Source organism: Psychrobacter urativorans, assembly GCF_001298525.1.
GTDB lineage: Bacteria > Pseudomonadota > Gammaproteobacteria > Pseudomonadales > Moraxellaceae > Psychrobacter > Psychrobacter urativorans_A.
Genome location: NZ_CP012678.1, coordinates 2,652,885 through 2,768,227, shown reverse-complemented (window position 1 = coordinate 2,768,227; position 115,343 = coordinate 2,652,885). Strand labels below are relative to the sequence as shown.

At 40.8% G+C, this 115,343-nt stretch carries 85 protein-coding genes, 2 tRNA genes and 2 pseudogenes (1 of these 89 only partly in view); 37 read left to right on the top strand and 52 right to left on the bottom strand.

Features of this window, described 5'->3' with window-relative positions; translation table 11 throughout:
- Positions 1 to 224: 224 nt before the first annotated feature.
- Positions 225 to 923 carry a cob(I)yrinic acid a,c-diamide adenosyltransferase gene (locus AOC03_RS11785; RefSeq protein ID WP_062536238.1) on the top strand — a complete coding sequence of 233 codons (699 nt, stop codon included), beginning with the start codon at positions 225 to 227 and terminating at the stop codon, positions 921 to 923.
- Between the two features lie 98 nt (positions 924 to 1,021).
- Here the strand turns inward: AOC03_RS11785 and AOC03_RS11780 are convergent, their stop codons facing one another.
- Entirely contained in the window at positions 1,022 to 1,975 is a 954-nt protein-coding gene (locus AOC03_RS11780; protein ID WP_062536236.1) for a hypothetical protein, read from the bottom strand.
- A 430-nt stretch (positions 1,976 to 2,405) separates the two neighbouring features.
- Between AOC03_RS11780 and AOC03_RS11775 the strand changes: the two genes are divergently transcribed.
- The 8 genes from AOC03_RS11775 (at position 2,406) to AOC03_RS11740 (ending at position 13,005) form a co-directional block, all read left to right on the top strand.
- Positions 2,406 to 3,284 (top strand): glycerophosphodiester phosphodiesterase, encoded by an 879-nt coding sequence (locus AOC03_RS11775; protein ID WP_062536234.1) that lies wholly within the window; start codon positions 2,406 to 2,408, stop codon positions 3,282 to 3,284.
- Between the two features lie 589 nt (positions 3,285 to 3,873).
- A complete protein-coding gene (locus AOC03_RS11770) occupies positions 3,874 to 5,070 on the top strand; it encodes an acyl-CoA desaturase (protein WP_204247964.1) in 1,197 nt (398 codons plus the stop codon).
- Between the two features lie 157 nt (positions 5,071 to 5,227).
- Positions 5,228 to 6,700, top strand: a complete 1,473-nt coding sequence (locus tag AOC03_RS11765) for a protein adenylyltransferase SelO (protein WP_062536230.1) — start codon at positions 5,228 to 5,230, stop codon at positions 6,698 to 6,700.
- 306 nt (positions 6,701 to 7,006) lie between these two features.
- Positions 7,007 to 9,340, top strand: a complete 2,334-nt coding sequence (locus AOC03_RS11760) for an NADP-dependent malic enzyme (protein ID WP_269465103.1) — start codon at positions 7,007 to 7,009, stop codon at positions 9,338 to 9,340.
- A 192-nt stretch (positions 9,341 to 9,532) separates the two neighbouring features.
- Positions 9,533 to 10,750, top strand: coding sequence for a tRNA nucleotidyltransferase (locus tag AOC03_RS11755; protein WP_062536228.1), 1,218 nt, complete (start codon positions 9,533 to 9,535; stop codon positions 10,748 to 10,750).
- 26 nt (positions 10,751 to 10,776) lie between these two features.
- Entirely contained in the window at positions 10,777 to 11,553 is a 777-nt protein-coding gene (locus tag AOC03_RS11750) for a pteridine reductase (protein ID WP_062536777.1), read from the top strand.
- Between the two features lie 60 nt (positions 11,554 to 11,613).
- Positions 11,614 to 11,690, top strand: a tRNA-Ile gene (locus AOC03_RS11745).
- Between the two features lie 301 nt (positions 11,691 to 11,991).
- Positions 11,992 to 13,005: a tyrosine-type recombinase/integrase gene (locus AOC03_RS11740; RefSeq protein ID WP_227514247.1), complete on the top strand. Its 1,014-nt coding sequence runs from the start codon at positions 11,992 to 11,994 to the stop codon at positions 13,003 to 13,005.
- A gap of 1,306 nt (positions 13,006 to 14,311) precedes the next feature.
- Here the strand turns inward: AOC03_RS11740 and AOC03_RS11735 are convergent.
- The 4 genes from AOC03_RS11735 to AOC03_RS11720 all read right to left on the bottom strand — a co-directional run bounded on the left by AOC03_RS11735 (position 14,312) and on the right by AOC03_RS11720 (position 19,840).
- Entirely contained in the window at positions 14,312 to 15,715 is a 1,404-nt protein-coding gene (locus tag AOC03_RS11735; RefSeq protein ID WP_062536226.1) for an FAD-binding oxidoreductase, read from the bottom strand.
- A gap of 87 nt (positions 15,716 to 15,802) precedes the next feature.
- Positions 15,803 to 17,269, bottom strand: a complete 1,467-nt coding sequence (locus tag AOC03_RS11730; RefSeq protein WP_227514246.1) for a VOC family protein — start codon at positions 17,267 to 17,269, stop codon at positions 15,803 to 15,805.
- 69 nt (positions 17,270 to 17,338) lie between these two features.
- Positions 17,339 to 18,610 carry an aspartate aminotransferase family protein gene (locus AOC03_RS11725; RefSeq protein ID WP_062536224.1) on the bottom strand — a complete coding sequence of 424 codons (1,272 nt, stop codon included), beginning with the start codon at positions 18,608 to 18,610 and terminating at the stop codon, positions 17,339 to 17,341.
- 297 nt (positions 18,611 to 18,907) lie between these two features.
- The gene (locus tag AOC03_RS11720) at positions 18,908 to 19,840 is read right to left on the bottom strand and encodes a LysR substrate-binding domain-containing protein (protein WP_062536222.1); all 933 of its coding nucleotides are present in this window, start codon (positions 19,838 to 19,840) and stop codon (positions 18,908 to 18,910) included.
- A 384-nt stretch (positions 19,841 to 20,224) separates the two neighbouring features.
- On the opposite strand from AOC03_RS11720, the gene AOC03_RS11715 reads away from it, so the two are divergent.
- Complete coding sequence (locus AOC03_RS11715) at positions 20,225 to 21,502, top strand: dicarboxylate/amino acid:cation symporter (RefSeq protein WP_062536220.1); 1,278 nt, start codon at positions 20,225 to 20,227, stop codon at positions 21,500 to 21,502.
- A 692-nt stretch (positions 21,503 to 22,194) separates the two neighbouring features.
- Here AOC03_RS11715 and AOC03_RS11710 read toward each other — a convergent pair.
- From AOC03_RS11710 to AOC03_RS11695, 4 genes are all read right to left on the bottom strand, one after another.
- Complete coding sequence (locus AOC03_RS11710) at positions 22,195 to 22,491, bottom strand: DUF4298 domain-containing protein (RefSeq protein ID WP_062536218.1); 297 nt, start codon at positions 22,489 to 22,491, stop codon at positions 22,195 to 22,197.
- Positions 22,492 to 22,588: 97 nt separating this feature from the next.
- Positions 22,589 to 23,197: a nitroreductase family protein gene (locus AOC03_RS11705; RefSeq protein WP_062536216.1), complete on the bottom strand. Its 609-nt coding sequence runs from the start codon at positions 23,195 to 23,197 to the stop codon at positions 22,589 to 22,591.
- Positions 23,198 to 23,405: 208 nt separating this feature from the next.
- Positions 23,406 to 24,344, bottom strand: a complete 939-nt coding sequence (locus AOC03_RS11700; protein ID WP_062536214.1) for a pirin family protein — start codon at positions 24,342 to 24,344, stop codon at positions 23,406 to 23,408.
- A gap of 147 nt (positions 24,345 to 24,491) precedes the next feature.
- Complete coding sequence (locus tag AOC03_RS11695) at positions 24,492 to 25,202, bottom strand: pirin family protein (protein WP_062536211.1); 711 nt, start codon at positions 25,200 to 25,202, stop codon at positions 24,492 to 24,494.
- A gap of 217 nt (positions 25,203 to 25,419) precedes the next feature.
- Between AOC03_RS11695 and AOC03_RS11690 the strand changes: the two genes are divergently transcribed.
- Positions 25,420 to 25,746 carry a GNAT family N-acetyltransferase gene (locus AOC03_RS11690; RefSeq protein ID WP_062536209.1) on the top strand — a complete coding sequence of 109 codons (327 nt, stop codon included), beginning with the start codon at positions 25,420 to 25,422 and terminating at the stop codon, positions 25,744 to 25,746.
- An 83-nt stretch (positions 25,747 to 25,829) separates the two neighbouring features.
- On the opposite strand, the gene AOC03_RS11685 is transcribed toward AOC03_RS11690, so the two are convergent.
- The 3 genes from AOC03_RS11685 to AOC03_RS11675 are packed head-to-tail and all read right to left on the bottom strand — an operon-like array spanning position 25,830 to position 27,551.
- The gene (locus AOC03_RS11685; protein ID WP_062536208.1) at positions 25,830 to 26,558 is read right to left on the bottom strand and encodes a YoaK family protein; all 729 of its coding nucleotides are present in this window, start codon (positions 26,556 to 26,558) and stop codon (positions 25,830 to 25,832) included.
- Positions 26,551 to 27,105 (bottom strand): NADPH-dependent FMN reductase, encoded by a 555-nt coding sequence (locus AOC03_RS11680; RefSeq protein WP_062536206.1) that lies wholly within the window; start codon positions 27,103 to 27,105, stop codon positions 26,551 to 26,553. Before AOC03_RS11680 ends, AOC03_RS11685 begins: the two co-directional genes overlap by 8 nt.
- A 53-nt stretch (positions 27,106 to 27,158) precedes the next feature.
- Positions 27,159 to 27,551 (bottom strand): DoxX family protein, encoded by a 393-nt coding sequence (locus tag AOC03_RS11675; RefSeq protein WP_062536204.1) that lies wholly within the window; start codon positions 27,549 to 27,551, stop codon positions 27,159 to 27,161.
- A 143-nt stretch (positions 27,552 to 27,694) separates the two neighbouring features.
- Here AOC03_RS11675 and AOC03_RS11670 point away from each other — a divergent pair, with 143 nt between their 5' ends.
- From AOC03_RS11670 to AOC03_RS11660, 3 genes are all read left to right on the top strand, one after another.
- On the top strand, positions 27,695 to 28,600 hold the full coding sequence (locus tag AOC03_RS11670) for a LysR family transcriptional regulator (RefSeq protein WP_062536202.1): 906 nt from the start codon (positions 27,695 to 27,697) through the stop codon (positions 28,598 to 28,600).
- A 38-nt stretch (positions 28,601 to 28,638) separates the two neighbouring features.
- A complete protein-coding gene (locus tag AOC03_RS11665; protein WP_062536200.1) occupies positions 28,639 to 29,841 on the top strand; it encodes a low temperature requirement protein A in 1,203 nt (400 codons plus the stop codon).
- Positions 29,842 to 29,948: 107 nt separating this feature from the next.
- Positions 29,949 to 30,302, top strand: coding sequence for an MliC family protein (locus AOC03_RS11660; protein ID WP_062536198.1), 354 nt, complete (start codon positions 29,949 to 29,951; stop codon positions 30,300 to 30,302).
- Between the two features lie 259 nt (positions 30,303 to 30,561).
- On the opposite strand, the gene AOC03_RS11655 is transcribed toward AOC03_RS11660, so the two are convergent.
- The 14 genes from AOC03_RS11655 to AOC03_RS11590 form a co-directional block, all read right to left on the bottom strand.
- Positions 30,562 to 31,602, bottom strand: a complete 1,041-nt coding sequence (locus tag AOC03_RS11655) for a hypothetical protein (RefSeq protein ID WP_062536195.1) — start codon at positions 31,600 to 31,602, stop codon at positions 30,562 to 30,564.
- A 77-nt stretch (positions 31,603 to 31,679) separates the two neighbouring features.
- Positions 31,680 to 32,933 (bottom strand): 3-(3-hydroxy-phenyl)propionate transporter MhpT, encoded by a 1,254-nt coding sequence (gene mhpT / locus AOC03_RS11650; RefSeq protein WP_062536194.1) that lies wholly within the window; start codon positions 32,931 to 32,933, stop codon positions 31,680 to 31,682.
- Between the two features lie 97 nt (positions 32,934 to 33,030).
- On the bottom strand, positions 33,031 to 33,810 hold the full coding sequence (locus AOC03_RS11645) for an SDR family NAD(P)-dependent oxidoreductase (protein ID WP_062536192.1): 780 nt from the start codon (positions 33,808 to 33,810) through the stop codon (positions 33,031 to 33,033).
- A gap of 39 nt (positions 33,811 to 33,849) precedes the next feature.
- Positions 33,850 to 34,398, bottom strand: coding sequence for a 3-phenylpropionate/cinnamic acid dioxygenase subunit beta (locus tag AOC03_RS11640; RefSeq protein WP_062536190.1), 549 nt, complete (start codon positions 34,396 to 34,398; stop codon positions 33,850 to 33,852).
- Positions 34,399 to 34,410: 12 nt separating this feature from the next.
- Entirely contained in the window at positions 34,411 to 35,715 is a 1,305-nt protein-coding gene (locus tag AOC03_RS11635) for an aromatic ring-hydroxylating oxygenase subunit alpha (protein ID WP_062536188.1), read from the bottom strand.
- A gap of 16 nt (positions 35,716 to 35,731) precedes the next feature.
- Positions 35,732 to 37,603 (bottom strand): AMP-binding protein, encoded by a 1,872-nt coding sequence (locus AOC03_RS11630; protein WP_062536185.1) that lies wholly within the window; start codon positions 37,601 to 37,603, stop codon positions 35,732 to 35,734.
- 100 nt (positions 37,604 to 37,703) lie between these two features.
- A complete protein-coding gene (locus tag AOC03_RS11625) occupies positions 37,704 to 38,672 on the bottom strand; it encodes an NAD(P)H-dependent flavin oxidoreductase (RefSeq protein WP_062536183.1) in 969 nt (322 codons plus the stop codon).
- A 5-nt stretch (positions 38,673 to 38,677) separates the two neighbouring features.
- Positions 38,678 to 39,697 carry a 4-hydroxy-2-oxovalerate aldolase gene (dmpG, locus tag AOC03_RS11620; protein ID WP_062536181.1) on the bottom strand — a complete coding sequence of 340 codons (1,020 nt, stop codon included), beginning with the start codon at positions 39,695 to 39,697 and terminating at the stop codon, positions 38,678 to 38,680.
- A 3-nt stretch (positions 39,698 to 39,700) separates the two neighbouring features.
- Complete coding sequence (locus AOC03_RS11615) at positions 39,701 to 40,642, bottom strand: acetaldehyde dehydrogenase (acetylating) (RefSeq protein WP_062536179.1); 942 nt, start codon at positions 40,640 to 40,642, stop codon at positions 39,701 to 39,703.
- Positions 40,643 to 40,698: 56 nt separating this feature from the next.
- Complete coding sequence (locus AOC03_RS11610; RefSeq protein WP_062536178.1) at positions 40,699 to 41,484, bottom strand: 2-keto-4-pentenoate hydratase; 786 nt, start codon at positions 41,482 to 41,484, stop codon at positions 40,699 to 40,701.
- Between the two features lie 36 nt (positions 41,485 to 41,520).
- A complete protein-coding gene (locus AOC03_RS11605) occupies positions 41,521 to 42,408 on the bottom strand; it encodes a VOC family protein (RefSeq protein WP_062536773.1) in 888 nt (295 codons plus the stop codon).
- Positions 42,409 to 42,462: 54 nt separating this feature from the next.
- A complete protein-coding gene (locus AOC03_RS11600) occupies positions 42,463 to 43,704 on the bottom strand; it encodes an NAD(P)/FAD-dependent oxidoreductase (RefSeq protein ID WP_062536177.1) in 1,242 nt (413 codons plus the stop codon).
- Positions 43,701 to 44,009 carry a bifunctional 3-phenylpropionate/cinnamic acid dioxygenase ferredoxin subunit gene (locus tag AOC03_RS11595; RefSeq protein WP_062536176.1) on the bottom strand — a complete coding sequence of 103 codons (309 nt, stop codon included), beginning with the start codon at positions 44,007 to 44,009 and terminating at the stop codon, positions 43,701 to 43,703. The genes AOC03_RS11600 and AOC03_RS11595 overlap by 4 nt, the downstream gene beginning before the upstream one ends.
- A gap of 12 nt (positions 44,010 to 44,021) precedes the next feature.
- Entirely contained in the window at positions 44,022 to 44,852 is an 831-nt protein-coding gene (locus AOC03_RS11590) for an alpha/beta fold hydrolase (RefSeq protein ID WP_062536175.1), read from the bottom strand.
- Positions 44,853 to 45,517: 665 nt separating this feature from the next.
- Between AOC03_RS11590 and AOC03_RS11585 the strand changes: the two genes are divergently transcribed.
- Positions 45,518 to 46,084 (top strand): TetR/AcrR family transcriptional regulator, encoded by a 567-nt coding sequence (locus tag AOC03_RS11585; RefSeq protein WP_062536174.1) that lies wholly within the window; start codon positions 45,518 to 45,520, stop codon positions 46,082 to 46,084.
- 109 nt (positions 46,085 to 46,193) lie between these two features.
- Here AOC03_RS11585 and AOC03_RS11580 read toward each other — a convergent pair whose 3' ends face one another.
- Positions 46,194 to 47,009 (bottom strand): thioesterase family protein, encoded by an 816-nt coding sequence (locus AOC03_RS11580; RefSeq protein ID WP_062536173.1) that lies wholly within the window; start codon positions 47,007 to 47,009, stop codon positions 46,194 to 46,196.
- 941 nt (positions 47,010 to 47,950) lie between these two features.
- Positions 47,951 to 48,892, bottom strand: coding sequence for a carbamate kinase (arcC, locus tag AOC03_RS11575; protein WP_062536170.1), 942 nt, complete (start codon positions 48,890 to 48,892; stop codon positions 47,951 to 47,953).
- Between the two features lie 1,099 nt (positions 48,893 to 49,991).
- Here arcC and bhcA point away from each other — a divergent pair.
- The 6 genes from bhcA to AOC03_RS11545 all read left to right on the top strand — a co-directional run bounded on the left by bhcA (position 49,992) and on the right by AOC03_RS11545 (position 56,792).
- Positions 49,992 to 51,155: an L-aspartate--glyoxylate aminotransferase BhcA gene (gene bhcA, locus AOC03_RS11570; protein WP_062536168.1), complete on the top strand. Its 1,164-nt coding sequence runs from the start codon at positions 49,992 to 49,994 to the stop codon at positions 51,153 to 51,155.
- A 58-nt stretch (positions 51,156 to 51,213) separates the two neighbouring features.
- Positions 51,214 to 52,194 carry a beta-hydroxyaspartate dehydratase BhcB gene (gene bhcB, locus AOC03_RS11565; RefSeq protein ID WP_062536166.1) on the top strand — a complete coding sequence of 327 codons (981 nt, stop codon included), beginning with the start codon at positions 51,214 to 51,216 and terminating at the stop codon, positions 52,192 to 52,194.
- A gap of 101 nt (positions 52,195 to 52,295) precedes the next feature.
- The gene (gene bhcC, locus AOC03_RS11560; RefSeq protein ID WP_062536164.1) at positions 52,296 to 53,447 is read left to right on the top strand and encodes a 3-hydroxy-D-aspartate aldolase BhcC; all 1,152 of its coding nucleotides are present in this window, start codon (positions 52,296 to 52,298) and stop codon (positions 53,445 to 53,447) included.
- A 126-nt stretch (positions 53,448 to 53,573) separates the two neighbouring features.
- A complete protein-coding gene (bhcD, locus tag AOC03_RS11555; protein ID WP_062536162.1) occupies positions 53,574 to 54,572 on the top strand; it encodes an iminosuccinate reductase BhcD in 999 nt (332 codons plus the stop codon).
- A gap of 1,123 nt (positions 54,573 to 55,695) precedes the next feature.
- Entirely contained in the window at positions 55,696 to 56,535 is an 840-nt protein-coding gene (locus tag AOC03_RS11550; RefSeq protein WP_227514245.1) for a DUF5020 domain-containing protein, read from the top strand.
- 182 nt (positions 56,536 to 56,717) lie between these two features.
- Positions 56,718 to 56,792, top strand: a tRNA-Gly gene (locus AOC03_RS11545).
- Between the two features lie 427 nt (positions 56,793 to 57,219).
- Here the strand turns inward: AOC03_RS11545 and AOC03_RS11540 are convergent.
- Positions 57,220 to 57,447, bottom strand: a complete 228-nt coding sequence (locus AOC03_RS11540) for a helix-turn-helix domain-containing protein (RefSeq protein WP_062536160.1) — start codon at positions 57,445 to 57,447, stop codon at positions 57,220 to 57,222.
- Between the two features lie 196 nt (positions 57,448 to 57,643).
- Between AOC03_RS11540 and AOC03_RS11535 the strand changes: the two genes are divergently transcribed.
- The 3 genes and pseudogenes from AOC03_RS11535 to AOC03_RS11525 all read left to right on the top strand — a co-directional run bounded on the left by AOC03_RS11535 (position 57,644) and on the right by AOC03_RS11525 (position 59,409).
- On the top strand, positions 57,644 to 57,859 hold the full coding sequence (locus AOC03_RS11535) for a hypothetical protein (RefSeq protein WP_045454368.1): 216 nt from the start codon (positions 57,644 to 57,646) through the stop codon (positions 57,857 to 57,859).
- Between the two features lie 16 nt (positions 57,860 to 57,875).
- Positions 57,876 to 59,119, top strand: a pseudogene (locus AOC03_RS11530) (tyrosine-type recombinase/integrase).
- Positions 59,116 to 59,409 (top strand): hypothetical protein, encoded by a 294-nt coding sequence (locus AOC03_RS11525; protein ID WP_062536158.1) that lies wholly within the window; start codon positions 59,116 to 59,118, stop codon positions 59,407 to 59,409. Before AOC03_RS11530 ends, AOC03_RS11525 begins: the two are co-directional and overlap by 4 nt.
- Before the next feature lie 468 nt (positions 59,410 to 59,877).
- Here AOC03_RS11525 and AOC03_RS11515 read toward each other — a convergent pair whose 3' ends face one another.
- From AOC03_RS11515 to AOC03_RS11495, 5 genes are all read right to left on the bottom strand, one after another.
- Positions 59,878 to 63,105: a DEAD/DEAH box helicase gene (locus AOC03_RS11515; protein WP_062536155.1), complete on the bottom strand. Its 3,228-nt coding sequence runs from the start codon at positions 63,103 to 63,105 to the stop codon at positions 59,878 to 59,880.
- A gap of 18 nt (positions 63,106 to 63,123) precedes the next feature.
- On the bottom strand, positions 63,124 to 64,497 hold the full coding sequence (locus tag AOC03_RS11510; RefSeq protein WP_062536153.1) for an EH signature domain-containing protein: 1,374 nt from the start codon (positions 64,495 to 64,497) through the stop codon (positions 63,124 to 63,126).
- A gap of 5 nt (positions 64,498 to 64,502) precedes the next feature.
- Positions 64,503 to 65,234 (bottom strand): type I Zorya anti-phage system protein ZorB1, encoded by a 732-nt coding sequence (gene zorB1, locus AOC03_RS11505; protein WP_062536152.1) that lies wholly within the window; start codon positions 65,232 to 65,234, stop codon positions 64,503 to 64,505.
- Positions 65,235 to 65,252: 18 nt separating this feature from the next.
- Entirely contained in the window at positions 65,253 to 67,319 is a 2,067-nt protein-coding gene (zorA, locus tag AOC03_RS11500; protein WP_062536149.1) for an anti-phage ZorAB system protein ZorA, read from the bottom strand.
- Between the two features lie 379 nt (positions 67,320 to 67,698).
- Positions 67,699 to 68,190: a hypothetical protein gene (locus tag AOC03_RS11495; protein WP_062536146.1), complete on the bottom strand. Its 492-nt coding sequence runs from the start codon at positions 68,188 to 68,190 to the stop codon at positions 67,699 to 67,701.
- 161 nt (positions 68,191 to 68,351) lie between these two features.
- Here AOC03_RS11495 and AOC03_RS12940 point away from each other — a divergent pair.
- The 7 genes and pseudogenes from AOC03_RS12940 to AOC03_RS11465 all read left to right on the top strand — a co-directional run.
- A pseudogene (locus AOC03_RS12940) lies at positions 68,352 to 68,798 on the top strand (type IIL restriction-modification enzyme MmeI); the annotation flags it as partial.
- 30 nt (positions 68,799 to 68,828) lie between these two features.
- The gene (locus tag AOC03_RS11490; RefSeq protein WP_335337857.1) at positions 68,829 to 71,132 is read left to right on the top strand and encodes a class I SAM-dependent DNA methyltransferase; all 2,304 of its coding nucleotides are present in this window, start codon (positions 68,829 to 68,831) and stop codon (positions 71,130 to 71,132) included.
- A 62-nt stretch (positions 71,133 to 71,194) separates the two neighbouring features.
- Complete coding sequence (locus tag AOC03_RS11485) at positions 71,195 to 73,396, top strand: DEAD/DEAH box helicase (RefSeq protein WP_204247914.1); 2,202 nt, start codon at positions 71,195 to 71,197, stop codon at positions 73,394 to 73,396.
- The gene (locus AOC03_RS11480; RefSeq protein WP_062536145.1) at positions 73,350 to 74,735 is read left to right on the top strand and encodes a GIY-YIG nuclease family protein; all 1,386 of its coding nucleotides are present in this window, start codon (positions 73,350 to 73,352) and stop codon (positions 74,733 to 74,735) included. The genes AOC03_RS11485 and AOC03_RS11480 overlap by 47 nt, the downstream gene beginning before the upstream one ends.
- Before the next feature lie 54 nt (positions 74,736 to 74,789).
- Positions 74,790 to 75,209, top strand: coding sequence for a DUF3293 domain-containing protein (locus AOC03_RS11475; protein WP_062536142.1), 420 nt, complete (start codon positions 74,790 to 74,792; stop codon positions 75,207 to 75,209).
- Positions 75,210 to 75,320: 111 nt separating this feature from the next.
- Positions 75,321 to 78,077, top strand: a complete 2,757-nt coding sequence (locus tag AOC03_RS11470) for an AAA family ATPase (RefSeq protein ID WP_062536140.1) — start codon at positions 75,321 to 75,323, stop codon at positions 78,075 to 78,077.
- Complete coding sequence (locus tag AOC03_RS11465; protein ID WP_062536137.1) at positions 78,077 to 79,375, top strand: McrC family protein; 1,299 nt, start codon at positions 78,077 to 78,079, stop codon at positions 79,373 to 79,375. The genes AOC03_RS11470 and AOC03_RS11465 overlap by 1 nt, the downstream gene beginning before the upstream one ends.
- Positions 79,376 to 79,648: 273 nt before the next feature.
- On the opposite strand, the gene AOC03_RS12730 is transcribed toward AOC03_RS11465, so the two are convergent.
- The 9 genes from AOC03_RS12730 to AOC03_RS11425 all read right to left on the bottom strand — a co-directional run bounded on the left by AOC03_RS12730 (position 79,649) and on the right by AOC03_RS11425 (position 96,135).
- The gene (locus tag AOC03_RS12730; RefSeq protein ID WP_157049324.1) at positions 79,649 to 79,801 is read right to left on the bottom strand and encodes a hypothetical protein; all 153 of its coding nucleotides are present in this window, start codon (positions 79,799 to 79,801) and stop codon (positions 79,649 to 79,651) included.
- 125 nt (positions 79,802 to 79,926) lie between these two features.
- Entirely contained in the window at positions 79,927 to 81,558 is a 1,632-nt protein-coding gene (locus AOC03_RS11460) for a nuclease-related domain-containing DEAD/DEAH box helicase (RefSeq protein ID WP_062536135.1), read from the bottom strand.
- A gap of 1 nt (position 81,559) precedes the next feature.
- Positions 81,560 to 83,134, bottom strand: a complete 1,575-nt coding sequence (locus tag AOC03_RS11455; protein ID WP_157049322.1) for a hypothetical protein — start codon at positions 83,132 to 83,134, stop codon at positions 81,560 to 81,562.
- 49 nt (positions 83,135 to 83,183) lie between these two features.
- Entirely contained in the window at positions 83,184 to 84,383 is a 1,200-nt protein-coding gene (locus tag AOC03_RS11450; RefSeq protein WP_062536130.1) for a 3'-5' exonuclease, read from the bottom strand.
- A gap of 102 nt (positions 84,384 to 84,485) precedes the next feature.
- Positions 84,486 to 86,318, bottom strand: coding sequence for a DUF1998 domain-containing protein (gene drmB / locus AOC03_RS11445; protein WP_062536128.1), 1,833 nt, complete (start codon positions 86,316 to 86,318; stop codon positions 84,486 to 84,488).
- Between the two features lie 16 nt (positions 86,319 to 86,334).
- Complete coding sequence (locus tag AOC03_RS11440) at positions 86,335 to 89,625, bottom strand: helicase-related protein (protein ID WP_204247913.1); 3,291 nt, start codon at positions 89,623 to 89,625, stop codon at positions 86,335 to 86,337.
- Between the two features lie 334 nt (positions 89,626 to 89,959).
- Positions 89,960 to 93,172, bottom strand: coding sequence for a tyrosine-type recombinase/integrase (locus AOC03_RS11435; RefSeq protein ID WP_062536125.1), 3,213 nt, complete (start codon positions 93,170 to 93,172; stop codon positions 89,960 to 89,962).
- Positions 93,165 to 95,588: a hypothetical protein gene (locus AOC03_RS11430; protein ID WP_062536123.1), complete on the bottom strand. Its 2,424-nt coding sequence runs from the start codon at positions 95,586 to 95,588 to the stop codon at positions 93,165 to 93,167. The genes AOC03_RS11435 and AOC03_RS11430 overlap by 8 nt, the downstream gene beginning before the upstream one ends.
- The gene (locus AOC03_RS11425; RefSeq protein ID WP_062536121.1) at positions 95,578 to 96,135 is read right to left on the bottom strand and encodes a hypothetical protein; all 558 of its coding nucleotides are present in this window, start codon (positions 96,133 to 96,135) and stop codon (positions 95,578 to 95,580) included. Before AOC03_RS11425 ends, AOC03_RS11430 begins: the two co-directional genes overlap by 11 nt.
- A 407-nt stretch (positions 96,136 to 96,542) precedes the next feature.
- Between AOC03_RS11425 and AOC03_RS11420 the strand changes: the two genes are divergently transcribed.
- The 4 genes from AOC03_RS11420 (at position 96,543) to AOC03_RS11405 (ending at position 100,617) form a co-directional block, all read left to right on the top strand.
- A complete protein-coding gene (locus AOC03_RS11420; RefSeq protein WP_157049321.1) occupies positions 96,543 to 97,391 on the top strand; it encodes a hypothetical protein in 849 nt (282 codons plus the stop codon).
- 11 nt (positions 97,392 to 97,402) lie between these two features.
- Positions 97,403 to 98,452 (top strand): hypothetical protein, encoded by a 1,050-nt coding sequence (locus AOC03_RS11415; protein WP_062536116.1) that lies wholly within the window; start codon positions 97,403 to 97,405, stop codon positions 98,450 to 98,452.
- Between the two features lie 103 nt (positions 98,453 to 98,555).
- Positions 98,556 to 99,629 (top strand): tetratricopeptide repeat protein, encoded by a 1,074-nt coding sequence (locus AOC03_RS11410; protein WP_062536114.1) that lies wholly within the window; start codon positions 98,556 to 98,558, stop codon positions 99,627 to 99,629.
- 151 nt (positions 99,630 to 99,780) lie between these two features.
- A complete protein-coding gene (locus tag AOC03_RS11405) occupies positions 99,781 to 100,617 on the top strand; it encodes a hypothetical protein (protein WP_062536112.1) in 837 nt (278 codons plus the stop codon).
- Positions 100,618 to 100,731: 114 nt separating this feature from the next.
- Here AOC03_RS11405 and arfB read toward each other — a convergent pair whose 3' ends face one another.
- The gene (gene arfB, locus AOC03_RS11400; RefSeq protein WP_062536110.1) at positions 100,732 to 101,145 is read right to left on the bottom strand and encodes an alternative ribosome rescue aminoacyl-tRNA hydrolase ArfB; all 414 of its coding nucleotides are present in this window, start codon (positions 101,143 to 101,145) and stop codon (positions 100,732 to 100,734) included.
- Positions 101,146 to 101,289: 144 nt separating this feature from the next.
- Entirely contained in the window at positions 101,290 to 102,477 is a 1,188-nt protein-coding gene (locus AOC03_RS11395) for a sugar transporter (RefSeq protein WP_062536108.1), read from the bottom strand.
- A gap of 394 nt (positions 102,478 to 102,871) precedes the next feature.
- Between AOC03_RS11395 and AOC03_RS11390 the strand changes: the two genes are divergently transcribed.
- Positions 102,872 to 104,068: an aromatic amino acid transaminase gene (locus tag AOC03_RS11390; RefSeq protein ID WP_062536105.1), complete on the top strand. Its 1,197-nt coding sequence runs from the start codon at positions 102,872 to 102,874 to the stop codon at positions 104,066 to 104,068.
- Between the two features lie 105 nt (positions 104,069 to 104,173).
- Positions 104,174 to 105,313, top strand: a complete 1,140-nt coding sequence (locus tag AOC03_RS11385; protein WP_062536102.1) for a glycerate kinase — start codon at positions 104,174 to 104,176, stop codon at positions 105,311 to 105,313.
- 96 nt (positions 105,314 to 105,409) lie between these two features.
- On the opposite strand, the gene AOC03_RS11380 is transcribed toward AOC03_RS11385, so the two are convergent.
- From AOC03_RS11380 to AOC03_RS11350, 7 genes are all read right to left on the bottom strand, one after another.
- Entirely contained in the window at positions 105,410 to 106,813 is a 1,404-nt protein-coding gene (locus tag AOC03_RS11380) for an FAD-binding oxidoreductase (RefSeq protein ID WP_062536100.1), read from the bottom strand.
- A 134-nt stretch (positions 106,814 to 106,947) separates the two neighbouring features.
- Positions 106,948 to 108,234, bottom strand: a complete 1,287-nt coding sequence (locus AOC03_RS11375; protein WP_062536098.1) for an NAD(P)/FAD-dependent oxidoreductase — start codon at positions 108,232 to 108,234, stop codon at positions 106,948 to 106,950.
- 46 nt (positions 108,235 to 108,280) lie between these two features.
- Positions 108,281 to 109,813 (bottom strand): Na+/H+ antiporter NhaC, encoded by a 1,533-nt coding sequence (nhaC, locus tag AOC03_RS11370; protein WP_084785854.1) that lies wholly within the window; start codon positions 109,811 to 109,813, stop codon positions 108,281 to 108,283.
- 195 nt (positions 109,814 to 110,008) lie between these two features.
- Positions 110,009 to 111,499 carry an aldehyde dehydrogenase family protein gene (locus tag AOC03_RS11365; protein ID WP_062536096.1) on the bottom strand — a complete coding sequence of 497 codons (1,491 nt, stop codon included), beginning with the start codon at positions 111,497 to 111,499 and terminating at the stop codon, positions 110,009 to 110,011.
- Positions 111,500 to 111,631: 132 nt separating this feature from the next.
- Positions 111,632 to 113,101, bottom strand: a complete 1,470-nt coding sequence (locus tag AOC03_RS11360) for a VOC family protein (RefSeq protein ID WP_062536094.1) — start codon at positions 113,099 to 113,101, stop codon at positions 111,632 to 111,634.
- A gap of 77 nt (positions 113,102 to 113,178) precedes the next feature.
- On the bottom strand, positions 113,179 to 114,450 hold the full coding sequence (locus tag AOC03_RS11355; protein WP_062536092.1) for an aspartate aminotransferase family protein: 1,272 nt from the start codon (positions 114,448 to 114,450) through the stop codon (positions 113,179 to 113,181).
- Positions 114,451 to 114,709: 259 nt separating this feature from the next.
- On the bottom strand, positions 114,710 to 115,343 hold the 3' portion of the coding sequence (locus tag AOC03_RS11350) for a LysR substrate-binding domain-containing protein (protein ID WP_062536089.1). It continues 314 nt past the right edge of the window; the window shows 634 of its 948 coding nt (coding positions 315–948); the start codon falls outside the window, past its right edge — the gene reads right to left on this strand; its stop codon occupies positions 114,710 to 114,712.

Below are 115,343 nucleotides of genomic sequence, written 5' to 3'. Positions count from 1 at the left end.
ATATAAAGAATTGGTCATAATGACATCAAATAAGGACTCTCATCCTAAGCAGTGAATGAACTGTCTTATTTGAATACACTATCTAAGATAAATATAGCCCTGTATCTTAGCTAAAATAGCCGTAAAATACTACAATGGTCACACGCGCACTCAGGCTACGAGCCTAACAGCCTCTAAAAAACCTCTCTATGAATGATAATTAACTGAAAAAATAAGGATAACTCATGGGCAATCGTTTAAGTAAAATCTATACTCGCACCGGCGATGATGGCAGTACCGGCATGGCAGATGGTAGCCGAGTCAGTAAAGCGGATCATTTATTTAGCGTTATGGGTGATATTGATGAGCTTAACTCGCATATTGGTTTGGTACGTGCACATTTAGCACAAGCACAAGCAGCTTCAAAAACCAATAGCCAATCATTACCTGAACGCCTGCAACCAAGTAACTCACAAACAGGCAGCTTACAAACAAGCGGCATGCAACAAAACGATAGCCAACTTATAGGCTCGGACTTTGCCCAAGCCTTAATCGTTATTCAGCATTTATTATTTAACATTGGCGGTGAGCTTGCCATGCCAGAATATGAAGGCGTGAATGCCAGTCATATCGATTGGTTAGAGCAGCAAATTGACGCAATGAATACCACATTGCCACCGCTCAAAGATTTTATTTTACCGACAGGTTCGGTATTGGTCAGTCAGCTGCATGTGGCACGTACCGTGTGTCGCCGCGCTGAACGTCAAGCGGTATTATTACAGCAGCAACAGCCCAATGCCATTCGTAGTACAGCGGTTAGTTTAATCAATCGCATCTCCGACTGGCTATTTGTCGCTGCCAGATTTTGTACCGATCTAGCCCATGTCTCGGAAGTATTATGGGATAGCCAAGTGTTACAAAAACTTGCCGACCGTCAAAAATAAATCCGTATTTAAAACTAAAAAAGCGCCCGTAATCTAAATCTATTACGGGCGCTTTTTTATATAACAAACTACCTATTAAGTGATACTTTCAAAAGCAATTAATAAGTGGCACTGCCATCTTCAATAATCACCATATCAATACTCTCGTCTTTTGGCACTGCTGCTGGCGCTTTTGGGGTCACAGGTGCGCTTGCTTCAGGCTTTGAGGGTGTTTTTGTTATTGACGCGGATTCGCTGCTTTGATTATTTGAATTATTTGTCGATGGCAAGGCAGGTTTTGCTGGTTGCGCTGGCTTGGCAGGCTGAGCTGGCGCTGCTGGTTTTGGCGGGCGCACAGGCTGATTTTGATTGCTATTTTGCACCGGTTCACGGCGACGCGGCTGCACTTGAGCAGGTACTTGAACTTGCAAGCCGTCTATCGCTGACTTTAGTAATGACGTTGCCAACACATCTGCCACAACACTGGTTAACGCAGGCTGTCCGGCAATACGAACGCGCACTTGTCCACCTTGTGCACCAGCAACATAGGTAAAGGCATCATCAATGAGCATATTGTCATTGATACGAATATTACCTTGTGCCAACACCGTCTCTAAACCTGGTTGATTGTTCGCGGCACTGACTTGACTGGCTTGATATAAATCCTCAGTCGGTACAGTGATACTCACACTCGCCTGACACGTTGTCATACCATTGGCATTCGCTTCTTGTAATACAGACGCATTTTGTACATTGATAGCAACCCCATTGACCTTACTACTGATCGCCCCACTCTCAAGGCTAATCTCAGCATTATTGGCATAGTTGTTGGACAATATTTGCGCTTCTTGATAGAGCATATTTTTTAGTGACGCTCGGAGTCTTTCTTGTACCAATGGATTGTCGCAGCTAACAGCAGGTGCAGCGGTACTTTTAGTAGCAGGCTGCTCAACTTGTTTTTCAGTATCATCGGTCTTATCTGAGCGACTACAACCGGTCACCGCCAAGCCACACAGCATACCGATACCGGCAACATGCTGCCATTTTACCCATCTATTATTTGCGACGCTCATACTGGTTGTGCTCCCAAGTTACTCATTTTGCCACTGCCGATAGACGGTGTTTGACATTACTTAATTTGATATCACCTAATAAAAGGCAATCGATAGAAAATATGAATAGAAAAATCACGCCATTATACGAGGTTTCGTTGAAATGGTCATTACGCCAGCCCTTTGATATACAAATAAAACATAGCATTCGCTCAAAATAGCGCTTTTGGTTGCAAAAGTATAACAAATACTGCTGAGAATACTGCTAACTCCGACACAATCCGTCCTTACAATAATAGAATTACAGTAAACATTGTTAGCAAATATGAATTTTTCAGCTTAATAGTCATTTTATAGTGACGATAACTATATCGACCCTATTTTATCTATATTTATGGTAATAACGATAATTTATAAACTAATGATATTCTTATCAGCATGGTCGCACACGATGATAAATCTTAAAAACACTCGTCTGTTAGGACATCGTGGCGCACGCAGTGAAGCGCCAGAAAATACCTTGTTTGGTTTTCAGCATGCGCACAGCTTGCAGGCGCGTGGCTTGGCAGGAGTTGAATTTGATGTGCAGCTCACTATGGATGGGCATTTGGTGGTCTTTCACGATGAAACCTTGTTACGGTTATGTGGTTTGCAATCGCGCATTGACCAACTTAGCCTTGCTGAAATACAACGTTATCTGCAATCAGGGCATCAAATCATTACTTTAGATGCGTTGTCACAAGCCTTACCTTTGTCGTTAAAAGCACTTGCCGCATCTAAGCTATCAGCCGCGCAATTATTGATTGAACTGCAAAAACGGGCACGAAACAGTTTATATGGCTTACCGAATATCGCACCTTTTTTAGCGCCAATCTCCAGTGTAGAATCACAAGCGCATGCCCTGACACGCTTTACTCATATCGAGTTGGAAGTAAAAACTCATAACCGAACTAATTATCGACAGCTCATCAAAGCCTTAGCTAATTATCTGGTTGACAGTCCACTCGCCAGCTTACCCATTGTTGTCACAAGTTTTGACACTTATCTTCATGCTAAGATGCAGCGCCATAAAGCCCTTAATAAGCTACGACGCGGTTTATTGGTGCGTACGCAGCAGGAATTAGATAACGCACCCAATACGGCATTGCAGCTTGGCTGTATGCAGCTTGGGGTCTACTATCCGTTACTAACTCGCGCAGTGATTCAAAACTGTCATCGTTACGGTCTGCCCGTTAGCGCGTGGACGGTGAATGACATTGAAAATATAAAGCAACTGGTTGACTGGCAAGTAGATTTTATTATCACTGACATTCCAACGCAGCTGTTATAAAACCAAAAAAAACTCGCTCTAACAATAATAGACCGCCAACATTATTACGTATAAAAATCTCCAATATTAAATATTATAATCAAATATTTAGCATTTATTTAATATCTACTACAGACTGCACTCTCTTCATTTTCATCTACACTCTTCATTGAAAACAAGCCTTTTATATTCAAGCTGGCTTTAACACAATAGTGCCATTATTTACATATTTGCTTAATTCCTGATAGTTAGTAGGGTTTTTAAGGGATAGTATTCTATAATTCATACAAGTTATTGTTATTTAGTAGGATTTTTCTAGTGTATAACCGTTCACTTTCCTGTATTTTTAGGGTAATATAGAGACTGAAATCAATACCGTTAGGGATATTATATGATTGCAAAAAAAGCAATGGGCTTACCACTTAAAGGCTTACGTTTGGCTATTAAGTCTGGTGACACGCTCATACAAACGGCTGGCACTCAAGCATTGCGTTTTAAGACGTGGTTCGATGATAGCAAGGCTGGTGAAGTTCTAAATGAGCAGCCTAGTGCAACACGCGGCTATATAACGGATAAATCTGCTGATGCAAGCAAGCAGGATTCGGTGTCTATGAATGAGACTATCGATATTCGAGAACTTGAGTTTAAAAAAGCGCCGATTAACTGGATACCGGCTGCTATTTTGATAGCCACTCCACTTGCTGCGGCTGTCGTTACACCGTGGTATCTCATGACGCATCAAGTCAGTGCGCCAGTATGGGGTGTGTTTGGTGCCTTTATGGTATGGACAGGTATTAGTATTACCGCAGGCTATCACCGTCTGTTGTCGCATCGTGCCTATAAAGCTCACCCTATCGTTAAGAACTTTTTATTACTCGGTTCTACCCTTGCGGTTCAAGGCTCAGCTTTTGATTGGGTATCTGGTCACCGTAGTCATCACCGTCATGTCGATGACCGCTTAGATGATCCGTATTCAGCAAAACGCGGCTTTTTCTTTAGCCATATGGGGTGGATGTTGCGTAACTATCCAAGCGGCAGATTTGACTATAAAAACATCCCTGACTTAACTAAAGACAAAGTGCTGCAAATTCAGCATAAATATTATGGTCTTTGGGTATTAGCCGCGAACGTTGGCTTAGTAGCGGCAGTTGGTTGGCTGATTGGTGATGTATGGGGTACGTTGGTACTGGCTGGACTATTGCGTCTGGTATTAACCCATCACTTTACTTTCTTTATTAACTCGCTTTGTCACATCACGGGTACACGCCCTTATACCGATACCAATACGGCACGTGATAACTTTTTCTTAGCGCTATTTACTTGGGGTGAAGGTTATCATAACTACCATCACTTCTTCCAATACGATTATCGTAATGGTGTGAAATGGTGGCAATATGATCCTACTAAATGGCTGATTGCTGGATTGTCAAAAGTAGGTTTAACTTCTGAGTTACGTACGGTTGATGACACCACGATTAAACATGCTGAAGTACAAATGCAGTTTAAACAAGCGCAGCAGCAAATTGATACGGTGAAATCAGGTGGACTTGATATCACACATGCGATGCAAAGCTTCCAAGACCGTATTAAGTTTGAATTTGAAGCCTTTACGCAAACAGTTGAAGAATGGCAAGCATTAAAAGCTAAAGCCATTGAGATGAAAAAGACTGAGTTTGCAGATCGTTTGCATGAAGTTGATGAAAATCTTAAACATGAATATGCGAAGATTGAAGAAAAAATCCATGCGCATAATGATAATTTAAAAATAGCCTTCCGCTCTATTGGCTATAACAATAAAGCTGCTTAAGTCTGCATATCATAAAAAGTTATTTATTTAAAAAGTTTCTCCTCCCCTTTATCTAGATTAGATAGAGGGGATTTTTTTATGTAGGGTTTTAGTTAGGCAATTTTTAGGCTATGTTATAGTGGTTTGATGTTATTTATATATACACGGATACCTTACTATGCACTACCACAATACTTATAAAAATTTAGATACCCGTCTTTATACTCGCCAGCTGCCGACACCACTTGATAATCCGCGCGCTGGTCATTTGAATTTGCAAGTAGCGGAGCAACTTGGTTGGGCAGACGATGCGGATTTAATGGCGCATTGGGTTGAGATTCTTGGCGGTCATTATGTGCCTGAGCAGTTTGCGCCGTTATCTATGGCTTATGCAGGGCATCAGTTTGGTCAATGGGCAGGTCAATTGGGTGATGGGCGCGGCTTACTGATGGCGCAAGTGCTCGATAAAGATGGTCAATTACAAGATTTGCATTTAAAAGGTAGTGGTCTGACGCCTTACTCTCGTATGGGTGATGGACGTGCTGTGCTACGTAGTACCATTCGCGAATATTTATGCGGTCATGCGCTTACGCAACTCGGCATTGCATCTTCTAATGCGCTTGGGTTTATTGTGTCGGATACGCCAGTACACCGCGAACGTATCGAATCTGGTGCAGCATTAATGCGCGTTGCTGACAGTCATATTCGTCTTGGTCACGTGGAATGGATTGCCAGCTTTGCCCCTGATTTATTGGACGAGTTTACCGATTATATGATTGACACTTATTATCCAGACTGCCGTAACAGTGAGCAGCCAGTTTTGGCATTTTTACAAGCGGTGGTCGAGCGTAGCGCACGGATGATTGCCGATTGGCAGCTGATTGGCTTTGCGCATGGGGTAATGAATACGGATAACTTATCCATTACTGGCAGCACGTTAGATTTTGGACCGTTTGGTTTTATGGAGCGCTTTAACCCCGCTTGGATTAATAATCACTCTGACTACAGTGGACGCTATGCGTATCAGAATCAGCCTGCTATCGGACATTGGAATCTCAATAATTGGCTACCACATTTTATGCGTTTGACCCAAGCTGGCGTCACGCGTGACAGTTTGGCGGCGTGCTTAGAGGTCTATGAGCCAGTCTTTATGCAGCATTATCAACAAGGGCTGTGCCGCAAATTAGGATTGCCCCATCAGTCCGAGAGCCTAGTCTTAGCGTTTGAATTTCTAACTTTCCTAGAAGACAACTTATTAGATTATACCAATAGCTTTCGGGCATTACTGGGACTGGTAGCAACAGAGGCTCACCCTCATGAGCAACAATTATTAGCAAATCTGCTCGCTGAGCTTAATGAGGATGCCAAACAGGTTTGGCAGGATTGGCAAACGCGTTATATGACCCAAATTCAAGCGGCTTCCCAAGAGCAAGTTGTGCTTGATTTACAATCTAATAATCCGGTCTATATTTTGCGTAATGATATGGCACAACGTGCTATTGACGCGGCTGAACAAGGACAATTTGAGGAAGTTGCACGGCTTTTTGACTTACTACAGACTCCTTATATCGTCCAAGACATTGCTACAGATTTAGATAGCCGTCCGCCTGCACCAAATGCAAGACCTTTGCCGATTAGCTGTTCTTCTTAAAAAGAGTATTTGTTTTGTATGGCATAGCTATTTTTAATTCTGACATTGTAGCTCTAACACAATCTAAATCTTTATTATCAATATGCTAAATATAGAGTATCAATTTTCGCTATATTTACATATTTCCTCTTTGTTGACTAGGAACTCAATTATTAATAGTGCTAGAATAAACTGCTGTCAACTTTCGTTTGTCTATAATACCTTCAGCTTTTAAGGTATTTCTTCATTAACAGTATAATCTAAAGCATTGATTTAACTTTATTACCGTTTATTTTATTTTAATTTATTCTAACAATGGCGATGACTATGGCTAAGACTATGAATGACGATACTAATTTGAATACAGATAATCACAGTACGGATAAAGAGCAGTTTGAGCAAGCCGCTCTCCATTATCATGCCCACCCTCGTCCAGGTAAAATCTCGGTTACCCCTACCAAGCAGCTTGCGAACCAACGTGACTTGGCGTTGGCGTATTCACCTGGTGTGGCAGTGCCTTGTCTTGAAATTCAAAGAGACCCTTCTTTAGCGGCAAAATATACGGCTCGTAGCAACTTGGTTGGTGTTATCACTAACGGTACTGCGGTGCTCGGTTTAGGTAATATTGGCGCATTGGCTTCTAAACCTGTGATGGAAGGTAAAGGCGTTCTATTCAAAAAATTCGCGGGTATTGATGTTTTCGATATTGAAATTAATCAAAATGATCCAGATAAATTTATCGAAGCAGTTGCCGCTTTAGAGCCAACATTCGGTGGTATTAATCTAGAAGATATTAAAGCACCAGAATGTTTCAAAATTGAGCGCGAATTGCGTGAACGTATGAATATTCCTGTGTTCCATGATGACCAACACGGCACATCGATTATTGTTGCCGCAGCAATGCTAAATGCCTTAATCATTACTGGCAAAAAAATCGAAGATTTAAAAATCATCTGTTCAGGTGCAGGCGCAGCAGCCATTTCTTGCTTAAATATCATCTGTGCGCTTGGTGTGAATAAAGACAATATCTATGTGTCTGACTCACGCGGTATCATTAGCACTCGCCGCGAAAACTTAGATGAAACCAAGCAGATGTACGCTCGTGATACTGACGCAACAACTATTGAAGAAGTGATTGATGGTGTCGATATGTTCTTAGGGCTGTCTATGCCTGGTACATTGACAGAAGATATGGTTCGCCGTATGGCCAAAGACCCCATCATCTTTGCGCTTGCCAACCCAACGCCTGAGATTATGCCTGAATTGGCACATGCTGTTCGTCCCGACGTCATTATGGCAACGGGTCGCTCAGACTATCCAAACCAAGTGAACAACGCCTTATGTTTCCCTTATATCTTCCGCGGTGCGTTAGATGTCGGCGCGACGACTATTAATGAAGAAATGAAAATTGCCTGCGTACGTGCTATTGCCGCCATGGCGCATGTTGAAGCCACGCCAGCTGCACACAGCAAAAATATTGACAATACCCCAAGCTTTGGTCGTGAATATTTGATTCCAGGACCACTAGAGCCAAACTTAATCATCGAGATTGCATCAGCCGTAGCAAAAGCTGCAATGGATACCGGTGTTGCGACATTGCCTATCGAAGATTTGACAGCATATCGTCAGCATCTGTCTGAGTTTGTTTATAACTCAGCCTTCGTCATGAAGCCTATCTTTGCACGTGCAAAGTCAGCGCCTAAGCGTATCGTGTACTGTGAAGGCGAAGACAATAATGTCCTACTTGCCGTGCAGGTTGTGGTTGATGAAGGTTTGGCGCAGCCTATCTTGGTCGGTCGCCCAGCAATCATTGAATCCAATATCAAAAAACTTAGCTTGCGTCTAAAAGATGGTGACAATATTACTATCGTTAACATTGATGATGATCCACGCTACAAAGATTACTGGCAGGGATACTACGAAAAGAACAAACGCAATGGGGTTAGCATTGAGCTTGCACGTCGTGATGTTCGCCGTGAGACGACGCTAGTCGGTGCATTATTGGTTGAAAATGGCGATGCCGATGGTATGATTTGTGGCACCTTTGGTCATTACCAGTTGCATCTTAAATATTTGCAAAACGTTATCGGTAAAAAAGAAGGTATCAGCGATTTTTATTCGATGAATGCGGTGTTAATGCAAGATCGCAATATCTTTATCGCGGACACCTATATTCATGAAGACCCAACTGCTGAACAATTGGCAGAAATGACGGTATTGGCTGCTGACCAATTACGTCGTTTTAACATCACCCCGCGTGTGGCTTTGGTATCGCATTCTAACTTTGGCACCTCAGATCGTGCCAGCGCGGTGAAAATGCGTAAAGTATTCCAGTTGCTCAGTGAGATGAATGTTGACTTTGATTTTGATGGTGAAATGCAAGGTGATGCGGCATTAGACGTTAATATCCGTGCCCACGATTTACCATCAAGTAAACTTCAAGGTGCAGCAAACCTACTTATTTTGCCAACGGTAGATGCGGCAAATATTTCTTTTAATCTGCTTAAAACAGCGACTGGCAGCGCCACTATTGGACCTATTTTATTGGGTGCTAATAAGCCAGTTCATATCTTAACCCCATCAGCAACAGCACGCCGTGTGGTTAATATGACAGCACTTGCAGTCACTGAAGCGCAAGACTTAGAAAATGAGCAGAAGTAGTTGGTGATGTAAATAAAGACGTTACGATAAGCCTAATCGTAACAGGTCACTATCATTAATTTATCGTGACAGTCTGTTATAATAAAACCAGCCAACGCCTTCAATCGCGTTGGCTGGTTTTTTTTGGCATTTTATGTAGCGGCATTAACGATTAAAAAGCAAATATATTCATAAAATTATAAAGAGGTTACGATGCAAGTCTATCTTGTTGGTGGCGCAGTACGTGATAAGCTATTAGGTCGTCCTATCAAGGATAAAGACTTTGTGGTAGTAGGTACGACGGTCGCTGACATGCTTGCTGCTGGATTTAATCAAGTGGGCGCAGACTTTCCTGTATTTTTACACCCCACCACTCAAGAAGAATATGCACTGGCACGTACTGAGCGTAAGCTTGGACATGGCTACCAAGGGTTTAGCGTTCATACCAGTCCTGATGTCACCCTAGAAGAAGACTTACAACGCCGCGATTTAACGGTTAACGCCATGGCAATTGAAGTGACTAGCCTTACTGATAACCGCCCTATTAGTGGTAAAGTCATTGATTATTATGGTGGCTTACAAGATATCGAAAATAAGGTTTTACGCCATGTGTCAGAAGCTTTTAGCGAAGATCCATTACGTGTTTTAAGAACCGCACGTTTTTATAGTCGCTATTATGATTTAGGATTTTCTATTGCTGATGAAACCTTGCATTTAATGCAAATGCTGGTCAGTTCCGGTGAGCTTAAACATCTTAGTGCGGAACGTATTTGGCAAGAATCCAGTCGCGCCATGATGCAAAACTCCCCGCAGGTTTATTGGCAGCAACTTTTTATAAGCGGTGTATTACAAGCTTGTTTTGCGCCTCTACATCAGGCTTGGACAGATATTCATATACGTGAGACTGTACAAACAGCGCTTTATTTTTCAGCACAAATGCAATTGAACTTATCACAGCGTTGGGCATTGCTAATGACCAGTCTCAATCCTGCGTTATTTAATGCAAATGTTAATATTGATAGTAACGATGATACAACTGCTGCTATCAAACAAATTAGCAGTATTGGCAACACGGTTAAAGCGCCCAAAATGCATACTCAGTTTGCCAGCTTATTTAGCCAACAAACACAACATTTAAAGGCGATAAACACGCTGACAGCTGCACAAAAAATAGATTTGCTTCAAGCCTGTAGTGCCCATAAAGAACCAGAGAAGCTTTCTCAACTATTGGTAACCAGTCACGTATTACAATTGGCACAACAGCATCGGCAAATGATGCTAGCGCTGAATAGTTTTCATGCTATCAGTATGGCAGATATCGCGCCAGACCTTAAAGGAGCGAATATCGGTGCAGCGTTACGCCTTGCACGTATTAAGCACTTGCAAGCGCAAACCATGACTATAAACAATAAAACATCAACAGCGTTATGAACTACTTATCTACTGACGCAAACTTAATGAATCAATTAGCCCCTGTCATGCTAGTAACGGGTAGTGCCAAACGTATTGGTGCAGCCATTATTCGTGCTGCCCACCGTCAAGGCTATCGCGTCATTATTCATTGCCATCATAGTGTGCAAGAGGCAAATGCACTCGCTGACGAGCTAAATGATACTCGCGATCATAGTGCTGTGGTTATTATGGCGGATTTAACCATTATTAATAATCCAGCACATTTAAACCAATTCTCCCAAACCATTTTGGAGCAATTTGGACAACTTAATGTACTGGTACACAATGCATCGCGATTTTATCCCACTTCCCTTGGCACTATTCATCATGTGCAGTGGGATGAATTATTTTTAACTAATGCCAAAGTGCCCTTGCTACTAAGTCAGTCTTTAATGCCCTATCTAGAAGCCCAGCGTGGCTGCATCATTAGCTTGCTTGATATTCATGCTGATAATAAGCCATTTAGCGGTTATACCGTCTATAATATGGCAAAGGCCGCGCATCGCATGATGGTACAGTCATTAGCGTTAGAGATGGCACCTTATGTTCGGGTAAATGGAGTTTCTCCGGGAGTTAATATTCTTCCGGCAACAGATAGCGACCAAGCATTAAATCCTGAGCAACAGCGAAATATTATTGCCAACATACCGATGCAGCGTATCGGCACACCTGATGAAATCGCCCATAGTGTGCTGTATTTGGCACAGGCAAGCTACGTTACTGGTGAAATCATCACTGTAGACGGTGGGCGTAGTTTAACTTTAGCAGGTAGTAATGAATAAAAAATGCATGTTTTACTTGAAAAATTAATAGAATCAGGTATGATGATGCGTCTAACGTTAGGGCCCATAGCTCAGTTGGTTAGAGCAGAGGACTCATAATCCTTTGGTCGTAGGTTCAAGTCCTACTGGGCCCACCAAATTTAAACCCTTACAGGCATTGACTTGTAAGGGTTTTTTATTGTCTAAATTTTATGCAAACACATTGATGTAATTAATTTTTTGATACTATCTTGATGCTTTGACCCTTATAGCAATTAAAATATGATGACTACTAACACTATGGTTATGTACTACTGCATGGGTGATATATGAAAATTAAACTTACAAAAAAATTTATCGATTCAGTAGACTATACCGTTAAAGGTACTGATATCTATATGGATGATGTATTAACTGGATTTGCGCTACGTGTAGGTAAGCAGTCTAAACTGCTATACATTGCATAAGCGCATTAATGGAAATCTGTATCGAGACGAAGCAGAAGAAACGCATCTAATTACGCTAACTGAAGCACGTGAAAAAGCAAGCATAATGATGGCTAATATCAAAAAAGGCGTGCATGTTTATGATGGGCTTCATGAGAACCTAGAAGACCCGAAAGATAAGACCAATAATGTGCCAACACCGCAAGAAGCTTATGACTACTTTAAATCAACGAAGACTGGCTTAGCTGAAGGCACTATTACTACTTATGATCGTCAAATATTACAGTGGAATTATTGTCGTGATAGCTTTTTAGATGATAACGAAGATTTTTTAATCAAAGAGCAACCAGTACACATACTTAACGCCAAGAAAGATTGGAATAAAGTTAAGCCACGTACCAAACATATTGAAGAAGAATATTTAGGTATGTACCTCAAAACACTTTTAAATTATGTTGATAGAAGCTCACACATGCAAGCGCCTCATAGCAATAATGCACGAGATATCATGCTACTTTTTATGTTCACTGGTGTGCGTTTGAATGAAGCGCAGTCTTTAAAGTGGTCTGACATCGACCTTAAAGCTGGCCGGATAGTATTTAAAGATACCAAAAACGGTTCTGATTATCATATGCCTACTAGTAATATCCTACAGGCTCTACTTGAGGAAAGGTGGAGGTTGAGTTCCGGCAAGCAATGGGTATTCCCAAGTGACTTGCAAGCCAGCGATGACCATATAAAAGATTTAAGTGGTAGTTATAAGACCATAGGTAATCAAGCAAACCTATATATTACACCACATGATTTGCGCCGTACTTTTGGAACGGTAGCTAATAGCTTAAATATTAGCTATCCAGTGCTTAAACGCTTGCTCAATCATCGTGAAGCTAAATCAAGCGATGATGTTACTCTACAGTATATTCAAGTGTCACAGCGTCAATTAAGAGACGCTTTAAATTCAATAGAGTCTTTCTATTGTCAGCATGCTAGCATGACACAAGATGAAATAATTATTAAATATTACTAATCTAATAAGATCTTAAGAAGAGCACTATAAAAATGTTATCAACTGATTTAGTAAGAACGATCCGTGATGGAGACCAGTCCCATTACCTATACTCATTTATAATAGCTCTATTACTGTCGTTTACAAGAATTTAACCAACGCAATTAGCGCTTCTCTGTGATGGGTTTTACTACTACTCTATTTTATAAGCAGTATACTTCTTAGTATGATAAATTGGACTGTCATAGCAGTGAGAGCAGTCATTGTTTGATCGTGCTTTACGTTCAGTTTCGGGTACGCTGTGTTTGACTAAATTTTGAAGCTAAAAAATAAAAGTATTGATTATGGTCGCGCTTATGCTGTAAAAGGTGAAATCATGCGCTATGATTTTTTTTAGTTAATATACTGGATCCAGCACTAATGATCGTTACACAGTATAAATACACTTAACGCACTCATTTAACCACACTTCCTAATTGTCTAAGATAATATCTTAGACAATTAGTTTTTTTATCTGCAATAATTATTCTAATTTTAGATCTTTTGGATTTAAATATTACTGCAGTCAATCCTCTATAAATTAGATACGGTGTCAGACTAGCTTAGTCTACTATTTGTAGTGCTCTCACTCGGCTTCCTCATATCCAGATTATATTTAACAGACTATACAATGCCTTCTCCACTATTCTTTTGTTCATAATATTTTCTATTATCATTAGCTGTCACAGTAGCCACAACTCTTTTATGATGCTGACCTATAATAGCACTTGCATATACATTACTAATTTTGGTATCCATTTCTATGAAAGAACTTTATAAATATCAATACTGACATTATGCATAAATATGCTGGGAACTTTGGGAACTTTAGAAAAACCTCACTTTTTCAAACTGTATACAAGCTATAGGAAGCCTTTAATTCCCTACCTTATTAGGAAAATATGATTTTTCCATTTCACGTATGCAGTTCCCAATATCTTTCTCCTAAACATAAGCTATTGAATAAATATATCAAGCCGCTTGGTTTAGTTTTTATGTTCGTGCAGACCTAACTATACACCCCAATATTATGTTGTCCGAAATATCAATAGCATCTCCATATGTCATGGATTTATTTTACTCTGATGAGTCGAAAAACCCATACATACTATTATTTGTATAGCGTAGAAGGCTGAGGTATAAAATCCACTTTTCTCAAGTGATGTTATTAATATTGGGGTTTGATGCTAGCGCATCTAAGCTTCTCTTTCATCTGCTGGTTGAAATTGCACTTCATTTGTTAACATAAGTGCCATTTTAATCATGAAATTAATCATTAAATAAGCACTCACATATCAAAAATCTTACCACGGTTCATAATATTATTGGGGTCAAAGACTTTTTTGACTTCGCGTAAATACTCAATCTCAGTTTCGCTACGACTATACTGTAGATAAGGTTTCTTGGTCATACCCACGCCATGTTCAGCAGACACCGAGCCACCATATTTTTGTACCGTTTCAAACACGTATTTATTGACAATCTGACACTCGGCAAAGAAATCATCTTTACTCATGTTTTCAGGCTTTAAGATATTTAGGTGCAAGTTACCATCACCAATGTGACCAAACCAACATACTTCAAAGTCAGGGTAGTTGCTGCTGACAATGTGATCAATCTCATTAATAAAGTCGGGTACATGACTGATAAGTACCGAAACATCATTCTTATAAGGGGTAAATACTGAAATGGTCTCAGAGATATATTCGCGCAGCTTCCACAGCTCTTCTGCTTGCGCAAGGTTTTGGCTCATGACGCCATCCACCACCCAACCTTGCTCCATACACTCCTCAAATATCGCCATGGCTTTATCCATGATTGGCTCATAAGGTGCTTCAAACTCTAATAGCGTATAAAACTTAGTACGTGATTCAAATAGCTCTTGTACTTGACCATGTGCCATCAGCTTATCAATCGCCACGTCATCAAAGAATTCGAAGGCTGTTAAATCAATCTTTGCTTGAAAGGCGGATAAGACATTCATTACATCATTAAAGCTGTCCATGCCCAGTACCATGACGTTTAAGTCTTGTGGCTGACGTTCAAGCTTGATTTGTGCATGGGTCACAAGCCCAAGTGTGCCTTCACTACCGATAAACAATTGACGAAAATCATAACCCGTGGCATTTTTAACCATACCGCGGTTAAGCTGCAAGATATCACCTTTACCAGTAACCACGGTCAACCCCATAATCCATTGACGGGTCATACCATAGCGAATGACTTTAATACCGCCGGCATTGGTGCCGATATTACCACCGATTTGGCTTGAGCCTGCTGAGGCAAAGTCAACAGGGTAGTAAAGGTCTTTTGATTCGGCAAACTCTTGCAACTGCTGAGTGACGACGCCCGCTTCAACTTCAACCATACGGTCGGTAGGATAAAACTGTCCGATACGGTTCATCTTATCCATACTGACTACAATCTCGCCATTGGCGGCAACTGCGCCAGCAGACAAACCAGTACGACCACCACTTGGCGTTAGTACCACATTATGTTCATTGGCAAGTAACACAATTGCTTGTACTTGCTCAGTAGTCTTTGGAAAGACGATAGCAGAAGCAGCTGGGGCAAAATGCTTGGTCCAGTCTTTACCCCAATGCTCTAAGCTCTCGCTATCGGTTTTGATTTGGCTGTGGTCAAATTGATGGACATCTATTAAAACTTTCAGAAGTTTATTCACTAAAAACACTTCCTAATACAATGAATTATGTTTATGAAGCTATTACTAGATTAATAAAACCAATTCTAGTAATAGTAAGTTATATGTACCGAGTATTTATATAGAAGATTTTAATGCACATAAACACTCTTGAATGCTTTTAGATTGTTGATCAGCATACAAATCTAATTCATCATACACATGTACTCCAAGTGCTTTTTCAAATTCGTTTTGATTTGAATTACCTTCATAACTGCTTTGTTTATCACCATGCAGATTAGACTGAAAAATCCCTGCAGCGCTTACTGGTAAAAAATCCTCATAAACGATGGGCTCGAGACGAACAATACCCTGCTCAATCAATTGAGTCATGGCTTGCTTTGAGATAGAGTCATCCGAGTAACTCTCTTCTAAAGAATTTAGATTTAACTCAGAAGCAGCGCTACTTGGATATGGAGAATCATTGACAGCTTGATAGTAAAAGTAAGCTAGTCCTTCATCATGTAGTGTTCGATAGTCATCGGGAAAGGCTTCAAATACACTCTCTAAAATTTGATAATACTGTGAAGCATTGCCTTCGTTCGGAGTTGCGCCTAATTGGCTGCGTGCTTGACTAAGCAGCTGGTCATATAGCGCTCTACCCTTTGTTGTTAATGCCACACCGCGCTGCTCAATCTCACCAAATCGTGCAGTATGATGACCCTCTTCATACTCGCCATTTGGATTTTTAAAGCTAACGGCTTCCTCTAATGCCTTAAAGCTCGTCTGTCTTAATAAAATCGGACAATCCCGTTTTGGTGGCCCTTCAATAATTGCTTTTGGCGGGATACCTTTTGCCAGCATACCCTGCTGGACAGTATCTATATCTAATGTTCTAGGCGTTAAATGATTGATATGCGGACCCTTAAAGCCGACGACATCAGCAATAAGTCCATGCTGCTCTAATAAGCGTTGATATAGCTCTTTTGAGACCGGCGTTTTATCATGCCAGCGAAAGGTCTCTAAAGCCTCTGTTACAAACTGCTCACCTTCCTCTGACGTTAAACCACCCTGCTCTTCAAAGCGTTCAATAAGTCTAATAACATTAGCAGTAAATATTTGACGATTAGCTAATGCCGCTATGGCTTCTTTTTTTAATACTTCATCACCAATTAAATCTAAACGCAATAAAGAGGTGAAAACTCGAAATGGGCTTTGATTTAAGTCTTGTGCATCAATGGCCCGAAAAGCCGTAGAGTGAACTGGCACGCCAGCGGGTGCTAAATCATAATAGCCAACAGGATACATACCCATGACGGCAAAGAGACGACGCATCATGTGGAGCTCAGCTGCTGTGCCCAATCTAATTGCTCCGTGACGCTCCATGCTAATTCTATCAATCTCTCCCGTGTGCTCTAATTGATCCTTGATCTCTGGATGTTGCGTTAAAACCTCCGTATTTACTTCAGCTACTAAATCGAGCAAGTCGCCATATAATGGGACTTCGGATTGATACATAGCTGACATCGCCATTGAAAACTCATGGCGAATAGCATTGCTATCCTTTAAATTATTACTTCCCATAGCATTTTTATTATTGTTCATAAATATTTATCCTTTTTTCAAACCTTAAATGTAGATATAAACTGCGGCGGCAACCATTAGCGGTGCAGACTAGACAGCAGGGTTTTCATCAGGAATAGCGCTGAGCACCTTCTTTAAGATATCAAGGCCGGCTTGTAACGTTTCAGTCTCTATAGTCAGTGGTGGTAACAGACGAATAATATGTCGATGCTTACCACTAGGCATGAGCAATAGACCTTGCTCACGCGCTTGGTTTAAAACGCGCGCCATTATACTTGGATGAGTGCCGTATTCAGAATGACGAAGCTCAATACCGCGCATAGCGCCAATACCAGTGAGACCATATAACCAAGGCGAAACGCCTTCTTCTTGCCACTGAGCAATGGTATTCTCAATCGTTTGTGTATATTGATCGGCAGATTCCCAGATTTCATTCTCTTGCATGATATCTATAGTTGCATTCGCTGCTGCACATGCGACCGGATTACCGGAATAAGTACCTCCCAAGCTACCTTTAGGTAAGCCATTCATCACACTAGCTTTACCTACTACAGCACCTAAAGGCAATCCTCCTGCGATACTTTTACCTAGTAGTATCATATCCGGTTCAATGCCTAAGTGCGGAAATGCAAATGGTGACCCTGTACGACCATAGCCTGATTGAATTTCATCCATAATCAGCAAAATACCGTGGTCATCACAGAAAGCACGTAGATATTTAGCGAATGATGGCGACATTAATTGGAAACCACCTTCACCTTGTACGGGCTCTGCGATAATGGCGCCAATATTGTTGACATCCGTTTCTACTTCGAATAAACGGTTTAAAGCATCAATGGCCTGCTGATCACTAATTTCATTATCTGGGCTGGGAAAAGGAATATGGTAGACGCAGCTCGCCAAAGGTCCTAGACCGCGCTTATAGGGAGCAACCTTACCATTCAGATTAACAGCAGCAAGTGTACGTCCATGAAAGCCACCATCAAAAGCAATGACGCCGACACGATTGGTTTTGAGACGAGCAACTTTTATGGCATTTTCAGTAGCTTCTGCACCGCAGTTGGTGAGCATACCTGCAAGCTCACCATTAATAGGTATGAGTTCACATAATCGCGGCATAAAAGTTTGATACGGTGTATGAGCGGCCGCATTATAGGCGTAATGAATGAGGGATTGGGTTTGGTTAATAATCGCACTAACAATGTGAGGATGACAATGTCCAAAATTTAAGACCCCTATACCACCGACAAAATCGATATAGCAGCGGTCATTAGTGTCCCAAACTTTTGCATTAACGCCTCTAGTCAATGTTACTGGATGTACCATCGTAAAAGCATCAGTAACGTTATGCATCTTATCCATGAGCTCTTTTCTCTTCCTTAAGTTAGATGCTCATTTCAACAAAATATTAGCTACTCAACAAACGAATAATAGTTGTGCTTGCATTCCTTTTATTCATTGCAGCAACAATCTCATACGGCAGTACTATTAAAAATAGCAGACCCAATCAATTATCTATATTAACTTTAAGAGATATAACTCAATCAAAGCTACATTTTTATTAGAACTAAAAAGTAATTATTTTTGATTTAAATATATGTTTGATGAAATATTAATTCAGGATCAACTCTATATAAGTAATAATTAGGGAATTAATCTCTATTCATTACTAGGCTCAGTATAGCTTTCGATATAATTTGAAAGCCACTCCAAAACCATCCTTACTTTGTATGAGCTACCTAAGGATAGTGGATATGTAACATAGTATGAACCTCGACCTTGCATTACATAGTCAAATACCTGTACCAAATTTTTAGACTGCAACTCAGATTTTATAAAATGAGATGGAACTAAAGCTATACCGTAGCCAGCTAAAGCTGCGGAAATACAGGCTTGAAAGGTATCAAAACGTGGTCCATCGATCGTTCCTTCAATATTAAGGTCCTGCTGCTTAAAGTATTCATACCATGCATTAGGCCTTGAATTGAACTGTATAAAGTTATAATTATCTATGTTTTCAAAGCACATATCTCTATTCTGGAAATATGTCGGATTGCATACAGCAACACTATACTCATCGAATAACTTAACAGTCTCCATTCCATCCCAAATTCCTGTGCCGTATAAAAAGGCAATATCTACGTTTTTATTTTCTGAAAAAAATGGGCCTACCTGCTCTATTATCTCTAGGTTAATTAAAGGGTGCTCTTCGCTAAATCCTTTCAAAGCAGGAATTAACCAACGAGAACATAAGGTAGGATGAGAGACGATTCTAAGTAATTCACTCTCATCATTGTGTGACAGTAAATTAGTGGTCGCTACCTCAATATGCTTTAGGATATTCAATACTTCAACATAATAAACCTTGCCGGCAGGTGTTAAAGAAATTTGCCTTGATGTTCGATAGAATAAGGCTGTATTTAACATCTCTTCTAATTGAGTCACTTGTTTACTAACGGCTCTTTGAGTCATGTGCATTTCTTGAGCGGCATAGGTAAAACTAGAATGTCTAGCCGCTGTTTCAAAGCATTGCAAAGCTTTAGTTGAAGGATAAGCTCTAAAACCTAAAGAACTACTCGTATCAGTTTTCATAATTTATTCTTAATCCAAAACATTAGTTATAATTGTATATATAAAATCTACATATTCATCAGTAAGAAAAAAAGGAATGCTTTCCATAATTTTATTCGCTTGTTCCAACAATTTAGGATGTTTAGTATCTTTAAATCATATGTAGATTCCGCTCTTAGTATGCAAAACATTAATTGTGTAAGCATATAAGCTGGAAAATATGAGCTACAAAGAAGTGGGCAATGGAATTGTCTACAGTCACAGTACTCTCCTAACTACACTAAAGTTAATTTATATAAAAAAGGAGTGGACAATGGAATGTCTACAATCACAATATTCTCTTGACCATCTCAATAACATTCTTTTGCAATATGTATTAAGTATTGTAAATAATTGGAGATAGCAATGGGAAAAATTTGGCGTTGGTACATGAATATGTCGTTTATGGTCAAGATGACCGGTGGCTTTTTAATTGGAATCTTGCTTGGAGTTGTGCTTGGTGAACATAGTAGCTTTCTGGCACCACTCGGTACATTATTTTTAAACTTATTGAAAATGATCGTAATCCCGCTTGTAATATTTTCTTTGATGGTAGCGGTTAATCACTCAAATCCGAAAGAATTAGGTCGTATAGGGTTAAAAATATTTCCCTTCTACCTCTTTTCAACAGGTATCGCAGTAGTAATTGGTATCATATTAGCTAAAATAACAAACCCAGGGGCTGGTTTTTCTTTGCCTACAGAAGTTGTTATGGATGCTCCTATTCGTCCCTCCTTTGTAGATACATTACTTAATATGGTGCCGAGTAATATTTTTAATGCTCTTGCCCAAGGCGATATTCTAGCAGTAGTTTTTGTGTCCGTTATAGCTGGCTTAGCTATTTTGTTTATGCGCCATTCCTTAGATGAAAAACAGCAAGAAATGGGAGATTTCTTATTCAAACTTCTCGAAGCTGGTAATGAAGTAATATCCAAAATCCTTAATGGCATACTCGTATATGCGCCTATTGGAGTATTAGGTATTACTGCTAATACATTTGGAACTCAAGGACTAGACACTGCTATCGCTCTTGGGAAATTTATCGGTACTTCCTATCTTGGTGTAATCATTCTGGTTGGAGTTGCGTTCCCAATAATGATGAAAGTGTTTGGTATTAAAGTGATTCAATTCTACAAAGATATTAAAGAAGCTGCTTTTACATCATTTGTTACCAGTAGTAGTATTGGTACTTTGCCAGTTACTATTAAATGTGCAGAAAAGGCTGGTATTGGTGAACGAGTTGCAAAGCTCACATTGCCTATCGGCGCAACAGTAAATATGAATGGTACAGCAATACGGTTTGGCGTTGCAGTTATCTTTGCCGCAGAAATTATGGGGATGACTTTATCAACGCCAGAGTTGGCTACTATCGTTATAATAGGTACTATGGCAGCTATTGGTACTGCTGGCGTGCCAGGAGCTGGATTAATTGGTATGTCTATTGTATTTACACAAGCAGGCTTACCGATTGAAATCGTTGCACTTACAGCAGGTATTAATATCTTAGTAGATATGATTTTCACTTTTGGCAACGTTGTTGGAGATTTAGTTGGTGCCAAAATAGTTGATCAGACCGAGAAATGGAAAGTAGATAATACTGTTGAGGAAAACGCAGTAATTGTCACTTCATCAGCTAGAATGTAAGGAACTAATTATAATTTATTAGATTCTGATAAGTAAGAGAAATTTGGGGTGATTGCTCTTAAATATAATTCTCGGTGAAGGAAAAATATTTAATATCATATCAACCTATAAACCAATTTTAATTAACTTACTTTAATTATTGAGCTTAATTGATAATAGGCTCAATATACAAAAATCCTTACAGCTATTCGCTTGTGAGGATTTTTTATTGTCTAAACTTTAGTAAAATATAACTATATAAAAATTATTTAATAATTTATTATCTGAACTGCTCTGCCTCTATCGGAAGCTTCTTTGATGGTTGGATTTAAGCTTTGCACTTGCACTGAGATAGGAAGGGCTTGGTCTATGTACTCTTATAACATGATCATAGGGTTTGATGTGAGCTGCCCATCTTTAACATTATGGCTTAGACAGTAACTCCAGTGAAGAAATCGTCGTTTGCTACCTCAGTCAGCAAGCGAACGGCGCGCTCTTTAATCTTAGGAGTGCAGGTTGTCTTTTCATTGTCGTATTTTTTCAGAGTATTTAATATCAGGCAATCTCGGGCGGTTCAGTCTAATTTTATTATGCTAATACTGAAATATGTGGCTTGATTTTTATCGTTAAAATGCTTGATTCAAATATCCCAAGTTTATCTCTACGGTTTCTTCCGCATGGCTCATATTGCTTCGAAAAATAAGGTTTTAGAATCAACGGTCTATAACATTTAGTCCTAACCTCATCCAGCGAATTGCTTGTTCTTGGTGATCTGTTAATGCACTCCATAGAGCGTCTTCACTGATGATGGAATACCTATTATCTGCGCAATCAACCATTAGGTTGCTTTCATGATCTTTTCTCCACTGTTCACTCTGGTAGTAAGTTTGCAGCTCAGATAATAATGTACTGGCTTCTACCCATTTTTCCTGAGCACCTTGTATCTGTTCATGTAGCTCATGCCAACGCTCATATTTTTTTTGCAGCGCTTGTGCATCAAAAACATCCATTATATTACTCCAGTTTATAATTATAAAAAAACCAATAAAACCGCTCAGATATAGTCATAGCGGCTTCATTGGTTATATTGTATTGAAAGTTAATATATTAGCCAAATACTTTCATACGCTCATCAATTAGCTTGAACGCTTTGTCGCCTGCTGGCTGCTCAATCGCGCCAAATACCATTTGCGCATTCAATTCCCAATGCTCATCGATATTCCATTCGCTAGCCACTTTTTTATCAATGATTGGATTGTAATGCTGTAAGCTGGCACCGACATTAATGCTGGCTAATGCTGTCCAGATTGCATACTGGTGCATGGCATTGGTTTGATGCGCCCAAATTGGGAACTTGTCCGCATATAAAGGCGCAGCGGCTTGCATGTCTCTTACGACGCTATGATCTTCAAAGAACATAATAGTACCGGCGCCGGCTTTAAAGCTATCCATTTTTTGCTTGGTCGCAGCAAATTGCTCTTCATTATCAACCATATCACGTAATGTATCTTCGGTAATTTGCCACAACTTGTTATGGTCATCGCCAAATAACACCACGATACGCGTCGATTGTGAGTTAAAAGCTGATGGCGTATGCAAGACTGCATGTTCAACCAACTTTACGATTTCGTCATTTGATACTGGTAATTGATCGCTCAATGCATAGATAGAACGACGCTTTTCAGCCAATTGCTGTAATGTTTTTAGGTCTGACATAGGTTTCTCCGTATTATTAGTATGATTTCAATCCAATGAAAATAACGTTAGATTAGAGTAAAGATGATGAATTGCTGCATATCGCTACTTCTTAATCTAAATTAGTATATGAACATTAAAATCAAATCCGTATGCTATTTTTGTAAAATAAACTTAACGATAAATCTCTATTTAAAAGCCAGTTTAATGAATGATGCTTAATATTAAACTAACCTTTAAAGCCTTGCGGTAACTCTGGTGCTGGTAAACGCTTCATATCAGAGTCAACATTACCAAAACGCTCATGACCATTATTCCAGTCGATGATGGATTGCTCAATCTCTGCTTTGTTGTCCGCGACGAAGTTCCACCAGAGTAGCACTTGGTTGTTTAATGGCTCACCGCCGATAAACATCACACGGGTGCCTTTTTTGGCGATCAGCTTGATACTTTCATTATTGGCGACATCGCTGTCATGGAATCGGAACAATTGATCTTGCTCACAAATCTTACCTTCAGACTCGATCTGCCCTTCTGTCACCAAGATACCGTATTCAAAACTTGGCTCTAAATTAAGCGTGACCTCACCATCCTCTAAGAAATAGACATCGATACTGACCATTTTTGAGTATTGGATAGTCGGTGCTTCATAACGCTTGCCTGACACGCTGTCATAGCTGCCCGTCGTTAGAATCATCTCGACACTATCTTCGCGCCATGTTGGCAGCTCTGGATAATGATGAAAGCTACGTTCAATTTGTTGATCGGTCGGTAATGCAATCCATAGTTGGACCATGCTTAGACCACGAGCGGCATCTGCTGAACCGCCGGTATCTGGAAAAACACTTTGTTCGGTATGGCTGATACCTTGGGTTAGACCCGTGCCCGCTGTCATGACGTTGACTTGATTTTTGCTGATAACTTGCTTATTACCCAAGCTGTCTTTATGCAGTACTTCGCCATTTAACATCCAGCTAAAAGTTTGCAAGTTGGTATGTGGATGACGACCGACTTGCATACCGGTTTCATCTTCATCAAATTCAGCAGGGCCCGCATGGTCTAAAAAGCACCATGCGCCGATTGGCTGCTTGCCTTTATTCGGTAACAGACGGGCAATGGGAATGCCGCCCACATCTGCTAAGCGCGGTTCTAGGGTCTCAATACTCATGATTCACCTCTTATTATAGATAGTTATAGATTATTGAATGCTTACTGATAAATTAGTACTACTTTTTGTATGGATTGATACTGCTGTTGACTGTATAAGTGTTTAATATAGGATTATTCAATAAATAGGTACTGAATAATTAGTTACTTAATACATAGGTACTTCCATTAGTAGTACTCTTGCATCCTCGGTCGCATCCATCGTGAAGCTTTTGGTATCTGAGATACCAAGGCCGTCACGAGTATCAAGAACGTTACCGTTGATAGTAACTTTACCCTCTAGTACCAAGACATAAACACCGTTATTGGCATCTTTTAAATCATAAGTCTGAGTCACGCCTTTATCGAAATAACCCATATGAAACCAAGTGTCTTGATGAATCCAAACCCCAGCGTCGTCCGCGTTAGGCGATAGCACTTGGTTGAACTCATTAGCTTTCATGTGCTCATCCATACGCACTTGCTGATAACGCGGCGTCACACCCATTTTGTTGGGAATCACCCAAATTTGTAAAAACTTGACAGGCTCATTGGTATCGCCATTCATCTCGCTATGAGTAATACCTGTGCCCGCTGACATGACCTGAATCTCACCCGTTTCGATGATGCCTTGGTTACCGATATTATCGCCATGAGCTAACTTCCCACTTAGAGGAATACTGATAATTTCCATGTCGCGGTGTGAGTGCTTGCCGAAACCTTGACCACCAATAACAAAGTCATCATTGATGACTCGTAGCGCGCCAAAACCCATACGCTCTGGATTATGATAATTGGCAAAGCTAAAAGTATGACGGCTTTTGAGCCAACCATGGTTAGCATCGCCACGAGAATCTGCTGCATGATAGATCGTTTTCATAAGTTATCCTTTATAATTGGTTGCTTATTTAAGCTATGGGTCTATTATAATTGTTGACCATATATAGATAAACAGTGCTTATTGCAAATGACTATTCTTATTTATAGAACAATAAGTGCTTAGAATTAACGTAATATAATAGTCACGCCATAATTCGCGTCACCCGTTAGTACCAATAGGCAGCTACAAAAATATTAATGATAAAGAGAGAGTAACAATGTCAAATCAGCATACAACGCATTACGATGTGATCGACAACAAAAGCCAAAATCGCTTTGAGATTCATATTGATGATCAAATTGCCTTTGAAGACTATGCATTTTTTACCACCTCGCAAGGTGAGAAGGGTATTGAATATAAGCACACATTCGTGCCAGAAGCGCTTAGTGGTCGCGGTATTGCAGGCTACTTAGTTAAGGTTATCTTAGATTGTGCAGCCGCTAGAAAACTGCGCGTAAAGCCAACTTGTCCTTATGTGAAGTCTTACATTGATAAGCATCTAGAATACCAAGCCAATTCGGTGTTTCATGGTGCGAAAGCCTAAGACAATATGCATAAAAAAAGCCATGATAAATTATCATGGCTTTTTACGATTAATGGCATTACTCAATAACGGTAGGACTTTTATTAGCTAATATGCTGTAAGAACTCTGAATCACGGGCTAGTAGCGATAAGTACAGCACAGGAATGACAAATAAACCGACTGCCCAATAACTGAGATTCACGTACAGCACCGCGCCGAGTAGCGCGCCAATCACAAAGCTGATAACCAATGCCGCGCTATGCCCCAATTTTTTGGCATTATCAGCGCTACGGTTGGCAATATAATCTGACAGCCCAATACCTAGTTGCGTCGTATTTCCCGTCATTAATACCGTTGGACTCATGTGTTTGATGACTGTTTTACTAGCCGTATTACGAATAGCAAGTGCCGTTAAACCTAGACCACCAGTGATGGCGACAGTTATATCTCCAGCCTCAGTGAAAGGTTGAAAGGACAATCCTGCTATCATAAAGGCGGTCAAAAATAGCGCTTCTGCCAAAAATAAATGACTGAGTACTAACGTTTGCCTCCGACTTTTATCAATGTATATTTTGGTAATAACGACCGTTATTATAAAAAGTGGTACCGATGCCAGCTTGATCCACAAGCCATCTTCACCTTTAACCAAACCGCTACCAGCCAGTACTAAGTTACCCGTGACATGAGCGGTAAAAAAGCCAAATAAAGTGATAAAGCCAATAGTATCAATAGCCCCACCAACTATCGTTAATAGGATAGGCGCTTGATAGCGTTGCCAAAATCTTGGTGTCTTACGATCTAGAGTGTTGTTATCAGCGACAGCTTTAGGCACTGGTATTTCCTGCAAAATCCACAAAATCAGTCACAAAGCGCTGTAAGAATTTCTGTGTGCGCGGGCTAACACTGCCATCATCATTTAAGCTGTCAATTGCACGACTTAAATGAATTTCAGGATCAATCATCATTTGTGCCGACAGCATTTGCATGCTTTTACGCATATCAAGCCCACTATTGATACCGCCAAAGCTACCCGGCGATGCCGTCACTACCGCAACTTTTTTATGGGTCCACACGCTTTCTTTATAAGGACGCGAGCCGATATCTACGACATTTTTCAAGGCGGCAGGCATAGTGCGGTTATGCTCTGGCGTGACAATTAATACGGCATCAGCGCCTTTCAGCTGCTGACGCACACGCTCATAGCTATCGATAGTCGTATCATCATAATCCTGATTGTAAAGGGGTAAGTCTGCGATATAGACTTCTTTTATAGTCACGCTTTCAGGCATCTGCGACACCATATATTCTGCAAATTTACGATTGATAGATTCTTTTCGCAAGCTGCCAATAATTAAGGCGATGTTTATGGATGCGCTCATAGCGGCTCCTTGATTATGATGATAAGACAATATTTTCTAAGCCATTTACTCTACTATATTCTGCGATGATTACTGTTATCAATTGAATAAGCACCTGCTCCATGAGCAAATATCATCAAGAAACCACCCGCCATCGCAATGTTTTTCATGAAAGGGTTCATCTGTGATTCATCTATCCAGAATTGATGGAAAAGCAGCGCTGAGACAACGCTAAAACCAGCCATTAAAATCGCTACTAAGCGCGCTTTAAAGCCTAATAAAATAGCGATACCACCAAGCAGCTCAACAGCAATAACCAAAGGCAATAGCATCCCAGGCACACCCATTGCTTCCATATAACCTTGAGTAGCGGCATAACCGGTAATTTTGGTAAAGCCTGAAAAGATAAAAATCATTGATAACAATAGGCGTCCAATTGGCGCGCTTAACGCTTGCAGGTTGTCCATGGGTTTTCTCCAGTAATAGAATGTTTTTTAAGCTTTTATTTGATTATGTGACAGGACTATTGTATTCGTTGCTTATAACTAGATAAACCGTAATAATAAAAAATGTAAGTTCTTATTTAAAGAACAATTAAGAGGTGGTTCATATGGGACAATTAGAAGATATGGCAATGTTTGTGCGTATTGTCGAAGCAGGCAGTATTACCAAGGCTGCCGAGCAGCTAAACATCGCAAAATCTGCGGTAAGCCGGCGTTTAAAGGAGTTAGAGACGCGCTTGGGCAGTCAACTGATTAGCCGAACCACGCGTCAATCAAACTTAACCCAAGCTGGTGAGCAGTATTATCAAAAGGTGAACCATATACTCAGTGAAGTGGATGCGCTGAATGAAGAGACGAGTGGTACTCCGACGCGTATCGAAGGGACATTAAAGATGACTGCACCATTATCCTTTGGTTTGATGCATTTGAACGATGTTATTGATGAATACACCAATCAGCATCCTGAGTTAAATTTTGAGCTAGATTTTTCTGATCGGCATACTGATTTGATTGAGGAAGGGTTTGAGTTAGCGATTCGTATTAGAGAGTTGCAAGATTCCAGTTATCAAGCCAAACGTCTAGCACTGATTCGTTATGCGTTATGCGCTAGTCCCGAATATTTAGAGAAAATGGGTACGCCAAAGACTTTTAACGATCTGACAGAACATGAGTTTTTACAATATGGTATGAGCAAATCTAGCACGATAGAAATGATAGATGAGCAAGGTAAGAAGCATCAAGTAGCAGTAAACGGTAAAATAAAAGCCAATAATGGGGACTTTTTGCGGGAGATGGCAGTCAAAGGTCATGGTATTGCTTTTCTGCCAACTTTTATTACTTATAAAGCCTTAACCAGTGGTGAGCTGGTGCCTATTCTGCAGCAATATCAATTGCCCACTTTAAATGCTTATGCGGTCTATCCTAAGAATCGCTTTTTATCGCAACGCTGTCGTTATTTGATTAACTTTATTGCTGAGCGTTTTGGCGACAATCCATATTGGGATAAGTTTTGATAAGCATTTACGGCTCGACACTTAACGGATAAGCTTAAATGATCACTATACCTGCTCTCAATAAGATAAGCGCCCGCGATCCTAATGAACCAAATCGACCCTCAACAACGCTTGAGTTATTGTTTGATTTAGTCTATGTCATTGCCGTTTCAGCAGCCGCAAGCGGCCTTTACCAGCGCTTGCTTGCGCATGACTTTTTAGGATTTTTGACCTTTATCATAGCCTTCTTTATTTTATGGAATGCTTGGACGAGCTTCACATGGTTTGCTTCCGGCTACGATCCTGATGATTGGTACTATCGTCTCTCAGTATTGCTGCAGATGTTTGGCTCATTAATGATTGCAGCCAACATCAATCAGTTTTTCGAGCAAGGATTAACATGGATAGGAGTCACTGGTTATGCGATCATGCGATTGGCCAGCTGTAGCCAGTGGTGGCGTGTCTATCGCCAAGTAGAAGGTCACAAACGGGTAGCTGGTCGCAGTATTATTGGCTTATTAACGCTACAAAGTGTTTGGATACTTTGGTTATTTCTACCTGCTTCGATACAAACGCCTGCGTTATTTTTATTTATAGCCGCTGAATTACTGATGCCAATATGGGCGCGTGCAGCACAGAACATCAATTGGCATCCTCATCACATGGCTGAACGTTATGGTCTGTTGACCATTATTGTTTTAGGCGAAGGCGTGCTAGGAGTTAGTAACAGCATTCGAACCTTTTTAGTCAACTCCGAGTCTGCTGCTAGCGCTATTATATTATTAGGTTCAAGCCTTGTGGCATTGGTTTTCGCCTTATGGTGGCTCTATTTTACTATCCCGTTTGGTAGTATTTTGGACAATGAGCGTCGCCGTTATGATTTATTCTTATTTGGCTATGGGCACTTTTTTGTTTTCGCTACGCTTGCAGCGTTAGGCAGCGCGCTTAATTTAGTGACCGATGCTTGGGCAGATACTTTGAATCGTACGGTAACCCAGCCTTATGCTATGGGATTATTGATGATAATGCTATTGGGCTTTTTAGTGACGCTAACCTTGCTTCGAGCCTTGATGTGCCGCAAATCAAGTCACAATATGACCGCTCTTATTCTTGCCACCTGTATTATTTTGCTGAGCTATATCACAGTAGCACAAGGGCTATCGATTACTTATGGTATTTGGCTAAGCCTGCTCGCGCCTATAATAATGACGTGGTACTTTCATCAAGACAATAAGCAATGGGAAGTGCTAAATATAGCTTAAATATAACAATTTACAGCAAAATTTAACATTAAAAATTTTAGTTTGCGCTATCATAACTTTTTTTGATTACTTGACTTTTAACCGAATATTTATCTATAAGGACTATTATGAAAAAACTAATGGCTGCGGCTCCTGTTGTGTTATTACTAGCGGCTTGTGCTACTAACGCACCTATGACTAGCACTGATCAAACGACTATTATGTCATGTCAGGATAATGGTCAAGTTATGGCTGCCTATTCAGCTAATGGTCAAGTTGCCAATCTAAATGTGACCTTGCCTAAAGTGGGTATAAACAATAAAAAGCTCACCTTGAATCAAGCGGTTTCAGGTTCTGGCGCTCGTTATACTAATACTACTGACCCTAAGATGAGCTATGATTGGCACACCAAAGCAGATTACGGTGTCATGAGCGTAAAAATGGCAAACGGTCAGAAATATAGTGTCAACTGTAAAGTATAAGTATTGATATCAATGCTATCTAATTAAAAGGTCTCGCTACTGTAAATACAGGAGCGAGACCTTTTTGGTTATACAATCTTGTGGTTTAGATAATTCCTTATTTAGGAACTTGGTCTTTAGTGATCTATGCTGTCAATCTCGTAGACAGTAGACATTAACTTGGGAGATTCCAATCAAGTAACATGACGATGAAAATTAACCCATATTCATCTTAGGATTTTACAACCTAAGCCATTTTAAATTCTAGTAATGATATTATTCAGAATGTATATTTCGCCATAACCTCTACTTCCTGACCCGCTTGTCTCCAAGGAAGCGTCGTGTCACTACGGTCTCGCCATTCGACACCAATATCAAGATTTGGTAAATAGGTATAGATAAGGTTGGCGCTCTTGATATCAATCGAAGTATCTGCCTCATTATCTACGTTGACCTCTCCATAACGCATATTGCCACGCAGTTTTGGTGAAAAGACATGGCGATAGCCCACGCTAAAACCGGTTTGGGAAACAAGGTCGCCATCTTCTGCATCACAATTTAGACTGACTGGCGTTAGTGCGCCCGTCGTACACACGCCAGAATAAACGCCCATGCCCTTGCCTGTATAAACACTGCCATGTAGTGAGCCGTTGCCCAAGGCGAGCTTACCCGCTAATGAGACGCCAAGACCTAAGTCCGAATCCAAGTCATCTCCAACGCCCGTTCCCGCTTCACGAGCGGTAACCGCCAATGTATAGCCGAGTTTGGAGATATCATTACTATAGCTTGCCACCATATCCGGCAGATCTGCCTCTTCATAAACAGGGTCTTGAGCGGTTAGCCGTAGTCCTTTATTGGCATAATGCAACGTCAAATCTGGACGAGCATAAATCCCACTACCAGCGATGGTTCCAAAACCAGTGCCCCAGAAATCGAGTTGTTCAGTCAAACGTGGAGCGACCGCAAAAAACTGTCCATTCCAAGTCTTACCGACCGTCACATTATCTAGCTGCAAATAAGCGTGACGCAAGCGCAAATTGGAGCCACCTGATGCATAGTCTCCGTAAAAATCCCCTTCAATGAAACCTTTGAGTTTTCTATTATCGACTAGCGTCGTCGTGGTGAAGTTAATGCGCGACTCACGAGCATTGCCTTCAAAATCAGACTCTCCTTTATCTGGAGAGGCAAATACGCCTTCTGCTTTAACATAGCCACCAACACTGAAGGTGGTATCGCCATTCTTGACCAGTTCTATCGCTTGCGCCTGTGTACACAGCACACAAGCCATCACTGCCAAAGATATATTCGTGAGTTTATGCATGATTGTTTTATTCCCTATGATTCTATCAATAAAGTCCGTTTTATCAGATTAATTAACACCGAATATTCGTCATGTATCTAAGCCTTTAAAAGCAAAGCTTGATCTACTTTTTCACGCCGAGCGATGTTATTTGCTAGTAGTATCGCAGCGACACCAGCAATAATAATCACCGGAATACTACTGCCAATGACAAATGAAGAGTTCGAGTTATAAGAGAAAATGACACCCGCTAATAGAGGTCCTACGAACGAACCAACACGTCCCATAGCAACGGCCACGCCAACTCCTGTACCGCGCATGTTCTTGCTATAAGCTCTAGCCGCTAACGCATATAAAGCTGATTGTCCACCAGTGATAAAGAATCCTGAAAGACCTGAGGCTAATATAAGTGCCGTTAGGGATTTGGAGAAAGTTAAGGCAGAAAGTCCGACCAAAATACCAATATAAATCATGATAACGACTGACCTAAGCTTGATATTAGATAACAACCAACCCAAAATCAGCACGCCACAAACTCCGCCCACTTGATAAGCGACTTGGATGTTGCTCGCGCTTTTTAGACTCAAGCCATTGTTCTGCATCAGAACAGGGAGCCAATTTAAGATAAAATATAGAACAATTAAGGTACCTAAAAAACTTAGCCAGATTTGAATGGTGGTTGCTGTACGCCCTTCCCCAAATAAAATAAATTTAAAATCAGTGTTTTCTGTCACGGCATCTTGGCTAACTTCTTTCTTGGTATATGTTTCTTTTAAGAAAATAAAGAGAAGTGGCACAAGAGCAATCGGTGTTAGCCCACCTAAGTAAAAAATATTTTTCCACTCTCCAATACCAGTAAACCCTCCTGCGATCAGCGCAGTGATACCAGCACCAAAGGGTACGCCTGCATACATCACGCTAACTGCAGTGGCACTCCAGCGTTCAGGTACAGATTCTGACGACATCGCAATCATCAAAGGTAACGCACCGCCCATACCGATGCCGGTGAGAAAACGTACTATTACTAGAGAATTAAAATCTGTGGTAAATGCCGTCATAAGTGACATAATGCCAAATAACGCGACGCTAAAGATGAGTATCTTTTTACGACCAATTTTATCTGAGAGACGTCCAGCAACGATTGCTCCTGGAAACATGCCCAAAGTGGCGGCGCTAAAAATCCAGCCCAGCTGCCCTTTACTTAAATTAAATTCCGCTTGAATAGATGACGCCACTACACCGATGGATTGAATATCAAACCCTTCTAGAATGGCAATACAAAAACACATGAATAATGTCATATACATTACTGCAGGTTTTTTTAGCACAGCATTAGGCACAGAGATTGTCATAGACTCTTCCTTGAGTACAAAATAAATATGAAAGTTAGGTTTGGTTGTTTTTACAGCTATTGCTTATTGTCAGAATTAAAAGCACATTTGATAAATACTATTGGCCGGCAGATAATCCTCCATCACTGACTAAAATAGTGCCAGTTACATAGCGTGCACCTTTCGCGCTTGCTAGCGTGACATAAAGATCGGTATGTTCCTCAGGAGAGGAAACACGACCTAGAGGGATATGTTTGCCCATAGACTCTAAACGTTCGCGATCTTTATTCATTGATTTGCCCGTCTGATTTAAACCATCAGTGCCACCAATTGGTGTATCTGTGGCACCTGGCGCAACCCCGCAGACGCGCACGTTAGGCGCAAAGTCTAATGCTAACTGAGCAACGACTCCGCGCAGTGCGTATTTAGAAGCGGTATATAAAGGCCCGCCGCCGCCCGGACGAAAACAGGCGTTAGAACCTGTGGTAATAAAGCAGCCCCGCGAGTCTTCTAAAGCTGCATAGCTGGCATGAGCCGCCATCAATACGGCTCGGACGTTGGTTGACATGATTTGCTCAAAACCGTCTTCTAGCTCTTGGGCTGACATTTTTTGCAGCTTTTTAAAGAAATCCCACACGCCAGCATTGGCTACCATGGCATCAAGCCCGCCCCACTTCTCAATTGCCGTATCGACAGCGGATTGGTTGGTCGCATAATCATTGACGTCACCGACCACATAACAGAAGTTTTCATTGGTTAAAAAATCCTCTATTTGTTCAGGTTTGCGTACGACAGCAAGCACTTTAGCGCCTTCTTGCAGAAATCTTTCGACAATAGCTTTACCGATACCGCTACCGGCGCCAGTGACAATCACTCGTCTATTCAATAGCATTTGCATATTATTGCCTCAAAATCACCTATTAAATTTTATAAAGCGCTACATAAATACGTTTAAGTTTTTGGTCAGTAACGTAGATTGTTGCAGCAGAATCAGTCGTCCAGCCAAACGATACTCATCGCCTACTTTGCGCCAGATGTCTTTACGGCGTCCCATCAAGGTAGAGTCATCACGCTCAAAGCGACTGCGGTATAAAGTAAATACCGTATGGACTTCAAACTCGTCTGCTTTATCGGTATGAAAGACTTCTAGGTTCGATATCGCCGTTACCTGACGGGTTGGCGGATCTTCTGTCCAGCACATGCCACTATCATTGCGTTTTAGGCGCATCATGATTGAATCTTTGTCTTCTTCAAACAAGGACACCCTAGCTGTAGTAATTTCTGGCGTACGGTTTCTGCGCAGGATATTCTCGCGAATAGGTGCCCAGTAAATTAAATCGTCTTCCAAATTGTCTGCCCATTTATCAAGAATCTCGTGATTTAGCAGATATATTTCATGATTGACAAACCTTTGAATATCAAAAAAAGTCTGCATATTCACATGTTCGCCTTTAGCTTCAAGTGCTAATAACTGATCTCTGGTCATGGTTAGCTCCTTTTAGAATTTTGACTCTGCTAGTGGAATATCAGCCCAACTGCCAGCTTCCATAAATTCGGTATAGCGTTTGAAAAACAGACGTTGGTTGGCGTCATTCAACTGACCCTTGGTAACCGTACCTGGCAAGTCAATAGGAACCGCTTCGCCCTTCGTTGGATTCATGGCATAGCACAATTTTTGATTACGAGTGAAGTATCCTGAGTTGCCAAGCGTGGCATGTTCCCAGTTTTCTCCATCATCCATCTCCAAAATCCCACTTGGCGAAAAAGTACGCATAGCGCCCAGTCGCCACTTATCTTTTATCTCGTCCGATGCTTCGCTTGGAACTAACGTCCAGCTATGCAGTTCTGTCTCTGTTGGTCCTTTGGGTAAAAAAGTTCTAAAGGTTAGGTAACCCGGCAAAAAGGCAAAGTTAGGGAAGATAAGTCCCGATGCCACCGAACCTAGCATTTTTCCACGTGCTACCCCTAAGCGCTTGGTAATTTCCTGCTCGCGAGAGCGTAGATATTTGATGATATCCTTGTCTCCCATGGTCGCGGCATTACCGAAGTTATTGGCTAATGAGAACTCCCAACCATGACCATTAACACTGGCTTGATAAGAGTTTTCATTGCTGACCACAATACCGCCAGCATCTTTAAGCGTTGCCTCTGCCGCACCAAGATGCGTCCATAAAGCGTGGTAGATATCACCGACGAAGTTATCGGCAGGATATTTCCAATTACACTTTAGTAGTGAGCGTGTCGTCCCAGGCAAAAACTCAGTGCCTTTATCGTCTACGTCCAAAATAGCATCCAAATACCAACGGAAATCACCCAAATACTCTCCTAAAGACGGCGCTTCTTCATCAAAAGTTGCAAACACCAAGCCTTTATAAGTTTCGACGCGAGCTCTATGCAAGCCCCAGTCTTCTTTGTTAAAGCCTTCGGTTTTGTCATACAGCTCATTTGCCGGCATGCCATTGAGCTTGCCGTCTAGCCCAAACGCCCAGCCATGATAATTACAAACGAATGAGCGAATTTTACCCTCACCGGCAAAGCACACTTTATTGCCGCGATGTGGACATGCATTAAGCATGACGTTGATGCTTTTATCTTTTGCTCTCGCGACAATAACTGCATCTTCGCCAATGTAAGTGGTGATAAAGTCGCCAAAGGATTTGACCTGTGATTCGTGGGCGACAAAATGCCAGCAGCGTGCAAAAATCTGCTTAAGCTCTTGTTGATAGATAGCCTCATCCCAAAAAATACGTCTATCTATTAATCCATTTTCGTGATCGACCATTGATCGTATATTCATTGACATTAGTGTTTCTCCGTAATTAAAATTCAGCAATTTTGGTTTGAAAAGAATGGAAGTAAATACTCGACTGTCTTTCTTCGTCATACATCTTATCGATGAGTTCTGACCAACTCTCTAATAAGGCTCGTTGATTTAAATAGCCCTTATCAGTTATTTCATTTTTTTCAATCGATGGTTGCTCAGGTATGATGGCAACCCTACCTATCCTGGTGCTATTGCTGAAATACACGTCGTTATATTGTTGCAATAGCTCAATGACCTGATGAACAACCGCATCCAGCTGTTGTAAATGGGCGGCATTTTGTTGCTCTTCGCTCAATTTATACTGTTTGGTTAGACGCTCAATATTAGGCACGATAAGTAAACCAATTTCCGACTGGTTGTGTCCTGTAATAACTGCATCTAAAAAATAAGGTTTTAATGCCGTCACGACCCCGACTCTGATCGCATTGACATTAACCCAAGTGCCAGAGCGCAGTTTGAAATTCTCAGACGTTCTGCCATCAAATATCAAACCTTCAGATGGGTTGTCTGGATTGATTAATCGACCTGCATCACCCATCGAATAAAAACCGTCTGCATCAAAAGCTTCAGCCGTTGCCTTCTCATTGCGCCAATACCCTGGCGTCACATTGGGACCACGTACGGCAAGTGCCATCTTATCCTGCACCGGTGTTAACTTAATCTCGGTTCCAGGCATAGGAACACCAATATTAACGGCGACATCAGACTCAAAATTTAAGCACGTTGCAAAAGGAGCGGTTTCTGTAGAGCCCCAGCCAGCCAAAAGCTTTGGACTCGTGCCGACCAGCTCAATAGAAAGCTCAGCCAACCTATTTCTGGTTTTTTCAGGTAAGGCTGCAGCAGCAATAAAGATGACTTTTACGACTGAAAAGAACTTGCGCGCTTGGCGATGGTTTTCTTCAAATTCTGCTAATAAAGCTTCGATACCAGCGGGTACGTTGAAGTGAATATTAGGCTCAATCATGCAGATATTTTCAATGGTTCTGCCGATATGCCCTGGGACAGGTTTGCCATCATCGATGGTTATGGTACCACCATTAAACAAAGCGATATTGACACATACGTTGCCACCAAAGGTATGGCTCCACGGCAGCCAGCTTACTAAACTGGGGGTCATATCCTTCAAAAACGGCCACATTTTATACAAAGCAACTTGATTGCTATACATCATTCTATGTGTGTTAATTACACCTTTTGGCGCGCCAGTAGAGCCAGAGGTCATCATCACTTTACAGATAGTATCTTGGTTAACAGCCCTCCTTCTTTCCTCAACTTCTGCTTCTGTCACCTGCGGCAAGCTTCGAATCGAAGGGATTTCATCCATATCTGAATTAAAAGCAATACAAGGTATTTCATAATTAGCAAGAATGGACTTAGCAGCATTTTTAAAAAGGTTGGTGTTACTAAAATGGATTGCCCCAGGTTGTACCGTATCAATAATACTGGCGAGACGGCCAAAAGCATTACCGTATACTGCATAAGCAATTGAAACAGGCGTGACAGGAACGCCAAGTGTCATCGCGGCAAATGCAACCAAAGCATGATTAATAGAGTTTGGTGCTATGATCATCAGCGGCTTGTCCGCTGAAATATCCAAAGTACCTAAATGCGTCGCAATACTCTTCACTCTAGAGTCAAACTCTTTGTACGATATCTCCGACCAACCATCTGCTGCTCTTTCGCGCATACAAACCGTATTTGGAGAGCGTTTAGCCCAGTGATCAATGCAGTCCAGCATCGTATGCTCATCAAGATTAAGCGGCTCTTTATTACGTAGCACAATATAGTTTTGAGCACTGTCATCAGTGACCACATCGTGGCGACCAAGTTTTATTTGTGGGTCAGTTTTGGATACAAACTCAATCATTTTGCCCATCCTTCCATGGTTAGACTAACTTGAATCTTTATATTCAATGCTCATCAATTGGTATTGGATATAAAGATAGAAACTGCTTGTTACTTACTGCTTATGCCTTAGGCCATTCGGCAAGCTTATCGTTAAGCGTAGATTTCAAGGTTTTAAGCTCAACAGCTAACGAGTCAACCACATCAGCGACGCTCTCAACGCACTCGGTCGCGCTCACCCCGTGACCTGCGCCCCAAGTGTCCTTCCAAGCTTTACCTTCCCCGTGGATATCAGAAAAATCTATTTCCGTACTGCCTTTGGACGACTTAAGATCAAAGCCTGATTTCTCTAAACTGGCTTTTAGCCAATTTGCCATCACCCCAGAGACGACATCTGACGTCACAATATCCGACATGGTTGAGTCAACCAACATACTGCGATAATCATCGTTTACTAAGCTCTCAGGACAGCTGATAAAGCGAGTTCCCATATAAGCAAAGTCAGCGCCAAGAGCGAGCAAGGCAGTGATTGATTTGGCGCTTTGTATCGCGCCGCCAACGATGATAGGCCCATCATAAAAACGGCGAACCTCTTCTACAAAAGCAAATGCGGTATATTTTCCCGTATGACCACCAGCCCCCGAACAGACCAAAATTAGACCATCAACGCCTGCTTCGACGGCTTTTTTAGCTTGTTCTGCATTGATAACATCGGCGAAAACCTTGCCACCAAACGCATGAACTCTATCCAATACGCGTTTAGGACTACCAAGCGCGGTCACTACAAACTTAGGTTTGTAGCGCTCAACCAAGGCTAACTCGGCCTCAAAACGGTCGTAGCTTTTATGGACAATCATATTCATCGCCCACATACCCTCATACGCGGTATCTTTAAGCTCGGACTCGATTTTGTCTAACCACTCTTCTAATACATCAATTGTGCGAGCGTTAGGGGCTGGGAAACAGCCTATTATTCCCGCTTTTGCTGACGCGATAACCAAATCAGGGCCCGATATCAGGAACATCGGCGCCACGATAACTGGCAGCCGCATCTGATTGTATAATGTAGATACGATATCTCTATTAGCCATATCCTCTACCCCTTCACTTTATTGATTAAGTCCAGAGCCACATCAACGATCATGTCTTCTTGACCGCCGATAAGCTTACGCTTGCCCACTTCAACCAATATTTCTCGCACGTCAATATCGTATTGCTTAGCTGCTTTCTCAGCATGACGTAAGAAGCTAGAGTAAACACCGGCATAGCCAAGTGTCAGTGTCTCACGATCAACCCGAACTGGTCTGTCTTGTAGTGGTCGCACCAAGTCTTCAGCCGCGTCCATCAATTTATAAAGGTCGCAATTATGCTCCCATCCTAGACGGTTGATAGCGGCAATGAATACTTCTAGCGGTGCATTGCCAGCGCCAGCGCCCATACCAGTCAAGGAAGCATCGACACGAGTTACGCCATTTTCGACCGCGACAATGCTATTGGCGACACCTAGACTTAGGTTGTGATGCGCGTGAATACCAAGCTCAGTGCTAGCATTTAAAGTATCTTTTAGTGCCTTGACGCGATCTGCAATATCATTCATATTCATCGCGCCGCCGCTGTCTACGACATAGACACAACCTGCGCCATACGACTCCATGATCTTCGCCTGTTCGGCCAGTTTGGTGGGAGACACCATATGCGACATCATCAAGAAGCCTATCGTGTCCATGCCCATCGCTTTCGCTGTTTCGATATGCTGTTTTGAGACATCTGCTTCTGTGCAATGCGTCGCAACACGCACTGAACGTACACCCAAATCATAAGCGCGCTTTAAATCTTTGACAGAGCCGATACCGGGTAGCAATAGCGTGGTCAGTACGGTTTTGTCTAATACATCAGCCACCGCCTCTAACCATTCCCAGTCGGTATGCGCCCCAAAGCCATAGTTGAAACTACTGCCACTTAGGCCATCGCCATGAGCAACTTCAATGGCATCAACACCAGCTTCTTCAAGCGCTTTAGCGATATCACGGACATGGTCAATACCGTACTGATGACGTATGGCATGCATACCGTCGCGAAGGGTGACGTCTTGGATATATAGTTTTTTATTAGTCATGATTTATGCTCCTACTTGTGCTTGTCTGGCTACCACAATTTTTTCAGCAGTTTTCAGTGCCGCTGAGGTCATAATGTCTAAATTGCCCGCATACGAAGGCAGATAATGCGCCGCCCCTTCTACTTCAAGGAATACTGAGGTTTTGAGTCCAGTTAGCGTGCCGATATCTGGTATATGCAATGGGTTTTGCTCGGTATAGCGCTCAAACTGTACTGTCTGTTTTAAACGATAACCTGGTACATAACTTTGAACTTCTTTTACCATCTCATTGATACTAGCTACGATATCGTCTTCGTTAGCATCTTCAGAAAAGGTCAGTACAGTGTCACGCATAATCATCGGTGGCTCGGCAGGGTTTAGGACAATAATCGCCTTGCCTTTTTTGGCACCGCCTACCTGCTCAATTGCTTGCGAGGTGGTTTCGGTAAACTCATCAATATTTGCACGAGTACCGGGTCCTGCAGATTTTGATGAGATAGAGGCGATGATTTCTGCATAGTGCACAGGTGCAACGCGCGATACGGCATATACAATAGGGATGGTCGCTTGACCACCACACGTCACCATGTTGACATTAGGCTGATCAATATTGGACTCGCCATTGACCGCAGGGACAATAAACGGACCAATCGCAGCTGGGGTCAAATCAACAATGACTTTGCCCGCTTCATTACAGATCTTAGAATGGGTGGCATGCGCAGAGGCAGAAGTGGCATCGAAGACAATCGCGATGTCCTCCCACTCAGGCATAGCCACTAAACCATTGATACCTTCATGAGTGGTTGCGACGCCCATACGTTTGGCGCGTGCTAAGCCATCAGATTCAGGATCGACACCAACCATGGCGACGATCTCTAGCTCTTGAGAGGTTCTTAGAATTTTAATCATCAGATCGGTTCCAATATTTCCTGAACCGATGATGGCGACTTTCGCTTTCGTTGACATATTATTGACATCCTTTTCGATAGGTGAACTGCTTATTCGGCTTGCTATTTGGTTTATTAATCGATGAAACTTACTGACACACTATTCAGACCATCTATGCTGGCAGTAAAGCGATCCCCTGATTTGACAGCTATCATTGGACCTAGAGCACCAGATAGCACCACATCACCCGCTTTGAGCGGCTGACCATTTTCAATCATCATATTAGCCAACCAAAGTGTCGCTAATAAAGGGTTGCCTAAACACGCTCGACCTTCACCTTCAGAAACGACTGCATCACCATTTGCTAACTGCATTTTGCAGTTTTCTAAATCCAGTTGGCTGAGCGGTACGGGAGTGGTTCCCACGATAATTCCGCCATAAGAAGCATTGTCAGCAATGGTGTCAAACAGGCTAATATCCCAATTCGCCACACGGCTATCGACAATCTCTAAAGCGGCAACGGCATAATCAACGGCGTTGATGACATCGATAATCGTCAAATTATCAGCATCTAAGTCAGACTTAAGTACAAAGGCAATTTCGGCTTCAATTTTGGGCTGCAAAAACTGACTGACAGATATTTGTGCCCCTGAGCAATAGCAAGTATCCGCATAGACCATGCCATAGTCAGGTTGATCTACACCCAATTGTGCCTGCACAGCGGTTGACGTCAAGCCAATCTTGCGACCAATGGTTACCCTACCTTGCTCACTCCAGCGGCGGTGATTCTCTTGCTGAATCTGATAGGCCAAAGAGATATCGGTAGCATCAACTTGGTCACGCAGTGGTGTGATTGCGCCTTTGGTATAGGCGTCAAACAGCGAAGTGGCTAAATTGGCGGCAGAATTATTATCATTCATAATATAAAGCTCTCATGTGCGTCGTGTATTGATAGGTTATTTACGTGGAGGACGCTGAAACTTATGTCCCCAAGCTGAATTGGTATGATGAACTTTGACATGCCAGCTATCATCATTAACTTCTATGGCACCCCAGCCAAATTCAACATCAAAACCAGAAGGACTCATGGTATAAAAAGACAACATCTCATCATTAGAATGTCGACCTAACGTGAACGAGAAGTGTGTGCCCGCTTTCTCTGCCGCATCCATCGCGCGACCAACATCATCGACGTTATCGACTTGCAACATGATATGAGCAACTTTTGCTGGGATAGGCACAGGCGCTAACGCCAAAGAATGATGACGACCGTTGCAACGTAAAAAGGAGATACTTAAAGGTTTACCAGGTACGATTTCGGTATTGATGTAATCTGATACTTTGAAGCCTAAAAGCTGAGTGTAGAATGCTTCTTGCGCCGCATGGTCTTTACTAATAAGGACAATATGACCAAGCCCCTGCTCGCCAGTAATAAAGCGGAAACCTTTAGGACTAACGAAAGGCTTATTGGTCAATTGCAAAGGACCATAAAAAGCTTCACAGCGGGTGCCGTCAGGATCATAAAAGACGATAAGCTCTTTTACTTGACGAGATTTTGCCAACTCATCTGAACCTACTTCAAAAGCGATGCTATGCTCGTGCAAACGACTTTTCAAACCTTCCAAGTCTTGCTTGTCACTGACTTCCCAACCGACATAATCTAGATTGTTATGATCTGAATTTTTAAGCTTAATACGCCAAGCATATGAATCGACACGCAGTGACATATCACCATTATCATGGTCATCGACACTGACACCCAGTATGTTTTCGGCATAATCTCGCCACGCTTCTTTATCAGCAATGGAGAAGCCAAGATAGCCTAACGCTTTTATCTCTGACATGTTAAAAATCCCTTTTATGAGTTTTATCCATTCACCACACATATAGCCGCGCATTTAGCCGCGCATTAGTTTTCGCAGTGGTAGCTCTGGATTGGCCAATTGTGATGGCTCAACGTTCACATTATTTTTTATCATGCGCATGGCAGCACGAACGGCATTTGGATTATTGACACTGACTGCACCAACGACGCGATTATCAACCACGCTAAAATACACCGGCCAATCACCTTCAAGTCTCACAACCAAATGCTCCTTGGTGGGTAAAATCTTGCCAGCCATTTCTATATGCAAATCGCCTTGATCTGACCAAAACCAATCGACGGGTGCAGCAGGCGGCTCTTTATTTAAAATAGCAGTGGCGGCGCGCTCCCCTTGATGTTGGGCTGACTGCCAGTGTTCATGACGTACCGTTGAGCCATCAGCTTGGGTCACTGCCGCAACGTCTCCCGCCGCATAAATGCCTGAAAATTTAGTGACTTGATTGTCATTTACTTGAATGCCGCCCGTTGCTGGGTTTAGTAGCTCAGCGCTGACTGCTTCCGAAAGATAAGGGGTGCTTGGCGCCATACCAACACCCATCACGATGACATCAACCTCAATCGACGTGGTATCTTCAAACAATATGGACACACTGCCATCTGGCTGCTCTATAAATTTATCGAGGCGGCAATGAGGTGTGAGCGCCACGCCTTGGGCGCAGTGATTGGCAACAATTTTTTCGCATAATTCTGTCGGTAGTAGATGAGCCATTGGAAGCGCAGCGGCATCTAACCACTGTACTGCGGCGCCAGATTTAGATAACGAAGCTGTAGTTTCAGCACCAATAAAGCCGCCACCTATCACCGCCACGCGTGTATCAGCGGTCAATCTTTGGCGTAGGTTTAAAGCATCTTCATAATGACGTAGTACCAATACTTGCGGCAAATCTGCCCCTTCTATAGGTAGTCGTCTTGCCTCGCCACCCGTTGCCAGCAAGATGACATCGGCAGTTAACGCTTTACCAGATTCCAAAGTGATGCGACGCGTCGTAGGATCTAATTCACACACACCATCACCGTAGTGAGCTTCTATATTGAGCGCCGTGAGCTCGTCATCGCTGATTAAAGCAATATCGTGGTGGGTGCTGTCTGCTTGCATCAAAATCTGCTTGGATAGCGGTGGCCTCTCATACGCGCCATGTTGGTCTTTATCGATTAGCGTAATGCTGCCCAAAAAGCCCTGTTGGCGTAATGCTCTGACGCAACTCACTCCAGCAGCACTCGCACCAACGACGATGACTGACTCAATTTGGCTCATCTGTCGACCTCAACGTATATCTCACCATCTCTGATTTCGACATCATAAACATTGACGGCTTTTATCGCTGGCGGGTTATCAGGAACGCCCGTCTTTAAGCAAAAGACTGACATATGCAGCGGACACTCAACGGTGTCGCCCTCTACAAAGCCATCACAAAACGAGGCTTGAGCATGGGTGCAAGTATCATCAATTGCATAAACCTCACCACTTTCACCGCGAATGATGGCGATTGGTGGGTTAAATTGATCCAGCTTGATTGCTTCGCCAATGTCTAAATCTTCTAATTTGCCAACATGAAACATAACAACCTCGTTTTATTCTGCCGTGAAATGATTGACGACTAATTGCAGAAACTCTTTAGGTCTTTCAGCCATGACCCAATGCCCACAATTGGCTAAGACATGCAAATCTGCATTGGGCATCGAACGACCTAACTTAAAGCCCATTTCTGTCGGCACGACTTTGTCTTCACGGCCGTGAATAACGATAGTAGGATGATTGATTTTGGCGACCACGTGCTCAGGCATGCCCGAGAGTTGGGTTTCTCCTTCTTCATTTGGCTGCACCAATAACTGGCGCAGACCTTCTTGAGCACCAGAAATAAGGCTGGTTTGATAACGCTCTTCCACCAATTCATCAGTGATGGTGTCGGGATTATGAGGAAAATGTGACATGGCTTGACGCATGTTTTCGCGTGATGGTGTGTAATCCCATCCCGAGCGCAATCCGGGTGTCATAAAGAATTTGTCACAAGGGGTGCCCATTAAACAGAGCTTGGAGAATCTTTCAGGGAAACGGGCAGCCGTTGCAAGTGTCAATGAGCCACCAAACGAGTTACCAATGACGTGGGTTTTTTCGATACCTAGCGCATCTAAAAAAGCCAATAAATGCTTGCCCCAATGCTTAATATCGTAACTGAAGTTAGGATCTCTTTCAGTGTGTCCAAAGCCAGCTAAATCAGGCGCGATGACACGGAAGTGTTTGGCCAGCTCAGGAATAATCTTACGCCAGTTGGTATAGGCAGAGACACCTGGTCCAGAACCATGCAATAGCAATAATGGCTCACCCTCGCCCATTTCCAAATAGTTGGTTTGCAGTCCAAAAGCTTCAATCGTTTTGCCTTTGCCAGAATCAATTACTTGCATATTCAATCTTCCTTGATAACAGTTTTCACGAGATGATTATTTATCACTGACAATTACAATAATGTAGATTTTCATTAATGTCAATACGCTACCGTATGGTAAACTATAATAAAATTTTTGACGCACTTCTTTCATCAGAACAACTTCATATGTTATTTTTCTTACAAACCCTTTAAATAAAGGTCTATAAGGAAACTCTAAGTAATTAACGAGTTAAAATTATTAGGTAAAATTAATTTAAATCTAGGGATAGATATAAATTTAAATTAATTTATAGCATACCAAAGCGTATGTTGTAAGCAATAACTAGCCGTATATCTAGGTAAGAAGCAAGGACAAAAATGGTAAAAGCGCTGCTTACTGCTATTGAGCAGAATGAAGAAGATATCTTTGAAGAGTCGTTGAGAATGAAGCTGATGGCTTATTAGACTAAGACTTAATTTGATTAAAATGATAAAATATGGAAAACCTTATCTGATTAACTGAGCGCATGGCTCAGTAGGTGTACGATTATCAATTACTACGAGTGCTATCGTACCGTCAGGCTTTAGGTATCTGGTATTGAGCATTTAGCATACTTGAAACCTACTAAATACAATGAATGACTATTTAAGAGTGAATCAACGATGATTGACTCTTTTTTAATAAGTAGAGGTCTTAAAAGCATGGATTTAATAGAAAAAAATCCAACTCAATCCAACAAACTGACTGCTCAAGATTGGTTGGATATCGCTGAATCTGAGCTGGCTAAATCTGGTATCACGGCCGTCAGAGTAGAGCCACTTGCCAAAAAGCTGAAAGTGACAAAGGGAAGTTTTTACTGGCATTTTAGTAGCAGAAAAGAGCTGTTCGAAAAGCTGTTGTCAAACTGGCGCACTCGCTCAACTGTTTCCATTATCGAGCGTTTAAGTGATATAGAGTTGACACCTGAAGAACGCTTGAGAAAACTTTTTTTAATTCCTTATAAGCGTAACACCAAGACCAATGGCGCCGCTTTAGAGCTTGCCATTCGTAACTGGTCACAAAACGATAAAGCGGTGCAGGAAATTCTAAATGAAGTCGATACTCACCGTCTGACTTTTATTGCGATGATTTTTGAAAATTTAGGATATAACAAAGAGCAAGCAGAGATAAGAGCGGCACGATTCTATTACACGATGCAGGGAATATCTGTCGTCAACGTACACAAAGAACAGGCTTCTATTGAGCAGATATTTGAAACTTTATTGTGATGATTTTTGAATAGCGCTTTGAGGTTGCTTGCACGAATGATACGGCTAGCGATGGTATCCTCTATCGATTTCACCATCGCCTCTTATAACTTTTATGTACTAATCAAATTTAACGCGGAATCTGACGAATGGTAAGAATCTGCTCACTCCGACCAAAAGGTCCGTAAACGTCGTGTAAGACTGCACTGGTTATACCGATACCGTCAGCACCGTATTGTTGTACCGCCTCTAGACCTAGCCAGCGACCTTTAGGCATACGATGCATGTGAATTTGTAAATCCGTATTAGGGAATATCCATTGTAAGTCGTTCAGCTCTAACCCCAGTCTTGGTACGATGCCATTAGCAAGATCAACCATCCCGAGCAAATGCACCAAATCAGTGGTGAGCTCACCTTCTACCATTGCCGTATCATTGGTAATCCATACCATACCTTTGCCCGCCCGCCGCTCCTTATTCGCAACTAGATGTACGCTGTTGACAAAACCACCGGGCCAGCTTTTCATCTCTTCCCACACTGGCAGATCATCAGGATGCTGAGTAGCGTTTTGATCTTCCAAACCTGCAATGGCATTGGTATCTTGTGTCAAGAGTCGCCAAGCACGCGCAGTAATACAAGCGCGACCACCACTACTCATGACCGATTCTATTAACTCGATGGTTTTTCCCGGACGAATACAGCGAGTACTAATAACAAAATCATCAAGTGGGATTAACCCTAGAATATCAAGGCTAATGCGTGCTATACGCATATTCGCTTGCGGTGCATACTGGCTCAGCTCATGGGTCAGTACGCCAGTCGCCGCTGCCATATGCTGTTCATGTGGATTCCACGCGCCTTGCGCATGTTGGGTGGGTGTATAATGCGAAATACTGACATTATCTGCTTGCTGTTCACGTTGGATACAATTGTAATAAGCTGCCATGGTTATCCTTGCCTTTATTTATTTAGTAAGTAGGTTTATATAGAGCTAAACCAATATACATTAATACATATAATTATATTGAATACTAACACTAACCTTCAAGATAACGGCTTAAGTTAAAATCTCTACATAGTCAGAAGTGACGTACAATTTATAGAATAGTTTTAATATGAACTACATAAAGAAGAAAGCTAGCTATGAGCTAGATTTCTTCTTACTTTGAACTAAATATTTATCCCTTACCTTTAATCAACCATAGATAGTAGCCATAACTGTTTAGACTTTAAAATAGTATCAATACTATTAATTTGATACTATTTTGATACTCTGAATTTATTGTTAGATATATTTGGTTGTTGTTAGTTATAGAGAAGTTTAGACCTAAAACCCTTATTTTAAAAGGATTTAAGCATATATCTATAGGTAGTTATTGATAGCTATCGTGTATTGTTGTTGTAAAATTAAGGACTCATAATCCTTTTGTCGTAGGTTCAAGTCCTACTGGGCCCACCAAATTTATATTGTACAAAGAAAAAAGGCTTGTTCGCAGCGATGCGGCAAGCCTTTTTTTATGGGGTTTTCTGAAATTTAAGAATACCTAGGTATATGGCGAACTATATAGAATATTGGTGTATTATTATCAACACTCTAACCCCAAGTGAGAAATATTTGCAAAGTACGCACCAAAGATGACTGAAAAAGTTGTCGCTTAACTCTTCTTTCCTATAATTATTCTTATATATATTCGCTGTAGATTATAGTCACAGCAAAAAACCCCTCATACCGTTAATCTCATTTAAAAAAATACAGTGCTGCTATAAAAACATCTCTTTTGATTATGAAATGACTATAAGATGGGTTCATTATTATCTTATCTACTGGGCAAAATGAGTACTAAAAAAACAAGTACTCATAATAAAAAAACACCAAAAATTAACAAGCTAAGGGATAATTGTTGTTCCAGCCTGACCTGCCATAATAGCCTCAATTTCTTTTAGCTCTCCAATTATGGCATTATTACCTGAATGATTTACGAACTGTTGAGCTGCCCGAACTTTTGGTAGCATACTGCCAGCGCCAAACTGACCATCATCAATATAGCGTGTCATATCATCGCTACTAACCCTCTCTAATGCAGTCTCTTCAGGGGTACCAAATCCTAGCATAACAGTCGACACTGCCGTCAATATAATAAATTGATCTGCCCCTAAAAGTTCAGCTATCAAAGCAGCTGAAGAATCTTTATCAATCACCGCTTCTATACCTTGAAGGCTGTTATCAGCCTGCTTGATGACTGGTATTCCACCGCCCCCTGCAACAATTGGTATCACTCCTGCATTTATCAAAGCCTTTATCGCATCCGTCTCAACTATTGCGATCGGTGCTGGTGAAGGTACAACACGTCGCCAGCCACGACCAGAATCTTCATGGAAAGTATAAGCTTGTCCATCAGCAGCATTCATTGCTTCAGCTTTGGAGTTATAAAATGGACCTACTGGCTTATCTGGACTAAGAAACTTTGGATCATCTTTATTGACAACCATTTGGGTTGTTATAGAAACAGCCTGTTTATTAAGGTTCTTTTTTTGAAACTCATTATTCAGCGCTTGCTGCAACCAATAACCAATTGAACCTTGAGTCATAGCGACACAAGTATCGAGCGGCAATGCTGGTATCTCTGTAGATTCAATAGCGTGCTGTGCAAGGAGTATATTACCAACCTGTGGTCCATTACCGTGGACTATAATCAGCTGATGCCCTTGGCTAACAATTGCAGCTAGCTTTACAGCCGTCTCGCAAGCTACTGCTTTTTGAGCAGCGGCTGACGCATTGCCTTCGCGCTGCAATGCATTTCCACCTAATGCTACGACAATTATTGCCATCAATACCTCCGTTTCTTTTTCATATCAAGTGTTTTTTTATGCACTTATAATAATTTAAGTACAAGATAAGTCTGGTTTAATTCGATAGTACTAAAGCACTCTTTTCATATCTGTCCTAGTAGATTTAGCTGTACTTTACAACTTGTTGAATGACAAAAACCTTACATTCTATGAGGTTTTTTAAATTAAGATAATGCATCTTTAAGATATGAATGACTGAACCAATTAATGACTGAACCAATTATAATATGAAAAAATTTCATACCATTATCTATATAGCATGAAATTTTTTTATATATTCTGTAGCTCTAAATTTGACTAGTCAACCCCATAGTTACTTAAATAAATTGTTGGCATATTGGTTGGGATAAAGAAATTTCCAAGAATTAACACCCTTTAATATCAATGATTTAAATATCAATTAGCTAAATATTAAGTTCGGTTAATACTGATCCACTACATTCAAACCCTTTCATTCATTGACTTGCTAAGGATTTTTTATTTCCTATAACATCAGCATCCAACCTTATTAAAAATATTTACTACTGTCTTGATATTTTGATACAATTGATAATTGCTGTATGATGCATACTATTGTCACAAATATTAAGTGATTATTATTTGATAGTGCCTAATAACAACTACTACAATAAACGACTATTCTATGATGATAGTTAAATTTCGATTTTCAATCTATCTATGAATTTTGCAAGCAGTCTAGTCTTATACTGGTATAAAATATACTTGTAATAAGATAAATTTACCTGTATGTTGAACAACAACTCTATGTTGATGTTATACTGTAATCGGTTGATAAGTACCTACACTTCTTCAACCAAAACCTCTTAGTCAATCATTCGCAGAAACGTTTACCCCGATAAACACCATAAAAAGAACGCAGTAAGTAGTAAAGTGATAAATCACCTGCAACTCCTTTCTTTTGACATGGTTAATTTTTTAAATCTGTAAAATACGAAAAACCTGCAAAATATAAAAACAAAACTGTATGGGTCAGGAAGACTCTTGCATAAAATTCGCTTGATAACCTGCATATACAATTTTTGTGTAACCTTTATTTACACTTACAAGGATGTGAATCATGTCACAACAAAACCCAATTTTTATTCCTGGTCCTACTAATATTCCAGACAGATTACGTCGCGCGATGAATGTGCCGTCCCAAGATCACCGTGCGCCTGATTTCTCAGATACCTTTTTGCCTGTGCTCTCTGGTGTTAAAAAAGTAATTGGTACGCAAGATGGTGAAGTTCTATTATTTACCTCTAGCGGGACTGGCGGTTGGGAAGCGGCTATCAGTAATACTCTCTCACCTGGTGATAAAGTTTTAATTGCGCGCTACGGTATGTTTTCTCATCGCTGGATCGATATGTGTCAGCGTCACGGACTTGATGTGCAAGTCGTTGAATGCCCTTGGGGCACTGGTGCACCTGCCGATCAGTTTGAGGCCATTTTAAGTGCAGATACAGAGCACGAGATAAAAGCGGTCATGGTCACACATAACGAAACAGCGACTGGGGTCATGAGTGACATTAGCGCCGTTCGTAAAGCGATGGATAGCGCTACTCATCCCGCCCTACTCTTTGTCGATGGTGTCAGCTCAATTGCTTCTGTACCTTTTGAGATGGACGCTTGGGGTGTAGACGTTGCGGTTGCCGGTTCACAAAAAGGCTTCATGCTTGCAACAGGCATGGCAGTATTAGGCGTTAGTCAAAAAGCCTTGAGCCATATGGATGAAGCTAAGCTGCCACGCACTTATTTTGACTTCCGTGATATGTTGAGAGCAAATTCCAATGGCGGCTTTCCTTATACACCACCATTAAACCTAATTTACGGTTTAAGAGAAAGTCTCGAGATGTTGTCTGAAGAAGGGCTTGAAAACGTCTATGCACGTCATTATCGTTTAGCCGAAGGCGTACGCCAAGCGGTTAGCGCTTGGGGCTTTAAATTATGTGCGCAATCTCCTGACCTTTACTCTAATACCGTAAGCGCCATCTTTGTTCCTGAAGGCTTTAATAGCAACGAGCTGACGGATCATGCCTTTAATAAATACGGTATCTCTTTTGGTATTGGTCTAGGCGAGATGAATGGTAAAGCATTCAGAATCGGTCATTTGGGTTCATTGACTGAAGTGATGGTATTAGCAGGACTGGCAACGATTGAGATGGCGATGGTTGATTTAGATTATCCAATCAAACTAGGTCAAGGTGTTGCTGCTGCGCAAGAGTATTACCGTAATAACTAAATTAAGTAACACATAAATTAAGCAACAACTAAACAAAAATCTGTAAGGTATATTTTATATGATAACAAATGAAAATGGATTAGTAATTCCAACGATTGAAGACATGTTAGAAGCTCATGAGCGTATTAAACCATATATTCATCGCACCCCAGTTTTGACGTCTCGTTTTTTAAATGAGATGGCAGGTTGTGAGATGTTCTTTAAATGTGAAAACTTCCAAAAAGCGGGCGCTTTTAAAGTTCGTGGCGCATCAAATGCCGTTTTTGGTCTGTCTGATGAAGAAGCGAAAAAAGGGGTTTGTACGCACAGCTCAGGTAACCATGCCCTATCTTTATCTTATGCGGCAGGTCGTCGTGGCATACCTTGTAACGTGGTTATGCCGCATAGTGCACCAGAAGCTAAAAAAGCTGCGGTACGTGGTTACGGCGGTATTATTACTGAATGTGAGCCATCAACTACTTCACGTGAAGAAGTATTTGCTAAAGTTCAAGCAGAAACAGGCGGTGATTTTGTCCATCCGTACAATGACCCACGCGTAATCGCAGGGCAAGCTACCTGCTCACGTGAGTTTTTAGAGCAAATGGAAGAAATGGGCGTAAAACCTGATATGGTTGTTGCACCAATCGGCGGCGGCGGTATGATTTCTGGTACTTGCTTAACATTATCAAATCTAGCGCCAGATGTTAAAATTTATGCTGCTGAGCCATTAAACGCTGATGATGCTGCTCGTTCATTCAAAGCCGGTCATATTATTGCTGATGATGCGCCTAATACTGTCGCTGATGGCTTAAAAGTACCGCTTAAAGATTTGACGTGGCATTTTGTTAGTAACTACGTGACTGATATTTTGACCGCGACTGAAGAAGAAATTATTGAAGCTATGAAGCTGACTTGGACTCATATGAAAATTGTCATAGAGCCAAGCTGTGCAGTACCACTTGCTGTTATCTTAAAAAACAAAGACGTTTTTGCAGGTAAAAAGGTAGGTGTCATCATCACTGGCGGCAACGTTGATCTTGATAAATTGCCTTGGAACTAATTAGCTTTTCCCAAGCACAAACAATGCGTTGATGAAGCGCAAACTATGCGTCAATGTAAACGCATTTTTATAAAATTAAACAAAACACATGGAGCATAAGTATGATTACTGAAGAATTAGAAGTTGGTTTTAACGTCCCTGCTGAAGTTGGTATGAATGAAGCTGATATCCAAACCCCTTGCTTGATCTTAGATCTTGACGCCCTTGAGCGTAATATCAAAAAAATGGGTGATTATGCGAAAGACCATAATATGCGTCACCGTAGCCATGGTAAAATGCATAAATCAGTTGACGTACAAAACTTGCAACAAGAGCTTGGCGGCGCTATCGGCGTATGCTGTCAGAAAGTTTCTGAAGCTGAAGTATTTGCACGTGGCGGCATCAAAGATATCTTGGTATCAAACCAAGTACGTGAGCCTGCCAAACTTGCTCGTTTAGCAAATCTTCCTAAACTAGGTGCAAATATCACTGTTTGTGTTGATGATGTTGATAGCGCGGCTGAGCTATCTGCTGCTGCAACCAAAGCAGGCACTCAACTTAATTGCTACATTGAAATCGACTGTGGCGCGGGTCGTTGTGGTGTAACTACTACTGAAGCCGTTGTTGAAATCGCTAAAGCGATTGATGCCGCTGAAAATATCAAGTTTACTGGTATTCAAGCTTATCAAGGCGCAATGCAGCATATGGACAGCTTTAGCGATCGTAAAGCTAAAACACAAATTGCTATCGATCAGGTACAACATGCCATTGATGCATTGACTGAAATCGGTCTAAAACCAGAATTCGTTTCAGGTGGCGGAACTGGTAGTTACTACTTTGAAAGTAATTCAGGTGTTTTCAATGAATTGCAGTGTGGTTCTTATGCATTTATGGACGCTGACTATGGTCGTATCTTAGATGAAAATGGCAACCGTATCGATGCTGGTGAGTGGGAAAATGCTCTGTTCATCCTAACTTCTGTTATGAGCCATGCTAAAGCTGACAAAGCGATTGTTGATGCTGGTCTAAAAGCACAATCTGTAGACAGTGGCCTACCATTCATCTACGGTCGTGATGATGTTGAATACGTTAAATGCTCGGATGAGCATGGCGTAGTCAGCGATCCTAATGGCGTACTAAAAATCAATGAGAAATTGAAACTTGTACCGGGTCATTGTGATCCTACTTGTAACATCCATGATTTTTATATTGGTGTCCGTAACGGTAAAGTTGAAAAAGTATGGCCTGTATCTGCACGTGGTCGCGCGTACTAATCATTAGACGCTAAAACTACACGCTGAATGAGTTTGGTTTTTTAAAGGGGCTGTTGTAGCTTTAGCCTACAACAGCCCCTTTTTATTTGAGAATTACAACTTGAGAAGTATAAAAAGGAATTTATAATGATTGAAGAAAACAATATTAACAACGAAGGTCTATTGATCGTATCGGAAGACGCTTGTAAAGCAGTTATTGATCGTGATTCTGCCTTTACCGCAGTCAAAAATGTATTTGCCTCTATGTCACGCGGCGATGCTTATAACTTTCCGGTTATTCGTGAAGCCATTGGTTATGCAGATGCGTTATATGGTTTTAAATCAGGTTTCGATCGTGCGGGTAAATCACTAGGTCTTAAATCAGGTGGTTACTGGCCGGGTAATGCAGCTAAAGGCTTAACCAACCACCAATCAACGATTTTTTTATTCAATCCTGATAACGGTAAATTACGCGCGCTAGTAGGTGGTAATTATTTAACAGCGGTACGTACTGCAGCGGCATCAGCAGTATCAATTGCGCATTTAGCCCGTAAAGATAGTAAAGTACTGGGTATGGTTGGTGCAGGACATCAGTCTACTTTTCAGCTGCGTGCGGCACTTGAGCAACGCAACTTTGAAAAAGTAATCGCTTGGAATAAAGATGCTGATCGCCTAAGCATCCTACAAGAAATCGCTGAAGAGTTAGGGATACCGTTTGAATCAGTTGAACGTGAGCAATTGTGTGCAGAAGCGGATGTCATTATCACTATTACTTCAGCATTTGAGCCTCTGCTTATGAAAGAATGGATCAAACCCGGTACACACATTGCATGCATGGGTACCGATACGGTAGGTAAGCAGGAAGTTGATGCGGCATTAATAGTCTCTGCTACGGTATTCACTGATGAAATCGCCCAGTCAATAAGTATTGGTGAAGCTCAGCATGCGATTAAGTCTGGCGCTATCACAGCGGATGCAATTACTACCCTAGGGGACGTGATTAATGGTGAGCACCCAGGTCGTAGCTCAGATGATGAGATTACCTTATTCGATGGTACAGGTGTTGGCTTACAAGATTTAGCCGTTGCTTCTGCTGCTGCTAGACTTGCTGTTGAAAAAGGTCAAGCTCAGCATATTTCGCTATAATTGTAAGACGAATTATTATATTTTAGAAACGCCAAATAATTAGATTATTTGGCGGTTTTTTTATGCTGAGTATAAAGTAAGCAGTACGAAACAAGCCTCATAGATAAATTTGGTGAGTTAAACCTATTAATAAAGAGTTGATGATAACCCTCACAGTAAAAACCGATATCATAGCATTCAAATCCTGCACCATTAAGCAGATAACAAAGGCAGTTAGAGCAAACGTACAGCTACAGAGCAGTATAAGCCACTGCTAATCCCAGTGATTGAAGAGAATAAGTGCTTGAAGCCTATCTGTATGAAAGTCAATAGATGCATTTTAGGATTTTTCGTATATGTCGTGGTTTTATATCAGACATTAAGTCGTCAAGCTACCACTACAATACAAGTCATGACACCATCTAGATATAAATATTAAGGCTACTCAATCACGCCAGTACAAGCGTATAACAGTCGATTTATTCAGCAAAATTATCAGTCGTCTAATCTTAAAAAAAAAGTCAAGATTGTAATCCTGTTCAATAATCTAAACACATATCTTGATGCATACCTTCCCACCCTATTTGAGATATCTAAAAAACATTGACCTTAAACTGTAATCTTTTTTTAGTATCTGCTATCTCCTACCAATGATTAAAAACCACATTAACATCATTTTTGATTTAATTTATTTTAGCCTTTTTGACAAAAAATTATCTATATTTTTATTTTTAATTAAAATACTTAATCCTGACTATTTAGTCAGTTTTACTAATAAGATCATAAGCTTAGTGAGTATTGTTGCTGTACGCGCCCTAGTAAGGTGTTATTTTTGTAAAAAATAGAGTTGTCAGATGTTACAAAGTATGATTAACTGTTTGAAATGTTTAGGAAACATTCTAAATCATTACTTTAAGTTTCTAATTGTAATTTATATTTTTATCGTTATGAGAGCCTTTTTTTAATCCATACTGTTCTATTTGGCACAAAAACTGGCATCTCTATTTCATACCTTTTTTTAGTAAACTTTATCTTTCCTCAAGTGGTATCGGTGCGTTTTGACAGGATGTTAAGACCAGTTTTGGTATATACAACCTACCCACGTCCACGAGGAAATAACGACTGTACACAAGGGAGTAATACTGTGCGTTTTGATTCAACTACTCAAGCAAAAAAATCAAATTTTATCAAGCCTTTGGTGGCAGCTGCTGTTACTATCATTGCCTTAGGGACGATGACTACGGCTGCTCAAGCTAAAACATTGTTTAAAGATACTAGCATTACCGCCCTTTATGGTGGCGGCTTTAAAATGGTACCAAATAACGAAACTGCCTCTTTGACAACTATGACACTAGAGCATGCCTCAACCCACGACTGGGGTGGTATCTTTGCGTTTGTTGACCGTCATCAAGGTGATGAATACGACTTAAAAGACGCGAGCGGCAATGTAACTGGCTCTAAAAACTATAGAGAAACGTTTGGTAAAGTGTCGCCTAAATTTAAAGTGGCTAAATTTAACGATGGTCTTATTAAGCAAGTAAACCTTGCCAGCGTTTATGAGTTCAGCTCAAACAGTACAGGCTTTGGTCAAGATAACCTCTGGGTTGGCGTTGGCGCAGATTTAAACCTTCCTGTCCCAGGAATTAAGTACGCATCAGCGACTTTATATCATGCTTTTAACAATGCTGAGCGCGCAGACGGTAAAAAAACCAAAGGTGATGATCAAAAGATTACCTTAACCTCAGCTTGGGAACGCGACAACCTCTTAATCGACGGTTATGTAGATTTTGCTTTTAACAATGAATTTGACAATGTTAAAAACAGTATCCATTTTAACCCGCAGATTAAATACAATATCCAGCCTGCCCTCGGTATCGACAACCGCCTAGAAGTAGGCGTTGAGTACGATTACTGGAAAAATAAATTTGGTGTTAATGACGTTGATCAAAATGCAGTTGCTGCACTGGTTAAATATCATTTCTAATTAATTTATTTTTAATAATATAGTAATATATAAGTCCTGTTTAATATTTTATTTGAACAGGACTTTTTATTTGGAAGTATAAACTTCATTATTATTCAATTTTTTATTGTTATAGTATTGACAGTAGATATAAAACGCGTATAATATGCCATCATCAACTGACAATAGTTAATTGATAATTAGCGGGAATAGCTCAGTGGTAGAGCATAACCTTGCCAAGGTTGGGGTCGAGAGTTCGAATCTCTTTTCCCGCTCCAAATACTTAAAAAGCCTCACTTCACAGTGAGGCTTTTTTTTGTCTAATTTTCGAGGGTTACAGCGTTTTTATATCTTATTGACCAATCAAACTATTAAGTTAATCTAACGAGATAAAGGTCTCAAAATCAGCACCGTGACCAAAACGTGACCATTTCGTGTCCACGCTATGAACACTGATTTTGTAATCGACCCCAACTTATTATTCTTACCTTTATAAAAAACGATGCTAAGAAATATTTTCTTAGCATCGTTTTTACTTTTCCACTGCTTTTATAAATTGAGCTCATAGCGTGACCAAAACGTGACCAAATCACGGAAAAGTAAATATAAAAAATAACCCCAACCTTAATTCTATGCTTTGAAGTGCCTTGTATATATGGCTCTGCCACTTATTTCTCTGCATATATATTTTCAGTTTGATAGTTTTCAAGATTCTTCATCATCATCTTTAATATTTGGCTTGTAAATAAATAAGTCACCCACCTGCACGTCTAAAAACTCACATAACTGGTCGATAGTATTGAAATCAATTCTTGAGGACTCTTCATTATATAGTTTATGAAGCGTTGATTTGCTCATGCCTGTTGCTCTTACAACATCTGCTACGCGCAGTTTTTTCTCTGCCAGAATAACAGGGAGTTTAGACACAATCATAATTACTACCTCTTTTCGGGTAAAAATGCTTTACATTGAGGTAAAAAGATAATATAGTACACAAATCGATTATTAATTACCTTTAAGCGGGTAAATATTAACTGATTCCTTCAAGATGCATTTTTACAGGTTGATGAAATAATTTTTATTCTATCACTTAATGCGATGACTTAATAACTGAAAAGAGGTAAATATCATGAGCAATACTTATTTAACAACTGATGAGCTAGCCGAACGTATCAAGTACGACCCACGTACTATCCGCAATCAAATGAAAGACACTGTTTTGATTGAGAACATTCATTACATACGCCCTTTTGGTGGTCGTAAGATTCTGTATGTATGGGAGCGTATCGAAGAGGATATGTGTAAGCCGGTGATGAGTGCTATTAACGGCATGGCACTTCAATAATAGAAGGAGGTTTATCATGGCTACTATACAAGGACGGTTTGGCAAACTAATCGCCGACTTCTACTACCTAGGTATACGTTGTCGAGAAAAGACTAGCTTGGAAGACAACCCAGCTAATAGAAAAAAATTAGCGACTGTTTTGAAAAAAATGGAGGCAGAAATAACCCTAGGCATTTTTGACTATGGCGCTTACTTTCCGAAGAGTACGCGTTTAAAAGAGATGACAGCACTGGCTGATAGAGCAGAAGCTTGTATAAGTCGCAATCCCACCTTTCGGCAGTTTGTCGATATTTGGTATGAGGAGAAGAAGATTGAATGGCGGCCAAGCTACCGGCAAAAGACAAAGATCATTTTGAACACGTACTTGTTACCTGAGTTTGGTGATAAAGCGGTACATGCCATAAAAAACCAGACTTGCTAACCTTCCGTAGCTCTCTCGCCAAAGTTCGTTACGGTAAAGAGGGTCAGTCAAGTCTGTCAGTAGCAAGAATCAATCAGATTATGATACTACTTCGTATGATACTAGAAGAAGCGTCAGATCGCCATGAGTTTGAGACGCCTTATAAAAATATTAAGAATCTCAAACAAGCTCGTCCTGATGTGAGTCCTTTTACATTGAGTGAGGTATGGCTGATTTTAAAGCATGTCCGTGCTGATTATAGGCCCTACTACACCATCCGCTTCTTTACCGGGATGCGTACCAGTGAGATCGATGGGCTTAAGTGGGACTGTATTAACTTTGATCGTCGTGAGATCAGTATTCGCGGTGCATTGGTCAATGGTGAGATGGGTCCGACTAAGACATTCGGCTCACAGCGTGATATTGCGATGTCACAGTTAGTCTATGACGCCTTACTAGAGCAGAAGACGCGTACCTTTGGTAAGTCAGAGTTTATCTTCTGTAATAGCCAAGGCAATCCCATGGAGTACCGCAATGTGAATCGGCGGGTGTGGAAGCCTACGCTTGCCCTCCTCGGTCTCAAACACCGACGTGCTTATCAGACTCGGCATACCGCAGCAACGCTTTGGCTGGCTGCTGGTGAGAACCCTGAGTGGATTGCTCGGCAGATGGGTCACAGCAGTACAGAGATGCTGTTTCGGGTGTATAGCCGCTATGTGCCTGATATCACCCGACAGGATGGCTCAGCGATGGATAACTTGATACTGGCGAGCAAGGAGAAGTTAACAAGCGCATCGAATAGCTCTGACACTGAAGCACTCATCAGGAATAAACAGGCTGACAAGGAGACGTCACAATGAAAACTATCAATTATGAGCAGCTATTTGGTGAACCTAAACGGGATGGTGCTATCAGTGAAGATGCGAATATTATTGCTAATCTATTAATGCGTGAGTTGTGTATCTCATCTGGTCATAACCTCGCTCGCTTCTTAGGAGTGAAGCGCTGTTTTGCTAATGATATGGCGATGCGTGTGTGGGTTCAGAAACGCTTGGATGCCAGTCTTGACTATATGATTGAGGATATGTGTTATCAGCTTCAGAGCGAGCTTTATGAGCTATTACCGCACTCTGACTATGTAGGCTACTGAGGAGAACATGATGAGTGTAAAGCTTCAGCCGAATATGACGCAGAACGCACGAGATCTAAAGATCTGTGAGGATTACTGGTCATATGATAACGAAAGTGATTATATCGCGCATGTAGAAACCGTCTGTGAGAAGTATGATATTAGCGCACAAGTACTATTCGCGACAATCGGTGAGTGTTTTGCTTATTTAGATGATGTGCGATGCGAGTACTGTGGTTATGTGTGCCCTTTACAGATACCAGCAGACATCCCTTATATGCGAGCCAAAGACAGTTGGTGTTGTGAGGTATGTGAGCATGCTGTATGGCGGACAGATAAAGAACAGAAATAAGTGTTAACTATCAGAAAAGCCAGACAGGCTAGCTTGTCTGGCTTTTTTGTGTTCAACATATCTTCTCTTAAATACAGTCCAAACTTAGTATGCCACTACACACAGGTTTTGAGAGGATTTCTTATTAAAAAACTTAATCAATAAATCGACTGAATCAGCTCTTGAGTAAGCTCTACGTTTGGTTTCAACATATCATCAGCAAGACTACGCTTACTTGATAATAGCTTATCCAGTTTGATTTCAAAGGTTTCAAAATCATCTGCTGCAATAGATGGGTAATAAACAAAAACCTCTTTATCTTGCCCAATTCGGTAAGCTCTATCGGTTGCCTGGTCTTCCTTAGCGGGGTTCCAACTACGTGTATAATGGATTACATGATTCGCTTTTTGGATATTCACCCCAAAACCCACTGCCACCGTGGATAAGATAATCACATTAAACCCATTCACCTCTTGGAACTTATCAATAATTCCCTGCCGAGTTAAGCCTACTCTACTGTTAGTATTTGAATCTCCATTCACTGTAGTAACGTTTAATCCAAATCGCTCAAGGAGAAGGCGTTTTAAGAACACTTGAATAGCCCTAAACTCAGTAAAAATGATAACCTTCTCATCTTTTTGTTTTATACTATCTAAAGTCTTTATTAACCATTCGGCTTTAGGTGAATCTTGGATAGTCGCTTGTTCTTGCAAATTCAGGGGATGAGCACAAATCATTCGCATGTCATGTAGTGCTTTTAACATAACGCCTTTGTGGCCTTGCTCAGATAAACTTCTATAATCATTTGATACTTGTTTATATAGTGTGCGTTGCAACGTTGATATTTCAATATTTTTACAATCATTAATTTCGTGTTTTGCTGGCAACTCAGCGACATCGTGCTTCATACGTCTTAATACTTGTGGCTCAATCAACTTACGAAGGTAATCTATTATCGCGTTATCTTCATCGTCTTTCTTTTCAATAGGACGTCGATACTCTTTATTAAATTCACTAAGTGAGCCCATCAGATTTTCTTGAATGAAATCAAACAAGCACCATAGATCAACCAGTGAGTTTTCTACAGGCGTGCCTGTACAAGCAATCTTAAAGTCTGCTTTTTGGGCTTTAGCAGCTTTAGTAACCATTGCAGTAGGCACTTTTATTTTTTGGGCTTCATCACATATCATGATACTCCAATCCACCCTCCCTAAAGAAAACTCAAGGTCTCGCATGGTTTCATAAGTAGTCAGCACGATATCTGCCCCACCTAACCAATTATCTTCAAGTAGGTTTGTTATTCCGTAATCGTTTCTTAATTGAGGAGATATTAGGTGTTTGGGTATTTTTCGCTGTTTTAAGTTATCGCCATATAAACTTAACACTTTTCCGAATTTTGCACTAAAAAACCTATTGATTTCAGCCTCCCAGTTCTCTAATAAAGAAACTGGCGCTACTACTAATGCAGGTTTTTTATCTTCTGCGGTTTCTAGATATTCACCAATGAAGCAAAGTAACTGCAAAGTTTTCCCTAATCCCATATCATCCGCTAACAAGCAGCCGCTTACTTGAGTTGGTGCATAGTGATATAGGTTTTGTAGCCAAGCGATACCATACTCTTGATGCTTTTTCAGACTAAATTCTTGGCTTCTAAAACTTGATGGCAATCTGGCCTGAGGGCGATTACTTTCATCAAAAGTCAGAATCTCAGCTCGCTTCTTAGTAAAGTCAGCCTCATCGATATTATTGGCAATCAATAAGGTAGATTTTTTCTTTGTTTTATCAGGTTTTGGCTGCTCTTGCTCTATGTCGTTTTCCGCTAGGTCATCACTCTTTGAATCACGCAGATCATTAAGTAATTTTTTTGCATCATCTAATGGAATAGAGACGTTGCTGTTCGGATGTAGAACAAAGCTCTCGCCTTCTGCCTCTGCATGCTGGATACGTTGCTCAAGTAGCTCAGTAGTGGCATCAGTATTATCAGAAGTAAATTGAGATAAGTCGGCTGACCCATCTATAAAATTCTGTGGTAACCATTCGGATTCACCACTATCTTTTTGAATGGCTTCAGAGCTCAATTTTTCAGCTTCACCAATCCCTATTACTCTAGGACTATAATTCTCTAAATCTAATACAGTACTAGCTTGCAATTCATCATCATACTGTTGAATTTTTTCTAGATCGCTTTTAAGTTCTTCTATCTGGTTATCTAGGTAGTTTGTTCTATCTATACTGTAACCTGCCCATAGGAACACAGGTGATGATCGCTCATAAGTAGCAATAAAGTGTTGAGCTTGCTCTAGATTTGAAAGCTCTAAAAGAACAGGGTTTTGTGCTCTACTTGAGTTTTCATGCAACGTTAACTGAGCTGAACTAAAATGCGATGCTTCATCATAGGCTTTATCTACTAGCAAACGGTAGCTATATATTTCTGCCTCTTCTTTGGATTGCTCGAAGCCCTCTGGAGATATAACCTCTAGCGCATCCTCCCCTAACTGAGCAAAAGGATTATGTAAAAAAGTCTGTGCACGCTCACCAGTTATCCGACGATTTGGCATCTTCTTAATTTCATTTAGTACACTTTTAACTTGCGGCTCGATGATAACGTGTGCCAAACCACCTTCTGGTAAGCTAATTGTATATTCATCCTGCACTTCATTATACTTATCAAAGGTTTGTAGCCAGTTTGAAGGCGAGTCTTTAAAATCAGGCTGCACCTCTACCACTGACTCTGTACTAACTAAGTTTTTACGAAGGTTAAGTTGGAGCTCATCTGGGGCCAGTACGATTGTTTTACGTAGGAACTCATCTAAGTTCGCCTCACTTTTATTTGCTAAACCACGTATTTGCGCCCAATATTTTTGATTGATTGATTTATCTTTATCAGTAATACGAGAGAACTCTTTAATTTTCTCTAATAACTTCCAAGTACTTTCATTCAATAAACATTCTTTACCAGTAAAACTAATAATTGCGCCTGTTCGCTTGACTGAGCCTTTAAACTTAATCTTATTTTTATCACACCAACCATCCAGAATAATTTGAAAATCAGAATCACTTAGCCCATTCTCACTACGAATTATCGGATATAAATCATTTGATAGCGGCAAGTTGAGCAAATTAATGACATCGCTATGATCAGGGTCTTGTTTAATATGAAATAACTCTTCCCATGGCAATATATAGCTATCATCTAGCTGATAAGCAACCTCTTCATCGGCTAAACTCTCCCAGTAGAAATCTGCATCAGTTTTGGCTGCTGATGTGTAGCTATGTTTTAAGCCAATGTCATCATATTGCAATGGCGCAGGCTCGACACTATTGACTATGGTTTCTGATATTGCGGTCTGCTTGTTTTTATTTCTTTTCCAAAATGCTAGTTTCATTAAAAATGCTCTATAGTTTTAATCTGGGAATATTCCTAATTCTTGTAGTCTACGATCGAAAGATTTCTCCCAAGCTCCTTGATGTGATAAGTAAAATTGAGCCTTAGAAGTTGACTTTAAGCTAGTAATCTCTACCTTACCTGTTTTTTCCTGAAAAGGAGGGTATGGAAGCTTTCGATAAAAGTAGGTCGCATTATTCATCTCAGAGAATTCTACTATATAGAACCCACCTATTTTTATCATAAAAGCGTTTGAAGCATTACTTTTACCGACAATCTTTTTAAATCTCCCCGCATTATTTTTCTTAAACTCTGCTTGTTGCGCTGTTGGATAACGCATTGCTTGATCGTTTAAGAATACTTCTGAGAGCGTTACTTGTTTAAGAAATCTCATCCAGTAATTAAACCTTCGGACATCAGCACTAATACCAAAAACGGTGAAGAAAGCCTCTAAATCTGCTCTTACAAACCATTGAACCACCATTTTTCTAGTATCTGGGTTTACATTCCGCCAACCTGCTGCTGAGTCATATTGCGGATTGCCCCATTGCGTCAAACAAGCGTTTTTTAAAGCTTCGTGTACAAGCGTACGTTTTGAAGTAGAAGCATAACGTTCAAGTAAAGCCGTTAAAATATCTGTCGTATAAATTGGATTCTTTTCGAGAAGAAGTAAGAAACGTGGTATCACTTTAAAGTAGTCATCTTCATTCATTGTCTTGACTGACTTGATAGATGAGTTTACCAAGCTATCCCAGAACCAGCTATTAGGAGCGATACTTAAGCTTTCTAACTGACTACTCACTCTGCTGTCATCGCTATTGTGTAAAAAGTCACGAATAAATCTTTTGGAAGGATCTAGTGAGAGTACTTCAGGATGGTCCGTTAACGTGGTAAGCCATTTTTTAGGCCTAAGAGTGGCTCGAAACAACGTAGAGCGATTGGTATTTAAGATATTTCTCAGCTGAATCCAGTTATTGGGCCGTTTATTTATTTCAGCTTGTTCTACCGCAAAATAACTATAAAGCAGAGGGAAATAAACAACCTTTAGTAACTCAGGATCCATTTTACTAAATTGCTCAATAAGCTCGCTACCTTTGAAAGTAAAAAGTATTTTATCCTCATAATCTAGTAACTTCTTACTCAGTGACCAAGCTAGATTCTTCCAATCACGTTTTGTCAGATAGTCTTTACCCTGCTTTTCTAATTTTAAAATTGAGTTAACAATTTTTTCTTCGATAGGCTGAATACTCTCCATCTCATCAAACTTACGTTCAATAAGCTCTAATGTCTTGATTAATTTACTCGGCCTGACAAACCTATTATGTATTTGGGCGGGTTCAGAGAAATTATCAATACTTTGATTCAGCCTCTGCTTTAAAATAGCTATACTCATCACATTCACCTTGCCAGCTGACAGGTTTCTATAGGAGCAGAAACGAAAATAGGCTGCGCCTCAGCACTGTCTTTTTCTTTTAAACCATAAAACTGCATTCTTAGTTCTACACGGCGCGAAGCTTCTTTACTGTCTTTTGCTGAATTAAACGATACACCTCCAGCTAAAAACAGCTGTTTGATTTGATTTTTTTGCGCGTCAGTTAAGGTAAGCTCTTGATTAAATGTGGGATCCAATAAACTACACATTACCCACTCCGAACGACGCAAACTTAAATTCAGGTTATATAAGTATGATCCATCAGTATCCGTAAAACCTTCAATCACAATCTGTTTAAACCATTTTTTGCCGTTTTCACTATTGGCAGCTTCCAAGACAACAGGTACTAAAGCACTTAAAGCCTTTATACCCTCTGAATTCAATCGGTAATCATTATGCCCAAAGCGACCTGCCTCACCAAAATTTATACGGTTCTCTTTACAGTCTACGGTGATGAGCTGATTCTTTAAAGTGGGGTCGTCTTTAATACTAGTACAAATATCCAAGATCTCTGAACTTCGCTCTTTCTCTGCTTGTGTTGCTTCGTTAATTTTCTTAGTGACTACCATTAAAGATACTGCCATCACTACCAAAAACAATGTCATTAGTGCTGTCATTAAGTCAGCAAATGAGATCCAAAAAGGTTTCTCACCCTCATCCTTTGAACGAGGTTTTTTAGCGTACCTATTACCAATCATTAGCGATACACTCCAAAATTAGCTTCTAGTTCTTTGGGTAAGATCTTCAAGGTCTTCAACCACATTACCTAAGCCTTCAACACCAGTTGCAAGACGTTGAACGGCTTGGTTAAGTGTGTTGTCAAAAGACACCAACGATTGATTTAAACTACTTTCAACGGAAGTACCAAAGCTATCAAAACTCTTCACTAGAACATCACTAACTTCTGCTAAATACTCTTGCATCTCCATCTTCACTTGGCTTAAAGCTGTCGTCATATTCTGCATATCATTAAGCATTTGACTAGACATGCCAGCTTCAGACTTTGACTGCTGAATGAGACTTTCCAGTGTTTCAATTGCAAGGTTAACGCTGTTTTGAGAATTCTTATAATCTCTTATCAATTCAATAAGGTTATTGCTTGCACTTGTCATGTTAGCTGAAGTCGTATTAACCTGTGCAATAAGTTCTGATGTCTTACCAGTCACTGTGCTTAGCGAACTACCAGCAGTAGTAAATTGCTCAGCAGCCAAGCGCATTCTTTCTGCACCACTATTCATACCAGTGATACTATCGGTAGTCACCTGAGATAGTTTTTGGATGTTTTCTTTATGAGTTTGAACGGCTTCTTTGCTATGCGTAATGAGCTCTTTAATTTCACTGCCCAAATCATCAATCAATACAGACGACTGTTCGTGCAATTTTTGTTGATTATCTGATATCTGGCGATCTTGCTCGATACGTTGCTCTGCAACATTTGACAGCAGGTCTGACATTGATGTACCTAAACCTGAGACAAGCTCTGAAACCTTACTATTTAATTGCTCAACAGCATATAACCCTTGATCACCAATTTTAGCTGAACCTGCAGATAGATTTTCTACCATTTCGTTCATTTGGGTAGACATCTCATTTTGCTTTTGATGAATATCTTCCATCATTTTTTCCATTTGGGTCTCTAACGTTTTGGTCGACACTTCACTATTAGTTTGCATATCTGTAATTAATTGAGAAAAGCCTGACTGCATCTCACGCATAGCTGTGACAGACTGTGTCATCATCTCGCTCATACCTGTCATTTGACCACCAAATGTCGTTTCCAGCTTACTCATAAAAGCAGTTAACACATCAGTCATAAGATCCTGTACTGCCGACCCTTGGTCACCACTAACTTGCTGCACGCTTGAAGCAATTTTATCTAAAGGCTCTTTCAACGTGCTTTCAATAGATTCACCAATCTGAGTTGCCGTTGATATGCCTACTTGAGCATAAGACTCACTGAGCTGTGAAGCAAAGGCAGCTTGATTTCTTTTATTCTCTTCGACCAAGTTAGTCATCATGGTTTTTAAATCATTAACCAGACTATCTTTAAGCTGTCGTGCATTCGCTTCATTGGCTTGAGAAGACTTAAGTAACTTAGCCAGATACTCCTCCCCACTTTCATCAAAAGTAAAGGCATTATCAATAGCAGTATTTAAACGTTGTAATTGCTCATAACATTTTCTTAACCATGACTTTTCAAAAAACGTAATAAGCATGGCTGTGAGAATAGCCAATCCAGAAGCCATAAAGGCCTCTCCTACGCCTTTTAGCAATAATGTCAAGCTGTCTTGAACATTGTCAGGGTTTCCTGCAGGGTCAAAAGCTAACAATCCAATCAACAGACCTGCAAATGTCACAATAATACCAACACCAGTGATCATACCGGGCAAGTGCTTATAAAAATCTACTTTTAATGGAATGTCTACCACGATGGATTCCGTGAAAAACATTTCACTTGGCACAGTTGCTCGTGAGTAATCTATAACACTTTCACCATCTCTCACTTCATGAATATCATGAAACGTTTTTTTATAATTTAACCATGCCTGTTTTAATGAAGTATTACCTTCAAACTTTATATCCAATAGCTCTTTGTCAAAATTAAAATCCCCATTCATATTTTCTAAATCACTAGCTAATTGTGCTAGTTTATTATTTAGTAGTTTCGCGGGATTTATATAATTCAAGACAAATCGAACACCAACGTAAGCAACAAAAGCTACAATTACTAAAGGAAATATATAAAGTTCTTGCACAAATTGAGCTATTTTGAACCAATCCATCAATACCACCCGTTCAGATAAAATAAAAGAGTATTCGCTTTATGATTCAAGCTGCTACATCCCAATAACGCTAAATTAAAGTCAAGTTAATTTCATTTCGAAGAGTTCCGTCAATGAATTCTCACGACAATAGACCATACCTTTAGTTACATTATGTAAAAAAAATAACATAATAGTAACACAAATGAATGAACAATGAGCGATTGACAATTAGCATTTAGGAAATAATAGATAGTCCTGAGAGCTCAAAACATGGTAAATATAAGGAACAGTAGAAACCCTCTTTAAGAATGTCTATAGAATCTAGTCCCCTTTTACATGGGATATATAGGTAATTCGAATCTGATGATAACTAGCAAATTTGAAAGTCTTATCTCTATCATTTGATTTGAAAATGCCTCAAGTCGGGATATAGTCGTCTAGTCAGCTCATAAATCTCGTCTTCTGCAGCCATACCTTTTTTATCAGGATTTGGATAGAGAGCCGCAGTAAGAATTAATCGAGGAAGCTGCAAATATTCTAAAAGTACTCTTTCTAGCTCTTTTCTAAGAAATTCAAGCCAAAATATTATAGTCTCTTCAGGTGTATGAGGGTCGGGTATCACATACGTAAATAAATCTGCATTAAGACAATACTCCATACGGAACGCAGCTGCCATACAGTCATGAAGCCACTGCAGGGTTCTATGGTCAAAACCTCTCAGCTCATCTCGCAAGTCACTAAGCTCCGTACGGACATCAATTACCCTTTCGGCATGACGGTGCTTATCGATAGCAAAATCGATAATGATGCGTAACGCCTCTCTGTAGCTATCATGCTGAATCCATCCAATACGGATAGAATCACCGTGAAAGTAGTCACTAACTATCATTATTAAGTCCTATTAGTAGACTTGAGTCTCGTTATTATTAAAATTGAAACAGTGTCATACTATGTCATTCAGAACATCTAACACTTCAAATACGATAAGATAGCGCTATAATTACACATTAGCCTACTTATTCCACCCGTAATTCATTTACAGAGACAACCATGGCATTTAACCAAACTCAGTTTTTTGAAGATTTAGAAAAATTGACCACCAAAGTCATTGATAACAATAAAAAAGACGATTTTATATACGATTTCCTAACGCTGCTAGATGTCTCAAAATCTACTATTACATCACTTAAGAAAAATGACGGTCGTTTTAACGTCGCGGCAAAGCCTGAGGCTGGCGAGGTTGCCAATAAGCATCGTATCTACTTTAAGCCTGTAGATGCAGGTCAAGACCTTGCTAAAGCGCTCAGTGAGGTGATCAGCAGCCCAAGCATCAATCAGCACAAAATCCGCATGGTAATGGTCACAGACTTCAATACCGTACTGATTAACGACACTAAGTAGGATGAAACGCTCGACTGCGACTTTACTGACCTTTATAAAAACTATCATTTCCTATTGCCACTTGCAGGCTTAGAGCGTGCTCGCGAGTACTCAGAGCATCCTGCTGATGTACAAGCGTCTGAAAAGATGGGGCGCTTGTTTGACCATATCCGCAAGCTCAACGAGTTCAATACGGCTGATGATCTGCATGCGCTCAATATATTTCTAACGCGGCTACTATTTTGCTTTTATGCCGAAGACACGGGCATTTTTAAGGCAGAGCAATTCTATAAAGTGATTGATAGAGCCACCAATATAGATGGCAGCGATGTCGATGGCGTCTTGTATGAGCTGTTTGAGGTGCTCGACTTGCCTGAGTCTAGTGCCGAGCGTAGTACTAAGCCCACGCACCTCAGTGCATTCCCCTATGTTAACGGCAGCTTGTTTGAATATCAGTTCGCCATTCCTGAGTTTGATGCGCGTACCCGCCGTATCTTGCTAGAGTGTGCCCGTTTGAGCTGGGCTGAGATTAACCCCGATATTTTCGGTTCCATGTTTCAAGCAGTGATTGATCCTGAGCAGCGTGGCAGCTTAGGACAGCATTACACCAGTGTTAGCAATATCATGAAGGTCATACAGCCGCTATTCTTAGATGAGCTACGTGCAGAGCTAGACACGGTCATAGCACTGAGTCATGACAATCACCATAAGAACAATAAAGCTGAACGCTTGGATGCCTTGCTTGAGCGTATCAGCCAAATCAAAGTATTTGACCCCGCCTGCGGATCGGGCAACTTCTTGATTATTGCTTATAAAGAGCTACGTAAACTAGAGATTGACGTGTTAAAAGCACAACGCGACTTACTAGGCTCTAAAGACAATCGGTTAGGTTTAGGCTTTGATAGTGTGGTCAGCTTAGACAATTTATACGGTATCGAGTATGACGACTTTGCCAGTCAAATTGCACGTTTATCACTATGGCTCGCTGAACACCAAATGAATGTACTGTTCGAGCAAGAGCTTGGTGCATCCACGCCGATGCTACCTCTCAAGGATAGTGGGCATATTGTGTATGGCAATAGCTTGCGTATAGATTGGAATGAGGTCTGTCGAAATAATGGCAGTGATGAGATTTATATCATTGGGAATCCGCCGTTTGGTGGTACTGGGAGTCGTAATGATGAACAAACTGAAGATATGACACGAGTATTTAAAGGATTTAAAAAGTTCAAATCTCTTGATTATGTTGCATCTTGGTTTTGGAAGGGGTCACAGTATATTGAAAAATCTAATGCTGAGCTTGCTTTAGTATCGACTAATTCTATTGCTCAAGGTGAGCAAGTAGCCATGCTATTCCCTTACATTTTTGATTTAGACATTGATATTAATTTTGCCTACCAAGGGTTTCCTTGGAAAAATAATGCTAAACATAACGCTGCTGTACATGTGGTAATTATTGGTTTATCAAATCGACCTTGTAAGAATAAAGTCATATATAAATTACTAGACGATATTTGGCACACTGAAAAAGTTGAAAATATTGGCCCTTATCTAATATCAGGATCAAATATTGCAGTAGAAAGTCGTAGAAAACCCATACATGACGGTTCAATAATGGTGTACGGAAGCAAACCAGTAGATGGTGGTAACTTGATTCTTTCAAAAGAAGAAAGATGTGAATTAATTAGTATAGAACCAAAATCTGAGAAATGGATTAAAAAGCTAATTGGTTCTGAGGAATTCTTAAACTCAAAAGAACGATGGTGTCTTTGGTTTCAAGATGAAGAAATAAAAGACCTTTATACATATCCTGAAATTGCCAAAAGATTGGAAGCTGTTAAACACATGCGGTTTAATAGTGAAAAACTAAGTACTAAAAAGCTTGCAGAAATCCCTCATTTATTTGCTGAAAATAGACATCCAATATCTAAACGCTATATTTTAGTGCCAAGCGTTACTTCAAGTAATAGGCTGTACGTACCTATTGGATTTATAGATAGCGATACAATAGCAACAAACCTAGTTCACGTAATTCCAAATGGCAATCTGTATGATTTTGGAATTTTAACTTCAATAATTCAAAATGACTGGATGAGATTAGTAGCAGGACGCTTAGGAATTGGATATCGTTATTCTGGCACCATAGTCTACAACACCTTCCCATTCCCCGATGTCACTGACGATCAAAAGAAAAATATTGAAAACCTCGCAGAAGAAATCCTACTCGCCCGCGCCAGCAATGCCGGCAAGACTCTCGCAGAGCTATACGATCCCGATAAGATGCCTGAGGACTTAAAACAAGCGCATAGTACGTTAGACGACGCAGTAGATAAGCTGTATCGCCCGCAAGGATTTGCCAATACTGAAGAGCGTTTGGCGCATTTGCTGGCACGTTATGAAAAGCTTATCGAGCTAGAGCAGCAGAGCAAAGGTAAAAAGAAAGCTAAGTAGCTGTTATACGAGCCATAGCCTAAAAAACAACGCCATTTATCTTGTCTATAGTAGAGTAAACCATGTCTAAGCCCGTTAATATCCTCAATCAAACTTACGCCCGCACGGGTCAAAGCAAGACCCATAATTCGATGGGCATGCGGGAAATGCAGGCACGTGCATTCGAGAAGCGTCATAGCCAATACTTACTCATTAAGTCGCCGCCTGCCTCTGGTAAATCACGCGCCATGATGTTTTTGGCCTTAGACAAACTTATCAATCAAGGTGTCAAAAAAGTCATCATTGCCGTACCAGAGATGAGTATTGGTAAGTCCTTTAAATCAACAGCGCTTAGCGATTTTGGTTTCTTTGCCGATTGGGAAGTAGCAGATCGCTATAACTTATGCTTAAGTGTTGCTCAAAGTGATACTCGCAAGAGCGCTATCTTCTCAGAGTTTATCACTTCAGACGTCAGTGATAACGCTCTTCTCCAAGTGCTAGTCTGTACTCATCACAGTTTTAGATATGGCTTTGATAAAGTGATTGAGGAAGGCGGTAGCATAGCGTTATTTAACGATGTACTTATCGGTATTGATGAATTCCATCACGTATCAGCAGATGACTCTAACCGCTTGGGAGCCATACTCGATAGCATTACGACGCAGACCAGCGCGCATATTGTGGCAATGACCGGTTCTTATTTCCGTGGCGATTCAGTGCCTATCTTGTCAGATAGCGATGAAGAAAGGTTCGATAAGGTGACTTCCACCTATTATGAACAGCTCAATGGTTATGAGCACCTAAAATCATTAGGATTGGGTTATCACTTTTATAAAAAGTCATTCTTTGATGCCTTAGATGAGTGCTTAGATACCAGCAAAAAGACCATCATTCACATCCCTAACGTTAATAGCTTAACCGCTGAGACAGACAAGTATGAGACCGTTGGACGCATTATTGATATTATCGGTGTCATTGATTCACGCGATGAAAATACTGGCGTTATCACCATACGAACACATGATGGTAGGCGCTTACTACTCGCTGACTTGGTGACTGATGACGCTATAAGAGTGAATACACAGGCTTACTTGGCTGATATTACCTCTCGTGATGATATGGATATCATCGTAGCCCTTGGCATGGCAAAAGAAGGCTTTGACTGGGAGTATTGTGAGCACGTATTAACCATTGGCTATCGCGGCTCTCTAACCGAGGTAGTGCAGATTATTGGACGCTCAACACGCGATAGCGCGGGCAAGCACCATGCTCAATTTACCAACCTAATTGCTGAGCCAGAAGCGGATAAGTCTGAGGTGACAAGCTCTGTTAATGACTTATTAAAGGCCATTACTTTATCACTGCTAATGGACCAAGTGCTGAAACCTAATATCAACTTTAAGCGTCGTAGCGAGATAGACATATTAGGTACGTTAGACTTACCGGCAGGTACAGTCATTATTGATGACACAGTAAATTCACCTTCTGATCGAGTCATGAAGATACTGAACCAAGACCGTGAAGAGATATTAGCTCAGTTATGCCAGAACGCAGATCATATGAAAAAGTATATCGCCGCCGAAACCAATAACGTCGAGACCGAAGCGGTATCAGATACCGTCATCCCAAGTATTATTCGTAGTAAATACCCAACACTAGATGCCAATGAAGTACGGCAAGTACAAGAAGGTGTCATGCAATATATGGCAATCAACCGCCAAGGCGGCGTGGTTGACGGTAAAGATATTCCTGATGATGCCATCATCGAAAATGAACGTTTTTTCATTCAGAAAGGCACTGAGTATGTAGATATCGCTACTCTAAATGCTGAACGAAAAAGTCAGCTCAATGAAAACGACATTATTAAAGAGCGCCACCTGCCAGCTGATGCAAAAATATATAACCCTAAAACCAAATCAAGCAGCAGCAATGACTCGAATCCTAGCAACGGCTTTGTGAAGGTTGGCAGTAAGTTTGTCAACGTGAACAACCTCCCTATCGATCTTGTGAAATCGGTTAACCCATTTCATGATGCTTATGAAGTCCTATCTAGAACAGTCGATAAAGAAGTCTTGCAGACCATCAATGACGTCGTGCATGCCAGCCGTTCAACCGTCACTGAGGCGGAAGCGGTACTGATGTGGTCAAAGATAGTTGCTTTTATCAAGAATAAAGGTCGTCAGCCGAATAGAAACTCAGAAGATGCTATCGAACGACGTATGACTGAAGTCATCTCCTATGTCAGAAACCAAAAAGCAAAGCGAGAAGCCAATAGTCATGATTAAACTCGATGAGATCTATCAAAGTCGTGAATACAAGACACTAGAAGATATTTTTTCTAATGACAGTACGGGGCTATTAGATGATATAAAGCCCATTACTAAAAGCTCGGCGAATAACAGTGTTTTAGCGCACCAATTTGAAACTATCAATCTTTTTATCGATCAACATGGGTGCATACCCAGTAGCAGTGCCAACGATATCAATGAAAAGATAAATGCTCGCCTATTAGCTACCATACAAACCAACCACGCCAACTCGCAAGAACTGCTAGCTTTAGATAAGCATGGTTTACTAACTGCTCAAAGTACTACTTCTATCCTATCCGAAGAGCCTAAAGCCTTAGATAAGAGTATGAGCAATGAAGAAGATAGTATTGCTAAAAAAGAAGCCCGTATTAAAAAAGATGCGCCAGTAGTCGAGGCTGTTAATGAGTTACCTGTTATCAATAGTCTAGACGATATCTTTAACAGTGATGACCTAGGTATTTTTGACAACATCCATTCTGAAATCTTAGTCAGTGATAGTCAGCTCAATTCTCGCAATACTTATGACCAGTACGATGATGAAGAAATAGCAACCCGCTTTGAATGTAAGGAATTTTATAAGTTTGAGGCAACCTTTGAGCGTATCTCTCAAGCCATTCAAACGGGAGCTTTTACTAAAACTAACTTTTCATCGGTGAAAGATATCAACATTGGCAGCGTCTTCGTTTTAAACGGGATTTTGTGTTATGTCGCGGATATATACCAAGCAGAAAATCGAAAGAATGAGCGTAACCAGCAGCGACTTCGTCTGGTATTTGCTAACGGTACTGAGTCAAATATGCTTATTCGCTCACTGGCTACTGCTCAATATAAATATGAAAACAGCTATCAGTTGTTAATTACTGATCCTGACTGGATGGATGATGAGTTGGCCAAAAGCTTCGGTGATGATCGACAGCTTACTGGTGTCATCTATGTTGCCAAGCTGACTGATACGCCAAGCACCTTAGCGCACTATAAACACTTACATAAAGTTGGTTTCTCAACCCTTACAGGAGAGGCTCGTACTAAACACTCGATTAGGGATACCGCTTTCTTGCAACAGCCTGTAGATATCATTGCTGAGTGGCAGGTCTATGATGCCAATGCTCGGAGCGTGGAGGGTGTACTGCATGCCTTCTTCTATGATCAAAGAGTCAAAGTATCCTTAAAAGCAGCAAACGATAACCTCTACAAGGCGACAGAGTGGTTCAACGTTCCCCTTGATGAGATTGAGAAAGCCATTAATCTGGTTATTGCAGGAGATATTAAAAACTATCGAATGGATGGTACGGCTGGCAAGGTGGTTTTGAAATGACAATCACTTTGTATCTTTATTAACCCCTTAAACCATTACTTTAGCGAGCTATTTATGTTAGATCCTTCCCTTTTAGAAGCTTATCGTCAAACCAATTATTGCTTTGGTGACACCTCACTTAATATCGCTAAGTCATGCTCTAAATCTGCTTCTCTTTTGCAGCCATTTACTCCTGATGGCGGATTATTTATCACTGCCTGGAACCCTCTAGGAAAAGAGCTTACGGTTGAAGACAACCGAAAAGCCAATCAAAAACTAAAAGCAGAGTTACTGACACAAGGCTTGAATGTAATTGATGGTTATGGTGTAAGTAAGGACGGTAAGTGGCGAGAAGACAGCTTCTTTACTTATCCAATAGATAAAGAAGCCAGTATAAAATTGTGTTGTGACTTCAGCCAAAATGCGGTGGTATATGTTAGCTCTGATGGACTGCCTGAATTGCTACTACACCCTAATTTTTATTTGAATGAATAAGAGCTATCGATAGAAAGTTCTTATGTTTAAAAATCCTAATCCAGTGTGGCACATTCTTAATTGAGAATCTAAATTTTCACCATACGCTAATAAATGCTAACGGAATTATCAATGGAAACAATAACAGTCACAGAAAGCGACTATGAGTCCCCAGCCTTTGTTACCAAAGATGAATGGAAGCAAATAATCTCTAATAAAGACATAATGAAGCGCAGCTATATAGATGCATTAACAGCTTTTTATTTAGAACCTGGTCATAAATCTACCTGCAAAGCTCTTGGTGATAAATACAACCTACATCACAATACGTTCAATGGCGCTATCACTCAGTTCGGCAAGCAAGTCCAAAAAGAGTTAAATAGATTTCAAATCGTCAGCAATGAAGGTGGTCAAATTTATTGGCGTATTGTCATGACAGGCCGATATGACTCTAACCATTTATTTGAGTGGAAAATGCGAGATGAGCTAGTAGAGGCGATGGAAGACTTAGATTTTGTGAGTACCAATGATAAAAATATGGAAATAAAATTGAATAAAAACAAACAATACCAGTTTACTTGGATACCAGCCTTCAAAGCAATTTCGGATTGGCTAGTTGATTTTGAAGACAAACAAGAAGATTTAGTCGATATCCTCATAGAGATTGGGATAAACAATGGTCTTCAGGATCAATTAATAAAAAATGAGAAAAGTAAAGTTAAAGTCATGGACCCCTTCTCATTCCTTTCACTAATAATGAAATATGGTGAAACTCGAAGCCTTCAAACTCTTACCAAGCTACTTACCAAGCTCGAACTACAAAGTCTTATACCAACTGACTTAAATGGTTTGCCTAGATCAAACCCACAGAAGGTATGGATGTTTCCATACGGTTATATACGAAAACCTGAGTATGTCCCTATGCTTTGGAAGATATTTCACCAAGCGCGCGCTCATAGTATTGATGCGGACTTATTCGACTCTGCTATGGAGATTCCAGGTACTGCTTTTACCAAGCTCACCCAAAATTTATTTTACATAGACCCATCAAATTACTTACCTGTTGATAGTCAAACTCGTCCTTGGCTCACGTCTAAAAACATTGATACCCCTAAAGATGGCTGGCATAATTATCAAGATACCATGAACCACGTAGCCTCGAAAACCGATCAGACTTTCTATGAGATTTCTTATGAGGCATGGCTATTAAACAAAAATAAAGCTAAAACCTCTAATACTGTTTCTTCCAAAAGTGCTGAATATGAGATCGCAGAAGACTATATACCACAGCCATTAAACCGAGTCTTATATGGCCCTCCTGGTACAGGTAAAACGTATAAAACAACAGAGCTAGCTGTAGAGTGTGTTGATCCCGAATGGTACCAAGCATGGGTACTTAATAGCTTAACAGATAATAAAAAGCGTGTTTCACTTAAGCAAAAGTATGACGAACTAACCAGCAAAGGCCGCATTGCATTCACAACCTTTCATCAAAGCTTTGCTTATGAAGACTTTGTTGAGGGCATTAGACCTACCGTCAATAAAGGACCTGATAATCAATCATTAATCAGCTATGACGTTATGCCAGGCATTTTTAAAAGTATATGCAGTTTGGCCGATACCAATGCGAAAGAAAGAACCGGATCAACGCAGTCAGTTAATATTGATGGTAAGAGAATTTGGAAGTTGTCCCTTGGTAATACACTAGAAGATGAGGGTGAAGATATTTTCAATGAGTGTATTGAGAATAACTATATCCTTCTAGGCTGGGGCGAAGATATTAATTTTACAGGGTGTGAAAATAGAAAGCAGGTCGTTTCAAAGTTTGAGTCTACCCGAAACACCTCTCTTTCAGATGACCCTTACAATTATCTAGCAACTGCCGTTAATAGCTTTAAGAACGTGATTAAAACTGGCGACCTAGTAGTCATCTCTGATGGTAACCATAAATTTCGCGCAATAGCAGAAGTAAAAGGAAACTATGAATTTCTAGACTTGTCTGATCGTATTGGCTACCAACAGTCAAGAAAGGTTAAATGGCTACGAGTGTATGAAACAAGCCTTCCTAAAGAAAAGCTATTCGAAAAATCCCTGTCTCAAATGACTTTGTATAATCTTAAAGACAGTACGATTAACCGAGACAAGCTTAAAGAGCTTCTCGCACCTGAACAAATATTAAGCCCTTTAAATAAGCCTCATTTACTGATTATCGATGAGATAAATAGAGGCAATATTTCACGCATATTTGGTGAGCTTATTACCTTATTAGAACCTGATAAACGCAAAGACGGGAGCGATGCCCGCGAAGTTACATTGCCCTACTCTAAGGAAAAGTTCTCAGTACCCTCAAACCTATACGTACTTGGTACGATGAACACTGCGGATAAATCGTTGGCGCAAATTGACTTCGCACTCCGCCGTAGGTTTGAATTCATTGAGCTTCTCCCAAAACCTGCGCTGCTAGGCGATATAGAGGTATATAACATACTCATATCAAAGATACTTGAAGTGATGAATCAACGTATTGAAGTGTTATTAGATCGTGAGCACACTATAGGCCACGCTTACTTATGGTCGCTTATGGATCTACAATCAGATGAGGAAAGAGAAGAAGAGCTTGCGAATATATTTGAGAACCGTATTATTCCTCTACTACAAGAGTATTTCTTCTCAGATTGGGAGCGTATTGGCTGGGTACTTAACGACCCTGCAAAAGATAGCAAAGATAAATTCATTCAAGTTGATAACTTAACACCCGATATTAAGTCACTGTTTCATAATAGTGTGACCGACCAAATTATGGACAGACGTTATCGTATCAATAACGAGGCTTTTGATCGTGCCAAAGCCTATGCAGGAATTATCTCTGCTGATCTACAGGCTGAGTAATGCTAAAACATATTCAGGTCAGAGAATACGCTAAGCTCACTACTGACACTTCGGTCACTCCTACCCCAGATGTAGCGGTCATAAAACCCGATACTTTTAACTGGCTGGTGAGCTTAAGCGAACAGCCAAACTCTGGTAGATTTATTAGCTTTGAAAAACCTGACTGCCTGAGGCTGCATTCTTATGTAGGGTATCTACAGAGTCCTGCTGGTGAAGGTATAGAAGTCTTACCTAAGATAAGTAATTCAGAGTATGACGCACAAAACGGCAGAGCCGTATTGTGTAAGATGCTGTGCTCAGCGCTACATCTTCCCTACAAGGAAGCGCATGCAGCTCAGCTCACCCGCATGAACTTACCTATACATGAATGGATTTACAATCAATTTTTAACCCAATTAAACAGGTTGGTTGCTTCAGGCTTGCGGTTTGACTATCTAAGAGTGGAAGAGGAAAGTAAGTTCATACGTGGTCAGTTAAATGTGACTGTTCAGCAGCGTCAACCTGCTGAGCGTGCGCACCTCTTTCATATAAGACATGATATCTATCATCCTAATCGTTTAGAAAACCGTCTTATAAAATCTGCACTAGATTACATCCAAGATAATTGTCGTAGTCCTGAAAACTGGCGTCTAGCAAATGAGCTATCACATATTTTAAGCCCAGTTAAAAGCCTTGCTAACCCTATGACGCTAATGCCGAAATGGTCGAACAGCAAAACCCTACATAACTATCAGACCATAAAACCTTGGTGTGAGCTCATTCTAGAAAAAATGAACCCTCACTTCCAAAAAGGCTCACACAGAGGTATCTCTCTACTGTTTCCAATGGAACGTTTATTCGAAGAACACGTCGCCGCTTGTCTTAAAAAACTGGTTACGCCTCCATGGCAGCTTAAAACTCAATCCTCTAGTAAGTATATGATTGAAGCTAGAGACAAGCTGTCTGATACAGATAAAAACCGCTTCTATTTAAAACCCGATTTACTCATAGATCATTGTGGTGAGCACCGCTACGTGATGGACACGAAGTGGAAGCTAATTAACAGCTCTAATAGCGAGAAAAACTTTGATCTTAGTCAAAGTGATATTTATCAAATGTTTGCCTACGGCCATAAGTATCTATCTGGTAATGGTGAGCTGATGCTGATTTATCCTAGGCATGAGGGTTTTGCCCTGCCCCTACCTTACTTTAAGCTAGACAACGATTTGCGACTTTGGGTGGTTCCATTCTGCATAGAATCTGACAGGTTAGTTAACGGAGAATGGATAGATAATCTTTTAACACTAACTTCATCTTAATTCCATGCTCCAGAAGTTATTCTAAATTTAATAAACATGCTTTTTGTTACATCACCAAATCATCTACTTAATAAATAACTAACCCGCTAGAAACTTCAAAGAAGACGCTTTAAACTGCCTCCCCCTCATAATTATCGTGATACCAGTAGTTAAAAAGTAAAAAACTGGAGATCAATATGGCTTTTACTTGTATAAAGAATGATAAACAAATTCATAGTTTTGTATACAGCCTAAAAGACTGGATAGCCTTAAAAGAAGATAAAAATTCTAGCTTTAACATGGTTTGCTGTGGCAACCAGGCAACGCTGAAGATGTAGTGGCAATGGCTTGGATAGCTAACCATGTAGAGGGATAGTCACCTGCCGCTTCAATCAGCATGCGAACAGCGCATTCTTTGATCTCAGGAGTGTAGTGTCGTATTTTCATTGTCGTATTCTCTCAGAATGTTAAGTCTCCGACAATACCGGGGCGGTTCATTAGTTTACCAATTTTGATCCTACAGTTTCTTCAGCATAGCTCAAATTTTAATCAGCATACTTTTTAATACATCATCACTTATTTATTAGCTCATACACATATAATAAGGACTTAGCTCGACTCATAGCAACATAAGCCTCATTTTTTCTATTCTCGAATTCATTATATTGGCCTAGAAAGAAAACAACCTGATTTTCCAGGCCTTTAAATTCTGACACTTTCAATATGCTTATGCTTTTAGGAGGAAAGGTAGTAATAGAGTAGCTATCAACCCGAATAATAGGACATATCTTTGACAGTTTAGATAAGACCTGTCGTTCAATACCACTGTATATATCACTACAGTCATTAAGACTTTCACTGTAAGCCATGCTTGACGACAACCAGTTTGATGATAACAAAATAGTAATTTGAGAGGGATCGATCATTTGGCTATGAACCAACTCGTAAATATCCCGACCTACCTGTCCAATCAACTCATCTATATCGTTAAATTGTTGTTCAATAACTGGCAAGCCATTCCCTGCACCAGTGACTCCCATATCTGCATTTAATCGCTCTTTTATTGTTTGCAAAATTTGTGTTGTATTACGGCAATTGGTTATTAGTGGGATTTGTGCAGGGTGATGACATTGAAAACTCTCTAATACACTTATATCCGTTTGTCCACAAAGACCACTTTGCTGGTTGATATCCATAAACAGACACCAGCGACCTTGTTTCAATCCACCCTCCAATAGCCTATCAAAGAATTTAGAGGCTTCATCCGTCATCAAATCGTGCGCTTCATCAACGATTAATACTTCGATACTGAGGGGCTTGCGACTCATCATAGACTCAAGACTTCGCGCGGTTTGAATTATTAAGTTTGGGTGCATATGCTGACGACGCAAATAGCCTTGCAGCCAAGGCGAAAAGCAGACTAGTGCGGTTTTATAACCTAAGCTCGCCCAATGCATTGCCAGATGTATTGCAATAGACGTCTTACCAGTACCAGCGCCACCAGAGCAAATCACCCTCGGATTAGCAACGATGATAGCGCTCAGCTGCATTTGTGTATCAGCTAATCTATCACTACTATGGTTGCTGTCATCGAACCGTTGCGCGGTATCCATTACTGAATCAAAACTAGGTCGCAAATAGTCAACCACTTGTACAATTGCCTGCTTATCCGCAAGCAGCTTACTGTCTTTTTGCATCCAATAAGTAAATAATTTTTTTAACCATGCCTCTAAATGACGACAAGATTGCGATTCACATAATATTTCCACATCCCACTCAGCACCGATACTAGGCAAATGACAGTCTGGTAATATTACACCATAACCTATGACAAACTGCTCTATCACTGCTACAGGTAAGTTATCTTTTAGTTTGTCATAAATCCCATGTAGTGCTGTTTGTGCCTGACGAAATGGACTCTCAAACCGACTGTCTGTATTATTCAGACGATCCGTAAAACGCCACTTACCATCACTACAAGAAACTCGCCCGCCCTTTATTTCAAGGACATAAATGCCATAAGGACATACCAATAAAAAATCTATTTCACCAAATCTTTTATACTCATGATGCGTCAAGTTTAAAGAATGTAGCGCATAATAAGACTCATCACCTAATAACTTAAATGCCACAGATAAACGTTCAAATATTTTTAATTCAGCCTTGCTAGTACTGGGATAAGCTGTGTTCGGTACCATCTTCATATCAGATACCAAGCGCACGACGCATAAGCTGCTCAACCTTGCTATCGATATAGTTCAGCCCAGTCATCAAAGCTAAAAACTCATTTTGATCGATCACCTCTTCTACTTTAATAGGCTGTTTGGATTTAAACTTTGAAAAACTGGCTGTTGCCTTCATGTCATATTGACCATTAGGTAAGCTTACCTCATAGTCCAAGCAGGTCCAATTTTTATCTACAATAAGTATTTTAGCAGCTTGCCTTGGTTTTTTACTCCAAGACTGTTTTAGGTAATAGCGTACTGGCATAGGAAAATGTGTCAGCGCTAATGGATTGATATTTCGCTGTGAGGAACATAAATCAGTTAATAATAAAGAGATAGCTTTATGCATACTGGCGTAGTTTTTTAGAGTGATTGGGAGCTTAGCCCAGCCTATGCTTGCTGATATCATTATCATAGCAAGTGTGCTTTCGCTATCTGTTAAATCATGGCTATCAGACTCTAAAAAACGCTCAATGCCATCGGTATGGAAAAAAGTTAATAGCATGCGATGAAATGATTTGGTATAGGTTATCATCAGCTCATCAAATGATTTTTCTTTTAGACCTAGCATCGATGATAAGTCATCGACAAACTGTTGACTTTCTACCTGCGCGCTAGCAGGATCAATCTGACTTTGTAACAGCTCAATGATAGATTTTTTGGCTTGAGACAAATTAGACGATCCAATGATAATTTCTATCATATCAATATATAATCGACCCGCTTTATTATGCGCCTCTGCATTAGGGTCGATAATCCATTGACAGAAATCATTCAAAATATCATCTAATAAAGGCAGATTAATATCAGCTGCATTTCTTTGTAAAAGAGTCAAAAATGCATGAAGTGCTTGTTCGTTAGCGTTTGCAAGCAGATTTAAGCTGGCATAAACAGCCGTTATTGCATTGGCAAAGCTATAATTAATAGGCGTAATATCATTATTAATGCTCACTGTTGGTAGAGGGTTTGCCGCTTGATTTTTATTAAACTTAAACAAGGTTGCCTGTGTGGTCAATGGATATAGGCTAATATCCACCCCATTGGTATCTAACACCTTATCCTTGATTTTCTTGATACCTTCTTTATTAGCTAACTTGATAGCCATAATCGCGCCAGCGGCTATAGGCTCTGCTAGCAACAACATAGTTAGGTCTATATCATCATGGCTATAGTTATCCGTTGCAAAAGCTTGCGTAGCAGACATACTTTGCCATTCTTGATGCTCCACACTATTTTCCTGAGACGCTAACTGCGGCTGATAGCGTGCCTGTAGTTGTCCTTGGTACTGGCTCAAATCCAATTCAACAATCACAGGTATCAAGTCATCTCGCTCTTTTATGCTCATATCAAGCGCCCATTTAGGCGGCTTTTCGCTAAAAACTGGCGTATAACCTAACTTAAAACTTAAACTATCTTGATATGACTTTTTTCCTAACAGTTGTAGCGGGGTAATGATATCTATCATTAGATACATGAGTAGGTTTTGATGATTGGTGACAAAATACCATTTTTTGGGTATTGATTGAGATGTGGCTGTCATGTTTTGTTGTGTCATAGCGATATCCTTTGGTAATTCAAACAGTTCAAGTTGTTGCCCCATTGTGCTAACACCTATTGAGAATCGAATTATCATTAGGCAAAATGTCATCAATAGTCTTGGTATCACTGCCGCTTTTTCTTAATAAAAATAGCTTTTCTCTGGCTCGTGATGCCATCACATAGAATCGCTTTTTGAGTACATCAGTATTGCTAGGAGCATAATGTTCATCTATATCCGCTAAAAATACCGTATCAAACTCTAATCCCTTGCATGAGTGCGCATTTAGAATAAATATCCCTCCCTGACCAAAGTCAATCGATACTGGCTGACCATTGTTATAATAACCAATTGGAATGTCTTGATAGGCAGTATTACTGTTTTTCTTTTCGGTTAACTTGGCAAGATAAGCATCTAATACGGCATTATTGGGACAAATAATACCAATGAGCTTATGATCATGGTCTTTGGCTTGAATTAAGATACGTTCAATAATAGTGGCAAAATTATTGGGATGGTAACTATACAGAGTGGGCAAGTCACCCGTTGCTCTGGTATTAGGATCAGGTAAATTAGGAGCAGGTGTCGCCTCATCAGTAAAAAAGTGCCGACTGAACACCGCTATCTCATAGGAGTTACGCCAATTGATCGTCAGCTCAAACACCTCTTCTGGCTCCAAAAACATAACAGCGCGTAGATCTTTGATACGACTACACCCTTCGTTTATCTGTTGATTTTGGTCTGCAACCACAAAGAAGTTCTCAAAGCTTAGCTCCACCAGACTACTATAAAAGCTTGGCGGCATATCCTGCCCTTCATCGATAATCAGGGTGTCTTTGCTGAGCTCTGTTGCCTCATCATCTTTAGCGGTGTCAGGCTCTGCCTCTTGTTCCATATAGCTAATGATGTTATGGCTAACTTTGTCCCAGTCAATCGGTCTAAAACCTCCGTTGTTTATTTCGATAAGAGGTACTCGACTGCCTATTAATGAGAAGTAGGTTTTCATAAACCAAGATTCCCATTGTTGACTACACAGTCCTTCTCCAAAGAGTTGTTCGTTAGACGTTAGCAGGGTCCTATTATAAGCCAAACACACATATTGCTGTTGTTCTCGCGCCAACCGACGCGCTCTCATCAAGGCCACTACTGACTTACCTGTGCCCGGCCCTCCGACTATTAAGTGCTGCCCTTCTAACGGCAAATCAATAATAGAATCTTGCTCTTTGGTTAAGTCATCGATATCTGGTAATTCAAATACTCTAGGCATGTGACATCCTTTTATAGTGTTCATTGTGAAATAGTTATATCTAGCGCTAAGAGTCAATAACGTCGGTAACTGCAGCGATAGCCGTGGAGCTTTTAATAAGTACTAGAGTGTTATCATGTCTAAAACTGAAGGCATTGCACTGTTATGATCGCCTTTGACAAAGATTCTATCCAGTAAAATATTGCCACAAAAACAGCTGGTTTCTGGTAGTAATTCACAAGCATGGCAAGCGGCTTTATTTAATAAACCAACACCCTGTCCATCGTGACTGGCACAGACTGGATCTAGCGAACACCAGCGCGCTTTTTCAAAGGCTTTGCTTATTATTTTCTCTAAGCGCTCAGGCTTGGTCAGCTCAGCCAGACCACCTAAGGTACCGTCCACATCTGGAATAGCCACATAGATTAAGATACCCGCCATCGAAGTATCGTCGCTAATAGACGCATATATACGCTCTTTTAGAGATGCCGAGGGATAGCCTGCTTGAATCTCCAGCTCTTTGATTAACAGATGCGACAATGCGTGTAAAAACATAAATCTTGGCGTAATGATAATATTGGGATCAAACTTAATATTTGCTTTAGCAAATCTAGATTTAAATACTTCAGTACGTGCCATCACGTTAGCGTTTTTTTCCCACTCCGTGATAATATCGTTATCAAAGTTAATAAAGATACCCTCTCCATACAACTCAAGGGCTGGTAGCCACCCTATCTCTTTGTCGATGGCTGGAGGCACAATAGTTGGTATTTCGTCATCAATAGTGCCGCCACGAGTGAACCCTTTGAATACCATAATTTCTTTTAATTTTCTAATCTCTATCACGTCTGTAATTAGACTATTAAGTTTTTTGCTGAGTGTATTAGTGCGCTGCTGCAAAAACTCACGCCATTGATCGCTAACGTGATGAGTGACAAAGTCTTCATCTTCTTTTAGATCAACAATAGGTTCTAAGATAGCTTGGTACTCTGCCTCTAATAGCTTTAAGGTTGTCATATTGGTGTCAATATTTGGAAAACCATTTTCAATTTGAATAATGGCGTCTTCTAACTGCGCCACGTCACAGTCTAGCTTTTCGGCTACGGTCTTTTTTCTTGAGTTTCTTTGAAAGTTGCTACCTCTTAAACTTAGGGTGTCACGTAATGGTTGATTACTATAAAGCTGAGCCACAACACTATGACGCCCAATACGCGATTCAGGAGGAATGACTAAAGCACTGATAGTCACAGCACGATGAATACGGGTATCGTTGACCTCCATAACTTCACCCAAATCTTCTATCGGTAGCTCTGGTGCATAACCCATCCAAGGCTGACTCCAGCCAAAATATGGTAGTTTTGTGCCAGGATTTACTCGTGATTCTGCGCCACACTTATTGCAGGCAATCACTCTTTTATTGTTAAGGGTAAGCGTAAGAGGCTCGCGCCCACATTGTTTTTGTTTAGCTTTTTCAGCATCTTTGTGTGCCAAATAGTGCCAGTCTAGGTCGTTAATATGACCGTCATTATGTACCAGTACTAAAGACACTTGCGTTAATGGCTTTTTGCAAGGTCGATTATTCACGATTCCTTGACAGATGGGCTGATCTGTTTTTTGGTCAATCCAAGGTCTAGTATGCATAAGACCACAGCTATCACAAGCCATCCAACTGGGAAAACGTGAGGCTGGAATACAAGTACCATCTGGTAGATCATGCTTATCAAGCTTGGCGATGGGAGGCTCTCGAAGCGCCTGTTGAATGCCTAAAGTGGCTTTAATTTGTTCAACAAACATAATCTCACGCGGCGCTGTCCCATCTAATGCTATCCATTCGCTAATGTCTTGGACAATCATCAGATAGTCAGGACCTCGTACTACGGCACCTACACTACAATGCGTCAACAAGTGCGACAGTCTTATTGGTAAATATTGATACTGCTGGTTATTCATATTCATCGTTTATTACTCATATTCATAATAGTTTCATCAGACCAGTATTTTCGACATTACGCATAGATTGTAGCGTTGCCCATTGACCTCTTTCTGATTGACCATGACGGTACAATAGACTTTGTTTTGATCTATCATCTAGTGCGCTATAACAAACACTATTATCGATATCAGTTGCCACAATTTGATGCCACTCATTGATTATCTGCTTGACATGAGCTTCAATCTCTTGGCAACGTTCAGGATCAGCATTGCTACACCTATTAATAAAGGCTTGAATGACTGCTTGTATTTGCACATCGTTTTTATCGAAGTTTCGCGCATCGTTGTCCGCTAACATAAAGGGGATTGAATGGCGCAGAACAATGACCAGCCCAGCATGTAACGCGCGCTTGCGTGCTTGATACGTGTATGGCGTGACACTGGTTGGCTCTACATAACGATAAAATGACTGATGATAGGCACGAAAATTCTCATAATGTGACAAGCTACGGCTTTGGTCGCGGTAATAGTTGGTAATAACAATTCCAGGAACATGACTGCGACCGACACGACTACTGGCTTGAATATATTCAGCGGTAGTAATCGGCTGACCGTTCACCACCATCAGTGACATACGGCTAACATCCAAGCCTACCGATACCATATTGGTTGCAAGCGCGACATCGATACTATCAGGATTGGTACGCTCAAACTTCAACCTTGAAAAAATGGTCTCGTTTTGCTGAGCGGTTGAGTTGCTCGTCAGTTGCGCGATATTAAGACGGCTTGGCAAGCGCTTTTTCATAAGCTGCCAAACATCATCTTGCTCAATCTGCTTATTATCAAGCCCTTTTTGCTGCTGATACTCCTGCATTAAGCGCTCATAATGCTCTTTCACTAAAATATTGAAACTATTATGGCTATTACCCACGCCTTTTAGACTGCCGTGATAGACGAGCATACTCCACCAAGCATCTAACAGTACTTCGGCATCAGCATCCTTAGAGAATAATAAAAGAGGAGCAATCAATAACGCGGCGGCGAGTGGTGCCAAGTTTCTTTGTCGACTGAGCATAGGCGCTAGATAACCTAAATACAAGCGCCCTGGCTGCTCATCAAGCGCCACTGTTTTGGCAAAGTAGGAATCTTCAGAACTGATACCGACAGGCGGAAAAATAGCAGGCTGCTGAGCAAATAGCTTCTTGACTTGAGTATTGGCCTCTTTTATCGTCGCTGTAGACGCAATATACTTGGGACCGACGAGCTTTTGCTCAATCACTGTTGATATTGCCGCTTCATAAATGCCCGCAATAGAGCCTAATGCACTAGATATGAGATGCAGCTCATCTTGAATAATAAGCTCAGGAGGGCGGTTGCCATGACGTCCAAAAAAGCTTTGAGTCTCAGGTTTCCAAGCCAGCATGGCAAATTTATCTAAGGTTCCAATCAATAAAGTGGGCGGTTTGACATATAATACCTCATCGACCACTTGGCAAGGCAAGGCTATGTTTTGCGCACCAAACGCACATTGTAAGTTGCTACAATGAAAGTCAAAACTTTTAAAACCAATCTTTATATTTTTTGCGACATTATCAAAAGGGGTTTGACACCATGGACATGAGGTTAATACAAACTGGCTCATCTCCTCACGCTTGCCACCTTGTATTTTATTAACGATATCTTGTGCTTGTCTTAAAGTATTGGGGCTACTGTTACTCCCTACCCATAGACCAATACTGATACGCTCCTCGCCTAATCTTGGATAGTCTAAGCGCAGTAATTCCAAAGCACAGATAAGACGACAGGCGCGCATAAACTGCTGAGTGGTCAATAGTCGCAGGGTATAGCGCATCATACTGACCGTGCCACCAGCTGCCACCGCAGAAAAGCTAAGACGACGCCACAGAATAACAAAAGCGGCAACGGCTAGATAAGCCTCTGTTTTGCCGCCGCCTGTCGGAAACCAAATCAAGTCTAATTCTTGACGGTAATCGTCTGTTTCATCTATACAAGAGGCTAGACTTAATAATACAAAAGCAAGCTGAAAAGGTCGCCACTTCGGCACATCATAGCCCGACTGTATCATCTGCTCTCTCATCGCTTGATTGGCTAAACCAAACGCTTCTGCAACGACGCTATCGTTTTTGAGTAAATGTACACCTTGACGTATACGCGATTTTGCCACGTCCATACGCTCTATAATGCCAGTACCTACTTGCCGTCTTGTATCATCGAATTTATCTACATCGGCTCTTTGTGTGTTGATCCACTGTTGATAGCCATCAATAAATTCATCTAATGCACCACAGATTTGTAGGCGATTGTCTTGGATGTTTATTAAATTTTTGAGCAGTAATACATCAAAATCTGCATTGATAGCAATATCTGCTGTGACAATAGGTACCTCATAAGTCGGCATAAAATCAGTATAAATATGCGGCGTAGCTATACTATTATTTACCTCATCATCTTTTATAGTGCTGCTTTTTATATTATCATTGACTTTATCAGCTATCTTCCAGTCCACAGCTGCGCCATGACCGATGGCATAGACTTTTTTATGCTGATATTGTAGATGTAGCTCTTGATACTCTAAGCTTAAATCTTGATAGCTAATATCAGGATACTCACCGACAACTCCTTGCTCAATATAACAATCTAGCGTTACCTCAAATAAAGACTTAAACGCTCGCTGCCAGTAATAATCGCCAGCATTAGCATCCTCAATTATTTGCTTATTGACTAAAGAGATAGTAATTATCTTGCCGCTATCATGGTCATACTCTAAGACATTGATAAACGCTAACGGTTTTACACTACCCGCTTCATTCACAAAAAAAACAGGGTACTCGCCTTCATGATCAATAGTAACGGTCTGTCCATCACCCCCTAGCTGCTCTCTATTGAACGCCCAATCCTCTGTTGATGCGTATCGTCCCTCTTTTTTAATCTGCCCGTCCGAAGTTAGCTGTAGATGATCGGCTAACTGATAGCGGCTAGCACTGGCATCAACTTGCAGCTGCCAGTCACTATTTGCCATAAAAAATGAAAACCCAACCGATGAGGGCGGCACATAACGACGCTTAACAAAGACCTCCTCGTTATCCTCTTCACTAGATTTACCTAGGGTTACATCATCGTTATCCTCACAAGCAGGATCTATGCCCTCGCCACTAGCATCAATCGGATACAGCACGCCAATGGGATAGCGTGAAAGCGGTGAAATACCTGATAAGTCACCATTATTTATGTCAGTTGCTGGGCCTATCAGTTGACTTCTTAGCCAGTCGGTTACCCGTAGTCGGGATTTGGTATAGTTTTGTTTATTCATAAATATTTCTTAGTCTTAATTAAAATGGTTTATAACAATGTCTTAAGTTTTGTTATCATATTTTTATATGATTAATACAGACAGATAAGGCTTGTTTAAAACGTTACTATATATTTCCAAATAAAAGTAATGAATTGTATTGGCATAATTAAATTGGACAGTTGCTAAGAGGTTATACTAACTTAAAAAAGGAAAATAGTATTACCAACAAACGCAACCAATACACTCGAGAATTCAAATTTGAAGCCATCTGATCTATGCTGTCAAATCCGTAAAAATTAACTCTAGAGGTTTTATTACCTAATCTGACGATAAAAGCTATTCTATATCAGTCTCATTCCTCACTATCCTGTTCAAGCAGTACCATTAACATCTCTCCTAAAAACTTTAAGACACCGGATGACTCATAATTAGTTTGTTTCTCAGATTTAGAGTTCATTTTTCTCACAACTCTAACTTCAAAGCCTACACAGTGTTGGTTGGCTTCCACCCTAACAGTACTATCAATTTTATGCTTTCTCTTAAAGTCCCTAACCTCCTTTATACTACTAGAAGTTAGCTGCCAATGGTGAGGAGCAATAATTTCACAGGCTATCTTCAAAAACTCAGCCAACAAATCATGTTGTGACTCTTTAATACCAAATTTTAAGTAAGATCTAGAGGTAATGTGCTTTTGCTTATAAATACTGACAAACTCTCTTAATTGATCAGGTTTCTGTACGGACAGGTTATAAGCGTTATCCAATGCCGTGGTAATAATCGCTTGAGCAGTTTGACCTTTGACTTGGGTAATGAGCTTATCGTTATTATTCAAGCCACTCGCGTTTTTGTATAAAGCTAGTGCATTGATTAGGTGAATACCGTGTTTTATCGCTATATTTTCCAACTCTTTATCGCGCAGCTCAGGCTTAACTTTATCTACCTCTCTTATAAAACTTATAACAGCATCGTACCTTGCATCAATAAAAATAGAGTGCTGTATCCCCTCACCTTCAGCACTCCACTGGATAAGTTGGGTGCTCACATTGGGTGCTGTAAATAAAGGGGTGTGATGTGCTTTTAGCTTTTTGGCAAAGTAATGTCTTAATTTCTTCAACGCTACCGCTTTAGTAGATTTGTCATAGGCGGTTTTATCATGATAATTGACAGTTTGATAATCTATACCAGTTATACTTTTCAGTACCGTAAAAGGTATCTCTATTTTAGCGTTGCTCAGCTGCCACCCTGCTAACAAATGTGCGGTATGGATATAATGCTCAAAAGTTGTGTCACAAGTCAGATGACCTACAAAACTCGCTAGCCCAAACCAAGCACCCTGGATTTGATGATAGCCTACCAAGCTGTCAGCGATGTTCTGGCATTCCTGCTGGGTATAGTCGGTCATCACCTCTGCTAATGCCGAACCATTAATAGCTAGCGCTAACTGACTGATTGCCGTATGTCTAAGGCTATGAAAAGTATAATTGTGACTATCTTGCCCAAGCACTCCATCCCATAGTATTCTCATCAAATTGCTAAAGAAATACGTTGGTAGAGGCTGCTTACCCACGCCTTGAGAGAACAAATAGGACGCCCCCATTCTTTCTTGCTGAGCAATAAATAACGTAACTATCCTTAGCTCATCTTTCTTTAAAAGTGCCTCCAACAACACTCTTCTTTTAGCACTGCTGCTTTTAAGACGTAGATAAGGGTTTGGCGTCAGTACAACGCTAACATCTGAGCTCTCTTTTACGTTCTTGAGTTTTATACCTGCAATCTCATTAATGCGCATGCCAGTACGATACGCTAAAATTAATATCGTCTGGCATAACAGCTTTTGGCTCTTGTTTAACTCAGATGCTTGTAGTGCGCTATGCATGGCGTTATACACCCGAGGTGAGACCATGCTCGCTTTGACGACCTGTTTGTTTTCTCCCCATGCAAAAATCACGTCAGGAGCATCGAAATACTGCATCTGATATCGATGAAAAGCGCGTAGTCGTCCGTAAGTGTAAGACTGAGTGTTTTTGAGCTCATCTAGGCTAGTGGATTGTTTGCATTCATCTTTTGAGTCGACATTTTGGTCTAGCGCTTGCTCTAAATCAGATATTGGTTCCTCTAAATCATCACCTCTACTATTCTTGACATCGTCATAATCAAGCTCAATATCATCTCGATCATCGATCGGGTCTTTCTGCAAAACATCTTTTTTACGAGCGTCTTTGACTTTACTTAAGATGATTTGCTCATATATTTCTTCATAATCATTGGTACCCCATTCTTCTAAATCTTCATCCATCGTCAACATAAGCCATTCACGTCCAATACAACCGACGTACTTACTAACTGAGTTTAGGTTGGTTTGATTACCTTCTAGTAAAAATAGTACCCAACCTAGCAGACGTATTGCGTTAGGCTGAGGAAAGTCATTTTTTACGTTGTTAATAGTATCTTTAGCAGATGCTCGAGTCCCTTTCAATCCTTCTTGAATGAGCTGAATGATGTTTTTACTGAAAGCGGGATAGCTGTTACTTGGCTTAGAAGTATCGTTTGATGATGGGCCTTTAATAAACAGCTGTTGCCAAGTAATATAAGATTGGATTTTTTGAATGATTTCTTGGTTATAACTAAGTAATTGCTCAGTAGGTAGTGATGTACTTTTAAGCTGTCCTTGCATGACAAGACTATCAGCGCCATCTATAGCACTACCAGGCCACTGGCGCCAATGAAAATTAGCATATTTGATAAGATATGATAAATGGATTTTTTCTGGATCTCGGCAAGTAAGTTCAAACGTATTGTTCAATCCTTTGATAATCGTCTCAAACTGCTGTATTTTACGCTTATTTACATCAGTATCACTTAAGGCGTATAGAAACATAAGACTTAGGTCATCAGGAATATAAGACACATAGCGAATCAATGCGTCATCATTGCCATCAACTCTGCAACCATATTTGTCATCACTGATCTCTAAAGGAATCACGAGCAAAATTTTATTAGCATCTAACTTCTTATGATGTTCAGTCTGTTTTTCTAAATCAACAAGATGTAATTTTCGATCGCTAAATACCCATTTATACAATGCTTTTAGTGCAGGTAAATCATTTAGACCACCGAATATAATACTGCTATATAAAAAGTAAGTCACATAGTCATTGGCACTAAACTTGCGCTTATTCTGCCAAAATAGTTGCATCGCCTCCCAAGTACTTGAAACCTTTGAACCTTCAACAAACCACTCATAGCTGATGGTAAGTTTATCTCGTTCAGCCACAATAGGAACGACTGGCTCATCTAACGTACAATGATTGGCTTTATTGTACGCTCTTACCGCGTCTAAGAACCCTTGCCGTGCTACACGGTAATTATTAAAGGTTGTGAATGCATTTGAAAGCTGAGCGTCAATCGCATGATAATGTTCTGATATGTCAGTAGGGTCGATTGCTTGATACTGCTGTAAATAAGCGGTCACTAAGTTTGCCGCTTTTTTTCTTAGCGCCTCTTTTTGCTGTTTTTGTTTGGCTTGTCTGAGCTTATGCCCAGCGAGCGTTATTGGCTTAGCCATAAAGCGTCACCTCCACTTGCTTCAGTTGCAGCTCTTGCACCACCTCATCTAAATGCGCTGCCAATGTCGATTTATATGGCATTATTGACGATGAAGACATCGGATGAAACATCTCTTGATCCGCATGTTCATGACCGAATAAAGCGCAGATATAAACTTCATCAACTTTATTCGTGAGCATTGAGCGCAGTTGATGGCGTAGCCAGTTATCTTGATGAGTTAAAAAACTGCCTAACAGCCTCCTTATACGCCCTGGTGAGATAGCGACAAATCCTTTAGGGTTATAGCTAAATACCTGTAGCAGTGGTATTCGTGATTGTAAAATCTCTTCAATGCGCAATTGGTGGTTTGGGTATATAGGGTTATGCAAACTGGCAAATTGTTTTAAATATATCAGGTAATTCTGCAGTGCTATTTTTAAGAAGTGACTGATTGGAATAAGACGACCGCCATCATCTCCTTGACGTATGGCTTTATCTGAGACCCAATAAATATCATGCATAAAATTAAATTGATGCAGATAACCTGGCACATCGTTTACTGGTCTTATCCCCGTCTGTATTTGAATGATGTGCCACAGCCAAAGACTATATGCGTTAAACTGCTCGATATAGGTATCTCTACCATTTTTTGCATCACGAATTAAATGGCCATTGTAGTCTTGTACATGAGCATTTAAGAGGCTAAAAAAATTACTGCAAACTTTGTCATCTAAAGCCATTTCACTACCAACATATTTTTTATTAATATTACTGGCTATGATCGGCATCTTTATGAAGCAAGAATATCGATATCCCTGATACAAGTGATGACTTTTCAGGTTTAAAATTTTTGAGGCTACTTCGGTATTCTCGATTTTATGAAAGTAAATATCATTAAAGCTTTTAAAACAACGATCACTTAGTATTTTAAGCGCTGATTGATAGGTGTCCAGCAGAGAGGATATCTCAATACTGGTATAGTATAATGGCGATGAGTGTTCGACCTCTACTCCGGTTATCATGTCAGCATGCAAAGGTTGTTTTATCTCATGTTTGATAATGAATGCTAGAGCAGACTCAATATGTTGACTAGAAAAAGAGGGCAATACCAAGTCGCTTTTAAGCGTTTTTAATAGCTCATCAATTACGTCTTTTTTCACTTCAAACTTGTACTGCAGTATGGCTTGTATGGAGTGCGGTAGTGGCAAACTAAAATAATTACTATCACTTTTGATATGGGGTTTTATCTTACCACGTCGATTTAGGGTGACATTAATCGTATTCTTGATGATTGTTTCGCCACTATCATCTTCAACCAAAAACTGTCTTTGGCTTTTATTGGTGCTGATCTCTGAAGCTATGACGTTGATTTGTCTGCCTGATAATAAAGACAATAATAATACCGTAGCAACTTGACGCTCTGATAAATCGCCCTTGATCACTACATCCCACAATTTTTTGAATAAAATCTGATAACTGAGTATAGGAAGCACTCTAGTATTACTTGGCAACAAGAGCTGATTGCGCTTACTGTGTAAATAATTGGTCTTTACTTGAAACTGCTGCAGCTGCGATGATTTGGCTACTGCTCTAGGCGGCGCGTAATCATTGTCTAATAGTGCTGGTGGATCATCATCTGCTATATTTTCTGGTCTAGCAACATTGTCTTTGTGCTCATAATCAGCGATTCGAATCAGCCGAGTTGTTTCATCTGTATACCGAGCTGCTCTTGTATCATTTACGTTTTTCGGCTCACTATCCTGCCTACTTGCTCGGCGCTCTCTTTCAATAAACGCCTTATCTTTGATAGCGACCTCATAAGCGAGCCTTATCTCTCCTATTTTTTTAGCGATATTATCAGTTTTAGCAGAAGCGTCTTTTTCTTCACGATACTTACTCTTTTCATAGGCTTCAATGTCATTCAGGTTTTTATAAGCATTATTAGATGAGGCGTGGATTGTAATGAGCTGTTTTAAGATGCCTGCTTGAGATGAGTCGGTATCTAACGCCATCCTAACCCTGACGCCAAGCTTGCTGATTTTTTTATAGTGATTGTCATCACTCTGCGCGATCAGTAGCATTATTTGTAGATACTTACTCATAAACTGCCAGTATGCATCAGTGAATAACTTATTTTTCTGATCAGTAGCAAACTGCGCCAACATATAAGAGACCGCCCAAGCCTCTGTATTTTTATTCGTTTTTACCATAGAGATGATTGCTTGAAAGTCATCATCACTTAATAAAATTGGATCAGCAGATGAGATAAACTCTTGCATATCAAGAAGGTACTTGGGTGATAATAATATCAACTCAAAAACCAAAGCTTGTACTTGTTCTGCTAAAGGAGAATCATCAGGTACTAACCTCTTTATGACAAGACTGACGTCCTCTACTGACATATGTTTAAGGCGTACGCCCTCTTCATTTTCCATATAGCCAACTCATATCCTGCTCTAGCCCCAAATTTTTTGTCTCATCTACTAATAATTTTTGTTGATACTCATATTGATGCTGATCGATGCCTGCAAAACGACAGTAATCTTCAGTTCGTAAATCATCACAATTCATCAGCTCTCTCAATATGCTTTGGGCACAATGCTTTTTTAGATGCTGCCATAACAGCACATGATTGACGTCTCGATAAAAACATAATGTCAGCACCTCCAACCACGCCATTTTAACGATCTGCTGATCATGACCTGCAATAATTATGAATGGCTGACTCAGTTTAGACTCATCCTGAAAAATCTGTGACACACGTTCAAAACAATTAAAATATAGATAATGATCCTTACCTCTAATTACTCGAACAGGGGGCTTATGATATTTATCAACATCACTAATCTTAATAGAAGATTTTTTGGGACGAAATTTTAGCCAAACATTATGTGCAGATACCGCACTAGGATGAACCATAATGTTGACCTTAGATGGGATCAAAAACTGATGACGCGCTGTGTTTTTCGTTACATCCTGCATACTCATAATCCTAACCTACGTTATATACGAAAAAAGATCAGACCTTTCCTTGCAATGCTCATCCACTTTTTTGAGGCACTCTGAAAAGTCGGCATGTGATTTTATAATTAAATATAACCATATGAATTCAATTTGTACTAGCTACTTACTGTGGGGTGGGGAGGCAAGAACTTACTATAAATAATAAATAGTTAGGTATCAATATCAATAAAAAAACTGTGACCAAAGTATGACTTATGTCCTTATGATATGCTATTTTAAAAATAATTCCTTTCAAATAAAAAAGCTATAACCCTTTTAAATAAAGAGTTATAGCTTAGCATAATTTAGTGTAAAATAGTTCGACATCATTGCCAAGGTTGGGGTTTTTATCGCTGCGCTCGCCATTTGTGGGGACGTATTATACGGTGAACAATGCAACCAAAACTATCGCGCAAACCCAAAAGCATTTGCATTTTTTTTGGCTCGCTAAACAACGCTCAAGCGCCGAGCAGATTGAGAAAATTCAGCAAAACCTGATTAATGCTCAACAGCAATATCCAAATAGCGTCATTGCTCAGGCTGAGTTTTTACCCCAATTACGGCTGTTGACCAATGATGCCAAAAATTACGATAGCTTTAGCTCGCCTGCACCAATCATCAGTCCCAAAAATGTAATTGATTTGTCTATGGGCGAGCAAAAGCCATTTATTAGCGCCTTTGATCCCAATAGTGCGCTTAGCGATGAGCAAAAAAATTGCTACGATATCAGCTGGGGTGAGAAAAACAGTATTATCTTTTATCCTTATCCCAACCCCAAAACCAACCGCGACAAAATTTGTCCTGATGGTCCCCTATTTCGCTCAAAAACGGGCAGCACCTTAAAGCTAAACTTACCGCTGCAAACTGGCTACAGTATTACGCCCAAAGCACCTGCTAACGTTGAGGTTACCGATAACTATTTATCTATCCCTATTATAGAGGCACAAAAAGCATGTATTGGCATCAGCTCTGGGATGGCGGAAGCACAAAAAAGCGCGCAAGGTATGGAGTTACAATACGCCGCGAAGAGCACTTTAATCAATACTGATTACTATGCCCAGTTTTCTATTGAGCGTGACGGCTGTAGCTCAGAGGATGACTGCAGCAACTTAGCCGATAAAACCTTTCAGTACAATCAGCTGATATCAAGCCTTGCCAATAAGTCTAAGCAGCATATCGATAGCCTATATCCGCGCACGATTAACATCAATTTAATATGCGATCCAAGCTTATAAGGAACGAAGATATGTTAGTGTTTTCGTGGTTGGCGCCCCAAGAAAAGTCAGCTGATACTCCATTTGAGTGTTGTCTGATTTTAGAATACAACGACGAATCACGGGTCGATGTTATAGATATCAACGATATAAAAAATGACAGTAAAACTTGGTTAGACTTGGTGCATAAAAGACGTCCACTTGACAATGGTGATAAGTCTAGTAAAAAAAGTAATAATAAAAACTCATTATTTCTATCTTATCTTATTGATACTGACTTGCTATTAAAAGAGAAGCCACGATTAGCACATATTTATTTGTGGGCGTCAACTTCTGCGCGCGATGAAAAAATTCATCTTGAAACCGTATATCCATTCAGTCAACTGATACCCACCTCCTCTCTAAATCTTAACAAGATTTTTATACAGGTGTATCCTATTTTATCTGATGCTCAATCCTCGCAAAAATACCATGAGATTGAGAATCAAAGAATAGACTCTGAAGGGTTCATCGCATTATTGGCATTAATTCAAGAACAACCAAAAAAAATTATCGTTACTGAATCACCGATACCTACTAAGCAATCACTAATTGCTAAACAACCGGTAATGATTAAAGAACTTATAACAGAGAGTGAAAGTAACCAAGACGCTTCCGATGATTTTAATCTAGAAATATTAGATCAAAAAGAGGAGGATGTGGTATGGGGCATATTTTCTAAGCAAGACTTGAGTGATTTGGTAGAAGGTTTTTATGACTGGCAAAGAGTACATGGTAAAAATACGCTGATTGCTAGATTACCAACAGATTTATCAGAGAAAATTAGTAAGCATTTTGACATTGTGTTTTGGACGAGTGGTCAAGGTATTAGTAATATGGTGGTCGATAATAGACCGCCTAGACATACTATGGTAATAGGCATTATCAAGACCTCTGGTTCTGATAAAGAGCATATCAGCCATGGTATCGGCTATTGTATACAACGACCGACCAGCTTGGATAAAATGTGGACGCATCAACAATGGCATAGATTAGAATGTAGTGATAATGAGATATTAACAGTCACGCCAATAATCCTTTAAACCTCACATCTGTGCATATCAATTGATACGGTTCTAGTGCGGTAGACCTTACTGTCTGATACATCGCATAAAATTATACACAATGCAATATGGCTTAACTATCATGAATAAAAATCTTAAATATACGTTAATAAGTTTTACAGGCATTCTGTTGATGGTTATTGCCGCAACAGGCATTCTGTTGATGGTTATTGCCGCAGGTGCATTTGACTCAGAACCTGATATGAGCTATGAAGATGCTGAGGCTGTTGACATACAAGACATTGAAGAGCCAGTCGAACAACCGACATATATACCGGATGAAGTAGTAGTAGTGGAAGATAGCGGCGTGGAAGATAATAGCGTAACCGATGAGCAACATATTGAGTGGGTCGATCAATTAACCGCAGTCGATATGGAGTACCCTAATGATAGACAACGGCTAGAGATGTACCAGAGCCTGCTGGATAATAACAATAATGCCTATGCACCAATATTTTTGGCAAGCAACCAGCTTAATGTCGAAAATGAATCTAAAAGTATCGGTCGGTTTGAAGAATTATTAGCCAGTTTTGGGTTTGATGTGGCTTCGATTGATAGTCTTGAAGCGTTAGCAAACGCTCAAAACGTTAATGCCATGTTTGTATTAGGTATTTATTACTATCAAATGCAACGTTACGATCAAGCCAGAAATTGGCTAGAGCAAGCATCAACCCAAGGTCACGCAGGCGCTATGAATCAGTTGGCGTGGATATATCGAAAAGGTCTTGGTGTTACTAAGGATCTTGAGTATGCGGCAACTTGGCACCGTCACTCTGCTGAAGCGAACTATCCTCGTGCAATGACCAATCTCGCTTATCTCTATGATGTCGGTGGCGGCGTTGAAAAGGATTTAGAGGCTTCTGCCATGTGGTATAAAAAAGCAGCTGAGTTAAATAGTGCTTCAGGGCTTTATGCCGTAGCAGTTTACGCCCTCAATGGTACAGGTGGTATGCCACAAGATGAACAAGAGGGTCTGAGATTATTAATGGAATCTGCCGAGCTTGGGCATAAGCGTTCAATGTACGTCATCGGTCAACGTTATGAGAATGGCGATGGTTTAGATATGGATATGGAGATGGCAGTTCATTGGTATAGTGAATCTGCCGCGCTTGGCGAACGTGACGCCATTACCGCTATGAGCCGATTAAATTATTAATGTGATATCGGCTTTTAAGAGTAGCGATGGCTCACAGCCTATAATGATAAAGGCTTGGGCACATTTTTTTAAATATTTAATACTGCAGAGTAAAATTTAACACTATTAGACGACATTACAGCAGTTATCGTTGATTAAGGATTAACAGTTAATGAGATTTAATTTATTACTATATGTACCAGCACTGGTCGAAAATCTCAATATTGAGTACGGTATTTTTATTCAGCATCATTTGATGGATGATGCAGATATTGAATTGAACTACTTCGACTTTAGTAAAATTAATTCAGAAAACTATGCGCTAGATATCGTAGATAAAAACGAAGTGACTAAAAAGGTCAGAAAAGATTGTTTGGTAGAAGGCTTTACATTAAATAGCCATTATTCCATAGATTTGGATAAAGGTTACAATAGAAATATCAGCAAAGACGAAGTCAGACAGATTTTTATCTGCTTTAAAAACACCTCAAAACAACCGATTGATGCTTTTATTCGTATGACTCATGATGGAGAAACTCATAACTATCATATTAAAGATGATTTGATATTTTTTCAACTTTGGGTGGCACCAGAAATGCAAGACAGCTCTGACATTGCTTTGAACATTGGAAAAGTAAACTACTCAGACTTTACGTATTTTTGTACGGTGATAAAAGAAGAAATAAACAAGCAGTGGCATTTGATTTTAAATACCAAAAGGAACATCAGTAAAGAAAAGCTGATTCAGGATAACCAAGAGATTGTATATGAAGAAGAATCGCAGCAAAGCCCGTCCAATCCAGTAAAGCTTAAAAATATATTTGTACAGCCATCGGACGCGCAAGCGCATGTCATCCCAACTGCAACGGAGGCGCACAGCATGGTCATACCAGCGCATGATACGATACCACTGAGTAGCAAAAAGGGCTCGGATAGCTTTAAGATAATCGCTTATATCTTACTAATTATAGGTATAATATCAATATTGGGTAAGATATTTGGAGCGTAACTGACCGACTTTCTAAAGACTTATTCGAGCGAATAATGTATAAGAAAACTGTCTTATCTTGGTTTTAAAAGAATAAGTGGTCATGTCCATGATGATATTCACGTTATAGCGGACTTAAAATTCAACTTTACCGCGCAATAATTTTGTTTTGCCACGCTGCGTTTTTTGGTCGACACGTTTGCGGCGGGCATTATTGCTCGGTTTAGTAGGTCGTCGGGTTTTGCTAACATAGGTGGCTTTAAGGATAAATTGCTGCAGCCGCTCAAAAGCATCACTTTTGTTTTTTTCTTGCGTGCGAAACTGCTGCGCTTTAATAACGAGTACACCTTCTTTACTAATGCGGCTATCGTTACTGTCTAATAAACGCTGTTTGTGGATATCACTCAGACTTGAGGCATTAATATCAAAGCGTAAATGAATCGCAGAGGATACTTTATTCACGTTTTGTCCGCCCGCACCTTGCGCGCGTATGGCGTGTATTTCCACCTCGTAGTCGTTCAGGCTGATGTTATTACTTATAAAAATCATGGTCTACTTTTTTGTAAAATAATCAAAATATGCTTATTATCATAAACCATTATTAGATATGCGACTACACGCAATATCTCTAGCTTATAGAAAATCAGCGCATTTAACATTCATATATCACGAGGCAAAATCTAACGCTACTCATTAGCGTAAGCTAGGAAATCTTTGTATCATAAATATCATCAGTAATAACGCGATACTAGCGACAGCAGCCCCCACGTAGCCCACGCTCGACAGTGAGATATGGGTAACGGCATAGCCACCGAGCAGTGCACCCGTACCAATTCCTAAATTGATAATACCCGAGAACATCGACATCACCATGTCCTGCGCATTGACATCAATCATAATCACTTTGACTTGAATACAGAGCAGCAACAGCATCATTGCAGTACCCCAAATCAAGGTATTTATACTGAGTAACCACATAGACGTTACCGACCATAACAGCGCCACCATACATATTAGTATGAGTATCGTTGAGATTAACATCAGCTTAGTAGTAGAGTTATCCCCCCAACGACTGAACATCACACTGCCTATCAGTCCTGCACCACCGAATAGTAACAACACAAAGGTGACCAAATTTTCACTGATCGAACCGACCTCTCGCATAAAAGGTTCAATATAAGAGTAAGCCGCGTAATCAGCGGTAAAGACCACAAAGCAAAACATATATAGACACACTAATAATGGATTTTTAAGCAATTCAGGAATTTTTCGGAACGACCCTTCAAACATACTGGGTAGCGTGGGCAATAGCCGCGCTTGTAGGACAAATATGATAAAAGCGATCACACCGATACCGCCAAACGTCGTACGCCAGCCAAACCATTGACCCACTATTCTTCCTATGGGCACACCCAGCACCATTGCCAATGCCGTACCGGTAGCAAGAACACTCAGCGCCAATGCCTTTTTACCTTCAGGCGCCACACGTAGCGCTATCGCTGCTGTAATGGACCAAAATATGGCATGGGATAGCGCAATGCCCACTCTGCTAATCAGTAATACTTGAAAACTCCACGCAAATACGGACAGGACATGACTGATAATAAATACGACGAATAATGCCATTAGTAACCGCTTACGCTCTAATTTACTGGTCAGCAGCATCAGCGGTAATGACATCGCCGCGACAATCCAAGCATAAAGCGTCACCATCCAACCTGTCTCCGCGGTGGTGATGGAGAAATCTTGGGCAATATCACTTAAGAGCGCTACAGGAACAAATTCTGTCGTATTCACCACGAAGGCACTAACACCCATGAGAATCATTCGAGAATACTGAGTTCGGAGAGAAACTGAGCCCGTATCGAGGGTATGTGTCATAATTTTCAATCAAAAAAAGGTGCTTATACAGCACGATTAACCCGAAAATGGGTATCAAAACTTAGTTCATCTCATAATAACATGACAAGATAGCAATCCTAGAGTATCTGCTATCTTGGTTTTTTGATAATGGCAATAACAATGATAATAATAGATACTCTATATTCTTTACAAAACGTTAGAATGAACAGCTATCAACATTATTAAATAGGTTTCTGACGACAGATCATAATACTGTTTATGATTTGGTCATTTATCACCCAAGAAACCGTAAAGCGTGCTATTTCTTAATCAGTTATTCATTCATTTAATATTGAGTTAATCAGCAATCTGATTTATGCTTTGTACCCTTCATTTAAATTTTTTTCGTGCCATAAAATAACTGGGAAACACTATGTTTGAACGTATTGATTATTATGCTGGCGATCCAATTTTAGGTTTAATGGATAAATTTTTAGCAGACCCTAATCCTAATAAGGTCAATTTAGGCATTGGTATTTATTATGATGCATCCGGAAAAATGCCAGTACTCGACTGTGTAAAAATAGCTGAGCAGCGTATTGCTGAATCTACTGCTCCCCGCCCTTATTTGCCAATGGCAGGATTGCCCGGGCATCGTCAGGCGTGTCAAGAATTATTGTTTGGTAAAAATGCGCAAGCCGTCCAAGAAAATCGCGTTGCTACTATCGCTACCATCGGTGGCTCTGGCGCTTTAAAAGTCGGCGCAGAATTTATTCATCAATGGTTTCCACAGTCTAAGTGTTATGTCAGCGACCCAACTTGGGGCAATCATATTGCCATCTTTGCAGGCAGTGACATTGAAGTAGGTACTTATCCTTACTACGATAGTGCCAGCAACAGTGTAAAATTTGATGAGATGGTCAGCTTCTTTAGTACGCTGAATAGAAATGATGTGGTATTGCTGCATCCTTGCTGTCATAACCCAACCGGTATGGATTTGACCCAAGCGCAATGGGATACCGTGCTAGAAGTCATTCAAAAACATGAGCTTATTCCGTTTATGGATATTGCTTACCAAGGGTTTGGTGAAGATATTGACAGCGATGCGTATGCCATTCGTAAAGCCGTTGATATGGGCTTACCGGTATTTGTCAGCAACTCATTTTCTAAAAACTTGTCATTATATGGCGAGCGTGTCGGTGGTCTGTCTATCGTTTGCCCAACGCCTGATGAAGCCGTGCGCGTGTTTGGTCAACTGAACTTTCTTGTACGCTCTATCTACTCAAGCCCACCGTCTCATGGCGGCTATGTCGTTGATATCGTCATGAATGATGAAGCTTTACATCAGCAATGGATGGGTGAGGTTTATGGCATGCGTGACCGTATTAAAGCCATGCGTCTAGCGCTTAAATCAGTCTTAGAAGCCAAGTTACCTGAGCGCAATTTTGATTATATTACCCGTCAAAATGGTATGTTTAGCTTTACCGGTTTGACACCTGAGCAAGTGGCACGCTTACAAAGTGAATTTGGTATTTATATGATTTCCAACTCGCGTATGTGCGTGGCAGGCTTAAATGCCAGCAATATTGATTATGTTGCCAATGCGATGGTAGAAGTGCTAAAAGTCTAACCCTTTATTGATTCTTCTAAGAATACTTGTTCATAATGACGCCTATTACTTGTAATGGGCGTTCTTCATTTGACACTAAAAAAGCCTTTTACCACAGAGCCTTACATGAATATTTTAATCGTGCCCGACTCGTTTAAAGAAAGCCTAGCCGCTATTGACGTTTGCCGAGCTATCCAATCAGGGTTCAGTCAGGTTTTTCCAGATGCTGACTATACATTGTTGCCAATGGCAGATGGTGGCGAAGGCACGTCTGAAGTATTGTCTTATGCGCTTGGCGGAGAATGGCAACGCGTGGCGGTACATGACCCTCTCATGCGCCCAATTACCGCGCGCTATTTGCTATTAGATAATGCCACTGCCGTTATTGAAGTTGCGGAAGCTTGTGGTCTACATCTATTGACGATAGAGGACAGAAATCCACTAGTGACCAGTAGTTTTGGCGTTGGCGAGCTTATCAATGATGCGTTAAATAAAGGGGCAAAGCGCCTTATCATTGGTCTTGGTGGTAGTGCGACCAATGATGCTGGTGCAGGGATGCTCACGGCTTTAGGGATGCGTTTTTACGATGCTAAAGATACAACATTAGCGCAAGGCGGTGGTCAACTTGATAAGTTGCAACGAATAGATGCCTCAACATTTAACCCAAACATAGTAACGACAACGTTTGAAGTGGCTTGCGATGTAACCAATCTTCTATGCGGCGTATTGGGAGCGAGCGCTATTTTTGCCCCACAAAAAGGGGCTAATCCTGAACAAGTAACTCAACTGGATAATTCATTACATCATTTTGCAAATGTATGCCATCAGCACGGTTATGGCGATAATCAACATATCGCAGGAGCTGGTGCGGCTGGTGGTCTTGGGTTTGCATTGATGACGTTTTGCAATGCACAACTGCAATCAGGTTTTGATACGGTGGCAAAGGCGGTGAATTTATCGCAGCATATTGCCAACGCTGACCTCGTCATAACGGGCGAAGGTAAACTTGATGCGCAAACCTCAATGGGCAAAGTCGCAGGCGGTGTGAGTCAGCTTGCTCGCGCACATCAAAAACCTGTGATTGCAATTTGTGGAAGCGTCGATGGGCTAAAACCTGCTCAAACAACGCAGTTTGATATTGTCATGCCCAGTATCCAACAGATGGATACTATCGATAATGTGCTAAAGGGTGCTTATAATAATATTGAAACGACAACGGTTAATATTGCAGCTGCTATTAAGTTAGGACAAACGATAAAGTTTTAAACTAATATCTTATTTTCGCTAATAAAAAAAACGCCCATTAATAAGATTGAGCGTTTTTTATTTAACCTTTTAAAACACCTTTATTACCTACCAACATTACATATCAAAAATCTTCCCGCGATTCATAATATTATTTGGATCAAACACCTTCTTAATCTCTTTAAGATACTCAATCTCCGTCTCGCTGCGACTATAGTGCAAATACGGCTTCTTCGTCATCCCAACTCCATGTTCTGCCGACACCGAGCCGCCATACTTCTGCACCGTCTCAAACACATACTGATTCACCACCTGACAAGCGGCAAAGAAATCATCCTTGCTCATGGCTTCAGGTTTGAGAATATTTAAATGCAAATTCCCATCCCCGATATGCCCAAACCAACACACTTCAAAGTCAGGATAATTACTGCTGACAATATGGTCAATGTCATTGATAAATGCAGGGACGTGAGTAATTAACACCGACACATCATTCTTATAAGGCGTAAATACCGAAATAGTTTCCGAGATATATTCACGTAGCTTCCATAACTCCTGTGCTTGGGCAATGCTTTGGCTCATCACCCCATCGACCACCCAACCTTGCTCCATACAGTCTTCAAAGATAGCCATGGCTTTATCCATGATTGGCTCATACGGTGCTTCAAACTCTAACAAGGTATAAAACTTGGTGCGTGACTCAAACGGTTCTTGTACTTGCCCATGTGCCATCAGTTTATCAATCGCCACACTGTCAAAGAATTCAAAGGCGGTGAGGTCAATCTTCGCTTGAAACGCCGATAAGATATTCATCACATCAGAGAAGTTATCCATACCGAGCACCATGACGGTTAAGTCTTGTGGTGGACGCTCAAGCTTAATTTGGGCATGGGTGACTAAACCTAAGGTGCCTTCACTACCGATAAACAAGTGACGCAAATCATAACCCGTGGCATTTTTCACCATACCCCGATTAAGATGTAAGATATCGCCTTTCCCTGTCACCACGGTTAAGCCCATAATCCATTGACGGGTCATGCCATAACGGATGACTTTAATACCGCCCGCATTGGTGCCGATGTTGCCGCCCATTTGACTGGAACCTGCTGAGGCAAAGTCGACGGGATAGTAGAGGTCGTGAGATTCCGCAAACTGTTGCAATTGTTCAGTGACCACACCGGCTTCAATCTCAACCAGTCTGTCAGCAGGATAAAAGGTGCCGATTTGATTCATTTTATCCATGCTGACGACAATCTCGCCATTGGCGGCAACGGCACCGGCAGAGAGCCCGGTACGACCGCCACTAGGCGTTAAGACGATGTGGTGTTCATTTGCCAAGAGGACTAAGGCTTGAACTTGTTCGGTGGTTTTAGGAAAGACGATGGCGCTTGGTGCAGGCGCAAAGTGTTTGGTCCAGTCCTTACCCCAATGCTCTAAACTTTCTAGGTCGGTGCGGATTTGGGCGCGGTCAAAGCCATAACTGCCTTTTAGCGATTGTATAATTGTCGCCACCGCTGTCATTTTTCTATTTAAAATATCACTCACCGAAAACCTCTCCTATTAAATAAAAATCACACATCATTTATTCAAACTGATTCCGATAGAACATTGCACTTATGAAAGCATTTATACGCTCTATATATTTTTCATGATGCTTATCTAATTATTTTGAGACATTGCCCCATGTGATACAAGCTGATGCCAAGCTCCGTAAATCCAGATTTCATACCTGATAGAGGAATTTTGGATTCTTCTATAGTTTTAAATGGTAATGGAATACTGGCTCTATCTCCGGTTAAAATATAGTCCGCAAAGCATTTACCCATCAATGTGCCAGTCGTGATACCGCGACCGTTATAAGCAGTGGCAGTCAAGATACCTTCATCTGGCTCTAACACTCGAAAGATATGATCCTGAGTAAAGCCAAATTTACCATACCATTCGTACTGCCAATTAAATGCAGGCAAATAAGGATAATAGCTCTTTTGGACATAATTCGCCCATGACTGATAAAACTCTTTTGGCTTACAATTGCGACCACCTACCGTACCCAGTAATAACCGATCATCTTTATCACGACGAAAGCTGGACAGTGCCAAACGGGTGTCCCATGCGCCATTTCTATACGGTAAGATGCGGTCTGCCAGCTCACCGCTTAACGGCTCAGAGGCAATTTGATAATAAAACACCTGATAAAAAGTTTTGGTTACTTCTGTCCATTCGCCTTCGGTATAGGCATTGGTGGCGATAATGACGCGCTCAGCTTTAACGTTTGCATCAGCCGTTCTTACATACCAGTGGCTATTCTCTTTTTCCAAGCTATGTACTGCCGAGTGTTCGTGAATCGTCACGCCCAATTTAGCCGCTACTTCTGCTAAACCATTGACATAAGCCAGCGGATTTATAGTGCCAGTTCGGTGGTCTAATAAGGCTTTATTAATACTGGTCGTACCCGTATATTCATGGCAGCGACTACCGGTGAGCACCTCGACATTCACGCCGCGTCGGCTCAGCTGCTCATATCGAATATCAACATCGGCTTCACCTTTGGCATTATGTGCCATATGTAAATTACCAGTTTGTGTGGCTTGCGCATCGATACCGTAGCGTTTAATTAAATCAAACACGAGGCTTGGCGCTTCTCCAAGTGCTTCAGTTAAACGCTCGCCTTCTGTCTCTCCTAGGGCTACATTTAAATCATCAGGACGCGCCCACGTTCCGGCATTGACCAGCCCTACGCTTTTTCCTGAACCGCCACCACCGATGGTTTGGCTTTCTAATACGATAACTTTAACGCCTTTTTCTGCTAAGTGAATAGCCGCTGATAACCCGGTGTAGCCGCCGCCAATAATACAAACACTGGTTTGGGTATCTTGAGTGAGCGCATCATAGTGATGAATTTTGGGCGCAGTCACGTTCCATAAGCATTGCTCTTGCAACATCTTATACTCCATTTATCTCATCAGTTATTGATGTTAGTTGTTAATATTAGTTATTAATAGATGCCGTGTTGGCAGGCTCAGTTGAGTTAGACGTTTTGGTGAGAACTATCTCTTTAGTTGGCTCATCTTCACGAGGGGTAAATTTACCAAGTGCTGCCCATAACAAACCAAACAAAGGCGATAACCAGCAAGCAAAAGCAAAGGGTGCGTAGGTTAATGTAGCGATACCCAGTGTTGCTGCGACGAAACTACCGCCCATATTCCAAGGAATAAGTGGTGACAACAGCGTACCGCTATCTTCGATAGAACGGGTCAATGTGGTGCGCTTATAGCCCATCTCTTTATATTTATCTTTTAATAATCGTCCCGGCAATACTAAAGTGGTATAAACATCGCCAATAATCGTACCCACACCAATGACGCTGGCATAAGTGGTCGTCACCAATCCAAAACGCGTTTTTACGATATTATTAATTTTTGTCATGATGGCTCTGAGCGTGCCGTAATGCTCGATTGAACCAATAAATGCTAAGGCGAAAATGGTTAAAGTCACGACCCAAGTCATAGACATGACACCACCTTTTGACAGTAGTTGATCGACCACATCAAACCCAGTTTCGCTTTTAAAGCCATTTTGCAATACATTAAAGATATCGCTGACGCCAACGCCTTGTAAGAAAAACGCGACCAATGACGCAACCACGACACCGCCCAATACGGTTGGTATCGCAGGCATTTTGAAAACCGCAGCGCCAACCACCACTACAGCAGGCAGCAACGTAATGAGGCTAATATTATAATTACTGGCTAAAGTTGACTGTAATGCCTGAATCGTAGACATATTAACGTTATCATTGCCGTAGCTCATACCAATCCACGCATAGAGTGCCAAAGCAGTAATCATTGCCGGAACGGTAGTCGGCAACATTCCTCTAATATGCTCCCAAAGATCCACATCAGCGGCAGCAGGCGTAAGGTTAGTGGTATCTGAAAGCGGCGACATTTTGTCACCAAAGAATGCACCTGAAACAATAGCGCCACCGGTAAAGTGAGCCGGAATGCCTAGCCCCAAACCAATACCCATCATCGCAAGCCCAACGGTACCGACCGTGCCCCACGATGTACCCGTAGCAAGTGAAATAACAGCACAGATAAGACATACAGAGAACAAAAATGAAGAAGGTGAAAAAATACTAAAGCCGTAATAAAGAATGGTCGGCACCGTACCAGCAATAATCCACGAGCCAATGAGCATACCCACACCCATTAGAATAATCATGGCAGGCAAACCGATTTTAACGACCTTTAAAAAGTTCTCTTCCATGCCTGCCCAGCTACGCCGACGCAGTTTCATGAATAAGCCTGTGATTAAGATGCCACAAGCGAGAGGGATATGAGGGGTAAAATCTTTAAAGACAAAGAACTGCACCATCAGAATCATGGCAGTTAATAATAAAGGAGCAATATCAAGTAAAAAGCTGCTAGATGGCTCATAGCCATTTTGAGCAGAACCATTTTCTATAGTATCTTGTTCAATAGAAGCCTGTTTAGCAGAATCCTGTGATTTTTTATCTAACATTAGACACCTACCTTCCTTAGTAGTGGAAATCAACAGCCGTGGCTATCAATCATCGTAACAACCTATCCGTGGTTGCTCATAAAGTACTACCTAGCAGTTAAAATCGTGCTCAGCCAGACCATGGCAGACTCAGCACTTTGTCTATTGATAATTGTCTATTCTTAGTTTAACGATAAAGCATCTAACTGCTTAGCATTAACCGAAACTAATGCCCTGCGCGAGTGGCAACTCTGTTGAATAGTTGACTGTATTGGTCTGACGACGCATATAATTTTTCCACGCATCTGAACCTGACTCGCGACCGCCGCCGGTTTCTTTTTCACCACCGAACGCCCCACCGATTTCAGCGCCACTGGTGCCGATATTGACGTTAGCAATACCACAATCACTACCGCGATCACTTAAGAAAATTTCAGCTTCACGCAAATCATTGGTAAATACGCACGATGATAAGCCTTGAGGTACATCATTTTGCATAGCTAAGGCATCGTCAAAGTGGTTATAAGTCATGACGTATAAAATAGGCGCAAAGGTCTCAGTTCTGACCACATCGTTTTGCGCGTCAAATTCTACAATAGCAGGCTTCACATAATAAGCATCAGGATATTTATCCATCAATACGCGCTCACCGCCAGTGACTTTGCCGCCTGCTTTTTTAGCATTTTCTAGCGCAGCTTGCATGTTGTTAAAGCTGTCTTCATCAATCAGTGGACCAACAAGATTGCCTTCCAGTGGATGTCCAATACTAACCGTCTCATAAGCAGCTTTTACGCGTGGCAAGATGTCATCTTTAACAGAGGTATGAACGAATAGGCGGCGTAGCGTGGTACAGCGCTGCCCAGCTGTGCCTACTGCTGAGAATAAAATACCGCGTAGTGCCAAATCTAAATCCGCACTAGGGGCTAAAATCATGGCGTTGTTACCACCCAGCTCAAGTAAGCATTTGCCAAAGCGTTCAGCGACTTTAGGTCCGACGGTTTTACCCATGCGTGTGCTGCCGGTTGCGCTAACCAAAGCGATATCGCGGTTTTCAACCAATGCATTTCCGACATCTACTTCACCCAATAATACTTGCGATAAATGAGCTGGAGCGTCACCGAATTTTGCAACTGCTTTTTCGAACAATGATTGACAAGCTATGGCAACCAAGGGGGTTTTTTCTGAAGGCTTCCAAATCACAGGGTTGCCACACACGATAGCAAGTGCGGTGTTCCAAGCCCAAACGGCAACAGGGAAGTTAAAGGCTGAAATTACACCGATAACGCCAAGCGGATGCCATGTTTCACGCATGTGGTGACCTGGACGTTCTGATGCGATGGTTAAGCCATAAATTTGACGAGATAGACCAACGGCAAAGTCACAGATATCAATCATTTCTTGGACTTCACCCAGACCTTCTTCTTTTATTTTTCCTGCCTCAAATGATACTAAGATACCCAAGTCTTCTTTATGCTCACGCAGCACTTCACCTAACAGACGAACCAACTCGCCACGCTTTGGTGCAGGAACCGTACGCCACTCTTGAAAGGCAGCTTTGGCATTTTGTATTTTGGTATTGACGTCAGCCACTGTGTCTAAAGTAACTTTACCAATAATTGCCCCATCAATTGGGGTATGAACCTCAAAATCGCCATTGCTGTATTGTTCTTCTTTGACGCCCATGGCAGACATATATTGCTTAATCATAATCAATCCCTTTCCTATTGGTTTATTACGTCCTTGAGACTTATAAAACTACCCTGCAACACGCTAACTTGCAAAATAATAAAGTTCTTGCGCTCATTCCTTTTTGGAATGCCATACAAATCATCTGGCTATTCATGCTACTTTTTGTAGAATCTTTAGACAATTTTGCAAACTTTCAGCTTGCATCGATTCATACAGTGCCAGCTCGTCATAAACGTTTACTCCTAAATCACGCTCGAATTCTTGTTGATTCGAATTGCCATCATAGTGACTTTGCTGGTCTTGTTGAAGATTGGATTGGAAAATACCAGCCGCACTGACCGGTAAAAAATCCTCATAAACAATGGGCTCAATACGGATAACACCTTTGTCAATTAAATGGATAAGCGTTTCTTTATCATCTGGCACTGTTAAATTAATGTCACCAATCTCCGCCATTTCGGCTTCAGCAACCGGTTGATAATAAAAATAAGCCAGCTTATCTGCGTGTAACGTCTGATAATTATCAGGAAACTCAGCAAATACTTGTTCTAATATACGATAATATTCTGCGGCATTACTCTCGTTTGGCGTTGCTCCTAGCTGGTCACGCGCTTTATTTAATAAAGTATCATATAGCGCCCTGCCTTTAGGTGTTAACGACACTCCGCGCTGTTCAATTTCACCAAATCGGGCGGTATGTTGACCTTGTTCGTACTGCTCTGCAGTATTGTTATTAGCGTTGTCTGTAGCATCATATTGGCATTTAAAACTTACCGGCTCTTGTAGTGCCTTAAAGCTGGTTTGTCTGAGTAAAATCGGACATGCTCGTCTTGGTGGTCCTTCAATGATTGCCTTTGGCGGAATGCCGCGTGCTTGCATGCCTTGTTGTACGGTATCGATATCCAATGTTCTGGGTGTCAGATGATTAATATGCGGCCCCTTAAAACCCACCACGTCAGCAATAAGCGGATGCTGTTTTAATAAGCGCTCGTACAACTCTTTTGAAACGGGTGTTTTATCATGCCAGCGAAAGGTCTCTAAGGCTTCCGTGATAAATGTCTGCGCTTCTGCATCTGTTAATCCCCCAGCATTTTCAAAACGTTCAATAAGTTTAATGGCAGCATCAGTAAATATTTTCCGATTTGCCAACGTTTCTATTGCTGCTTGTTTTAAAGATTCATCTGCTATCAAATCTAAACGTAATAACGAGGTAAATACCCGAAATGGGCTGTTATTTAACGACTCTGTATCAATAGCGCGAAACGCAGTAGAGTGGACAGGAACACCAGCAGGTGCTAAATCATAGTAGCCAACAGGGTACATGCCCATCACCGCAAACAGGCGACGCATCATGCTTAGCTCCGCTGCGGTGCCCAATCTAATCGCCCCATGACGTTCTAGATTTAAGCGGTCAATCTCGCCAGTATGCTCAAGCTGAGCTTTGATATCAGGCTGCGTATTCAGTACATCGTTATTCACTTCGGTCACGAGCTCAATCAGATCACCGTAAAGTGGTACTTCGTTTTGATACATCGCTGACATAGCCACTGAAAAGCTATGGCGAATATCGTCGCTATTCATCATGTTGCTGTTACTGATAACGTCACTGGTATTTTTCATAAGAAAGCATCCTTTTAAAAAGAGTCAATAAGTTATAGATGATATGGTTAATTTTTATAAGTCTTGAGAATTAATCATTAAGCAACAAGGTCTTCATTTGGCAACGCTTTGAGCACTTCTTTTAAAATAGTAAGACCTTCTTGCAGGGTTTCCGGCTCAATCGTCAATGGTGGTAGCAAGCGAATAATATGTCGATGTTGCCCACTTGGCATGAGCAATAATCCGCGAGCGCGGGCTTCGGATAAGACACGCGTCATCACACTGGGATGCACGCCATATTTGGGATGGCGCAACTCGATACCGCGCATGGCGCCGATACCTGTCAGTCCAAATAACCAAGGCGAGACGCCCTCTTCTTGCCATTGTGCTATCGTCTGCTCGATAGTTTCAGCGTAATGCTTTGCGGATTGCCAAATTTCATCTTCTTGCATGATATCGAGCGTCGCATTTGCCGCAGCACACGCCACAGGATTACCAGAATACGTACCGCCTAGACTGCCTTTAGGTAAGCCGTTTATCACTTCAGCTTTACCAATAACCGCGCCTAACGGCAGACCACCTGCGATGCTTTTACCCAATAACAATAAGTCGGGCTCAATCCCCAAATGGGTAAACGCAAACGGTGTGCCCGTACGACCATAGCCGGATTGAATTTCATCCATGATCAGTAAGATGCCATGCTCATCACAAAATGCGCGTAGATATTGAGCAAACGTTGGTGACATCAGCTGAAACCCACCCTCGCCTTGTACAGGCTCCACAATGACAGCACCGATATTATCGACGTCAGTTTCTACCAAAAATAGACGCTCAAGCGCATCTATTGCCTGCTGATCACTAATGCCATTATCGGCACTCGGAAATGGAATATGATAGACACCACCTGCCAGCGTCCCTAACCCACGCTTATAAGGCGCAACCTTACCGTTTAGATTAACCGCAGCCAGTGTGCGTCCATGAAATCCGCCGTCAAAGGCAATCACGCCAGCGCGTTTGGTCTTTAGGCGAGCAATTTTTATGGCATTTTCGGTGGCTTCCGCACCGCAATTGGTCAGCATACCTGCCAGTTCACCAATCATTGGCACAAGTGCGCATAATCGGGTCATAAACGTCTGATAAGGCTTATGAGCCGCCGCATTGTAGGCGTAATGAATAAGAGACTGGGCTTGATTGACAATGGCATTGACAATATGAGGGTGACAATGTCCAAAGTTTAGTACGCCAATACCACCAACAAAATCAATGTAGCATTGGTCGTTATCGTCCCAAACTTTTGCGTTTTCCCCTTTGACGAGCGTTAAAGGATGTACCATCGTAAATGCATCAGTAACGTTATAGTGCTTATCCATGTGCCTCGCTCCTCTTCCTTGAGTTAGAGACTCATTTCAACAAAACGCGCTGATGTCAGCAAACGAATAATAGTTGTGCTTCCATTCCTTTTCGTCAGTGTTACTCATTGAGGGCATTAGTTAGTCACAAACATTAATTATTAACGTGAATTACTTATCATTAAACATAAAAAAGGCTGAGTATATACTCAGCTTTTGATGGCGTTATTCTTTATTAGCGATAAGAAAGACCTAATAACAAGACATAGCCATAAGAGCATCACTCAACTAATGCCAATATCTTCTGACATTGGTTAGATGTTTCAAGATAAGTCGTTACCCACTCCAAGATAGCTTTGACCTTATGAGATTGTCCAAGCGATATAGGATACGTCAGATAATAGCTACCACGACTCTTTGCCGCATAATCCCACGCCATTACCAACGCCCCTGACTGTAACTCTTGCGCCACCAGACGTAGAGGCACCAAGGCAATGCCATAACCGAGCATCGCTGCAATAATACACGCTTGAAACGTATCAAATCTCGGCCCTACAAAAGTACCGTCGATACTAATGTCTTGCTGCTTAAAATAATCATACCAAGCGCTTAAACGCGAGCTCAGTTGCAATAATACGCAGCCTTGTAGCGTATGAGTATCAAGCGTTTTATCCTGCAAATATTCAGGACTACAAACAGCAATGCAATATTCATCAAATAGCTTTACCGATTGCATGCCGCTCCAAATGCCATCGCCATAAAGAAAGGCGATATCTACATTTTGGTCTTCAGAAAAAAATGGACCGACCTGCTCATTGATATGAAGGTTTATTAACGGAAACTGTTGTCCAAACCCATTTAACGCTGGTAATAACCAACGCGAGCAGAATGTTGGATGCGCCACGATGGTAAGC

Coding starts and splice junctions, on each gene's coding strand:
- AOC03_RS11785 (WP_062536238.1), top strand. CDS start 225: ATGGGCAATCGTTTAAGTAAAATCTATACTCGCACCGGCGATGATGGC.
- AOC03_RS11780 (WP_062536236.1), bottom strand. CDS start 1,975: ATGAGCGTCGCAAATAATAGATGGGTAAAATGGCAGCATGTTGCCGGT.
- AOC03_RS11775 (WP_062536234.1), top strand. CDS start 2,406: ATGATAAATCTTAAAAACACTCGTCTGTTAGGACATCGTGGCGCACGC.
- AOC03_RS11770 (WP_204247964.1), top strand. CDS start 3,874: ATGAATGAGACTATCGATATTCGAGAACTTGAGTTTAAAAAAGCGCCG.
- AOC03_RS11765 (WP_062536230.1), top strand. CDS start 5,228: ATGCACTACCACAATACTTATAAAAATTTAGATACCCGTCTTTATACT.
- AOC03_RS11760 (WP_269465103.1), top strand. CDS start 7,007: ATGGCTAAGACTATGAATGACGATACTAATTTGAATACAGATAATCAC.
- AOC03_RS11755 (WP_062536228.1), top strand. CDS start 9,533: ATGCAAGTCTATCTTGTTGGTGGCGCAGTACGTGATAAGCTATTAGGT.
- AOC03_RS11750 (WP_062536777.1), top strand. CDS start 10,777: ATGAATCAATTAGCCCCTGTCATGCTAGTAACGGGTAGTGCCAAACGT.
- AOC03_RS11730 (WP_227514246.1), bottom strand. CDS start 17,269: ATGAACAATAATAAAAATGCTATGGGAAGTAATAATTTAAAGGATAGC.
- AOC03_RS11725 (WP_062536224.1), bottom strand. CDS start 18,610: ATGGATAAGATGCATAACGTTACTGATGCTTTTACGATGGTACATCCA.
- AOC03_RS11720 (WP_062536222.1), bottom strand. CDS start 19,840: ATGAAAACTGATACGAGTAGTTCTTTAGGTTTTAGAGCTTATCCTTCA.
- AOC03_RS11715 (WP_062536220.1), top strand. CDS start 20,225: ATGGGAAAAATTTGGCGTTGGTACATGAATATGTCGTTTATGGTCAAG.
- AOC03_RS11710 (WP_062536218.1), bottom strand. CDS start 22,491: ATGGATGTTTTTGATGCACAAGCGCTGCAAAAAAAATATGAGCGTTGG.
- AOC03_RS11705 (WP_062536216.1), bottom strand. CDS start 23,197: ATGTCAGACCTAAAAACATTACAGCAATTGGCTGAAAAGCGTCGTTCT.
- AOC03_RS11700 (WP_062536214.1), bottom strand. CDS start 24,344: ATGAGTATTGAGACCCTAGAACCGCGCTTAGCAGATGTGGGCGGCATT.
- AOC03_RS11695 (WP_062536211.1), bottom strand. CDS start 25,202: ATGAAAACGATCTATCATGCAGCAGATTCTCGTGGCGATGCTAACCAT.
- AOC03_RS11690 (WP_062536209.1), top strand. CDS start 25,420: ATGTCAAATCAGCATACAACGCATTACGATGTGATCGACAACAAAAGC.
- AOC03_RS11680 (WP_062536206.1), bottom strand. CDS start 27,105: ATGAGCGCATCCATAAACATCGCCTTAATTATTGGCAGCTTGCGAAAA.
- AOC03_RS11675 (WP_062536204.1), bottom strand. CDS start 27,551: ATGGACAACCTGCAAGCGTTAAGCGCGCCAATTGGACGCCTATTGTTA.
- AOC03_RS11670 (WP_062536202.1), top strand. CDS start 27,695: ATGGGACAATTAGAAGATATGGCAATGTTTGTGCGTATTGTCGAAGCA.
- AOC03_RS11665 (WP_062536200.1), top strand. CDS start 28,639: ATGATCACTATACCTGCTCTCAATAAGATAAGCGCCCGCGATCCTAAT.
- AOC03_RS11660 (WP_062536198.1), top strand. CDS start 29,949: ATGAAAAAACTAATGGCTGCGGCTCCTGTTGTGTTATTACTAGCGGCT.
- AOC03_RS11655 (WP_062536195.1), bottom strand. CDS start 31,602: ATGCATAAACTCACGAATATATCTTTGGCAGTGATGGCTTGTGTGCTG.
- mhpT (WP_062536194.1), bottom strand. CDS start 32,933: ATGACAATCTCTGTGCCTAATGCTGTGCTAAAAAAACCTGCAGTAATG.
- AOC03_RS11645 (WP_062536192.1), bottom strand. CDS start 33,810: ATGCAAATGCTATTGAATAGACGAGTGATTGTCACTGGCGCCGGTAGC.
- AOC03_RS11640 (WP_062536190.1), bottom strand. CDS start 34,398: ATGACCAGAGATCAGTTATTAGCACTTGAAGCTAAAGGCGAACATGTG.
- AOC03_RS11635 (WP_062536188.1), bottom strand. CDS start 35,715: ATGTCAATGAATATACGATCAATGGTCGATCACGAAAATGGATTAATA.
- AOC03_RS11630 (WP_062536185.1), bottom strand. CDS start 37,603: ATGATTGAGTTTGTATCCAAAACTGACCCACAAATAAAACTTGGTCGC.
- AOC03_RS11625 (WP_062536183.1), bottom strand. CDS start 38,672: ATGGCTAATAGAGATATCGTATCTACATTATACAATCAGATGCGGCTG.
- dmpG (WP_062536181.1), bottom strand. CDS start 39,697: ATGACTAATAAAAAACTATATATCCAAGACGTCACCCTTCGCGACGGT.
- AOC03_RS11615 (WP_062536179.1), bottom strand. CDS start 40,642: ATGTCAACGAAAGCGAAAGTCGCCATCATCGGTTCAGGAAATATTGGA.
- AOC03_RS11610 (WP_062536178.1), bottom strand. CDS start 41,484: ATGAATGATAATAATTCTGCCGCCAATTTAGCCACTTCGCTGTTTGAC.
- AOC03_RS11605 (WP_062536773.1), bottom strand. CDS start 42,408: ATGTCAGAGATAAAAGCGTTAGGCTATCTTGGCTTCTCCATTGCTGAT.
- AOC03_RS11600 (WP_062536177.1), bottom strand. CDS start 43,704: ATGAGCCAAATTGAGTCAGTCATCGTCGTTGGTGCGAGTGCTGCTGGA.
- AOC03_RS11595 (WP_062536176.1), bottom strand. CDS start 44,009: ATGTTTCATGTTGGCAAATTAGAAGATTTAGACATTGGCGAAGCAATC.
- AOC03_RS11590 (WP_062536175.1), bottom strand. CDS start 44,852: ATGCAAGTAATTGATTCTGGCAAAGGCAAAACGATTGAAGCTTTTGGA.
- AOC03_RS11585 (WP_062536174.1), top strand. CDS start 45,518: ATGGATTTAATAGAAAAAAATCCAACTCAATCCAACAAACTGACTGCT.
- AOC03_RS11580 (WP_062536173.1), bottom strand. CDS start 47,009: ATGGCAGCTTATTACAATTGTATCCAACGTGAACAGCAAGCAGATAAT.
- arcC (WP_062536170.1), bottom strand. CDS start 48,892: ATGGCAATAATTGTCGTAGCATTAGGTGGAAATGCATTGCAGCGCGAA.
- bhcA (WP_062536168.1), top strand. CDS start 49,992: ATGTCACAACAAAACCCAATTTTTATTCCTGGTCCTACTAATATTCCA.
- bhcB (WP_062536166.1), top strand. CDS start 51,214: ATGATAACAAATGAAAATGGATTAGTAATTCCAACGATTGAAGACATG.
- bhcC (WP_062536164.1), top strand. CDS start 52,296: ATGATTACTGAAGAATTAGAAGTTGGTTTTAACGTCCCTGCTGAAGTT.
- bhcD (WP_062536162.1), top strand. CDS start 53,574: ATGATTGAAGAAAACAATATTAACAACGAAGGTCTATTGATCGTATCG.
- AOC03_RS11540 (WP_062536160.1), bottom strand. CDS start 57,447: ATGATTGTGTCTAAACTCCCTGTTATTCTGGCAGAGAAAAAACTGCGC.
- AOC03_RS11535 (WP_045454368.1), top strand. CDS start 57,644: ATGAGCAATACTTATTTAACAACTGATGAGCTAGCCGAACGTATCAAG.
- AOC03_RS11525 (WP_062536158.1), top strand. CDS start 59,116: ATGAAAACTATCAATTATGAGCAGCTATTTGGTGAACCTAAACGGGAT.
- AOC03_RS11515 (WP_062536155.1), bottom strand. CDS start 63,105: ATGAAACTAGCATTTTGGAAAAGAAATAAAAACAAGCAGACCGCAATA.
- AOC03_RS11510 (WP_062536153.1), bottom strand. CDS start 64,497: ATGAGTATAGCTATTTTAAAGCAGAGGCTGAATCAAAGTATTGATAAT.
- zorB1 (WP_062536152.1), bottom strand. CDS start 65,234: ATGATTGGTAATAGGTACGCTAAAAAACCTCGTTCAAAGGATGAGGGT.
- zorA (WP_062536149.1), bottom strand. CDS start 67,319: ATGGATTGGTTCAAAATAGCTCAATTTGTGCAAGAACTTTATATATTT.
- AOC03_RS11495 (WP_062536146.1), bottom strand. CDS start 68,190: ATGATAGTTAGTGACTACTTTCACGGTGATTCTATCCGTATTGGATGG.
- AOC03_RS11490 (WP_335337857.1), top strand. CDS start 68,829: ATGGGGCGCTTGTTTGACCATATCCGCAAGCTCAACGAGTTCAATACG.
- AOC03_RS11485 (WP_204247914.1), top strand. CDS start 71,195: ATGTCTAAGCCCGTTAATATCCTCAATCAAACTTACGCCCGCACGGGT.
- AOC03_RS11480 (WP_062536145.1), top strand. CDS start 73,350: ATGTCAGAAACCAAAAAGCAAAGCGAGAAGCCAATAGTCATGATTAAA.
- AOC03_RS11475 (WP_062536142.1), top strand. CDS start 74,790: ATGTTAGATCCTTCCCTTTTAGAAGCTTATCGTCAAACCAATTATTGC.
- AOC03_RS11470 (WP_062536140.1), top strand. CDS start 75,321: ATGGAAACAATAACAGTCACAGAAAGCGACTATGAGTCCCCAGCCTTT.
- AOC03_RS11465 (WP_062536137.1), top strand. CDS start 78,077: ATGCTAAAACATATTCAGGTCAGAGAATACGCTAAGCTCACTACTGAC.
- AOC03_RS12730 (WP_157049324.1), bottom strand. CDS start 79,801: ATGAAAATACGACACTACACTCCTGAGATCAAAGAATGCGCTGTTCGC.
- AOC03_RS11460 (WP_062536135.1), bottom strand. CDS start 81,558: ATGAAGATGGTACCGAACACAGCTTATCCCAGTACTAGCAAGGCTGAA.
- AOC03_RS11455 (WP_157049322.1), bottom strand. CDS start 83,134: ATGACACAACAAAACATGACAGCCACATCTCAATCAATACCCAAAAAA.
- AOC03_RS11450 (WP_062536130.1), bottom strand. CDS start 84,383: ATGCCTAGAGTATTTGAATTACCAGATATCGATGACTTAACCAAAGAG.
- drmB (WP_062536128.1), bottom strand. CDS start 86,318: ATGAATATGAATAACCAGCAGTATCAATATTTACCAATAAGACTGTCG.
- AOC03_RS11440 (WP_204247913.1), bottom strand. CDS start 89,625: ATGAATAAACAAAACTATACCAAATCCCGACTACGGGTAACCGACTGG.
- AOC03_RS11435 (WP_062536125.1), bottom strand. CDS start 93,172: ATGGCTAAGCCAATAACGCTCGCTGGGCATAAGCTCAGACAAGCCAAA.
- AOC03_RS11430 (WP_062536123.1), bottom strand. CDS start 95,588: ATGGAAAATGAAGAGGGCGTACGCCTTAAACATATGTCAGTAGAGGAC.
- AOC03_RS11425 (WP_062536121.1), bottom strand. CDS start 96,135: ATGCAGGATGTAACGAAAAACACAGCGCGTCATCAGTTTTTGATCCCA.
- AOC03_RS11415 (WP_062536116.1), top strand. CDS start 97,403: ATGTTAGTGTTTTCGTGGTTGGCGCCCCAAGAAAAGTCAGCTGATACT.
- AOC03_RS11410 (WP_062536114.1), top strand. CDS start 98,556: ATGAATAAAAATCTTAAATATACGTTAATAAGTTTTACAGGCATTCTG.
- AOC03_RS11405 (WP_062536112.1), top strand. CDS start 99,781: ATGAGATTTAATTTATTACTATATGTACCAGCACTGGTCGAAAATCTC.
- arfB (WP_062536110.1), bottom strand. CDS start 101,145: ATGATTTTTATAAGTAATAACATCAGCCTGAACGACTACGAGGTGGAA.
- AOC03_RS11395 (WP_062536108.1), bottom strand. CDS start 102,477: ATGACACATACCCTCGATACGGGCTCAGTTTCTCTCCGAACTCAGTAT.
- AOC03_RS11390 (WP_062536105.1), top strand. CDS start 102,872: ATGTTTGAACGTATTGATTATTATGCTGGCGATCCAATTTTAGGTTTA.
- AOC03_RS11385 (WP_062536102.1), top strand. CDS start 104,174: ATGAATATTTTAATCGTGCCCGACTCGTTTAAAGAAAGCCTAGCCGCT.
- AOC03_RS11380 (WP_062536100.1), bottom strand. CDS start 106,813: ATGACAGCGGTGGCGACAATTATACAATCGCTAAAAGGCAGTTATGGC.
- AOC03_RS11375 (WP_062536098.1), bottom strand. CDS start 108,234: ATGTTGCAAGAGCAATGCTTATGGAACGTGACTGCGCCCAAAATTCAT.
- nhaC (WP_084785854.1), bottom strand. CDS start 109,813: ATGTTAGATAAAAAATCACAGGATTCTGCTAAACAGGCTTCTATTGAA.
- AOC03_RS11365 (WP_062536096.1), bottom strand. CDS start 111,499: ATGATTAAGCAATATATGTCTGCCATGGGCGTCAAAGAAGAACAATAC.
- AOC03_RS11360 (WP_062536094.1), bottom strand. CDS start 113,101: ATGAAAAATACCAGTGACGTTATCAGTAACAGCAACATGATGAATAGC.
- AOC03_RS11355 (WP_062536092.1), bottom strand. CDS start 114,450: ATGGATAAGCACTATAACGTTACTGATGCATTTACGATGGTACATCCT.